This is a genomic window from Flagellimonas chongwuensis (genome assembly GCF_013376415.1).
GTDB lineage: Bacteria > Bacteroidota > Bacteroidia > Flavobacteriales > Flavobacteriaceae > Flagellimonas > Flagellimonas chongwuensis.
In genome coordinates this window covers 1-115,343 of record NZ_WYET01000004.1, presented here as the reverse complement: position 1 = coordinate 115,343, position 115,343 = coordinate 1, and the positions used below count along the sequence as shown (strand labels likewise).

Below are 115,343 nucleotides of genomic sequence, written 5' to 3'. Positions count from 1 at the left end.
TTGAAAATTAACGTTTTTGTGCCCTTGGCAATCTCCTCGTAAGCTGTGAGCAGTTTACCGAGCATACTGTGGGCACTGTAGAACTCATCAGAAGATTTTACGGTATAGTCCCCATTAATGCCCAGTTTTAGGGTGCGTAGGCTAACATCGTAATTGTATAGGTTGGCCTTGGCCAAGAAATTTTTATCGATCAACGATTGTATGGACTCACCAATAATCAAATGCTTATAATTGTCCTTCATTGGGAGTTTAATGTTGGAACTCAATGGAGTGGCCGTTACTCCCAAAATGGTGGCCTTGTCAAAATATTTAAAGAGTTTCCTAAAGGAATTGTAGTGGGCTTCATCGATAATGACCAAGCCAATATTGTTGATTTTGACTTTTTCTTCTTGTAAACGGTTGTTCAAGGTTTCCACCATGGCAACAAAGCACATGTAATCATCCTGATCATAAAGCTCTTTGACTTCACTGTTGATGACTTTGTTGGCTACTCCAAATCCCTTGAGCATTTTGGAAGTTTGTTTGCTAAGCTCTATCCGGTGTGTAAGTACCATTACCTTTTTTCCGGTCTGCTCGATAAACCTGCGGGTGATTTCAGAAAACACCACTGTTTTTCCGCCTCCTGTTGGTAGTTGGTACAAAATGTTAGTACCCTCCGGAAGCTCGTCCAGTTGGGTGAAGATTTTGTTCAGGTCTTCTTCCTGATAACCGTATAATGTTTTCTTCTTGACTTTTTTGTTTACCTCCAAAGGGAAATGCGTTATGGATTGTTAAATAAAAAACCCTACAAAATTAGGGGTTTTTTGCGCTTGAGACCAATCCTTCTTGGCTTTTCTATCAAAATTGTATTAACAATTAAAATATCACGTCTTTTTTTGTGAATTGCTTATTTGCTCATAACATTTTGATAACAATAACATTTTGGACTTGGAAAAATGCATATTATAATGTATAATGATAGTTTATAACACTAGTAAACCAGATACAAGAATGAGGCAGCTAAAAATCATCAAACAGGTCACGAACCGTGAATCCAAATCACTTGACAAATACTTGCAGGACATCAGTAAGATTGATTTGATCACCGCGCAAGAAGAAGTTGAGCTAGCACAGAAGATCAGGGCCGGAGACCAAGCTGCTTTGGAAAAATTGACCAATGCAAACTTAAGGTTTGTGGTGTCCGTTGCAAAACAGTACCAGAACCAAGGGTTAAAGCTCCCGGATTTGATCAATGAAGGAAACGTTGGATTGGTAAAAGCAGCCAAACGTTTTGATGAGACCCGTGGTTTTAAATTTATTTCTTATGCTGTTTGGTGGATTCGCCAGTCCATTCTGCAAGCTTTGGCGGAGCAGTCCCGTGTGGTACGTTTGCCATTGAACAAAATTGGGTCTATAAATAAAATAAAAAAGACATTTTCATATCTGGAGCAGGCACATGAACGTCCACCATCCCCAGAAGAGATAGCCAAAGAATTGGACATGACGGTTTCCGAAGTGAAGCAATCATTGAAAAATACAGGTAGACACGTATCTATGGATGCGCCATTAAAGGAAGGTGAAACTTCCAATCTATACGATGTTCTAAATGCCGGGGATTCCCCAAAACCAGACAAAGGGCTGATGCACCAGTCTCTGAACACAGAGATAAACAGGGCTTTGGACACTTTGTCGCCAAGAGAGGCCGATGTGGTACGGTTATACTACGGTATAGGCGACCAACCGTCCATGACGTTGGAAGAAATAGGAAGTACATTTGATTTGACTAGGGAACGTGTCCGTCAGATTCGGGAGAAGGCCATTCGAAAATTAAGACATACATCAAAAAGTAAAATCTTGAAGTCCTATCTTGGATAAGCAAGACAGTTAATAAAATAGAAAAGGGGATGTTTTTTTACAACATCCCCTTTTCCATGATATACACATAAACATCATTGCTTGCTCAAAAGACTAATATCAAAGTCGGTGAGCATGTCTTTCAAATCTTGAATAAAATTCAAGTAAGCGGCGTTTTCTTTGTTTGGGTTTTTCATGGTAATAAGTTTTGGGTTGTTGGCTTATAGGTAATCAAGTTCGGCAAGTTCGTTTACTGTCAAAATCTCGTTGAGTTCTTGTAAAAAGGCTAAGTACTCTTCTCCGTAGGTATCGTATAACATGGTAATCTTTGGTTTTGGTTCGGGGGTTTTTAGGTATAACGCAGTTTCACACATAACATTATGTTGCTTTCACAAATTGTGGTGAACATATCAAATTATGAAGTGAAACGTTTTTATTTCATATTTAAAATATCGAGTTCAACTTCAAAATCAAGTTCGTTGTCTATTTTGCTCGGCCTAATATTGAACTCGTCATAAATAAAACAAAGATTCATGGGCAATCTTCTTCGTTCCGCATCGGACAACACGCCCAATTTTGACTGCAGTTCGTTTTTAACGGCAAATGCCTTGTTACTGATTTTTGGATTATGATGGGATTCCAATTCAGAAAGGAAAGGTATCTCTTTCCTATCCCCTACCTTCAACATTTCATCCAATAACATTAATTGGCACTCCAAGTCTTCCGTATGTTGGAACAAAGGATAAAATATACTTTGAAGGTATTCGGGCAGTTGGTTGTTTTCCATCTTGATTGTGTGTTAGATTGTACGGAATATCTCCATTTCAAAATCTATTTGCTCTTGAATGCGTGGATATTCTTGGAGAAATTGATCGTACAAAAAGTCAAGGTGTTTTTTATCCCTATCCGTTTTGCACAACCTTGAAATTTGTTGGGTCACTTCCAAAAGTCCCGAAGTGTTCAGCATACGCAATGAAGGCATTATTTTTTGGCAGGAAAGCTCAAGCTCAGTATAATTTTCGTTCATTAGATTGACTTTGGCACTTCCAACAAACTCAAAAATGTTCTGTTTGAACATGCGAACTAGTTCCTCCAACAAATCCATTTGCCCCATGCAATCCTCCAAAACGGGTTGGAGATCAATCTTCTGGGAAGAAAAACCAGCTTGAAGGCTCTTCTCTATAAATTCAAAATCGGTTGACATACGTTCTGTATTTTTATTCTGATCTTGAGGCTTCTCTTGTATGTTCTGTATTCTTTTCTTAATCTCTTCCACAATACTTTTTTGTGGTTCAGAAAGATTTGTATCCTCCAAGGACTTTATAAGCATCAAAATTTCGCTGTCATTCGGGGCAGTAAACGATTTGCTATCAGAACCTTGGATGCCTACATTTCTATATAGGTCTTCGAGCTGCTTCATTTCGGAAATCCCAAAAACTTTGCTTTCAAGTCCAAACTTGAACATTTCAAAAGTCTTTTTAAGTTCTCCGGCCTCAACTACTCCCAATTCTTCATAAGAAAAAGAACTCAAACCTATTTCAAGCTTTTCCAGATACGTTAACAATTCGCGTGTTCCCAATTTTTTGCGTTAATGGTTATTAATCACATTAAAAATGTTGATTAAACTGAGGGATTACAATTTATTGTTCCGTAGCATTCGGATATTGTTGTCAAATTGCGTTATTTGTATGTGTAAAAAAACCAACCATGAAATATTTTTATCTATTCCTTAGTATTACCTTATTGATTTCCTGCGGGGAGAAAAAACAAGAAAAGACCGAAGAAACCTTGGAAGAGAAAGCGCAACGAATTCACGACTCTGTGATTACCATCGATACTCATGACGATATCAACGTTCAGAATTTTACAGACAGTATCAACTACACTCAGAATTTGGATACCCAGGTAAACATACCCAAAATGAAAGAGGGTGGTCTCGATGTAGCTTGGTTAATAGTATACACAGGTCAAGACACCTTAACAACCGAGGGTTATGCCAAAGCCTCTGAGAATGCAATTTCTAAATTCGAGGCTATCCACAAACTTTGTGAGGAAATTGCTTCTGACGAGATTGAGTTGGCCCTGACCTCTGATGATGTGAGAAGAATTGTGGCCGCAGGCAAAAAAGTGGCCATGATCGGTGTGGAAAATGCCTACCCAATTGGCGAAGACCTTTCTAAAATTGAAGAATACCAAAAGCGTGGCGCCCGATATATGTCCTTGGCACACAATGGCCATAGCCAATTGAGCGATTCCAATACAGGCGAACAAGATAGTGTTTGGCTTCATAATGGTTTGAGCGACCTTGGCAAAGAAGCGGTTGCAGAAATGAACCGTGTTGGAATGATGATAGATGTTTCCCATCCTTCTAAAGAAGCGATGAAACAAATGATCGAGCTTACAAAGGCCCCTATAATTGCATCACACTCTTCGGCTAGAGCACTTTGCGGTCATAGCCGTAATCTTGACGATGAGCAATTGATGTTGATGAAGGAAAACGGAGGTGTTGTGCAAACCGTAGCTTTTAGTTCTTACTTGAATACCGAGAAACATGAAGCACGCTCCGCCTACATGACGGAGGTGTACAAAAAAGTGGCCGATTCCTTAGGTGTTGCTTGGTACGATCGCTCACAATTTGGTTCTTTGACCGATGAACAGCGCGAAGAGTTCTTTGCCAATTACGGAAAAATCAGAAATATCGGCGAAGAATTGGCCGAAACCGACCCCAACGTGCCACCTGCGGTGAACGTATCCGATTTTGTGGACCATATCGACTACATGGTCAAATTGATAGGTATTGACCACGTGGGCATCAGCTCCGATTTTGATGGCGGAGGCGGTATTGAAGGTTGGTCGGATGCATCCGAAACCTTCAACGTAACCTTGGAACTCGTAAAAAGAGGCTATACCGAAGAAGAAATTGCCAAATTATGGGGCGAAAATCTATTAAGGGTATTGGATGAAGTTCAAGCGGTCGCCAAAACAATGAACTAAGAAGTGGCTTTTTGCTCTTCTTTTTCTTTTTTGGCAAGTCGGTCCTTAACGTATTCTATTTTTGTTTTACCGTGGGCCTTTGGATTACCGTTCTCGTCTAAGTTTACCATAATAATATTGTCTACGGTAACAATACTTTCGTGGGTCATCTTATTTCTAACTTCACAATTGAGCGAAATTGAGGTGACCCCGAATTTTATCACTTCGATGCCAATTTCTATGATGTCCCCCTCGTGGGCGGTGCTCATAAAATTGATTTCGGACATATATTTGGTTACGATTTTTTTGTTTTCAAGCTGTATAATACTGTACAATGCCGCCTCCTCATCTATCCAAGCTAGGACCTTGCCTCCAAAAAGAGTTCCATTGGCATTCAAATCTTCTGGCTTTACCCATTTTCGTGAATGAAATCGCATAGTTGAAACTTTTATAATTCAAGTACAAAGTTAGCGGAATCCTTTGAAGATTTTCTTGATAAAACCTTTAATTTATGCGAATTACGAATTTGAAATATTTCATGGAGAGCAAATATTGAGTAAATAATTTTAAATGCTCCAGATTTTAAACTTGATCAATTTGTGCTATTTTAATCGAACAAACCTTTTTGGGGTGGTAAAGTAGTCTTTGGTATATGCAAATTACAATTCAATTTAGCATTTAACTGCTCAATAAAATAAGCGGATAGCAAAGGAGATTCGAGTTCAAGGTTTTGATGCACAAAAAAGTGAATGTTCTCCAATCCCATGGCTTTCCAAGAATTTAAACGTTCTATCCAATCATCCAAACGGGGATAATCTGATTTATGGTTTGCGCCTACATATCTAATAAAAGCTTCATTTGTGGTCAACCGCATATGCATAAGGTCCCTCCTTCCGGCGGTATCTACCAAAACGTTGGAGATATTATTCTCTTCCAGTAAGTGATAAAGCTCTTGCGCCACCTTGTCATCATTGAACCAATCCGTATGCCTAAACTCCATGGCCAACGGAAACTCTTTGGGCCAATATTCTACGAAGCGCACTACCCTATCCCAGTTTTTCGGTCCGAAATTGTTGTGCATCTGCAAAAAGATGGTACCCAGCTTGTCCCCAAGTAAAGAGGTTACTTCCAAATACCTATCCGCGATTTCATAAACTTTGTCGTTCATGCGACGAAGATGGCTTACTTCGTTGGTCATTTTCGGGAAAAACTTAAAGCCATCAGGGGTTTTGTCGCGCCACTTTTCATATTGTTCGGCTGGAAAGATACGATAAAATGTAGCATTGAGCTCAATACAGTTGAATTGGGAGGAGTAGTATTCCAATTCGTCCTTTGTACCCCTTGGATAGAAATTCTTCAAATCTTGCCGGTTCCATTTGGCGCAGCCCACATACACTTTGGTCTCTGTCCCTGTTTTAGAGTTTGATAAAACTACCGGGGTATCTGGGTGGTCGGGTGGTATGGTGAAATCTATGTTTTCTGGGTGGTCTACTTTTCCGAATTTCATGATCAATTCAATTTGTTATAAAAATAAGGTTTTGGTCTCTAGTATGATTTAATATAGTTTGCTCATTTTTCAGTATATTTAAACATGTTTCATTTTCATATACCTTCTAAATTACCTAAACTATTCAGATATTGGGTTCTGACCGAATTTTCAATCTGTTTAATATGCCTTATAGTATATTGGGTATCCAAGTTGTTCTAAAGTTATCTGATTGGTGTTAAATATGGTTGTTCATAACCTCGTTGACAACTATTCTCAAAATCAAAAGTCCACGATTCATCATTCTGTAATTTTATTAAAAATCACAGCCATGGATTCAGCATCCGACCGTCGATTGGACATTCGTCCCACCATTAAATCATCACATTTTAACAGCCAAATGGGTTTTGATGAGCATTTTCAAAACAAAACCTTACGTCCTGTAATCAAACTCCAAAATGATTTATTAGTAGAGGCTTTCAAGAACTATGCGAACAAGCACAAGGGAGCTTTTTACGAACTTTCTCTGGAGAAAAAGATGGAGTATATAGAAAGGGCCATCCAAAAGGACATCAAATTCAGAAACTCTTTAAAAGGAATGGTCATCGGTCAATTCACCGTAGAAGAGTACCGCGACTATATCACCAACTCTTCGGCACTCAACAAACGCATGATGAACATGGTGGTGGAACGCTTAAAAGACCAAATACAGCTTCTGGAAGAAGAGGCCCTATTCCAAAATTGATTCTCCATTCAAGTTGGTGGTGAGGATTTCGCTCATCAAATTAAAATAAGGGCGAATGGACTTAAAGGATTTGTCCACTTCATCCAAAAAAGAAGGGGACAGCACTTCTTTATCTGTAAGATTCCGAACAAATACAAACTGTTTTTTTCGAATCAAGTCAATATCTGGGTGTTCCTTGTCAAAACCTTTGGGTGCCGTTTTTAATTCATCACCACGCAATTCACCCCAAGTTTCTTTCAATTCTTTTTGATTGATGACTTTACGGAACTCGTCCGCATCCATTTCCAGTTCTTTTCGAATACGAAACAGGTCTTCCTTGTTCGGGTCCCAGAATCCCGTAGCCAATAAGGACTCGCTTGGTTTTAAGTGAATATAATAACCGCCCCGTAAGTGTGCCCCCAGTCGGGAAAAAGACCCTGCAAAATGACTTTTGTAGGGTGTTTTGTCTTTAGAAAACCGTACATCTCTGTAAATCCGGAACAGCTTCATTTTTTCAATATCATCATGGTGGTTTAAGTTTGTCTTTACAGCTTCTAGAAATGACTTTACCTCGGACTGATGTTTTTTGAAATCAGTTTTATGTGCTTCAAACCAATCCCGGTTGTTGTTCCTTTTTAGCTCTTTCAGAAAATCAAAAACTCCTTTGGATATTGTAATATTAGACGCCATATGTCGATAATATGTTATTTTTAAACTAAAGTTAGCCTTTTATACCTTCGCATGGTAAGGATTTGTCTAATTTTAAGACAATACAGAGCAGTATGGACAAGGATAAAATCATCGCTGAACTCAATAGGCACAAAAAACTGCCTTACCTGGATTATAGATTAAAGCAGGAGACAGAGGATTTCACAGACACACTTTTTTATACCCTATTTGATGCTAACACACCAGTTGCCGTAAACTTGGAGCTATTGGAGAATAAATTCAATCAGCTGATGGATATGGCATGTTGGGATTTGGAGAAGCCCAATGAAGAACTTTGGGGCAATTATGTGAGCCATCTGCCACAGATTCTGGAAAATCTAAATTTAGACGCAGAGGCCATATTGAATTGTGACCCTGCCTCTCTTTCCCTTCAGGAAATTTATATGGCCTACCCCGGTTTTTATGCCATCGCCATTTATAGATTGGCACATGAACTTTATGAAGAAGGGGTACCATTGATTCCTAGAATGATGACCGAATATGCGCATAGACAGACCGGTGTAGATATTAACCCTGGAGCTAAAATCGGAAAGTCCTTCTTTATCGACCACGCAACGGGAGTTGTAATCGGAGAAACCGCTATAATCCATGATAACGTGAAGATTTATCAAGGCGTTACCTTAGGTGCGCTATATGTGGCAAAAAACTTAGAGAAAACCAAACGTCATCCCACCATAGAGAACAACGTGACCATCTACGCAAATGCCACTATTTTAGGCGGAGATACCATTGTTGGCGCTAACTCCGTCATTGGGGGTAATGCTTGGATAACAGCCTCCGTCCCCCCTAACTCAACCGTTTATCACAAACCAGAAATTAAAATAAAGACAACCCCAAATGTCTAACAGCATACTAGATCTTATCGGAAACACCCCAATGGTGGAATCCAAAGTGTTGAATACCAATCCAAATGTAAAAATCTTGTTTAAGCTTGAAGGGAACAATCCCGGAGGAAGCGTAAAGGATCGCCCAGCTTACAATATGATAAAGAGCGGGCTTGAACGCGGCGATTTTACAAAGGAAACCAAATTGATAGAGGCCACCAGTGGCAACACCGGTATTGGCTTGGCCATGATTGCTGGTCTTTTTGGGTTGGATATTGAATTGGTAATGCCCGAAAACTCTACCAAAGAACGGGTGCAGACCATGCGAGCCTATGGAGCAAAAGTGACTTTGACTCCTGCCGATGTTGGGATTGAAGGTGCTAGGGATTATGCCGAGGCCAAGGTCAAGGAAGAAGGATTCCAAATGTTGAACCAGTTTTCCAACGACGACAATTGGAAAGCGCACTATAAAACCACAGGCCCTGAGGTTTGGAGGGATACCAATGGGGAAATCACCCATTTTGTATCCAGTATGGGTACTACGGGCACCATAATGGGAACTTCCACATATTTAAAAGAACAAAATCCAAATGTCCAGATTGTTGGTGTGCAACCTACCGACGATTCCAAAATCCCGGGTATCCGAAAATGGCCTAAGGAATATCTTCCAAAAATATTCAATCCAGAAAAGGTAGATACCGTAATGGAGGTCAGCGAACAGGAAGCCACCGAAATGGCAAAAAGATTGGCAAAAGAAGAGGGAATTTTTTCCGGTATGAGCAGTGGTGGAGCCGCAACCGTTGCACTTCGCTTGGCCGAAACCTTGGAAACCGGTACAATTGTATCTATAGTTTGCGATCGTGGTGACCGCTATTTGTCTTCAGATCTTTTTGATTAGGTAAGAAAGTACTTTTTAGCATCCATTTTTCAGGTTTTTACATCGGATTTTTCGTATTGTCCAACATTATTTGCCGATTGTCGATTTCTTTGAAATAGGAGTTCTGAATCTTCGTTCTTTATGTTGTCAAAGTCCTTAAATATCAAGATAGTATGGATGCACTGTCAAAAATAATCACTTGGAAAAGAAACGTTCTTGCCAGTGTAGTGGTTTTGCTATCATTGGTTTTACTTAATTTTTATGGGGTTTACACCAATCAATTCTACTTTACAAAACCGGACAACTACATATTTCCCTTACTGACCTCTGTACATTTTATCTATCTATATGTGGTTTGGTTTAAAATTACCGAAGATGAGTTGCCGGATCCTAAGATGCGCAATATCGAGTACATACTTTACGCCATTATGATAGTATATGTCTTCAAGATTTATGACAGTATTACAATTTTAAATTCCATAAAAACCTATGGAGAGCACGTAATCCCTGTTACTTTTAAACCAATGGCTACTCTTTCCGTGGTACTCTACAGTATTTTACCTATTCTAACGCTTTATACTTTCTGGTTGAGAAAGCGATATGTTGGTATTTATAATTTTGAAAATTATAACGACAACCTAAATATTTGGCAATAGTTTACAGTCCACGGATATAGCTTCCGTAGAGGTCTTTGAACTGATAGCCTTGTTGAAATCGATGTTTGCTCAGTTTTTTATGGGCAACCAACCCCCAAAGTACCAGTTCTTTTAGGAAATACGTGTCTTCTTTTGAAGCATCTGGTTGATATTCCTTCATTAGATTGTTCAAGGGACCGATGGAATCTAACTTGGATTTATAATCGGCTTCTTTTTCATCGTCCAATAAATCAAAACCTTCACCTTCAAAAAACCAAGTTACCAGTTCGTCGTATTCGTTTTCTTCTTCTTTGCGCTGAAGCTTTTCGATTTTTGGGAAATAACTAGGGAACAATGATTTTGCACCATCTTCTATCAAACTCTCTGCAACGGAACCTGCTCCCTCCTGCTCTCCTTCATAAACCAGTTCTATCTTTCCAGTGATGGAAGGCACAACCCCCATAAAATCGCTCAAACGAACGGTAGTTTTTTTGTCCCCAGCAACAATGGCCCTGCGCTCGGCTGTACTCAATAAATTTTCAAAAGCCGTAATGCTCATACGGGCACTTACCCCACTCTTGGCATCTACATACTCGCTGTTTCGTGCTTCAAAACTGATTTGTTCCAATAAATCCATCGCAATTTCAGGAACATAAACAAAATCAGATTGGCGCTTATCGAGCCGTGCTTCTTGCTTGGTGATTTTCTTTGCAATCTCGATGGTTTCAGGATAATGGGTCAAAATTTGTGAACCAATTCTATCCTTCAAGGGGGTTACTATACTACCCCTATTGGTATAATCTTCTGGGTTTGCAGTAAACACAAACTGAATATCCAAATTCAACCGAAGTTTAAACCCTCTAATTTGTATATCCCCCTCTTGCAGTATATTAAACAAGGCCACTTGAATTCTTGCTTGAAGGTCGGGAAGTTCGTTGATTACAAAAATACAGCGATTGGCCCTCGGTATCATTCCAAAATGAATCACACGATCATCGGCGTAGGACAATTTAAGATTTGCCGCTTTAATGGGGTCCACATCTCCTATCAAATCCGCTACCGTAACATCTGGCGTGGCCAATTTTTCATAGAAACGTTCGCTTCGGTGTATCCAACTCACAGGAGTATCATCTCCTTTTTCTTTGATGAGCTCGGTGGCGTATCTGGAAATAGGCTCCAATGGATCATCGTGAATTTCAGAACCTTCCACAATGGGCATCCATTCATCCAACAGTTGAACCATTAAACGGGCCAAACGTGTTTTTGCTTGCCCTCTCAATCCTAGTAAATTGATGTTGTGACGAGATAAGATGGCCCTTTCCAATTCAGGAATCACCGAATTTTCGTAACCCCAGACACCTTCGAACACCTGTTCTCCGTTGGAAATTTTTTCCAATAGATTCTCCCTGAGTTCGTCTTTAATACTTTTACTTGTATAACTAGTTGATTTTAATTCACCTAGTGTTGTGATTTTGGTGTGGTCCAATTTCATATGTTGTGTTATCCTTTTATTCTTCTTTTTCTATTTTGTTCGTAGTCTTCAAAAATCATTTCGCCCAAACCTTTTAGGCCTGTGTAAAAAGCTTTCCCTTTGTTCGCCTTAGTAAATTCACGCACAAATTGCATCAGATAGGGGTCTTCTGCAATCATAAAGGTGGTTATGGGGATATGAAGCTTTCTGGCCTGTTGGGCCATTGCGTAGCATTTTTCAACAATATATTCGTCCAGCCCTACACTATTTTTGTAATAATCACCGTTGGGAAGCCGTAAACATGAAGGTTTTCCGTCCGTGATCATAAAAATCTGCTTATTGGTGTTCCGCTTTCTCCGGAGCATATCCATCGCCAATTGTAACCCTGCAACAGTATTAGTATGATACGGTCCTACTCTTAAATAAGGTAAATCCTTAATCGGAATAGGCCAGGCATCGTTTCCGAACACCAAAATGTCCAAGGTATCCTTTGGATAACGGGTCGTAATGAGTTCGGCAAGTGCCATTGCCACTTTTTTGGCAGGTGTGATTCTGTCCTCGCCGTACAAAATCATACTATGGCTTATGTCGATCATCAACACCGTGCTCATCTGGGCTTTGTGCATGGTATCTTCCACTACCAAATCCTTTTCGCTCAACGAAAAGTTATCCAATCCGTGATTGACTTGTGCATTTTTTAGACTTTCTGTCATACTGATATGCTCCAATGAGTCTCCAAAACGGTATTCACGGAACTCACCAGTGTGCTCGTCGCCCTTGCCTGATTTCCCTGTTTTGTGGTTACCAGAACCACTACGTTTGATTTTACCGAAGATTTGGTCCAAGGCCCGTTGACGTAGCATTCGCTCGAGCTTGGCTGTTACGGAAAGACTTCTGCCCCCTCCATTCTCATCGCCTTCTTCACCTTCGCCGCCCTGAGGGCCATCCATGTCAAATTCCTCACGGATGTATCCTTTGGACTTGAGGTCTTCGATAAAGTCATCAATTGTGTAATCGTCGTCGGTAAGTTCGTATTCTTTGTCCAATTCACGGAGCCAGTCCAGAGCCTCCTCCACATCACCCGAAGTGTGGGTTACTAGTTCTTGAAAAATCTCAAAGAGTTTTTCGAACGGAGTTTGGTCCGGAGCTTCGTAATTGGTAAAACGAAACCCTTTTCTTGTATTCATAGCCATCACATAAATTTACGGCATTTCGCTGTAATGACTAAACGTTTAGAAAAAACTTAACGCTATAAACTAAAAAAGCGCCGAGCCCTAGAAACTCGACGCTTGGCATCCAACCAACTTAAACTAGTCTTCTACAAAAGTGTAACTCGTTTTCACCACCTGTGACAACCTGAAATACCCAAAGGCATAGTTTTCAGGATTTGTAATATTGATACAGTTGCCTTTCACATCGACTGGTGTCGACTCAAAAAGACCAACACCGCCCAATTGGGAGATGAGTATCTTTATATAATCATAATAGGATTTGGAAATTCCGTACATTCCTATGTTCACCACATCGCCGGGCTTAAAGGGTTCTATGTCCGTATTATCATCCTCCTCAATTTCGTACCACCAATCAATCTCGTTGCCATTCAAGAATTCATCTTTCCCTTCTTCCAAATCAGGCAGCAAATCACCTTCCCGTTGAAATTTGAAAAGATAATGGTTCCCTACTTCCTCTGGATCGGTAAATACCACGTGTACTTCCAATACTTCATCATCAAAACCATCTTTACGGTCCTGAAAAACATTGGTGATATCCGTCACAGGGGTCATGGTCTCCTCTGCGGTATATACCTCACCATTATATTCAATCCTCAGGGAATAGGTCTGCCCTAGAATGGGTTCAAAATTCATGGTAAGGTATTCTCCGTTGCCCTGATCTTCAAAATTATAGATTGCTCCATTGTCATCATTGGTCACCACAACAGAGGCACCTGTTACCTCCGTGTTGGTATTGGTATTAAAAAACGGAGTGGATTCTCTCAATCGGATGGTCTGTACATTTCCGTCCGTTCCCTTTTCCCAATCCAATGATGCTTCTACCACTAATCGTTTTGGTCCTTCCTGGACTTCCACATCCACTACGTCCTCACATGAGGCGAAAATGATGGCGGTAATCCCCAATATGATTTTTTTCAATGTCTTCATGATTTAAAATTTAAAGTTGTAGGTCAATGAGGGTACTATACCAAAAATGGCTGTTCGGGTAGCTTCGTTGGCCCCAGTTTCCAGATTTTGACCGAAGGAGATAGAAGAGGCATTTTTTCTACTGTACAGATTATAAACACTGAACACCCATTCGCCCTTAAACCGTTTATTCTGATATTTTCTGGGTTTGTAATTGATGGAAACATCCATCCGATGGTAGGCTGGTAAACGATCCGAATTTCTGGGAGAGTAGCTTGCTATGGACAAATCCTCGTAAACATATTGCCCATTGGGATAAGTTACGGGTCTACCAGATTGAAAAACCAGATTGGTCCCAAAGCTCCATTGATCGTTCAATTGATACGCTCCCGATAAGGAGATGTCATGTGTTCTATCAAAAGAAGCATTATACCAATTTCCGTTGTTGATTCCGGGACCTCCAGCCGTTCCTCCCAAGGTTCGTTGCTCCGATTTGGAAAGGGTGTAGGCAATCCATCCCGTAAAATCACCCTCGTTCTTTCTAAGCAGGAGTTCCAATCCATAGGCCCGCATTTCGCCATTCAAAATTTCGGTCTCAATGGTATTTTGACCAATCAAATCGGAACCATCTATATAGTCGATTCGGTTATCAACGGTTTTGTAGTAGGTCTCTACTTCGAGCGAATACACCATGTCCTTAAAATTGTGAAAGTATCCCAAAGCATACTGATTGGACAACTGTGGTTTTATGAAAGGTCCACTGGGTGTCCAGACATCCAAAGGGGTTACGGATGATGTGTTGGACAACAAATGAATGTATTGGGCGGTACGTGAATATCCTGCTTTTATGGATGATTCCTCGTTGAGCAGGTAAGCCAATGAAACCCGAGGTTCAATATTGCCGAAAGTTTCAATAACATCACCTTTGTCAAAATTGGTCTCCCCCGTTGCTTCACCACGCTCATAAATGCCCAGTTCAGGATTGTACACTACGGGCCGATCGTTTGCATAAGTGCTGATGGGCTGCCCTCCAAACCGTGAGAATGCACTGTACCTCAGGCCATACTGTGCTGTAAGCTTGGGGCTGAGTTTGTGTTCCGCACTGACATACAATCCGCTTTCCAAGGCTTTTTTCTGATCTAACTTTAATGGATTTACGGGCGATGTTTCGGCAGTAGGGTTTACTTCTCCTGGGTTGAAATCATAATAAATACCATTGGCACCAAAATCCAGTTTAAAGGCGTCGCTCAAATAATACTTAAAGTCGTATTTAAGGTTGTAGTTGGTGATGGACGACAGCCATTCAAATTCATCCTGTGCAAACTCCAGATCGTAGTCATATCTACTTAAAATGGCCGAAAGATTGGAAAACAACCTGTCGTTAAAAATGTGGTTCCAACGTAGATTTCCTGTGGAATTTCCATAACTACTGTCAAAACTGCTTCCCAGTTTAAAGGCATCGCGACCAAAATAACCGCTCAAGAAAAGCTTGTTGTTGCGATTGATACTATAATTGGTCTTTAGGTTCAGGTCATAAAAACTTACACTATTTTCATCGCCTGCGGCTTTGAGCAACAAATCTACATAGGAACGGCGGCCAGCAATTAAAAAGGATCCTTTGTCTCCAAATACGGGACCTTCGGCCGTTAACCTACTCGAAATGACCCCGATTCCCCCGTTCAGTTCAAAATTTTTACTGTTCCCATCCTTCTGTCGAATATCCAGTACGGAAGATACCCTGCCACCAAAGCTAGCAGGAATACCTCCTTTGTAGAGTTTTACATCCTTGATGGCATCCGCATTGAATACAGAGAAGAACCCGAACATATGCGAAGTGTTGTATATAATGGCCTCATCCAGAAGCACAAGGTTCTGGTCCTGTGCACCGCCCCTCACATGAAATCCACCCGTACCTTCTCCATTATTGGTGACCCCTGGCAACATTTGAAGGGATTTCAATACATCCAGTTCTCCCAATACCACAGGCATTTGTTTCACGGTGCCTATGTTCATCTTTACCACGCTCATTTCAGGTTTTCGCAATATGACCCGTTCTGGCTCATCTGCCATTACGACCACTTCCTCCAATGCGGTCGAGAATTCTGAAATTTCCACATCGTATACCATGTCATGATTCAAATCAATCTCAATGTTGAGCTCATTATAGCCCATGTATGAAATGCTCAATATATATTTTCCTTCGGGAGCGGTAACGGAGTAAAATCCATATTCGTTGGTAACCCCGCCAATTGTAGTCCCGCTCAAGAATACAGAGGCACCGAACAAGGTCTCCCCATTGCTTTTGTCGGTAATGGTACCGCTAATGGTGTGGCTGGTCTGCCCTATGGCAGACATACAGCCCAAAAATAAAGACCACAATAACCAAATGGTACACTTGATTATTGGGTTTAATTGTGACTTACTGTTCATTTTTTGATGTTTTGATGGTTGTACTTCAATTTTTCAACATCATAGACAGGTCAAAAAAGGAAGGGTTGCATGTATAAAATTTTTTAAAAGTTTTTTCCTTCATAGTGCAACCCTTTCTTTTTTCTTTTGTCTTTAGCTACAGATAAGGCATCAACCTAAACCATTGGAAACCGAAATCCGTTTTACGCATAAGGCCATAGTAGAGCAGTGCAAAGCAGGCAATAGCAACTCTCAATACGAGCTGTATTCCCGCTATGTGGATGCCATGTACAATGTGGGGTTCCGCTTTTTGGGCAATGCGGAAGATGCAGAGGATATAGTACAGGACAGTTTTGTGGATGCCTTTAAAAACCTAAACAACTTTAAGTACGAGAGTAGTTTTGGTGCATGGCTGAAGCGAATTGTCATCAATAAAAGTATAAATCACTTAAAGGCCAAGCGGATACCTGTAGTGCCCATGGATGCGCATGAGTTCCACCTGACGGATGAAGAACCCGTAGAGGCAGCGGCAACGGATTTGAACAAAGTAAAGAAGGGTATTGCCCTATTACCCGATGGATACAGGGAAATCATCAATCTATATTTGATTGAAGGATACGACCATGTAGAAATTGGGGAGATTTTGGGTATTTCTACAAGTACTTCAAAATCCCAGTACCACAGAGCGAAGAAAAAATTATTGGAAATCATCAATGAACTGTAATGGACAATTTTGAAAAACATATTAGGGACCATGCAGCCCAATTCAACGAGCGAAGGGCGGACAAGGACAAAATGTGGGCGAAGATTTCAGAAGAACTGAATCAAAAGCCATCCAAGGTTATCCCACTATGGAAAAGGCCCCTTTTTCGTGTGGCTGCCTCTGTGCTATTACTGCTGGGTGTAGCTTCGTTTTTTGGACTAGCGGTGTTGAACAATAATGCTAAAAAAACACAATACGCTTCCAAGGAACTGATGGAAATAGACATGTATTACAAAGACCTGGTCTCCTACCAAGTGCAATTGGTAAGGAACAATCAGAATCTTTCAGAAGAGAACAAAGCGGAATTCCTATCCTTTATGGATGAACTTGATGCTGAATATGAAGTACTCAAAAAAGAGATGCAGAAAAACCTTGACAATGAGCAAGTGCTGGAAGCTATAGTGAGCAATTACAAAAAGCGCATTGAACTCATTGAGAATTTGTTGCACCAGATAAACGAATCTAAAAAATTGGATGAAGATGATTATGGATACACATTATAAAGCGGTCCTATGGATGGCCTTTTTACTGGTTTCAGTGAATTGTGCCATGGCGCAGGAAAAGGTTCATAAAACCATTGAAAAAAGCTTCCCGTTCACGAATTCGGGAGAGTTTCAAATAGAAAATAAATATGGTAACGTAACGCTTAAAGGGTGGGAACAGAACAAAGTTCAGGTAAACATTTCTGTAACCGTGAACCATCGTAAAAAAGAGAACGCCAAGGACTTGTTGGGCCGTATCAGCCCAAATATCAAGGCGAGCAACAGCTATATTTCCATTGTTTCTGAAATCTCCAATAAAAATACGGGGTGGTTGGCCGATATATTGAATCGTGCCAATCCCATTGACTTTGACCGCAGTCATGTTCAGATAGATTATGAGGTCTATCTTCCCAAAAAGGTGAGTCTTAGGATTACCAATCGTTTTGGGGATGTGGTCATTGAAAATTGTACAGGTATACTAAATACCTTGATCGAACACGGTGATTTATGGATCGGAGAGAATTTGAACAAGGCGGATATTGTTTTGAAATATGGTAAAATCCGAGCAAAGGATTTGAACTATGCCGACCTTGATTTGAAAATAGGGGAATTGAACATGGAAAATTCAAAAAACCTACGATTAAAAAGTGATGGTTCGGAAGTCCATATCAATTCGGTCAATTCGTTGGAGGTGTATTCCAACAAGGACAATATTTCCATTAACGAAGCAGAATCCCTGTTTGGCAACCTGGAATTCACCACGTTCAAAATAGAACGATTGGCAGGCGATGTAGATGCTACAATGAAAATCACCGATTTTCAGGTGTACAATATTATAAATCCTTCGGCTGACATATCCATACAACAGGAATCCGCGGATATCACTTTGAATATCGACCATTTTCCCCACAATTTCACGGCAACCTTGGAGCAAGGTGTGGTTCGCTTGCCAAAATCATTTGAGAATGTAGGTTCCGAAATGTTGGACAAAGGCCGTAGGCTCAGAAAAATAAATGCCACTTATGGTACCGAAAGAAGAGGAAATATTTCCATACAAGGCGAAAAAGGAATTGTGACCATTAATGATTAAGAAATGCAAATGCAACCTTTTAACGAATGCCTTGTCTTTAAAACAAAATCAATCATAAATCCAATTAAAATGAACAATCAAAAAACAACAACTTTATTACTCTTTTTGCTCATGTGTACTATGGGATCCGCCCAGAACGATGATAACGAATACATCACCTTTAATGACCGTAAAAATGTGGTGCATGGAGTATATCTAGGCTTATCCACCTATTTTGGTGAAATCGAAGGCGAGGACACTTACATCGGAGGACTAAAAGTGGCCTATGTGGCCAACAGACAGTTTGAAGTGGGTTTTATGGGCAATGTGCTTTATTCCCGACAGAATATCTTTAATCCAAGAACCAATAACAACGATGATATTGTGGCCATATATGGAGGGATACATTTGGAACCCATATTGTTTGGCAAAAAAAGAGTAAGTCTGTCCTTTCCAGTATTGATAGGCGGCGGCGGTGTGGGCTACGTAGATCATAATGCCGTGGTGAACGATGAAAACGTTGATCTTGATGATGACGATATAGACGCTGTATTTGTACTTGAACCAGGAATGAATGTATTGTTCAATATTTCTAGATTCGTGCAATTGGAGGCCGGTTTCCGCTATAGAATGTCCAGCAAAATAGAGTTGGCACAAAGCCCAGTGAACCGTCTCAATGGTTTTTCAGGCGGCATTGGGGTGAAATTAGGAGTGTTCAACATGGGGCGTAACCGTTACAAAAAGCAGTTGGACTAATGGAAAATTACAGCAACCGTCTTCACCATCCTATAAAAACACTACGGGTCTACACAAAAAACGAGCAAGTATTCGCCCAATACGGAAATAGCGGTTGGGCCGTTATTCCGTTTCAATGGGTGCCTGTTCCACTTTTCAACCCTTAGCATTTCTTGCACACATCATTACATCAATCAAAAATCAAAACAAATGAAAACACAAATCAGTTTTATACTGCTTTCCGTACTGTCGGTTTTCTCTTCGTGTGACTATGAGAAGATTTACGCCGAAGGTGAAGTGACCTCTATCAAATATGATATAAATGATTATAATGGAGTTAAGGTTTCCGATGCATTCCATGTTTATGTACTTTTTTCCGAATCTGAAGAAGAAATCCGAATTGAGGCCAACAACAATCTGCACGAAAAAATTGTCGTCGAAAAAGATGGTGACGAATTAATCATCCGATTGAGAGACCGCACTTCGGTAAGCGGTAAGGCTGTGATGAACGCATACATCACCACCAAAAATCTTTCCAAGTTCAAAATTGACGGTGCGAGCAGGTTGATTTTGGAAAATCAATGGGAAATACAGGACGGAAAGATTACAGTCTCCGGGGCCTCTGATTTTAAGGGTGAATTGCTCGCTGATCGATTACAAATGAATCTCGAAGGAGCCTCTTCCGTTGATCTTTTTGGTAGTATCTCATTCTTGGAAGCAGAAATTTCAGGGAGCAGTGACCTGTTGGATTACGACCTTAATATTTCCAATCTGGACATTAACCTGTATGGGGCGAGCACGGCCTTTCTTTCTGTAAATGAAAGTATTTCCATAAAAGCTTCAGGTGCCAGTGTATTAAACTACAAGGGAGACGCGACGATACAAGAAAGTGAGCTTTCTGGCTCCTCTAGTATTATAAAAATGGATTGAACACCTCCTGTGGTCAATGTCTCTGCTCTAGAATATTGACCACAGCATTGAGGTCAAAGTTCTTTGCCTTCAGCAATATCAAATAATGGAACAGCAGGTCGGCACTTTCATTTAGGAAAAGGTCATCGTTGTCGTCTTTGGCTTCGATGACTGTTTCCACAGCCTCCTCCCCTACTTTTTGGGCAACCTTGTTGATGCCTTTTCGGAATAGGGATGCCACATAGCTATCGGGGTTCTCTTGGTCGTTCTTTCTGGATTCAATGATGTCTTCCAAGGTGGATAAAAAACCATAGCCTTGAACATTTTCCTCGGCCCAGCACGTATCGGTCCCTTTATGGCAAGTAGGCCCAACAGGATTGACCTTCACCAAAAGTGTATCGTTGTCGCAATCTACTTGCATGTCAACAAGGTTCAAAAAGTTGCCACTTTCCTCACCTTTAGTCCATAAACGCTGCTTGGAACGGCTAAAAAAAGTGACTTTTTGGGTTTCTTGGGTTTTTTCAAACGCTTCTTGGTTCATATAGCCCAACATCAACACATTTTTGGTGGCTGCATCTTGAACAATGGCCGGTACAAGTCCGTCTGAATTTTTATTGAAGTCTATTTGCATTGTTATATTCTTACAGGAATTCCTTCTTCCTTTAATTCTTGTTTAAGTGTGTTTATTTCAATTTCCTTAAAGTGAAAAACACTGGCAGCCAATGCCGCATCAGCTTTTCCATCCTTAAAAGTATCTGTGAAATGAGATATGGTTCCCGCCCCACCTGAGGCAATCACTGGAATATTTACCAATTCGGATAATTTCGCCAATGCCTTGTTCGCAAAGCCATTCTTGGTACCATCATGATCCATTGAAGTGAACAAAATTTCACCAGCACCACGTTCTTCCACTTCCTTTGCCCAATCAAAAAGATCCAGTTCTGTAGGTACCTTCCCTCCTACCAGATGGACTTTCCATTGTCCGTCAACTTGTTTGGCATCAATAGCGACTACGATGCATTGTGAACCGAATTTGGCCACCAATTCATTGATCAATTCAGGTCTTTTCACCGCTGATGAGTTAATAGAAACCTTATCGGCCCCGTTTTTTAAGAGAATGTCCACATCTTCCACAGAAGAAATCCCTCCACCAACAGTAAAAGGAATATTGATGGTCTCAGCCACATGATAGACCAGTTCAGCCAAGGTCTTCCGTTTTTCCTCCGTAGCCGAGATATCCAGGAAAACCAATTCATCCGCTCCTTCTTTAGCATAAATGGATGCCAGTTCCACTGGGTCTCCTGCATCTCGTAGGTCAACAAAGTTGATTCCTTTCACAGTGCGTCCGTTTTTAATATCGAGACAGGGTATTATTCTTTTTGTAAGCATTTATTCTTCTTTGGCAGCACTTTTTGTTAGTGCTTTATTAATGTGAGACTACCTTTAAACCAACAATTGAAGCAATCAATGTTGTTATAAAAAACAATCTCCAAAACGTTGCGGGTTCCTTAAAAACAAAAATTCCAAACAGTACTGTCCCCACAGCACCGATACCGGTCCAAACCGCATATGCTGTACCTATCGGCAATTCTTGTGTTGCTTTGACCAACAAAAACATACTGATTGTAAGGCAAACTACAAATCCTATGTACCAATACGTCATTTCCGTACCCGTTGTTTCCTTGGCCTTTCCAAGACAGGCAGCAAATGCAACTTCAAAGAGTCCTGCAATTATCAAGAGTATCCAGTTCATTGGCTGTATTGTAATGCTAGCTTTCGTTTTTTGCATTCAGGTTGACCCCACCGTAAAAACCAAGGTCTTTGTTTTGTAAAATTTTGGTCCATAGTGCTATTTGCCCTGTGTGGTAGGACAAATGTTCCGTGACATGGATAATGTTGCCCACTCCAGAAAAATTAAACCCTTGAACGTTTCGTTTACGCAATAATTCATTGAGTGGGGCATCGTAGAACGCTCTTTTGGCGTCCGAAATGGTATCTTCCAGTTTTTTGACAAGTTCTGCTTTGGAATAGCCTGAATCGGTGGAAAACTCTTCATCCCTTACACGTTCATCCTCCAAATTTTGGATGGAAGCTATCCCGTATTGAGTAATGTTTCCGCATAAATGAAGGATGAGATTGGCGATACTATTGCTCGACTCATTTGGTTTTTCCCAAAGTTGTTCCTCGGACAATTGATCTAAACAGATTTTGATCATGCGAAGACTTTCATTCATCCGATAGCCCGCGTTCCATACCAATTCTTCCTGGAGTTCTCTTTCTTTATCCATTTTTAAGAATATATTGTTCCAATTGCTTTAAACTGATCTTGCCTTCATAAATGGCTTTTCCAATGATTGTACCTTCACAACCAAGTTCAGCAAGTCTGGGGAGTTCGTCAAAAGTGGAAATTCCACCACTGGCAATTAAATTTAAGCCTTTTTTGGTTTGGGCCAACATTTTTTGATACAAGTCGAACGCAGGCCCTTGCAGCATGCCATCCTTGCTTATATCCGTACAAATCACATATTCGACACCTTCGGATTGATACTGCTGCACAAATGGAATCAGCTCCAAATCCGATTCTTCTTGCCAGCCCGAAACCGCTACTTTCTCGTTATTGGCATCGGCACCTAGAATGATTTTTCTAGCCCCGTAGGTCGACAACCAGCTCAAAAAAGTTTCCCTGTCTTTAACAGCTATACTTCCGCCCGTAATTTGATGTGCTCCGCTTTGAAAAGCAACATGCAGGTCATCACCCGATTTTAATCCACCGCCAAAGTCAATTTGCAAACTGGTCTTGAAGGCAATGGTCTCCAATACTTTGTAGTTGACAATATGTTGGGATTTAGCCCCGTCCAAATCAACCAAATGTAGGTGCTGGATACCGTGCGCCTCAAACTCCTTGGCGACTTCCAACGGATTTTCATTATAGACTTTTTTGGTGCTGTAATCTCCTTTAGATAGACGTACACATTTACCATCAATGATATCAATAGCTGGAATCAATCTCATTTTCTAATCATATTTTACTCGTTCTATGGACATCCACATTTTTGAATCCCCAACTTTTTTAAAGCCCAGATTTTCATAAAAACTATGGGCGTCCAATGTTTTTAGTGCTACGGTGTTTACTTTCTTCACATCAGGTTGGTCCAAAATATATTGCACCAATTTTTTTCCAAGTCCTTTGCCTTTGTTAGGCTCAAAGACAACTACATCCATAATGTAGGCAAACACCAAACCGTCTGTCATCATTCTGGCGTAAGCAACCTGCTCACCGTTCTTATTGAACATTCCAAAGCAGATGCTTTTTTCAATGGTCATCAAGGTTTCCTCCCAACTTCTGTTCTTGCCCCAATAGGTTGAAGTAATCTGCTGATGAACTTTTTTAATGTCCAGCCTGTTCTTGTCGGTCAATATTTGAAATTCCATGGCTTAAGAAATGGATAAAAAGTTCATTAAAATCTCACTGCCAACATCACTGCTCTTTTCAGGGTGAAATTGTACACCGTAAAAATTATCTTTTTGCAATGCGGCACTATACGCTACACCATATTCCGATGTGGCAATGGTTTCAGCTCCCATCGGAGCATAAAAACTATGAACCAAATAGATATAGGATTTCTCAGGAATATTTTTGAACAGCTCATTTTTTAAATCCAAAATCTGGTTCCATCCAATTTGAGGAACTTTGACTTTATTGGAAAATTTAACCACATCCAAATCAAATATGCCCAAGCCTTCCGTATTTCCTTCTTCGGATGAATGGCACATGAGTTGCATACCCAAACAGATACCCAAAACAGGTTGTTTTAAGGCAGGAATCACCTTGTCCAATCCTGTAGCTTTTAATTTGGCCATAGCGGAACTGGCCTCTCCCACTCCAGGGAAAATCACTTTATCGGCTTTTCGGATTTCTTCTGCATCATGGCTCAAAACAGCTTCATATCCTAGCCGTTTTATCGCAAATATGATACTTTGAATATTACCTGCTCCGTAATCGATTATTACAATTTTCATTTATTCTTTAATCTTTTGTCATTTCGAGCAAAGCGAGAAAACAAGATTTTTCAGTCGTAAGCTCCTTCGAAATGACATTTTTTTATAGCATGCCCTTTGTAGAAGGCAGCACCATTTTTTCAGCATCACGTTTTACCGCCATTTTAATAGACTTGGCAAAAGCTTTGAATATGGCCTCGATTTTATGGTGTTCGTTGGTTCCTTCGGCCTTGATGTTCAAATTGGCTTTGGCGCCATCGGTGAACGATTTAAAAAAGTGCATGAACATTTCCGTTGGCATGTCCCCCACTTTTTCACGCTTGAACTCGGTGTCCCAGACCAACCAATTCCTTCCACCAAAATCAATGGCAACTTGTGCAAGGCAATCGTCCATGGGCAAGGCAAAACCATAGCGTTCTATACCCAGTTTGTTGCCCAAAGCTTTAGAAAACAACTCACCCAAAGCAATAGCGGTATCCTCGATGGTGTGATGTTCGTCCACTTCTAAATCGCCATCGACCTTGATTTCCAAATCCATTTGTCCGTGCCTAGCTAGCTGGTCCAACATATGGTCAAAAAACGCCAGACCTGTATTGATGTCACTTTTTCCTGTGCCGTCAAGGTTGATTTTGATATAAATATCGGTCTCGTTAGTTTTTCGGGTTATTTCCGCAACACGATTTTCCAACTTTAAGAATTCATAAATTTTCTGCCAATCGTTGGTTTCTAGGGCTATAAAATTGTCCAACTCTTCACGCTTCACCGTGATTTCCCCTGTACCAAAGTGCGTTTCATCATTAATAAAGATTCCTTTGGCGCCCAAATTCTTGGCCAGTTCCACGTCTGTCAAACGGTCACCGATCACAAAAGAATTGGCCAAATCATATTCATCGGAAAAATAGGAGGTCAACATTCCCGTGCCTGGTTTTCGGGTATTGGCGTTGTCCTTTGGGAAGGTCCTGTCAATAAAAACGTTATCGAACACTACTCCTTCATTTTCAAAGGATTTCATAATAAAATTATGAACAGGCCAAAAGGTATCCTCAGGAAAAATATCGGTGCCAAGGCCATCTTGATTGGTGATCATCACCAATTCATAATCCAACTCCTTTGCAATCTTACCTAAATAAGTAAAAGCCTTTGGATAGAAAATCATTTTTTCAAAGGCATCTATTTGCTCATCAACAGTTTCCTTGATGATGGTTCCATCGCGATCTATAAATAGTACTTTTTTGCCCATTATTCCAATTCTTTTAAAATAGCTATCAATTTTTTGTTTTCTTCCGGTGTCCCCACGGTAAATCGCAGCGTATTTTCACAGAGCGGTTGAGTGCTTCTGTTGCGTACGACTACCTGCTTGTTCAATAGTTGTTGGTAACGTTTGTTGGCATCATCCACCTTCGCCAGTATAAAGTTGGCATCGGTTGGATAAAGAACTTCCACAAATTCCAAGCTCTCCAAGGCCTTCATTAGTTCTTGCCTTTCCTTGAGTATATGCTTCACTTCTTGTTGTACCAAATCTTGGTTCAAAACCCGTTGTAATGCGTGCTGCTGGGTCAATTGGTTGACATTGTAAGGCGGTTTGATTTTGTTCAAAACCCCTATAATTTCTTCGGATGCGTAGCAAACACCCAATCGAATACCTGCCAAACCGTAGGCTTTTGATAGGGTTTGCGTGACAATCAAATTAGGATAGTTTATGAGTTGCGACAACCAACTTTCATCTTTTGAAAAATCAATGTAGGCTTCATCAATCACCACCAATCCATTAAAAGATTTTAATAACCGTTCTATTTTTTCCTTATGAAATGAATTCGCTGTAGGATTGTTGGGCGAGCAAATGAAAAGCAACTTGGTTTTAATATCAACCACTTTTAAAATTTCATCCACATTGGGTTCGAAATCATTGGTTAGCAGAACCTCCTTGTTTTTAACTGCATTGATGCCTGCCAGCACCTTGTACATTCCGTAAGTTGGTGGCAGCGTGATAATATTATCTTGATTCGGTTCACAAAACGCCCTATAGATCAAATCCAAGACTTCGTCACTTCCATTTCCCAATAAAATTTGATTTTCCGATATGCTTTTTTGATCCGCCAGCACTGACTTCAAACTTCTTTGGTAAGGGTCCGGATAACGGTTGACACCATTGTCGTACGGATTTTCGTTGGCGTCCAAAAAAATCATTTCGGAGCCATCGGAAACATATTCGTCACGTGCCGAAGAGTATGGCTGCAGTTTTTGAACCGATTCTCTCACCAGCTTATTTAAATCAAACCCTTTCATTATTTCAAACTTTTTAATCTGAGGGTTACTGCATTTTTATGTGCTTGCAATCCTTCTGCATCTGCCATTAGCTCAATAGCGGTTCCAATGCCTTTGATGCCTTTCTCGGATATTTTTTGAAAGGTCATGCTTTTCATAAAACTATCGAGATTTACACCACTGTATTGCTTTGCGTAACCGTTGGTCGGTAAGGTGTGATTGGTGCCCGAAGCATAGTCGCCTGCACTTTCTGGCGTATAGTTCCCAATAAAAACCGAACCGGCATTTTGAATGTTTTCCAGATAAAACTCTTCATTTTCCATACAAACAATAAAGTGTTCTGGCCCATATTCATTGATTAGTCCCAGTGCTTCTTGGTCATCTTTGACTAAAATCAACCTGCTGTTTCCAATGGATTTCTGAGCTATTTCAACCCGTGGTAACTGTTGGATCTGGATTCCAATTTCCTTTTCAACAGCATCAATCAAGTTTTCGGAAGTGGATACAAGAATCACCTGACTGTCCACACCATGCTCGGCCTGGCTCAGCAAATCCGAAGCTACGAACGCGGCATTTGCTGAATCATCGGCAACCACCAACAATTCACTCGGCCCTGCCGGCATATCAATGGCTACACCATATTTTGTGGCCAATTGCTTGGCAACCGTCACATATTGATTTCCGGGGCCAAATATTTTGTGCACTTTCGGTATGCTTTCCGTGCCAAAGGTCATTCCGGCAATGGCCTGAATCCCTCCTGTTTTAAAAATCTGCGTCACCCCGCACAACTGAGCTGTGTATAAAATTGCTGAATTGATTTCCCCATTCCTATCAGGTGGACTACAAAGTATAATCTCTTTACACTCTGCTAATTTGGCTGGAATGGCTAGCATCAAAATAGTTGAAAACAACGGAGCTGTTCCACCTGGAATGTACAATCCCACTTTTTGAATAGGACGCTTTTCCTGCCAACACGCCACGCCGGGCATGGTTTCCACTTCAACTTTTGAGGTTTTTTGGGCAGCATGGAATTTTTCTATATTCGATTTGGCAAGATTGATGGCCTGCTTCAATGCATCGGAAACGGAATTGCTTGCGTTTTCAATCTCGTCTTCTTTTACCAAAATAGAATCCAAAGTGACTTTATCAAATTGGGCCGTGTATTTTTTGATAACCGTATCACCATCAGCCTGTACCTCTTTAAAGATACTGTTGACAATCTCCTCAATATCTGAAACGCTCTGGGTGGGACGCTTTAAAATTTCGTTCCAATCATTTTTATTTGGTTTTACTATTTTCTTCATTTTACACCCCTAAGGTCCCCTCAAGGGGACAATTATTCATTAAAATCGTATCTTTTATTGTCTACAATACCATTTTTTCGATTGGACACACCAAAATTCCCTCTGCACCGGCTGCTTTTAGCTCATCGATGACCTCCCAGAAGGTTTCACGATTGATTACGGTGTGTACGGAACTCCAGCCTTCTTCCGCCAATGGCAAAACGGTGGGACTACGCATTCCAGGTAGAATGGAAATAATCTCATCCAGTTTATCGTTGGGGGCATTCATGAGCACGTACTTATTGTTGCGGGCTTGAAGTACAGATTTTATCCTAAATTGGATTTTCTTTAGCAATTCTTTTCGCTCTTCGGAAATGGTGGGCGATACCGCTAATACGGCCTCACTTTTTAACATCACTTCCACTTCCTTTAAATTATTTTTGAAAAGTGTGCTTCCACTGGAAACGATATCGCAGATTCCATAGGCCAAGCCAATATTCGGGGCTATCTCTACAGAACCATTGATGATATGTAGTTCCGCTGTTACTCCTTTGGAAGCCAAGTATTCCTTAACCGTATTCGGATACGAGGTGGCTATTTTTTTGCCCTCAAAATCCTTAATGGAATTATAGGTTACTCCTTTGGGTACGGCCAAGGAGACACGACATTTCGAAAAATTCAGGCGCTCGGCAATGGAAATATCCTTTCCTTTTTCAATAAGCACATTTTCGCCAATTATGGCAATGTCTACTACGCCATCCCTTAAGTATTGTGGGATGTCCCCATTTCGCAAATAGAAAACCTCCAATGGAAAATTTCGGGATGTAGCTTTTAATTGGTCTTTTCCATTATCGATGGAGATACCGCAATCTTTTAAAATGGCGAGGGAATCCTCGTTCAATCGACCACTTTTTTGAACAGCAATTCTAATTTTTGTCATTTTTCAATCGTTTTGTTCGAAAAACCAAATGGGTACAAAAAACAAACCCGTTTGATTTCTCAAACGGGTTAGAATATATTTTAAAAACAACAATACATTTCTATCTCGCTTGAGGGCAAGTATAAAAATGATGATGTGTGTTTCTATTTCTCATGATGCTTCAAAAGTAGAACATATTTTTATATCAAAAAAGGGGAATTTAGTTATTTCCCAAAATTAATGGCAAACCATCGTCTCCAGAACCAACCACAACAATTTTGGCGTTAGGGGACTCGGCCAGTTTCAATGTTGCGTCTATACCTTTGTCCTGCAGAATTTTATCGGTCAATGAAGCACTTAGGATGCGGTTGGCGTCCGCCTTACCTTGTGCTTCTATTCTAACCTTTTCGGCTTCCTTTTCTGCAGTCACCAATCTAAATTCATATTCCAATGACTCTTGTTCCTGCTTCAATTTGCGCTCAATGGCATCCTTGATGGTTGGCGGTAAGGTAACATCTCTTACCAGTACCTCATTGAGTTGAATATACTGGTCTTCCACAATTTTCTGGGTCTCCTCAAAAATCTCTTGTTGAATGGCATCACGTTTACTGGAGTATAATTGTTCGGGAGTATAACGCCCAACAACGCTACGTGCGGCAGACCTGATGGCAGGAAGCAATACGCGCTCTATGTACTGTTCACTTTTTTCCTGATGTAACTTTCCGAGTTGCTCATATTTGGGTTGGAACCATACGGATGCCTCCAATTTAATATCCAATCCATTGGATGAGAGCACGTTCATTTTTTCCAAACGTTCTTGTTGTCGAACTTCATAAATATAAACTTTATTCCAAGGAGCCACTAAATGAAACCCTTCTCCCAGAGGTGGTTCGTCGGTAACAACCCCTCCACCGAAATATCTGTACAAAACTCCAGCTTCACCGGAACCAATGGTCACTGTTGACCTAGATGCAAAAATGATTAGAAAAATAATCGCTGCCAAAGCTGGCAACGCAATCTTTGGTAATTTATCCATTTTATTGAGGTTTATTGAGGTTTTTAAATCAATCCGTTATATTTTCTGATGAACCATTCCGCTGCAAGTGAAAGAATGATGAGTCCGAGTAAAATACGGAAATCTATTAAAGATACAACATTATCCCTGCTTTTTTGGACAGGTAAAAACTGTTGTGATGATGACAGATTGGCCTGTAGTTCATCCAATTTGTCCAAATAGTAGACCTGTCCGCTATTCTTGGAAGCCAAACGCTCCATTTTTTTATAATTGGCGGATATCAATTGTTTTTCTGGATTAAAATCCAAAATCCTGAAAGTTCCAGAGCGACTCAAATTTTCATCGGCTACAGTAACGGTGAACTCATACTCCCCTGCTTGGAGGTCGCTCAGGTCCACTTCATAAAAAGAACCTTTCAGTAACATGGGCGACACCCTTGAAAAATCGTTTTCCTTACCTTTTATGGTAATGGAAATATTGGCATTGGCATCAAACTGGTAGCTTTCATCAAAATAAGAAGCCCTCACCTTGGCCATGCTTGCGTTATCAAAAACCAGTTCATAATCCAATTCTAAACGGTTTCGTTGTTTGTTGGAGCCCAAATACACCATTAAATTTCCAATGAAATCATCAAACGCTAGAAAATTATCGTCATTTCGGTACACTTGCGCTCGCCAGCGCCATATATTTTCCCCAAAGAGCACAGCTTCTTTGGTGTCGGATTCCGTCAAAATTGTAAATAAGGGCTTTTCAAGGTTGATGCCCTGCAGCTGCTGGAACATTAAAATGTCGCTGTCCTTGTTCAATTGTATATCTCCAAGGGTGCCTTGCAAAGGCGGGAATCCATCTACGGAAAAATTACCGAGTCCAAAAAGGCCAAAAGCGTTATTTAAAACAGGTAAAATATCCTCTGATTGTCTACTGCCCGAAATGGTGAAACTTTCTTGAATACCATTCAAAAAATTCCAATCTGTTTTGCTTCCCGTAACGGTAAAATAATTGGCCCCAGTATTTTTCAGGAATTCATAAACGTTTCTGAAATTGCGATTAGGTTGGTACAGAATCAGCAATCCCATTTCTTCCAATTCGGACTGGTCTGCTGTTGGCTTTACAAGTGTAACCGACCGTTGTTCATTGGACTCGATGGATTTTTTTAAGGCTCCGATGTCCGGGTGCAACATATCGGAAACTATGGCTACATTGGTTTTTTCATCAATTACCTCAATCGCGGTTTCCTTAGAATTGTTAGCGGTATTGCGCTCATTTTCCAAAGCCCCAACTTCAATTTTGATGGTTTTGATGCCGACGCTTTGTGCTTCCACCAAGGTATTTAACGTTTGGCTATTTTTAGTGGCGTTAAGATCAATTCGTTCTTGATGAACCCTACTCCCATTTATTGAAATAGTTACTGTGCTGGTAACCGAACGGTTACCTTGATACCGAATAGTGGATTCAATAGGAAAACTGTTTCGCAAAAAAGCGTATTTGTTGACATTGATGAGTCCTACTGAAATATCTTCATATTGGATGGTATCGCCAATCACCACAGGATTTATGGTGGAATTCTCGTTCAATGTGATGTATTCGTAATCCCGACCTAATGTCTGGTTTCCATCAGAAAACAAAACGATGGTATTATTTCCGTTTACAAAAACATCTTTCAACGTCGAGAGTGCATTCGAAATGTCGGTATTTCCATGGTCAAATCGTATGGAATCCGTGGAAGAAATGGAAGTCCCGAATTCGTACTGATGAATGTCAAACCGTTCGGTTAAAGCTTTATTTTGTTTGATTTGAGAAATGGCGCTCGAAATCTCTGTCTCGGAAGAAGCACCGCCCATTGAGGTAGAATTGTCCACCAAAAGAATCAAGTTTACTTTTTCGATGTAATAATCTTTACTGACAAACTTTGGATTGATCAAAAGCAAAAGGCCGCAAAACAAGGTGATAAACCGTAATGCGGCCAATATTATTTTAATTGAACCCTTTCTTGGGTTTTTATAGAAGTATTGAAAATAGACAAGGATAAGCGCGGCAGCAACTGCTAAAATAATAAGAAGTACCGTGCTCAACTCCATTCATTTAGGTTAACATTCCACCATCAACATTGAGTACCTGCCCTGTTACGTAGTCGGATAGGTCTGATGCCAAAAATACACAAGCATTGGCCACATCTTCTGGACTTCCACCTCGTTTTAATGGAATGCCTTCTCTCCAGCCTTGAACTGTTTTTTCGTCCAATTTCTCGGTCATTTCAGTTTCGATAAAACCTGGCGCAATGGCATTGCAACGGATGTTTCTAGACCCCAATTCCAAGGCTACGGATTTTGTAAAACCAATCATACCCGCTTTTGATGCTGCGTAGTTGGTCTGTCCTGCATTACCTTTTACACCTACCACACTGCTCATATTTACTATGGAACCTTTACGCTGCTTCAACATGGTACGTTGAACAGCTTTGGTCATATTGAACACGGATTTCAGGTTGATTTCAATGACAGTATCAAAATCTGCTTCGCCCATTCGCATCAACAAGTTGTCCTTAGTGATACCTGCGTTATTGATAAGTACGTCGATCCTGCCATCAAAATCTTCCAAAACCTTGGCAACAAGCGCTTCGGATTCTTCAAAACTGGCGGCATTGCTCTTATAGGCCTTGGCTTTTACGCCCATTTCGGTCAATTCTTTTTCCAATTCCAAGGCTGGAGCTTCACTGGAACTGTAGGTGAAGGCGACATTTGCCCCATGTTTTGCAAATACTTCGGCAATGCCTTTACCTATTCCTCTACTGGCTCCTGTTATAATTACATTTTTCCCTTCCAAAAGTTTCATAAAATGATTGTGTTTGAATGGTTAATAACCAAATATAGTTGTTGTTTTATGTTTAGACGAAAAAAAATCCCGCATAAAACGGGATTTAGTATGGTTTTAACGGTCGGTTATCCAACCACTTCTTTCACTTTTACGCCAATTTCAGCTGGAGAATCGACCACGTGGATACCACATTCCTTCATAATTCTTTTCTTTGCTTGAGCGGTATCGTCGCTTCCACCTACAATTGCACCAGCGTGTCCCATGGTGCGTCCGGCAGGAGCAGTTTCACCAGCAATAAATCCAACAATCGGTTTTTTGCTTCCACTCTCTTTATACCACCTAGCGGCTTCAGCTTCCAATTGACCACCGATTTCACCGATCATAACAACACATTCGGTTTCAGGGTCATTGATCAATAGCTCTACGGCTTGTTTTGTTGTGGTTCCAATAATTGGGTCACCACCGATTCCGATGGCAGTTGTAATTCCCAATCCTTGACGAACTACTTGATCAGCAGCTTCATAGGTCAAAGTCCCTGATTTTGAGACGATTCCCACTTTTCCTTTTTTGAAGACAAATCCTGGCATGATACCAACTTTGGCCTCACCAGGGGTAATTACACCCGGACAGTTTGGACCGATCAATGTGCAATCCTTGTTTTTTATGTAATCATTGGCCTTTACCATATCCGCTACGGGAATACCTTCGGTAATGGTGATGATTACTTTGATTCCGGCGTCGGCAGCTTCCATAATGGCGTCGGCAGCAAATGCAGGTGGAACAAAAATGATAGTGGTATCGGCACCAACTTCTTTAACAGCATCTTCGACTGTATTAAAAACTGGTTTTCCTAAATGTTCTTGTCCCCCTTTTCCAGGAGTCACCCCACCAACCACGTTGGTACCGTATTCAATCATTTGTTCGGCGTGGAATGTTCCTTCACTACCGGTAAATCCTTGTACAATTATGTTTGAATCCTTGTTTACTAAGACGCTCATATATTTAACTTAATGTAGAGATACAAAAATATGGTTTACTAAAGTTTTTATCTATTGATTTCTTAAATCTTTTTCAGTTTTTTCAAGATTTCTGGAATCTTTTTAATGTAGGCAATCTGTTTGAGTTTTTCGCGCGCTTCCTCTGCTGGGTAACCAAAATAGGTTTTGCCGCCTTCAAGGGATTTTGAAATACCTGATTGTGCCAAGACGACTGCTTTTTTGCCAATGGTCGCACCGCTTGTGATGCCTACTTGTCCCCAAAGGGTCACTTCGTCCTCGATGGTGCAACAGCCGGCGATGCCAACATGGGATGCAATCAAGCATTTTTTGCCTATGATCGTATCATGCCCAACTTGGATTTGGTTATCCAATTTGGACCCTTCCTTAATGGTTGTTGATGCGGTTACTCCACGGTCAATGGTACATCCAGCACCAACATCAACGTTGTTCTCGATGACGACATTTCCTCCAGACAGCAATTTATCGAAGCCTTCGGGTCTGTTTTTGTAGTAGAACGCATCCGCACCCAGTACAGTTCCTGCATGAATGGTTACATTGTCGCCTAGTATGCATCCATCGTAAATCGTTACGTTTGGATGAATCACAGAGTTTTTACCGATTTTCACATGATTACCTATAAATACGTTGGGCTGAATAACGGTACCTTCCCCTATCTCTGCTGATTCGGCTATAGTTGAAGCTGCAGTTTCAAAAGGTTTGAAATGTCGGGTCAACTTGTTGAAATCCCTAAAAGGATCATCGGAAACGAGCAATGCCTTGCCTTGCGGGCATTCCACTTGTTTATTGATGAGTACCACCGTAGCATCTGATTGTAGGGCTTTGTCATAATATTTGGGATGATCCACAAATACGATGTCCCCTGCTTCCACTACGTGGATTTCATTCATGCCAAGTACAGGAAAGTTTTCATCACCAACAAAATCGCAGGCAATGATTTCCGAAATTTCCTTTAAAGTATACGTTTTCGGGAATTTCATTAAGGCTATTCTTTAGCACGTTCCAAGTAAGCGCCTTTCTCCGTATCGATCTTGATCTTGTCACCTTCGTTGATGAAAAGAGGTACATTAACACTGGCCCCTGTTTCAACGGTAGCCGGCTTGGTAGCATTGGTCGCCGTGTTCCCTTTAACACCGGGCTCCGTATGGGTCACTTCCAAAACAACACTGGCAGGCATTTCAACAGAAAGCGGCATATTATCCTCTGCGTTGAAAATGATTGTAACGACTTCGCTCTCTTTCATGAGGTCATAAGCATCAAGAGCATCCCTTTGCAAGGCAATTTGAGTGTAGTCGTCCGTGTTCATGAAGTGATAGGTCTCACCTTCACTGTACAAAAATTGATAGCTACGTGTTTCTACACGGACATCTTCAATCTTATGTCCTGCGGAAAATGTATTGTCAATCACCTTTCCAGTGGTGACACTTTTCAATTTGGTACGGACAAATGCAGGTCCTTTACCGGGTTTCACATGAAGAAATTCTACGATTTTGTAGATATCGTGATTGTACTTGATGCACAATCCTTTTCTTATATCAGAAGTACTTGCCATAAATTTAATTTGAACTGAAATAACCTTTCATAATTCCACGCTGCGAATCTCGTATAAATTGAAGAATCTCATCTCGCTCTGGAGTTGCCTCCATTTCAGCTTCAATAATGGATGCTGCTTGGGAATTGTTATAATTTTGTTGATAGAGCAGTCTATAAATATTTTGAATCTCACGAATCTTGTCGGACTCGAAACCTCTTCTTCGTAATCCAATGGAATTGATACCCACATAAGAAAGGGGCTCCCTTGCTGCTTTTACGTAGGGAGGCACATCTTTACGAACCAAAGAACCACCGGTTACAAAGGCATGGTTTCCAATGGATACAAACTGATGCACGGCTACCATTCCTGCCAAAACAACATTTTGACCAATGGTAACATGACCTGCCAATGTGGAATTGTTACTGAAGATACAGCCATCGCCCACAAAACAATCGTGTGCGACATGGCAATAGGCCATAATTAAACAATTGTTTCCAATCACCGTTTTCATACGGTCGGAAGTACCTTTATTAATCGTGGCACATTCTCTAATCGTGGTATTGTCACCAATTACAACTGTAGTCTCCTCACCTTGATATTTAAGGTCTTGGGGCATAGCGGAAATAACGGCTCCTGGGAAAATACTGCAGTTTTTTCCTATTCGGGCACCTTCCATTATGGTAACGTTGGAACCAATCCAAGTTCCCTCTCCTATCGTTACGTTGTTATGTATCGTGGTAAAGGGCTCAATCACCACATTTTTGGCGATTTTGGCTCCTGGGTGTACATATGCTAAGGGTTGGTTCATTTACGAATCTGTGTTTTTTGTTTTAACGATTTGGGCCATCAGTTCAGCTTCGGACACTAATTTGCCATTGGCATAAGCGTAGGCTTGCATATGGCAGATTCCTCTCCTGATCGGAGAAATCAAATCACATTTAAATATTAATGTATCACCGGGAACCACTTGTTGCTTAAATTTCACCTTGTCTATCTTCATAAAGAAAGTCAGGTAATTCTCAGGGTCCGGAACCGTGCTCAAAACAAGTATCCCTCCAGTTTGGGCCATGGCTTCAACCTGCAATACCCCTGGCATAACAGGCGCTCCGGGGAAGTGGCCAACAAAAAATGGCTCGTTCATGGTCACATTTTTGACCCCGACAACATGTGAGTCGGAAAGTTCCAAAATTTTATCGACCAATAAAAATGGTGGACGGTGCGGCAACCTTGCCATGATTTCGTTCACGTCCATTAAAGGCTCTTGATTCAAATCATAGCTGGGAACTTTGTTCCTCTTTTCTATTTTGATGATTTTGGACAGTTTTTTGGCAAACTGTGTGTTCACGAAATGTCCAGGTTTGTTAGCAATGACTTTTCCACGAATACGTGTTCCTGCCAAGGCCAAATCACCGATAACGTCTAGCAACTTATGTCTTGCTGCTTCGTTTGGGTGATGGAGGGTTAGATTGTCCAAAATTCCATTGGGCTTTACGGATAGTTTCTCTTTACCAAAAGCCTTCTCCAATTTTTTCATGGTAGACTCGGAAATTTCTTTGTCCACATAAACGATGGCGTTGTTCAGGTCACCACCTTTAATTAGGCCGTTCTCCAATAACATTTCAAGTTCATGAAGAAAACTGAATGTACGGGAATCGGCTATTTCTTCCTTGAAATCGGACATTTTTTCCAAAGTGGCATTCTGAGTGCCCAGAACCTTGGTTCCAAAATCCACCATGGTAGTCACTTGGTATTCATCCGAAGGAATAATGGTGATTTCGCTACCGGTGGTTTCATCTTTATAGGAAATCACATCTTTTACAACATATTCTTCCCTTTCTTCCTCTTGTTCCACGATACCAGCTTCTTCCAAAGCTTTCACAAAAAACTTGGAGGAACCATCCATAATCGGTGGTTCGGGAGCATCGAGCTCAATAAGAACGTTATCAATGTCCAATCCGACCAAAGCTGCTAGAACATGCTCCGAGGTATGAATTTTAACTCCGTTCTTTTCAAGATTGGTGCCTCTTTGGGTATTTACTACGTAGTTGGCATCGGCCTCAATAATGGGTTCGCCTTCCAAATCAATTCTTTGGAACGCAAAACCGTGATTTTCGTCCGCGGGCAAAAAGCTCATGGTTACGTTTTCTCCCGTATGTAGTCCTACACCTTGGAGCGTTACTTTTTTGCCAATGGTGCGTTGTTTGTTACTTGGTTTGCTCACCTTCAACTCTTTTTTCTATGTTAGAGATTTGACTTGCCAGTTTGGGCAAATTCTTAAAGTGTACATATGATTTGTTGAAGTCTCCATAGTTCAATGCTGGTGAACCTTGAAGGGCTTCATCATCTTTTACGTTTCTTCCGATTCCTGATTGGGCTTGGATTCGGACCCTATCACCTATGGTGATGTGCCCAACGATTCCTACCTGACCTCCTATCAAACAGTTTTTTCCTATTTTGGTGGAACCTGCCACCCCTGTCTGGGCTGCAATGGCAGTATGTTCTCCAATTTCAACGTTGTGCGCAATCTGGATCTGGTTATCCAGTTTTACGCCCTTTCTCAATATGGTGGAACCTAATGTGGCGCGGTCAATAGTAGTGCCTGCACCAACATCTACATTGTCTTCTATGATTACGTTCCCCGTCTGGGGCACTTTACTGTATTCGCCGTTGGAATTAGGGGTAAAACCAAATCCGTCCGCCCCAATAATCGCTCCACCATGGATTACACAATTGTTTCCAATAATGGTTTCCGAGTATATTTTTGCTCCGGCAAAAACAATAACGTTGTTGCCAATGCTCACATTATCGCCAATGTATGCGTTTGGGTATATTTTTACATTGTCCCCGATTTTTACATTATCACCCAAATAAGCGAATGCACCTAAGTAAAACCCTTCCCCATATTTCGCAGTTTCGGATATGTAGCAGGGATTTTCCACTCCTATCTTATTGTTTTTTACCTGATTGTAATACTCCAATAGTTTTGAAAATGATTTATATGCGTCTTCCACTTTAATAAGTGTAGTGGAAACGGATTGCTCCGGCACAAAATCCTTGTTCACAATGGTGATGGATGCTTTGGTGGAATAAATGTAGGAGGTGTATTTTGGATTGGCCAAAAAGGTCAGTGAGCCTTGCTCTCCTTCTTCGATCTTGGACAATTTATGGACAGCGATTTGAGGATTTCCCTCAACTTCCCCTTCTAAGATTCCGGCAATTTGGGTAGCTGTAAATTTCATTGGTGCAAAAGTAACAAAATTTGTTAAACGGCTTTCTTTGGATAACAGCTGTAATATTTGGTTACCGTTTCGGCAAGCGCTTTTAGGCTGAGCTGGTCAGACTCCTTAACTACATCTGAAATTTTTCCGTTGTTTTTTAAAATTTGAATGGCCTCATCCTTACTGTATGCTTTATTGGATATTTCTCCCTGGAATACGAAATTGGATGCTTCTTCAACGGAAAGATCATGCTTTTTGGTGATCCATTCCAACTTTTCATCCAATTTTTCCGTCGCAATGGGTCGCTTTTTGATTTTAATATGCAAAAGTCGTCTGTTCAATAACATTTCACATAGCTTGGATAACACAAAATCATCATGGAACTGCCAATTTTTTAGAGCGCCCATAATATCTATATCATCCAGTTGGGCAAAAGTCTTCAGAATTTGGGTATTGAAATCCAAAGAATGGTTATTCTTCAGAAAAAATAGCAAAGGTTCGCTTGCGGCTAGTTGCTCCCCTTGACTAAGCAGAAATCTTGCGCGCTGCATTATACGAACCAGTAGTTGCTCTGCTACCAATCCCGTTTTGTGCAGGTACACCTGCCAATACATGAATCTACGGGCCATCAAAAACTTTTCTACCGCATAAATGGCTTTCTCTTCCACAACTAAGTTGCCGTCGACTACATTCAACATGGAAATCAACCGCTCCGAATTTATGTTCCCTTCCGTGACACCTGAGTAGAAGCTATCTCTTTTTAAGTAATCTAAACGATCCATGTCCAATTGACTGGATACTAACTGATTTAAAAAAGGTTTGGGATAATCTCCCTTAAAGATGGAAATGGCGATATCCAATTGTCCATTAAACTCCTTATTGAGTTCCATCATAAATTTCAAGGAAATCTGCTCGTGGCTAATTTCTTTGGCCACAAAACCTTCCAAAGCATGTGAAAATGGGCCGTGGCCTATATCATGCAGCAAAATGGCACATAATAATCCTTCCTCTTCTTCTTTAGTGATTTCTACATTTTTTAACTTTAACACCTGAATGGCCTTCGTCATTAAATGCATACTGCCCAATGCATGATGGAAGCGCGTGTGATGCGCACCTGGATAGACCAAATAGGACAATCCCATTTGGGATATCCGTCTCAACCTTTGAAAGTAAGGATGCGATATAAGGCTAAAAATTAGTTCGTTGGGAGTTCCAATAAAACCGTAAATTGGGTCGTTGAAAACATTAAGTTTATTGGTTTTTACCAAGGATTTTTGTTTTATTTCCCACAAAGATAAACACTATATGAACAAGATAACAATTCTTTGGGTCGATGATGAAATAGACCTATTAAAACCCCATATATTATTCCTAGAGAGCAAGGGCTACAAGGTAGTGACCAGCCAAAGTGGACAAGATGCCATTGAAGAAGTGACAAATACTTTTTTTGACATTGTTTTTTTGGATGAGAACATGCCCGGACTGTCCGGCTTGGAAACCTTGACAGAAATTAAGAAGTATGATGGCTCCATTCCGGTTGTAATGATCACCAAAAGTGAAGAGGAATATATTATGGACGAAGCCATTGGGTCCAAAATAGCAGATTATTTGATCAAGCCCGTGAATCCAAATCAAATCCTTCTTTCCTTAAAAAAGAGTTTGGACAATTCACGCTTGGTCTCAGAAAAGACCACGGCCAATTACCAACAGGAATTCCGTAAAATAGCCATGGATCTTTCCATGATCAATACGCAAGAGGAGTGGGTAGAACTGTACAAGAAATTGATTTATTGGGAGTTGGAACTGGAACAAATCGAAGATTCGGGCATGTTCGAAATTTTGGAATCCCAAAAAGTGGAGGCCAATTCGCAGTTCGGCAAGTTTGTAGATAAGAACTACAAGAGTTGGTTCAAGGACGGTGAAGCTCCTGTGATGTCCCATACCCTTTTTAAAAGCAAAGTAGTCCCCGAGCTTGATGATAGCAAAACTCTTATGGTGGTCATAGATAATTTAAGGTATGACCAATGGTTGGCTTTTGAAAAAACATTGTCCGTTCACTATAAGAAGAAGCAAGAATGCGCCTATTTCAGCATTCTGCCAACGGCGACTCAATATGCCCGTAACGCACTTTTTTCCGGTTTGATGCCCTCCGAAATGGAAAAGCGTTATCCAGACTGGTGGAAAAACGATACCGACGAAGGCGGCAAAAACCTGCATGAATCAGAGTTTTTAGGAGAACAACTGAAAAGGTTGGGATTGAACCTTAAATGGGAATACCATAAAATAAGCAATCTTAAACAAGGGAAACAACTCGCCCAGAATTTTAAGACCCAAAAAAACAATGACCTAACTGTGGTGGTCTACAACTTTGTGGACATGCTCTCCCATTCCAAAACCGAAATGGAAGTGGTAAAAGAGTTGGCCTCCAACGATAAGGCCTATCGGTCGCTTACCTTGAGCTGGTTCAAAAACTCACCGTTACTGGAGATTATCCAGCAGGCCCAAACATTGGGCATGAAACTGATTTTGACCACAGATCACGGGACCATTAATGTAAACCAGCCCTCCAAGGTAATCGGCGACCGTGAGACCAGTTTGAATCTTCGCTATAAAACTGGACGAAGTCTCACGTATCAGGACAAGGACGTGTTGGCTACCAAGAATCCACAGGAAATCCATTTGCCCAACATTAATTTGAGCAGCAGTTTCATTTTTGCTAAGAACGACCTGTTTTTTGCCTATCCGAACAATTACAATCATTATGTAAGTTACTATCGGAATACCTATCAACATGGTGGTGTTTCTTTGGAAGAAATGATTGTCCCTTTTGTAGTTTTGGACCCTAAATAAATTGGAGTGAAGAGAACTTTTCAATTGAACGAAATCCACGATGTGGCCAAAGAGTTTTTGAAAAAAGCACCGGGTAAAGTTGTGTGCTTATACGGTGAAATGGGCGTGGGCAAGACCACTTTGGTAAAAGCTTTGGTTAAAGAACTTGGAGCGATGGATGTTGCCAGTAGCCCCACATTTGGTTTGGTAAATGAATATTCCGATGTTAATGATACTCCCCTAGCCTATCATTTTGATTTTTATCGACTTAATGATGAAATGGAAGCACTGGACATTGGTTTTGAAGATTATTTAAACTCCGATGCTTGGTTGTTTATTGAGTGGCCAGAAAAAATACCTTCATTGCTTCCCAATGATGCCGTAAGCGTATTCCTGCACTTTATCGAGGAAAGCACACGTTCAATCGAGTTAAATATTTCCTAAAATAGTATTGGTATATCTTCAAAAAAATTATTGCACAGATCAAGTGTTTTTCGATAAAACGTTGATTTTTTGCGTTTAAAAACCAATTTTATCGGTAAAACGTATGGTGGGTTGAAATATTTTCCTACATTTGCAATGTGAATTAATTCATTTATTAACCAAAAACTCTTTTACGATGAACACTAAAAAAGTTTTTTTTGGATTGCTAGCTGTTGCATTTTTGGCAATGACCGCTGTATCTACTACAGTTACTTTTGACGACAATCAAACAGTAAGCATTGAAAAGAAGAAATTAGTTAAAATCTAAGTTACTTCTTTATCCAACAACCGTTTAACCCCTTTTTTTTCAAGAAGGGGTTATTTTTTTACAATATTCATGGATTTTTTGAGTTTACAAGAGTGATGAGCAAAAAGTCTACTGTAAGAAAAAGGTTTATAATTGAAGGGGCCGTAGCATTTATAATCGCTATAACTCCCATTCTATTTTATTGTTATAAATATCTTCCCATTCCGCCAGGCAGCACCACTTGGACTTATTTTGGTATTGAGTTCAAAGAAAATAATTTTGGTGAGGTCTCTACTGCAATTTATTATTACTTCAATAAATTTGTTCCTTTGTTACTATTGGTGATATGGTTTGTTACCTCCAAAAATTGGTGGTACCATGCCATATTGATTCCATTGTCCATGTACAGTTTTCAATTATTCACTGCATTGAACTATTCAAATAGTGAACGAATCGATGAGAATGAGATTCTGTATGTTGTGGCAGTCACCATGGTTGTTGTACCTGTGGTATATTTTATAAGAATAAAACTGGTGGACAAGCACGTACATGGAATCGATTTGGATGCTATGGATACCGAACTTCAAATTTTAAAGGAGAAAGAAGAATTACGCAAGGAACGCGAGAAATTGGAACAGCGTCAAAAGAGCGTTTCAAAAAAAATGTAAATTTGCTCAAATGTCAAATCGGCATCTTGCATAGATTTACTCCATATGAGCCACGCTTCCTCCCCATTTAGCAAACAACAATTGCTTCCCCAAGAAGAAACCTTGGAGGTCACTAAACAAAAAGGCGAACTTTTTATCGGTATACCCAAAGAAAACCAGTATCAAGAAAAGCGGGTTTGCCTTACTCCAGATGCCGTCAATGCCATTACAGCCAACGGACATCGAGTATTGCTGGAATCCGGAGCTGGGGAAGGTGCCAATTTTTCCGATATTGATTATACCAATGCGGGTGCGGAAATAACCAGAGATACAAAGAAAGTTTTCTCCTGCCCCATCATTTTAAAAGTGGAACCCCCTACTCTTTCGGAAATTGAAATGTTGAATCCGCAGACCATTGTTATCTCTGCACTCCAGATAAAGACCCAAAACAAGGAGTATTTTGAAAAAATGGCCAAAAGCAGGTTAACGGCCATAGCTTTTGAATATATACGGGATGATGATGGTAACTATCCAGCAGTACGTTCATTAAGTGAAATAGCTGGGACTTCCTCTATTTTGATAGCCTCCGAACTAATATCAAACCCCAACACGGGCAACGGATTGATGTTTGGCAACATTAGCGGCGTTCCACCAATTGAAGTAGTGATAATCGGTGCCGGAACTGTGGGAGAGTTTGCGGCTAGGTCCGCTATTGGACTAGGTGCCAACATTAAGGTCTTTGACAACTCTATCAGTAAATTGAGAGCACTGCAGGCTAATTTAAAGCAAACGGTATACACCTCCACTGTACAGCCCAAAAATTTATTGAAATCCCTAAAGCGTTGTGATGTGGCCATCGGCGCCACGCGCGGAAAGGACCGTTCTCCTGTTGTGGTTTCCCGATCAATGGTGGAAAACATGAAAAAAGGTGCCGTGATCATCGATGTAAGTATTGATATGGGAGGCTGTTTTGAAACTTCTGAGGTAACTACACACAGAAAATCGACTTTCGAGAAATATGGAGTCATTCATTACGGGGTGCCCAACATTCCTTCGCGGTATCCAAGGACTTCCTCCATTTCCATTAGCAATATTTTTACACCCTATTTGTTGAAAATCGGTGAAGAGGGCGGTCTAGAACACTCGTTAAGATTTGATAAAGGCCTGCGCAATGGACTTTACATGTATCACGGGATTTTAACGAACAAATCCGTAGGTGATTGGTTCGGCCTGAGCTACAACGATATTAACTTTCTTATTTTTTAAATAAATGGCATTTTTAAAACGATTGGGATGGTACTTGGTTGGACTGTCCATTGGATTGATTTTTTTGGTTTTTATATTGAAGAAAAAATCAGGTGAGGAAGGATTGGATTTTTGCTATTTACCCAATTGCAGAGTACTCAAGGACATGCGCTCAAAACTACTGATTTTCTCTGAATCGCTTCCCGAACAATATCAGGATACCCTGATAATTAAGTCCTTTTTAAAAGACGGAAATGTGGATTTTGGAAAGAGCGATACCAAATCCGAACCCTGCAAAACCTATTATATTTCTCATGAATACAAGGGTCAGGAACTGGAATTAAAGGCCAAGAATTGTGAGGAGAAGATAATCATTGAAAATGTGTACAATAATCGAGATGATTGATGTTTTTTAGTTAACTATTTTGGTCAAATTATTTTTTTGCTTACTTTGTCTATAGGTGAAGTACAGAGTGAAAATCAAAGATATCTGTAATAATATTGATAATAAAGATCCTTCAAACCCAAAATCACCTCCATTAATTATATTTCTTTCGGAAAACGAAAATTCAATCAATGAATATGAATTCATCCCGCTTACGTTAAACCCAAACAATGATTGAAAAAAGTTCCAACTGAAGTGAAATGCAATGGGAAACCAGAGACTTTGAGTGTAAATGTAAGGTAAGCCCATAATAATTCCTGCCAAAAACAAGTTGACAAATCCTATCCATGAAATATTCGGATTAGCTGAGTGCATTATAGAGAACAGTATAGCTGAAAGGAGTAAAGCCAAAAAATTGTTCATCGATTCCATGAAATTGCGAAGAATATAACCTCTTAACAAAATCTCTTCCGAAAAGGAAACAATAGTATACAGCACTAGTGTCAAAAGAAATTCAATTCCTATGAAATTCATTTCTTTGAACTCCAATTGTCCAAACAAAATAAGCAAGCCATACCCCATGCCCATTATTAAAAGACCCGCTAAAACCCCAAATAAAATATCCTTGCCGTTATTTTTAAAATAAAGGCCAAGATCAAGGAAGGACTTTTTGTCCACATATTTCATGAACAAGGAGATAAGCAAAAGAAAACCCATTAATCCAAACGCGGCAACAATAATTCTTTGAAGGGTTGTCTCTTCCTGAATCCCAACTTCAGCCACGGAAGTCTCCTGCCCAGAAACGACCATACCTACAAATTGAAAAATACCCACAAAAAATAAATAGGGTAAAACTAATAGGAGTACACGCTGCCAACCCTTTATATCATTTTCCTCCATTACACACTTATAGTTCAATCTTCCATCTTCCTGCGTTTCCGCTCTTTGGTAATCAAGGTAAGTTCCCTGGAGGTTTGCCCGGCGACGGAGGTGTTTTCTTCTGCTCGTCTTATCAAATAGGGCATTACGTCACGAACGGGCCCGTATGGAATATATTTTACAGAGTTATAACCACTGGCGGCCAAGTTATAGGTAATATGATCGCTCATCCCGAACAACTGACCGAACCAAATCCTAGCGTCATTTTCAGGAACTTTACGCTCCTCCATTAAATCTACCAATTTGAGGGTACTTTGCTCGTTATGGGTTCCAGCGAATATGGAAAAATACTCCAAGTGCTCCATCATATAATCAATGGCAGCATCAAAGTTCTCATCGGTTAATCGTTTGCTTTTGCAGATAGGACTTTCATAACCTTTATCGTCGGCCCTGTCATTCTCTTTCTCCATGTAGGCACCGCGAACCACTTTAGCGCCAATTTTAAAACCTTCTTCTTTGGCAACTTCGTGTAATTTTATGATGTAGCCCATACGGTCCCAACGGTACATCTGGAAGGTGTTGAAGACAACTGCTTTTTCCTTGTTGTACTTGCGCATCATGTCCAAAACCAAATCATCGGCTGCATCTTGCATCCAACTTTCCTCGGCATCAATTAAAAGGGAAACATCAAGATTGTGGGCTTTTTGGCAGACTTTTTCGAACCTGTTTACGATTCTCCCCCATTCAGCCTGTTCCTTTTCTGTCAACTTGGTGCCGGCAGTAACTTTTTCGAACAATTTAAACCTTCCAAAACCGGTAGGTTTAAAAACAGCAAAGGGCAAAGCGTCCTTTTCTTTGACAAAATCCAAGATTTCCAAGGTTTTTTCCATGGCAAAATCAAACTGATTGTCCACTGATTTCCCCTCGGCAGAATAATCGAGTACGGAACAAACTCCGTTACCATACATATTATCTATAATGGGCAAACAGTCCTTTTCGTTTACGCCACCACAAAAATGGTCGAATACTGTGGTCCTAATCAATCCCTCTACAGGCAAATGGGCTTTTATGGCAACATTTGTCAAGGCGGTTCCTATCTTAACCAAAGGTTCTATGGAAATCATTTTAAAAAGAAAATAAGCTCGCTCCAACTGGGAGTCCGACTTTAGCTCAAAAGCTATGGCAGTGTTCTCAAAATTCGGTCGCATTCAAAACTAGGCATTAAGACCCTAGGTCTATTGTTCTATATTTTCTGATTTTTAATGCTTGGAACACGGGATCGATAAGTTCAAGATGTATTCTTCTACATAATTCCTCAACTCAAAACATTGAAAACCAGAACAGTATTTCTTATTTTGAAAATGCCTTGTTGTTGAATGAAAAATCTATTCAAAACCTATGCATTTACGCTTCCAAATATAGTCACGCAGATTCTATATTTTTGCACTGGAAAAGATAAAAATTAACTTAAACCATGCAGATTTTTATCCAACATGGATTCACAAGAAACAAGGTGGTTCACCAGAAGAAAAAACAAATTAGTTTAGTGGGTATGGACTTCAGCCAAACAGGATTGCTATAAAAGTGACGAATTCTTTTTGTTAACTAGCTTGTTCCGAATATAACATAATCAGCAAAAAAAGAATCAACCCATTAAGATATTGATATAAGTTAGCCAACAAGGGGCGTAAATATAAAAATAGTCTTTATTTAGTGGTGTAATTAAAATTATGGAGTCGGTAAAATCACAATCCTACGAAGTACATTTAGATGAATTGGCAAAAGCGGCGATTAACCAGCATATTGCCAATAAAAATTATTCAAAAATATTCCTATTGGTGGACGAAAACACCAAGGAGCATTGTTTGCCTATTTTTAAAGAAATCTTTGACCATAGCATTGATTCCCTACTTGAAATAAAATCCGGGGAGGAAAACAAGCATATTCACACCTGTTTGCAACTTTGGGAGGATCTTTCCAATTTTGATGGTGACCGCAAAAGTATCCTGATCAATCTTGGAGGTGGCGTACTGACCGATATGGGAGGATTTGTAGCCTCAACTTTTAAAAGAGGAATCGATTTTATCAATATCCCCACTACCCTGCTCTCTATGGTGGATGCGTCCATTGGTGGCAAAACGGGGGTTGACCTTGGCTCGTTAAAAAATCAAGTTGGTGTCATCAATCAGCCACAGATGGTTTTGATTTTCCCTAAATTTCTAAAAACACTCGATGCACGCCAAACGAAAAGCGGATATGCGGAAATGCTGAAACATGGTCTCATCCGAGACAAAGCGTATTGGGAAGATATCGTAGCTAAAGCAGACTTTACAGATGCGGCTCGTATCCAAAAGTCTATCGCAATTAAAAATGATGTTGTTTTACAGGACCCAACAGAGCAAGGGGTGCGTAAAATCCTAAATTTTGGGCATACCTTGGGCCACGCTATCGAATCCTATTGCTTGGACAATCCCAATAAAAAAACATTGTTGCACGGAGAGGCAATTGCTGCTGGGATGATTTTGGAAGGTTATTTATCGCATGAGCTTAGAGGGCTTTCAAAATTGGCTCTGGACGAAATCAAGAAGGCGTTCCTAACTTATTTTGACAAAGTCGAGTTTACCGAAGATGATATTGATGCAATTCTACAGTTACTCAAATACGATAAGAAGAATTCGCACGGCAATGTAAATTTTGTATTGCTCCAGGACATCGGCAATGCTGCTACGGACATAAAAATCCCTGAAGAATTGTTTTCCAAAGCCTTCGCTTACTACAAGGAATAAACTTTTTATATACTTCTTTTTTACGTTTACAACTCTTTGAGTTCATCAGATTCGAAAATTCCTAGTTTAGGAACACTTTTAATAACTAACCATTATGAAACGAATTTTGATTGACTACAAAAAGTTGAGCCATGATGTGGCTGCAAAACTAATTGACTCCTATCCTGATGGTTACGGGGACGATGATATTATTACCATAAAAAAACCAAATGGGGAAGTAATCGATGCAGTGGAAGTCCAAACGGAAGACACCCTATATTTGGTGAAAATCAGTAAGAGCCTTTCTAATTTTATAGCCAGTTTCGAGGAAACTATAGAAAAGGAACTCGATAAGGAATTGATAGCTTCTGAATTTGAGCAGGATTCTTTTGAAAATTTTGAAACCACCTCAGAAGAGATGGGCGAAGATGAGGACTATTGATATCAATCCAAATAACGTTCTTGGATAATGTGAAGGTGATGTGTTTGATGCCCACATATAATAAAACCAAGGGCTCTAACACTCATTCTAGAACCACTGGCCAACCCTATTCTTTTTATGGCTTCATCGTCGAATGAGGCAAAAAGAGAAATCGTTGCTTCCCTGACCGCTTTGTACTCCTCAATTAAACTTTGCTTGGAACGGTTTGCTGCATTGGAAAAGGGGACGTAATTATCCTGATCAAAACCGGGCAAGGGTGTTTTGTCGTTCCTTGCAAAACAAAGCGCCCTGTATTGAAAAATACGTTCCGTATCGATCATATGTACCAATGCCTCCGCCAAGGACCATTTGCCCTCGGCATAGGCATAATTTAATCTTTCCTCTGGTATTTCTTCAAAGACGGACAAAAAAGTTTTTTTTCCGTTCTTTAACTCATCAAGCAATTCCACATTGCCCAGTGCCATGATATAGGTCTGGTAAAATGGATTGTATTCAGAAGATGGAAGTTCTGATGGTACCATAAATATTGTGAGGTGCTTACAGCTCGTTGAAGATGGTGTGCATCAAACGTCTCTTATCGTTGATACTCTCTTCCAAGGAAATCATTGTTTCCGTTCTGCTTATACCTTCAATATCATCTATCTTAAAAATGATGTTTTTGGCATGTGTAGTGTCCCGTGCACGGATTTTGCAGAAAATATTGAACTTCCCTGTTGTAATGTGCGCTACGGTAACGTATGGTATTTGGCTCAATCTTTCCAAAACAAATTTTGTTTGGTGTGTTTTTTCCAAGAAAATGCCCACATAGGCGATGAATGAGTACCCTAGCTTTACGTAATCCAGGGTAAGGGAAGAGCCTTTAATGATTCCGGACTCCTCCATTTTTTTGACTCGGACATGAACCGTACCTGCAGAAATCAGCAATTTCTTTGCGATATCCGTAAAGGGTGTACGGGTGTTATCGATTAACATATCCAAAATCTGATGATCTATCTCGTCTAGTTTAACTTTGTTCATTACGTTGAATTTTGCAGCAAAAGTAGTTAAAAAAGGAAATTTACGTAATAAAAATGGTTCTTTTTTAAATAATATGCAAGAACATCCGATAAACTCCTTTTATTTATTGATTTTCAGAAGCAAATCGAGGATTTCTTTCTGGGAGGATTCAAACCCAAAATCCTTGGAATCAACACATTCTATGGTCAGGTGCCCATAAAAACCTTCCAGCAGCCCAATTTCAGCAATCTCTGGTTGAAAAATGATTTTTTTATTTTCCAACACTTCTTTATATCGAATTCCTACCGAATGTCCCTCTTCAAACTCGGCATTCACCGCTTCGGGATGCTTTACTAAAACATCAAAAAAAAGTTTGTCGTTATTTGGAATGGAGAAATAATCCCCTGTCTTAAAATCATTGATTCGGTCTTCCGAAATTATTCCAAGAACCTCTACGAGCGAGAAAAAAATAAGCTCCCTTGTTTTCTCACGTTCATAATCTTCCGGATAATGCCCCGCTTCAAATAAAATGGTAGGCACACCCAACATTTGAAGGGTATCCCCTATACAATTGTCGTTGAAACCATCATCATAGCGTCCCACCTGCCCGGGAATACGCGTTTGGAGCATATAGTTCATGGCAGCAATCAATTTCATCGCCACTTCACGGTTTGGCGTTATGTGCCGTTCCTTATTGCTGGCGGGCGATAGAAAAGATACTGTGGCCGGCTTGTTTGTTTTTCCCGCACTGAACAAGGTGCGTTGGTCATGCAGGTTAAAGCAGAAATCGGGTTGGAATGATTCGAACAATTCTCGAAAAGCAATGCTTTCAGGTTGCGTTAAATTCTTGGCATCGCGGTTAAGATCAATATCATTGCTATTAACACGTGTGTATGCTTTGGCGCCATCAGGGTTCAGCATTGGCACTATCATAATGGTACACTCTTCCATTATATGTATTGCAGCGGGCTCATTAGAGTTTAAAAAGTTCACTAAATCCCAGACCGCTTTTGAGGTTGTGGATTCATTGCCATGCATTTGGGACCACATTAGAATCTTTTTCTCCCCCTTTCCCAATTGAAAAGCATCAATATCAACTCCATTGACAGATTTGCCAATACATTTCACAACTGATGGAATCTTAGCAAAACAAGGCCGTATGGATTCCATATTTATATATCGTCCTTGAATGGAGTTTTCTTTAAACAACGAATAGTTGAGCATAAGGTTTTCAATTGAAGTTTACAAAAGTAACCATAGTTATATTTACAAATGTGAATAGATTCAATTCGCATTTTGTATACAATTGTAATCGTTGTGATCTTACAGATAGCCCCGGAATTGCACAATGTAAACACTATAAAATTAATTGATTGTAATTATTTATAAATCAACACTATGTTAAGTTTTATATGGAGAAATACATTAAACAAAAATACGAATAACGTCTTTGTTTTATGCTATATGAGATGTAATTTGGTATCTTTGATTTGTAAAATTTACATTTGTGAACAAAGAAATTATCTCACGTATTGAGAGGGTTATTGAGCACCTAGAACTCTCGGTTTCTGCCTTTGCTGATGCGATTGGTGTGCAACGTTCAAGTATGTCCCATTTGCTGAATGGGAGAAATAAGCCAAGTCTTGATTTTGTCCTGAAATTGGTGGACACCTACCCCGAAGTTAAACTAGATTGGTTGTTGAAAGGAAAAGGAAATTTTCCTGAAACAGATAATATTGAAGAAGAACTTGTTGCTAATAAAGCGGATCTTGAAATTGAAAATTTAAAGACTGGACCAATCAGAAGAGAATCTGTCACAGGACAAGAACACAACAAAGAGCCTTATAAAATAGTTATGTTTTATTCGGATGGTACTTTTGATACATTCAACGCAAAAAAGGATTGAACCTTTCCACTACATTCCGTTTCTTTGTGGTTATGATAAAACACTTCTATTTCGGTTTAATTGTGCTATTTTTTATAGCCTGCGGTCAACCTCCTCAACGCAACTGTACGGATTTTAAAACGGGCAACTTTACTTTTACCGCAATGGTGAATGGTGAAGAGAAAGAAACAACTTTTAGCCGAACATTGGATTTGGAAGTTGATGAATATGAGGGCAAGGTGGATTCCTCTTCGATTCGATGGATAAATGATTGCGAATACGTTCTTAAAAATTTAAATCCTAAGAACAAGGCTGAAGAAAAACCGATTCATATCAAAATATTGACCACAACAGAGTCTTCATATACTTTTGAGTACAATATTGTTGGTGACAATCGGAAATTTAAAGGAACGGCACACAAAATAGATTGATGGTCTTCCAAGTTTTTTTGGCCGGGTACTAGTAAAACTAGTTTGGCCTTTGATAAGCGAGTTCAGGACTAGCTTCCTTATGTTTTTTGAACAATCGTTGTTGCTGTTTCACGGTAAGCGTGCTTCCATCGTGACTCCAACCTGGAGGTCCAAAAATGTACATCAATTTATGGGAAAGCTTTTTGGATTTTTTTACATCGTTCCAGATATCCTTGAACTCATGCGTAAGGATAACCATGGGGTTGTATGAGTTTGGGGCGTGGATTACACCGTATTTCACATCAATATCATCGTCCAGTTCTTTCCAGGTGCCAAACATTTTATCAAAGATATTCAAGAATCCTCCGTGGTTCTTGTCCAAATACTCTACGTTTTGGGCGTGATGCACTTGGTGCATGGTATGTGTGTTGAATATTTTCTCCAAAAATCCAAGTTTTGGAACATAAACGGTATGTAGTTGAAATTGCCATAAGGCTTCAATTCCCAAACAAACTACAACCATTTCTGGAGGAAAACCAATTGCGGGCAACCACATATAAAAGAAAGGTTTATACAAAATGGTGAACCATCCATTCCTGATGGCCGTCCCTAAGTTAAAGTTGTCGGATGAGTGATGAACAATATGTGCGGCCCATAAAATGCGAACTTCATGATTTGCCCTATGGAACCAATAGTAGGTGAAATCATCACCTAATTGACACAAAATCCAAACATACCAAGCGTATCCAAAGGATTCATAACCCATAATATTTGTTCTTACCCCATCCACTACTGGATTGAACAATTCATACGTCCCTTCAAAAAGAAGAATGGCAAAAGCTACTTTAAACAAAGGCCCTAGAATTGCTGATCCAATGCCCATAAAACCACTGGCAGCTAAATCCTTCCAATTGTAAAGATCATGATGGTGGTCATGGTCATGGGTTTTGCTGTACGTAAGTTCAAGTAGAATGAAAGCAATAAAAACTGGCACGCCATATACCAGCGGGTTTGTAAAGTCCATATAGATGTATTAAGCAATCTGTTTGGTGTGTAACTCAATTGGGGAAATTAGCTATAAAAAGCATTAAAACAAAGTAGTTTGATCAGAACTATCATTCTTTGTCCCTATATCAGTATCATCATTGTTTATTTGCTCTTCGTCGATTACCTCTATATCCTCGGGTTCTTGTTTTTCAGGTTCCTCATAGGGAAGTGACTCCAAAATATTGATGTTCTTGACTTTGTCCGGAGTCAATTGATTCCCCAATGCTTTGATACCCTTGACTGCAATAAACTCCTCGATATTTACTTCAAGGTTGGGCTTTGGGTCTTTGCCCCTTGGTTTGACAAATTCAATTTCCAGCATCGGCCTCCAGTCGGTAGAAACCAGCTCTAAATGAGATTTTGGGTCCTCGTCAATGACCACTTCTTCCTTATTGGGGTTTTCCACCAAAAAGCGTTTTAGGTAAAAACGTTCCTTATCGCCTACATAATGCACTACCGAAATCGGCTTGTCCGGATTCCATTTTTCAAGCACGATCATGTCGTCGTTAAAACGGGTGAGCAAATCGGGTGGAATCGTTTTAACTACGCCCTTTTGGTCTATTACCAGAAGGAGGTCGTCACCCCTGAACTCACCGAGCAATTCCCCTCTTCCATCTACGTTTAACCGACTCACGACATCATCGAACCAAATTTTTCGAGGCTTTAAGGTGGACACCCCTTTTTCTTTGAGCTCGATGCGTTTTACAGGGTATTTGGTCACCAAATTTCCTTTGGATGTTCTTCCTTTAATGAGCACATCCGAAAAATCGATATCCCATTTCAATTTTTTGATGCTTCCGGATTGACGTAACAGTACAGTGACCACTTCGGCCTCTCCATTTGGGTTAGCTGAAAAATATAGCACTTCCGAAGAAGATTTGTCCCCGCCAAGATCATAGATCTTATCCCGTGTGATACTGGTGACATTGAACCTCTTGATGTAGCTAGGACCACCCTTCATGCTCTTGTAGATCATGTTGTAAATGGTGCGTTTGTCCTTCTTTTTAAAGACGGCTACATGGATAATGTTCTTGCCCACAAATACTTTGGAATCCACCTTGGTCACCATCATTTCCCCTTTTTGGGTGAAAACGATAATGTCATCGATATCGCTACAATCTGTAACGTATTCATCTCTTTTTAAAGAGGTTCCGATGAAACCTTCTTCCCGGTTTACGTATAGTTTTGTATTTCTGATGACTACTTTAGTAGCTTCAATTTCATCAAAAATTCTTATTTCGGATTGGCGTTCGCGACCAGCGCCATATTTCTTTTTGAGTTCCTTGAAATAGTCGATGGCAAAATCGACCAAATGCTCCAAGTGATGCTTTGTCTGGGCGATTCTATCCTCTAAACTTTCAATGAGTTGTTGTGCTTTGTCCAAATCAAACTTTGAAATGCGCTTGATTCGAATTTCGGTCAACCTGACGATATCATCCTTGGTCACTGCTCTTTTTAAGTGGGTAATATGTGGTTTTAACCCTTTATCAATGGCCTCGATAACGCCCTCCCAGGTTTCCTCCTCTTCAATTTCACGATAAATCCTATTCTCGATAAAGATTCGCTCCAAAGATGAGAAGTGCCATTGCTCTTCCAATTCATCCAATTGAATTTGAAGTTCTGCTTTAAGTAACTCCACGGTATTATCTGTGGATCTTTCCAACATTTCCTTGACCCCAATGAACAAAGGTTTGTTGTCCTCGATAACACATCCCAGAGGGGAAATGGATGATTCACAAGCCGTGAACGCATAAAGGGCGTCAATTGTTTTGTCGGGTGAGATGCCATTTGGCAAATGCACCAAGATTTCTACCTCGGCCGCCGTGTTGTCCTCAATCTTTTTTATTTTGATTTTTCCCTTGTCGTTAGCTTTTAAGATGGAGTCAATTAAAGAGGAGGTGTTGGTGCCGTAGGGTATTTCGTTGATCACCAAAGTATTCTTGTCCAATGTGGAAATTTTGGCCCGCACACGGATTTTTCCGCCGCGCATCCCATCGTTATAATTGGTCACGTCAATGATCCCCGCTGTCGGGAAGTCCGGAACTATAGTGAATCTCTTGCCTTTTAAGTGCTTTATCGAGGCATCGATAAGTTCGTTAAAGTTGTGCGGAAGTATTTTTGTGGAGAGACCTACTGCAATCCCTTCTGCTCCTTGCGCGAGTAATAGTGGAAACTTGACGGGTAAATTAACAGGCTCTTTTTTTCTTCCATCATAGGATAACTGCCACTCCGTAATTTTTGGACTGTACACCACTTCCAAGGCAAATTTGGACAGTCGTGCCTCTATATAACGTGGAGCTGCTGCACCATCACCTGTTAAAATGTTTCCCCAGTTACCTTGGGTATCTATAAGTAAATCTTTTTGCCCTATCTGTACCATGGCATCGGCAATACTGGCATCACCGTGGGGGTGGTACTGCATGGTATGCCCTACCACATTGGCCACTTTGTTGTAACGGCCATCATCCAGTTCTTTGAGCGAGTGCATTATTCTTCGCTGTACGGGCTTGAATCCATCTTCGATGGCAGGTACGGCGCGCTCCAGGATAACGTATGAAGCATAATCTAAAAACCAATCCTTGTACATCCCTGTAACCTTTACTAGGCTATCTTGGGATTCGTCTTGGTAATCTAAACTTTCATCGTTCAGTTCTTCGTTCTCTTCCATTTAGAAAGGTGGCATTTATTTGGGTTGTAGTTGGTTTTCTTCGACCAGGTCAAGTTCCACTTTAAGGTTCTTGATAATGAATTCTTGCCTGTCAGGTGTATTTTTTCCCATATAGAACTTCAAAAGGGCATCAATGCTCATGGCTTTGTCCAGCATTACGGGTTCCAAACGGATATCATCGCCAATGAAGTTTTTGAACTCGTCCGGAGAAATTTCACCTAATCCCTTAAATCGGGTAATTTCTGCTTTTCCAGTAAGTTTTTCAATGGCTTGTTTTCTTTCCTCGTCACTATAGCAATAAATCGTCTCCTTTTTATTGCGCACCCTGAACAATGGGGTTTGAAGAATATATAAGTGATTTTCTTTGATCAATTCTGGAAAAAACTGCAAAAAGAAGGTAATCAACAATAAACGAATGTGCATTCCGTCCACATCGGCATCTGTTGCGATTACGATATTGTTGTACCTCAAATCCTCCATAGAATCTTCAATGTTCAGTGCAGCTTGCAACAAATTGAACTCCTCGTTTTCGTAAACGATTTTCTTGGACATTCCGTAGGAGTTCAAAGGCTTTCCCCGTAAACTAAATACGGCCTGGGTGTTTACATCCCTGGATTTTGTAATGGAGCCTGAAGCGGAGTCCCCCTCGGTAATGAACAGTGTGGATTCCAACCTTCTGTCCTTTTTCATATCTTGAAGGTGGATACGGCAGTCACGAAGTTTTTTGTTGTGGAGACTTGCTTTTTTTGCACGATCCCTTGCTAATTTCCGAATGCCTGATAGTTCCTTGCGCTCTTTTTCTGCCTGTACTATTTTTCTTTGGAGGGCATCGGCAGTTGCTTGGTTCTTGTGCAAGTAGTTGTCCAAATGTGTACCGATGAAATCGTTGATGTAAGTACGCACCGTTGGTAAGTCCCCTCCCATATCGGTGGAACCGAGCTTGGTCTTGGTCTGACTTTCAAAAACGGGCTCCATCACCTTGATGGAAACAGCGGAAATAATGGACTTTCGAACATCGGAGGCATCATAATTTTTACCGTAAAAATCACGGATGGTCTTTACAATGGCTTCTCTAAAAGCGGATTGATGTGTTCCGCCCTGGGTAGTGTGCTGCCCGTTCACAAAAGAGTGATATTCCTCACTGTACTGGGTTTTGCTATGGGTCATAGCGACCTCAATATCATCCCCCTTTAAATGTATGATCGGGTAGAGGAAATCCTCATCATTGTTATTGTCCTCCAATAAATCCTTCAGACCATTTTCTGAATGGAACTTTTCACCATTGAAGATGATGGTCAGCCCCGGATTTAGGTATACATAGTTTTTGAGCATGCGTTCCACATACTCGTTTCGGTATTTATATTTTTTGAAGATGGATTCGTCAGGGATGAAACTTACTTTGGTTCCTTTTCGTCTGGATGATTCTTCCAAAAGTTCTTCATTGACCAAATTTCCGGTTTCAAACTCGGCTGACTTTGATTGCCCATCTCGATTGGATTCTACCCTAAAATATGCGGAAAGCGCATTTACGGCTTTGGTACCCACTCCGTTCAATCCCACGGATTTTTTAAAGGCACGGGTATCGTACTTGCCGCCGGTGTTCATTTTGGATACAACATCCACCACTTTTCCAAGTGGAATACCCCGCCCATAATCACGAACGTGAACGGTGTTTTCCTTAATACTGATTTCAATGGTCTTTCCCGCCCCCATCACAAATTCGTCGATGGAATTGTCGAGTACTTCTTTTAAAAGAATGTAAATGCCATCATCTGCGGAGGAGCCATCGCCCAATTTTCCGATGTACATCCCCGGACGCATACGAATATGCTCCTTCCAGTCCAGCGAACGGATATTATCCTCAGTATATTGGGTATCTGCCATATGTTAAGGGTTAATCATTGCAATATAAAATTTAGGAGCAAAAATAAAAGGGTGAACGGTAGAAAGTAATCAACAATGAAAAACAATAATTGTTAATATATATCAGCCTTTAGCCCGCTTTTTGCCTTGGATCGACAGGTATGTCACCCCAAAAATAACAACCAACATTCCAACCAACTGCCAATATGTGAGTTTTTCGTCCAAAAGCACAAACGCAAGCAAAATGGTGGAAATGGGCCCCAAACTTCCCAATATGGAAAAATTGTTGGCCCCTAACCTTTCAATGGCAGCAGAGACCAAAAATGAGGGTACTAACGTAGCAAAAATGGCCATGGCCAAACCGTAGGCGTATACTGGCCAGGGATAATCCATAAATTGCCAACTACCGGATACCGAATAATGCACCATAATGCAAATGGTGGATACGATCATGGCATAGCATGTGAACCGGAGTACGCCAAATTTCGGAATCAACCAACCGCTACCCACTAAATAAGAAGCATATGTGATGGCACTCAGCAACACCAAGAACCCCCCAAAAAGTACTTCGTTGCCGGAAACATCCAGTTCATCCCAAAAGGTAATGAGGACACCCACATAGGTAATCAAGATGGCAATACTTTGCACTTTGGTTATCCTTTGCCTAAAAATCAGCCAACTGAGAAAAACAACAATGGTTGGATACACAAAAAGAATGATACGTTCCAAACCGGCTTTTATATAATTCAACCCCTCAAAATCAAAATAACTGGCCAAATAGTAACCAACGAAACCAAACAGGGCAAGCCATGCATAATCCTTGGGTGAGATTTTGGTCTTTGCTGGCTTTTTTCGAATCAAAAATAGGATCAACAAGTAGAAAGGGAGTGAAAAAAGCATCCGGAACAATAGCAAATCGAGCGTATCCACATTGTAGCGATAGGCCAATTTTACCATGACAGCTTTGGAGGAGAAAAGCACTACTCCTAAGACTCCGTACAAAATCCCCAAACTTTTACTGGACATATAGCAAAGCTATTTTAAGTACAGAAAAAAGGGAAGCACAAATTTTTTGGATTACAATGTTCAGTGCTTACACGTTGAACCTAAAATGCATTACATCACCATCTTTAACGATGTATTCTTTACCCTCTACACGCATGCGTCCAGCTTCTTTTACTTTGGATTCGCTACCATATTTCACGTAATCCTCATAAGCAATCACCTCGGCACGGATAAAACCCTTTTCAAAGTCGGTATGGATGACACCGGCAGCTTGTGGCGCGGTTGCACCAACGGGAATGGTCCAAGCGCGGACTTCTTTTACCCCTGCGGTGAAATAGGTTTCCAAATCAAGTAGTTTGTATGCGCCGCGAATCAACTTGGCTGAACCTGGCTCGGAAAGTCCCAGGTCTTCCAAGAACATTTGGCGTTCTTCGTAGGTCTCCAATTCGGTGATATCGGCTTCCGTGCCAACGGCCAAGAAGATGACCTCGGCATTTTCGTCGGCCACAGCCTGTTTTACTTTTTCAACATAGGCATTTCCCTCAACAGCAGCACCTTCGTCCACATTGCAGACATACATTACGGGCTTATCCGTAATTAGCTGCATGGGGCGCACAAATTCTTCACGCTCATCTTCACTCAACGTAATGGCACGAACAGATTTTCCGGCCTCCAAACCTTCTTTCAACGCAGAAAGTACGGCCTCTTCCTTTTGTGCCTCTTTGTTTCCGGTTTTTGCGGCACGCTTTACTTTGTCAAGTTTCTTTTCCACACTGTCCAAATCCTTCAATTGCAATTCCATATCAATGGTTTCCTTGTCCCTAATAGGATCTACGGAACCATCCACGTGCACTACATTATCATTGTCAAAACAACGAAGTACGTGGAGAATGGCATCGGTTTCCCTGATGTTTCCCAAAAATTGGTTTCCAAGTCCCTCACCCTTACTGGCGCCCTTTACAAGCCCGGCAATATCCACGATTTCTACGGTAGCAGGGATTACACGCTCGGGATCCACCAATTCTTCCAATTTTTCCAAACGTTGGTCGGGCACGTTTACCACGCCAATATTGGGCTCAATGGTACAAAAAGGGAAGTTGGCACTTTGTGCCTTTGCATTGGACAAACAGTTGAAAAGGGTTGATTTTCCTACGTTTGGTAATCCTACAATACCTGCTTTCATCTAATTACTTTGTGTTTTGAGGGTGCAAATATAAGTTGAAGTTTTGGTACTCGCGGTTAATAACCCTGAATGAGCAAATAAAGTCCCATGATCAATAAACCAATTATTCCAAAAATTGCAATTAGCGACAATATGCATCCCGCTTGCTTCCAAATACCGTTGTATGCTTTCTCTTCTTTTTGCATAAAAAAACCCCGAACATTGGTCCGGGGCTAAATTAATTGTTTTTTATTGCTTAACCATCGGGGTGCATAAACTTTTGCTTGCCCAATAGTTCTTCTTCTGTTTCTTCATGGTCTTCATCGGGAACACAACAATCCACTGGACATACAGCTGCACATTGTGGTTCTTCATGAAATCCTTTGCACTCGGTACATTTGTCTGGAACAATATAATAAAGCTCATCGCTAACAGGTTCCTGAGCCTCATCGGCATTCACCTCTTTTCCGTTAGGTAAAACTACATCACCGGAAAGGGATGTTCCTTCGTTATATCTCCATTCGTCAGCACCTTCATAAATTGCCGTGTTGGGGCATTCTGGCTCGCAAGCACCACAATTTATACATTCATCTGTTATAATAATTGCCATAATTTTCTTTTCCTTTTGGGCTGATTCTTGTCAGCATGCTTACTTTTGACAAAAATAAACCCTAGTAATTTAGTGTACAAATTTAATGGCACCAGATAGAAATACCATAGATGCTTTTGTTAAACTTGGAAAATACCTAACGGATTTTTGTGATAAATGTTATTCCAACGACCCGGAAGTTGACCAAAACTTGAAGGAAATCGTCGCACGGGCAGGTCATCACAACGGATGGTTTACCGAGGACAACGTTCTATTTTCTTTGCAACAATGGGGAGAATTGCTCACCGAGCAATACATTAAAGACTGGTTGGGCAACTATTCCTTTCAAACGGAGAACGAACCCAAGACCGTAGGCATCGTTATGGCAGGGAACATTCCATTGGTGGGGTTTCACGATTTTCTGTGCGTGCTGCTTTCAGGAAACAAGGTTTTGGCCAAACTCTCGTCCAACGACAAAGTGCTTTTGCCTTATTTGTCCAACTTTTTGATAGAGCGAGAGCCTTCTCTTGCGGATAAAATAGAATTTGTGGACGGAAAACTGGAAAATTTTGATGCGGTTATTGCCACAGGTAGCAACAACACCGGTCGCTATTTTGAGTACTACTTTGGTAAAAAACCGAATATCATCAGAAAAAATAGAAATTCCGTAGCCGTACTTACCGGAAACGAGAATAAAGAAGAATTAACGGCCCTTGGAGAGGATATTTTTAGGTATTATGGATTGGGATGTCGGAACGTGTCCAAAATCTATGTACCCAATGATTATGATTTTGATGGCCTCTTCAATGCATTCTTCCAGTACAGGGATATCATCAACCAACATAAATATGCCAATAATTATGATTATAACAAGGCAGTGTATTTGATGAGCGAGTTCAAGATTCTGGATAATGGATTTTTGATTTTAAAACAGGACGAATCCCTCACCTCCCCTATTTCTGCTTTGTTCTACTCCTATTATGATGATGAATCAACCTTGAGAAAGAAATTGCAAGAGATCGAAGAACATATACAATGTGTGGTTTCCAGTGAAGCAAAGGAGAACGATGTCAATTTTGGGGACACCCAAAAACCGAGTTTAAACGACTATGCGGACGGAATCGACACCATGGAATTCCTATTAAAACTTTAAGATGATCCTAACCACTGGAAACGTTTTAAGATCCAACAATTTTTAAGACCTTTACCGCTTAAACCTAGTCAATGAAAAAGCACAATTTTAGCGCAGGCCCCTGCATTTTACCGGCAGAGGTTATGCAAAAGGCATCCCAAGCTGTACTTGAACTGGACGGCATTGGACTTTCACTTATCGAGATATCCCACCGTAGCAAAGAGTTTGTTGCCATTATGGAAAATGCCCGTTCCTTGGCACTGGAACTTTTGGGACTGGAAGGCAAGGGATATCAGGCCCTTTTCCTGCAAGGAGGGGCGAGCATGCAGTTTTTGATGACCGCGTTTAATCTTTTGGATAAAAAGGCGGGATACGTAAATACAGGGACTTGGAGTCAAAAAGCAATCAAAGAGGCCCGTTTGTTCGGAGATATTGTAGAGGTGGCTTCATCACAAGAAGATAATTTCAAACATATCCCGAAGGGCTATGCCATCCCATCCGACCTTGATTATTTGCATCTTACATCAAACAATACCATTTATGGAACACAGATTAAGGAATTTCCAAAAACGGATGTTCCTCTGGTCTGCGACATGAGCTCGGATATCTTTTCTCGTCAATTGGATTTTTCACAATTTGATTTGATCTATGCAGGTGCGCAAAAAAATATGGGGCCGGCAGGGGCAACTCTTGTCGTGGTAAAAGAAGATATTTTGGGAAAAGTTTCCCGAAAGATTCCTTCCATGATGGATTATTCGGTTCATGTGGCCAAAGAAAGCATGTTCAATACTCCACCTGTTTTTGCCGTGTACGTTTCTATGTTGACCATGCAATGGCTAAAGGATTTAGGCGGAATTGCTGCCATAGAAGAAATCAACGAGCGTAAAGCCAACCTGATCTATTCGGAAATTGAGCTGAACCCCGTTTTCTATGGAATCGCGGCAAAAGAGGACCGTTCCATTATGAACGCCACTTTCAATATCACCGATGATGAATTAAAGGATGTGTTTGATGATATGTGCAAAGAAGCAGGAATAAACGGTATCAACGGACACCGTTCCGTTGGCGGCTACCGTGCCTCTATGTACAACGCCCTTCCCATGGAAAGTGTAGGTGTATTGGTCGACATAATGAGCGAATTGGAAAAGAAAGGATAGTTTTAATGGTGAAGATTTTAGCCAACGACGGAATTGCTCAAGAAGGGATTGACTTACTAGAGAAAGAAGGTTTCGAAGTTAAAAATACACGTGTTGCCGAGGAACAATTGGCGAACTATATCAACAAAAATAAAATTGAAGGATTATTGGTGCGTAGCGCAACCAAAGTCGACAAAAAACTTATTGATGGGTGCCCTACCCTAAAGTTGATAGGTCGTGGCGGTGTAGGTCTGGACAATATTGATGTAAAATATGCCGAATCTAAAGGAATTCAGGTTTTCAATACTCCGGAAGCATCCTCGGAATCCGTAGCAGAACTGGTTTTTGCCCACTTGCTCAATGGGGTTCGTTTTTTGCACGATTCCAATCGTAACATGCCTTTGGATGGCGATAGTCAATTTAAACAACTTAAAAAAAGTTATGCAGCCGGTGTTGAACTCCGCGGTAAAACTTTAGGGATTGTTGGGTTTGGCAGAATTGGTCAGGCTACTGCAAGAATGGCGCTTGCTCTGGGCATGGAGGTTCTATTTACGGACCACTTGACCAAAGAAGCAACCCTGTCTCTTTCATTTTTTGATGGGCAGTCCGTTGACTTTACCTTAAAGAGTAGCGAACTAAAGGAAGTTTTGGCTAACTCCGATTTTGTGAGCTTACACGTTCCGTCACAAGATACGTATTTGATCGGGGAAAAGGAACTTGGGCTAATGAAACCTGGTTCGGGAATCATCAATACCTCCCGCGGGGGCGTTTTGGATGAAGTTGCCTTGGTTGAGGCCTTAGATTCCGGACACTTGGCTTTCGCGGGACTCGATGTTTACGAATCCGAGCCCAATCCAGAAATAAAAATACTGATGAACCCCAAAATTTCCCTGAGTCCACATATTGGTGGTTCTACCCTAGAAGCACAGGAACGCATAGGCATTGAATTGGCGGATAAGGTTATTAAATTGCTAAAAAAGTAGGTTTTTCAAGGGTGAATACCACATTCAATACCTTGTTTTTCGTACATTGTCATTCTAAACCTTAACACTAACACAATGTCAGGATTATTGGATTTGATTAACAGCCCAGTGGGCAAGCAGTTGGTCAGCGGAGTTGCTGGACAAACCGGACAGCCCGAAAATAAAACAGCAGAAGTTTTGAGTATGGCCATGCCCCTATTAATGGGCGCCATGAAAAGGAATGCTTCCACTCCGGGTGGAGCGCAAGGATTGATGGATGCACTTTCCTCAAAACATGATGGTGGAATTTTAGATGACCTCGGTGGCCTTTTTGGTGGCGGTGTGGACCAAAATGTGATGAACGACGGTGCTGGAATATTGGGCCATGTATTAGGTTCCAAACAATCACAAGTAGAAAACGCGCTTAGTGCGAAATCAGGTATTGATACCGGTTCCATTGCACAAATCCTAAAAATTGCAGCTCCTATTCTATTAGGGTATTTGGGGAGACAAACAAGACAACAGAATGTAAGCAGTCCTGAGGGACTAACAGGCTTGTTGGGAGGTTTAATGGGAGGAACCAAAACTGCCAACAAACAACAATCCTTAATCGAGACCTTTCTGGATAGCGATGGTGACGGTAGCGTTATCGATGATTTGGCCGGAATGGTTTTAAATGGAGGTAATCAGAAAAAGAGCGGTCTCGGCGGAGTACTGGGCGGACTTTTTGGAAAGTAGCATACTCCACTTAACAATAATTAACGAAGCCGCTTGAATTTCCAAGCGGCTTTTTTTGTACATTAATGTTATGAAAAAAAAAGCTATACCCTTTATTTTATTTGGTTTGATGCTTGGCATTGCCCTTAACTCTTGTACCTCACAAAAATCAACATTAGACTTATCAAGTGAAGAAAAGGCCCTGTTTGATTCCAATGATGAAGAACCTGTTGAAATTGCAAACGACGAAACCGAGTATGAAATCATAATCATAGAACCTGGTTTTAACACATGGCTCAATTCCATAGCCCGTCCAGAAGGCTATTATTCACAATCCTTTTTGGAAAACAGAAACGCCGTAATGGTAATCAATTGGAACCAACGGGTACTCAACCCTATGCGATGGAACCCCAATCTATACGAAATGCAAATTAACTATGACCCAAGCATAGATTACGGTTACGAAGTGAATTACAAACTCTACAATTATTTCATTTATTTCCAAAGGAAGTACAATCAAAGGTTAGGGCCTTTCATTCCAAGGATTTAAAGTATTATTTTTGCATTGATTATAGCTTTAGCCTTCAATGCAAAAAATAAAACAACGTTGGGAAATCCAGAAGAACTGGCAAATCCTTTTTCCCATTCTGGGTACAATTCTCAACCTACTCGCCGCTTATCTTGTTTCTAGGAGTTTATTACATGCTTTTGGCCTTAATAATACAGTGTTCGAATGGCCTTTTGCCATTGGTGTTATGCTTATTATTCATGTAATGTTGATCAAGTTCTTTCTTTGGTGCTTCAAAAAGTTGGAAAACAAATGGAAAGTGGACTATAAGTGGGAAATGATAGCCATTTTTATTGTTTTTGCCATTACAGGAAGTTTATCTGGAAAACTGGCCGCCCCTTTGGTCCATTGGATTGGTTTTGATAACGAAAACATACATGGGGCCATCTATTGGACTCTTCGCATTCTTTTGATATTTCCTATTTACCAAGTTCTTTTGGTTGGGATTGGCTGGTTGTTCGGACAGTATCAATTTTTCTGGAATTTTGAGAAAAAAATGCTAAAACGGATGGGATTGGGTTTTCTCCTTTCATAGTTTATGTTTTTTTTAACATAAAAACAAATATGGGCTTGGTTACTTTGCGAACGTATGATTACCAACCTCCACAAACGCATACTCATATTAAGTTCCCTACTGATGGTGGTAGCAATTCTAGCTCCCTCCGTTATAAAGTTAGGGCATACGTTGTACGAGCACAATCAAGAAAAACATTGTGTGGCGTTTGGAACAAACCATATACACGATGGCAATCTGGACTGTGATTTCAATGATTTCACCCTCGCCAACAAAGTACTGTTCAACATTACCTTCACATATACACCGGTCGACATACCAGAAATAAAGTATGAGACCATAAATTATTCTTTTTTTTACGAGCCACGAGAAGCGTCTTTTCAGGCTTTAAGGGCTCCCCCATCAGTTTCATAGTAAGATTTTTCTAGATTCGTCAACTTTTTATCTTTTACAATGAAACAATTTTGTACCACAATGCTATTGGCATTGTTCCCCCTTTTAACATATACCCAAAACTCATTATCAGGAAACGTGGCCGACGCCGAAACAGGCGCACCATTGGAACAAGTTTCCGTTTATATTCCTCAATTGGAAAACGGAACGGTAACCGATGAAAACGGAGACTTCCTATTAAAGAACTTACCGGAAGGAAATTACAAACTAGTGATTTCCTATATTGGGTTTGAAACGTATTCAACTTCCATTGAAATAAATACAGGAAGTAATCAATTAGACTACCAAATGACTCCATCCGCCATAGAAATGGATGAAGTGGTCCTATCCACTCCTTTCCATAAGCTCCAACGTGAAAATGTGATGAAGGTGGAGCAAAAATCCATGGAGGAACTCAAACAACAAGGAGGAATAACCTTATCTGAAGGAATTACCAATATACCTGGTGTATCTTCGGTCTCTACTGGGGTGGGCATCGGAAAGCCCGTAATTCGTGGTCTGAGCTTTAACCGTGTACTTGTTTATACTCAAGGCGTGAGGTTGGAGAACCAGCAATATGGTGGTGAGCACGGATTGGGAATAAATGATGCCGGAATCTCTAGTGTAGAGGTAATCAAAGGCCCAGCGTCCTTATTATATGGTTCGGATGCTTTGGGAGGTGTGCTTTACCTTAATCCCGAAAAATTCGAGACAGCTGGTGAGACTTCCGGTGATGTGAATATGAGATACTTCACGAATACCCTTGGTTACAATGCAAATGCAGGATTCAAAACTTCTGGGGAAAAACTTAAATTTTTGGTCAGGGGCGCTTATGCTTCAAATGCCGATTATGAAACAGGAGATGGAACCAGTGTGACCAACTCAAGGTTCAACGAAGCAGATTTAAAAACGGGTCTTGCTTATCAGGCTTCCAAATTTAAAACAGAGCTTAGATACAATTATAATGGTTCGGAACTGGGAATTCCAGAAGAGATCGGCGTACAAAACAATGATCGTGACCCATTGATGCCCTATCAAGAGCTAACGACCCACATTATTAGTTCCAAGAACAACTTCTTTTTCAAAAAATCGAGTCTTGAGGCCACATTTGGCTATACCGTGAACAATAGAAAGGAGTTCGAAGAGCACCACCATGAACATGAAGACGAGCACGAACATGAGGAGGGCGAGGAACACGCCGAAGAGGAAGAACACGAAGGCGAGGAACATGAGGAAGAAGGCCACGAGGGTGCAGCCCTTGATATGCGCTTGAGTACTTTTAACTATAACATACAATTTAACCCTCAATGGGGTAAAATGACCACAATCTTTGGGGTGCAGGGGATGCATCAGACCAATGAAAACTTTGGAGAAGAGGTTTTGGTGCCCAATGCTACTACAAACGATTTTGGGATTCTGGCAACCTCACATATCCATTTTGATAAAAGTGATTTTCAGATTGGATTACGTTATGACCTCAGGTCCATTAATGGTGAGGCCAGCGGTATTGAAGGAGACGAAGAATTCATCCCATCTTTGGACAAGAATTTCAACAGTTTTAATGCCGCCGTGGGCTATCGAATGGATTTGACCCAAAATATCCTTGGACGTTTAAATCTGGCTACTGGATTCAGGGCGCCCAACTTATCCGAATTGGCTTCCAATGGTTTGCACAGTGGTGCAAATAGGGTAGAAATCGGTAATCAAGATTTGGACAGCGAGCAAAATTTTCAAGTGGATTTGGCACTGGAGTATGGCAACAAACACCTTGAGGCCTACATCAATTCATTCTACAATATCGTGAACGATTATATTTATTTGGAGCCAACAGGTGAATTCCGTGAGGCAGACCCTGTGTATGACTTTCAACAGCAAAATGCCATTTTGTATGGTGGAGAGTTTGGGTTCCATTTGCACCCCCACCCTGTGGATTGGTTACATCTGGAAAGTAGTTACGATATAGTTTACGGACAGTTGGAGGACAAATCAAATCTTCCTTTGATTCCTGCCAACCGCTGGACCAATACGTTCCGGGTTGAGTGGAAAAAACGAAATCAAGATTATAAATGCTACGCTTTTGTGACCTTACAAACCAATTTTGACCAAAACAAAGTGGCAGATTTTGAAACGCCCACCGGCAGATACAATTTATTTAATATTGGTTTGGGTGGAGATATGAGAATTTTTGATCAAAAGGTGGGATATTCCATAACAGCGAACAACTTGTTTGATGAGAATTACATTTCTCACTTATCAAGATTAAAAGCAGATGGCATTGCCAACATTGGCAGAAATATATCTTTTAGCTTAAGCGTTCCGCTTTAAAAAAAATACTTTTTAAAGAATGAATTAAAGGTCGACCTGTTTGGGTTGGCCTTTTTTCTTGCTCAACACATAAGTGTAAATCCATGTCAATGTAAAGGTTGGAATCACATCCAGTCCAGGTACCAACTCCTCTACAAAAGTAACCACACCGGCCGCCTGACCTATTTTTCCTTTATACAAGCGGGTCATGAGCCAACCTGCCACTGGGGCCCAAATTACATCGGAAAACTCTCCTATGCCTGGTATAACAAAGGATAGCATACCAATGGCATCGAACAATAATCCTAGAAATAGGTTACGGTACTTTTTGTCTTTTTCTTCTGCCATGTGGGAAAAATAGCAATTCCCATCTAATTGGAAAAGTAGATTATGACAAATCGGCGCTGATCAGCTTTAAAAACTCGTTTCGGGTCTCTATTTTTTCGAACTGTCCCCGGAATCCAGAGGTGGTTGTGACCGAGTTCTGTTTTTGCACCCCGCGCATCATCATGCACATATGTGAAGCTTCAATAACTACGGCCACTCCCTTAGGTTTTAAGGTTTTATTGATGCATTCCAAAATATCGTGCGTCAACCGTTCCTGTACCTGTAGTCTTCTTGCAAAAACATCGACCACTCTAGGGATTTTGCTCAACCCAACAATGTGGCCATTGGGAATGTAGGCAACGTGTGCTTTGCCAAAAAACGGAAGCATATGGTGCTCGCAAAGGGAATACAATTCAATATCCTTAATGATCACCATATCATCATAATCTTCGGCAAACATGGCTCCCTTTAGTATTTCTTCTGCGTTTTGCTGATATCCCTGAGTAAGGAACAGCATTGCTTTTGCCGCCCTTTCAGGTGTTTTTATCAACCCTTCGCGAGTTGCATCTTCCCCAATATCGTCCACAATCTTGGAGAAATGATCTTTTACCTCATTGGTAATTTCAATATTGTACTCTTCGAGGTTCCTATATGGTGCCATTCTTTAGCTTTTTTGAAAAATAATTGTTTAGTTTTTTGATCTTGGGATCAATTATGATTTGACAATACGGTTGTTGTCTGTGATCGTTGTAGTAATTGTGATGCTCCTCTTCGGCCAGATAAAAGGGTTTCTCCTCCGAGACAGCGGTGACTATTGGCGAATCAAAGATATTTTCCTTTTCCAGTAATTTGATGAAATCCTCTGCCAATTGCTTTTGCTCACTGGAAGTATAAAAAATTTCGCTTCTATATTGCGTGCCCACATCATTGCCTTGTCGATTAAGGGTTGTTGGGTCGTGGGTGGCGAAAAAAACCTCCAATAATTCTGCATAGGATATTTTTGAAGAATCAAAAGTAATTTTCACCCCTTCGGCATGTCCGGTTCGCCCGGTACAGATTTCCCGATACGCCGGATTCTTAATGTTACCGCCAGTATATCCAGAAACTACTGCCTCTACCCCATCAAGCCGTTGAAAAACAGCTTCTGTGCACCAGAAACAGCCCCCGGCAAAAATCGCAGTATCTAATTGAGTATTTTTTTGTTTATCCATTTTAAATCAAAGTTAAACAATATTTGTTCTTACAACTGATTTCTAACAAATATTTATGTATCTATTGGTCGAAGGTATAACCATAAACTTAATCCCGTGTTTCAAATGAAAAAGACTTTTGCCCAAACAGTAAAGCCCCCAATTACGCTTAAAACTTTAAAAGTTATGGAAATCGACTTAAAACGATCATCTTTGCGATACAACGGTAATGATTATCTTCGACCAGCGAAGTTGTACTTATGATAAATGCCACAAATATTCAAAAAAGTTACGGAGATCTCAAAGTTCTGCAAGGCGTTGATCTCGAAATCAAGAAAGGTGAAGTTGTATCGATTGTCGGTGCTTCGGGAGCAGGAAAAACGACCCTACTGCAAATTTTGGGAACTTTGGATACCCCGACCAACAAGGGTGAAAGCACATTGTTGATCAATGATACGGACGTAAACCAACTCAACGACAAGAATTTGGCCAAATTCAGAAATGAACATATCGGTTTCATTTTTCAGTTCCACCAGTTATTGCCCGAGTTTACGGCACTGGAAAATGTATGCATACCAGCTTTCATCAAAAAAACACCCAAAGTTGAAGCTGAAAAACGAGCCAAAGAGTTGTTGGACTTTCTGGGATTGAAAGATCGCTATGACCATAAACCTAACGCACTTTCTGGCGGTGAACAGCAACGTGTGGCCGTGGCCCGTTCCTTAATGAACAATCCTTCCGTTGTTTTTGCTGATGAACCCAGTGGTAATTTGGACTCAGAAAGTGCTGAGAATCTTCACAAATTGTTTTTTAAATTACGTGATGAGTTTGGGCAGACCTTTGTTTTGGTGACCCACAACTTGGATTTGGCCGATATGGCGGACCGTAAACTCACCATGGTGGATGGTTTGATTGTTTCCAAGGATTGATATGACCAAAGCTGAGCTCAAAGAATTTCTGGATGCCAAGGTATTGGAATACAACCATCCCAAATTTTTAGAGGATGATCCTTTACAGATTCCACATATATTCAGTCGGAAGGAAGATATTGAGATCAGTGCATTTTTAACGGCTACCATTGCTTGGGGAAACCGAAAGAGTATCATCAAAAATGCAACTAGGTTAGTGGATCTGATGGGCCATGCTCCTTACGATTTTGTAATGAACCATTCCGGGGAAGATTTGCAGCGCCTCTCCCCTTTTGTTCACCGCACTTTTAACGGAATCGACCTTGTTTATTTTATTGCGAGTCTTCAAAACATTTATAAGAATCATGGTGGTCTGGAGACCATTTTCACACAACACCAGACCAAGGATTCCATGCAGCCCGCCATTTCCAAGTTCAAGGAAGTTTTTTTTGAGCTGCCACATCAGAGTCGAACGCAAAAGCATGTTTCGGACCCAAATAAAGGTTCTGCAGCCAAGCGTATCAATATGTTTTTGCGATGGATGGTCCGCGATAACAGCACGGGAGTGGACTTTGGTTTATGGAAAGGTATTGACCCGTCAAAACTCTCCTGTCCCTTAGATGTACATTCCGGCAATGTAGCACGTAAACTAAAATTGCTCAAACGTAAACAGAACGATGCCAAAGCATTACAGGAATTGGACAAAAATCTAAGAAAATTGGACCCCACCGACCCTGTAAAGTACGATTTTGCACTGTTTGGGTTGGGGGTTTTTGAGAGATTTTAATTGTTGTTTGACAATCAACTTGCTTTTAATTGTAAGAAAATATGTATTCTTGCTAGGCAATGATTATAAAATTTCAATGAAAAATTATACCATTTTATTTCTTGTATTCATCCTTAACCTATCATGTTCTGATAATAATACATTTAGTGAAGAGATTGAAAATGAAGAGGAATTGAGTCCCGAAGAACCTGAAGAAGAGGGAACTGTGTATTTGACTCAAATTACATCTAATATTACTTCATCGACAGATGATGCTTTTGATTTTACAGACTTCAGCAATTCTTTTTCTGTCAATGAGAATGGATTATTACAACTATGGGAAGTAGATTACATCAAGAAAGAAACCTCGATTGAAATCCAGATAGAGTCAGGAAATATTGTAAAATTAGCCACAGTCGAATTAGATAAGGAAAATGGAAGTTCCACTACCGAAGAAACTATAGTGAGTTATAATAATGATGGTCTAATTACGAAAATTGAATCTTTTTATGACGGAGATAAAGTTCAAGAATATAGCATTGTTCACAATTCATCAGAGATTGATTTTATTGATTTGATTGATGACAGGGATAGAAAAATAACACTCGACTCAAATAATAATCTAATCAGTTTTTATCAAGAAAGTATTGATTTCACTATTGTCTTCGAGTATTCAAAAGGTAATCTCACCAAAAAAACATTAAATGACACCAATATACTTACCTATCAATATGACGATAAAACCAATCCCTTTAACTCCGAGGTTTTCTTAAACCTTTCTACATTAACCAATTATCTAAATGTGATTGGTGGCTGGGAATTTTTATTCTATGATGAGAACAACATTTATAGTAATTCAAATAATATAGTCCAATTTATGGTGGAGAACAATGACTTTGGAGGTCTTCAAAATCACACTTTTATATATCAGTACAATGATGAAGGTTTTCCCGTAGAAAAAAGTAACGAGAGGAACTCAGTTACTGTAGATTACATTTACAATGTAAATTAGATGTTCGTAAAGTTGGGGTCACTTTGATTAGATGAATTGAACAATATGAAAAGAATTCCGATAATATTTATCTGTACGATTGGCATACTTTCCTGTCGCCAACAGCCAAAAAAGTCTGAAGATATAAACAAATCAAAAGAAGAACAGCTAATTGTTTCCAGAGACGCTTACAAAAATCAATTATATGGATTTTGGTTAGGCCAATGTATCGCGAATTGGACGGGATTGGTCACCGAAATGGATAAAATCGGAAATATTGGGGAAATACGGACCGGGGATTTTTATACGCGTGCCGATTGGGGACAACCGGACCAACCCAGCATTTGGGGCGAAGGTGTTCCTAGTGAACTTTCGGAAACTATTGATTTTGTTTTTCGGGATACTACAGAAGTCTGGGGTTCCGATGACGATACGGATATCGAATACCTATATCAACACCTCCTTTACGAGAATAAAACCAGTATGTTGACACCGGAACAAATCCGTGACGGGTGGTTAAAACATATCAAAGCTGAAGAAGAAAACTACCTATGGGTTTCCAACCAAAGAGCTTTTGATCTAATGAAAGAAGATGTGCTTCCTCCCGAAACGGGCAATCCTGAAAACAACGAGCATTATGAAATGATCGATGCCCAATTGACCACGGAGATTTTCGGACTTTTTGCCCCTGGGAGACCTGATGTAGCCTTAAAAATAGCAAACCTGCCCATTAGGACCACTGCTCGGAACGAATCAGAATACATCTCCAAATTTTATGTTTATATGCACGCTCTTGCCAGTTCTACGGACAACGAGAAGAGTGCAAAACAGCAATTAGAATGGATGGCCAATAAAGCAAGAACCATACTTCCGGATGATAGCTACCCGGCCAAAATGTTCGACTATACCAAAAAATTATATCAATCTGGAATTCCTTGGGAACAAACAAGAGATTCTATTTATATAAGATATCAGGTGAATCAAGAAGATGGTTACGATATCACTTCTAAAGATTTATACTGCAATGGTTGCTTTGCGGCCGGAATCAATTTCGCGGCAAGTCTGGTCAGTTTGTTTTATGGTGAGGGTGACCTCAAAGAAACCATCAAAATTGGAGCATTGACAGGTTGGGACTCGGACAATCCAACGGCAACATGGGGCGGATTACTCGGTTTTATGATGGGCAAGGACGGAATTGAAAAGGACTTTGGTAGACAATTTTCCAACCGGTATAACATCCATAGGACTAGACAAAACTTCCCCAACAATGGCATAGACACTTTTGAAAATATGGCAAAACAGGGCATTTCTATTATCGACCGTGTCGTGACCGAAGAGCTCAACGGGTCAATAGATCTGGAAAAAAATGTTTGGGTTATCCCCCAAACCCGTAACCAGGTTCAAAATCCAATGGAATAGTCTCTCCCCCATTGGCGATTGACTTGTAAATGGCCTCTACGATCATCATATCGCGTTTGCCCATTTCTCCGGGCGCCTTGTTGGGTTCATTGAACAACACATGACGCGCAAAATCGTCCATTTGTAATTTCTGCTGACTTTCATGTGGAAACTTAATTTCATCTCCATTAGAGGTCACACCATGCAATGGGCCATAATTGTTGGCAGGTTGCAATCGGAACCAGCCATTGGTTCCGGAACCGTACATCGCATTGGCGTTAAAGTTGTGCGAGGTGGTAATATTGCCCACGGCCCCGCTGGGAAATTTAAATTGGGCGGTAATGGTCTCGTCGGTATCTTTAAAATATTCAGGTCTCGTACTAAATTCCTGAGCCGCAACGGAAACCGGGTTTTCACCCGTACCATAAATGGTACTTTGGACCGCATAAACGCCCATGTTCATCAAAGCACCACCTCCAGACATTTCTTTGTTCAAGCGCCACTGGTCAGGATTACCTGTAGCACGATAGGATGCGTCTGCAGACACAAAAAGGATATCCCCAAAGGTTTTTTCCTTGACAAATTTCTTTACCTGTTGCGTGTAGGGCTCGGAATGCAAGCGATAGCCCATGCCTAATTTTACGCCCGCTTTTTTACAAGCTTCAATGATGGCATCACATTCTGCAACGCTGATTCCCATGGGTTTTTCACAAATTACATGCTTACTTGCTTGTGCAGCGCGGATACTGAATTCAGCATGCATACTGTTGGGCAGCACAACATAAACCACATCAATATCCTCGTTGTTCGCGATATCGTCAAAATTTTGATAATTATATATATTCTTTTCCGGGATTCCGTATTTATCCGCCCACTCTTTTTCCTTTTCAGGGGTTCCCGTAACAATTCCGGCCAAATAACAATGTTGGGTATCTTGCAGGGCAGGGGCCAATTGGTAGGTACTGTAACTACCAAGTCCCACTAAGGCGATGCCCAATTTTTTCTTGTCCTGATTGGCACCCAAGGCACATGCAAAAGGAGCTGTGGACAATAGTGCTGCACCACCAATTCCCTTTGCGGTAAGGCTGTTAAAACTTCTTCGTGTAATCATTTTCATAGCTTATGGATTTAGTAACGGAACTAAATTTAATAATTATAGCGTAAATACAGGTTTTACGATTGTTTTAACAAGGTAAGAACTTTCAAATTCCCTATTTTTATACACTTGACTAATTCAACCAAATAATAATGAAAAAACTCTTCCTTTTAGGTATGGCGTTCTGTACGTCATTGACCTTTGCCCAAGAACGAAAAATTCCGGTAGACACTACTGTTACAACGCAACATGCGGTGACTATTGGTGGAAATCGTATCAACTACACTGCCACTACAGGTACACAACCTGTTTGGGACGAGATGGGTGAGCCCATCGCTACCCTTCACTACACGTATTACACCAAGAACGATGTAAAAGATAGAGCCTCTAGGCCCCTTTTGATTTCATTTAACGGAGGTCCAGGTTCTGGTTCTGTATGGATGCACTTGGCCTACACAGGTCCGCGTATCCTTAAAATCGATGATGAAGGATACCCTGTTCAGCCTTATGGCGTTAAGGAGAACCCTTACTCTGTATTGGATGTGACCGATATTGTGTATGTTAACCCTGTAAACACGGGTTACTCACGCACTATTCCCGAAACAGGAAAAGAAGTAGACCGAAGCAAATTTTTCGGGATCAATGCAGATACCAAGTATTTGGCCGAATGGTTGAATACCTTCGTATCCCGAAACAATCGTTGGAACTCACCAAAATATATTGTAGGTGAAAGCTACGGAGGAACCCGCGTAATGGGACTTTCCTTGGCTTTACAAAATCAACAATGGATGTATTTGAACGGTGTGATCATGGTTTCACCTGCAGATTATAAGGTGTTCCGTGACAACGATCCTGTTTCAAGTGCACTCAATATGCCGTACTTTGCCGCAACTGCATGGCACCACAAAGCGTTGCCTTCGGATTTGCAAAGCAAAGACTTGTTGGATGTTTTGCCAGAGGTAGAGGAATTTACCATTAACGAACTGTTGCCTGCCATTGCAAAAGGTGGTTTTATCGCAGATTCGGAACGTAAATCAATTGCCAATAAAATGGCACGCTACTCAGGCTTGGATGTTCAGGATATTCTTGATCATAATCTAGATGTGCCCACCCAGTTTTTCTGGAAAGCTTTGCTAAGGGAAAAAGGCGGATACACTATCGGGCGTTTGGATAGCCGTTACTTGGGAATTGATAAGATGCTGGCCGGAACCCGACCAGATTATTCTCCAGAGCTGACCTCGTGGTTGCACAGCTTCACCCCTGCCATAAATTATTACTTGCAGGAAGAGCTCGATTTCAAAACCGACATCAAATACAACATGTTCGGACCTGTTCACCCTTGGAACAATGATGATGATAGTGTTCGTGATGACTTGCGCCAAGCAATGGCCCAGAACCCTTATTTGAACGTTTTGGTGCAATCTGGATATTATGATGGTGCGTGTACTTATTTTGCTGCCAAATACACCATGTCTCAAGTAGACCCTAGTGGTAAAATGAAAGATAGATTCGATTGGAAAGGTTATCGCTCTGGACACATGATGTACCTAAGAAACGAAGACCTAAAAACGGCCAACGACGATATCAGGGATTTTATCATGAGGACTCAGGCCAATGGAAAAAGTGCGAAATACTAATTCGCAGCACATAAAATAGTTAAAGCGGTATGGCTTAAAAGGTTGTACCGCTTTTTTTGTAACAAAAATCCAATCCTAAACACCTATAATACAAAACACTATAATTATGGGAGGTGAAGGAAGTATGATGCATGCTATCAAGAGTTTCAAGCTCAATAGAAGCATGCTTAAAAAAAGGAAAATTAAATCTAAGAGTGATATTTACGGCAAACCAAATGTCACAAAGTTATATTTTAAAAAATCCACTCCTCGTGATATCGCTCGCATTCGTAAAAAGATGTTCATACAGAAAGAAAGAGAAAAGAGGGTTATGCTTTATGCGATAATTGCTACTATTCTACTTTTTTTGAGTCTGTATTTACTATTTGTACTCTAATAATTTTTCTATTTTTATCAAAAACCGCACATAGTGAAAAAACAAACTGTACTTTGGTTCATGATATCGTTTCTAGGATTATCTGTCACGTCAAAAATCAATGCCCAAGATTGGCCTAATTTGGAAAAGTATAAAATGGCAAATGCAGAACTGGAAGCTCCCGCAGATGGTGAAAACCGTGTAGTATTCATGGGGAATTCCATAACCGAAATGTGGATAGGGACCCATCCCGAGTTTTTCTCCGAAAATCCTTATGTAAATCGTGGAATCGGCGGACAGACCACACCACAGATGTTGCTACGTTTTCGTCAGGATGTGATTGACCTAAACCCCAAAGTTGTTGTTATTTTGGCAGGAACTAATGATATAGCGGGAAATACAGGACCTATGACCTTGGAACAAATCCATGACAATATTTTATCCATGGTAGAATTAGCAAAAGCTAACGGAATAAAACCCATTGTTTGTTCGGTTCTACCCGCTTATGATTACCCGTGGCGTCCCGGATTGAACCCAAATATTAAAATCCCGAAGCTCAATACATTGCTAAAAGATATGGCCAAAGCTCAAGACGTCATCTATTTAGACTATTTCTCCAAAATGGTCGATGATAGAAACGGAATGCAGTCCAAATTAACCACGGATGAGGTGCATGTGACCAAGGCGGGATATGATGTTATGGAAAAAATGGTCACGGAAGCCATCCGCAAAGCCCTCGAAAACATGTGATATGAATGATATTGAATTCATCAAAGCCTTTGAATCTGGAGAATTTTCTCCAGCAGAATTCAATCACAGGGCCCATATTCGATTAGCCTGGGCCTATCTTGACAGATTCGATGAAGAAACCGCAATTTCCAAAACATGCAATGCCATCAAAAACTTTGATGGGCTGCATGGGGATGGCACCAAATACCATAAAACGTTGACGGTTGCCTCTGTAAAGGTTGTTCATCATTTTAGGCAAAAATCCAACGCGTCTACATTTGATGGATTTGTTACCGAACATCCTCGTTTAATTTCTTCTTTCAAAGATTTACTTTTGCAACATTATGGGGAAACTGTGTTCATTTCCCCAAAATCAAAGACTACGTACATAGAACCTGACTTGCTGCCGTTCACTTAAGTTTTGAATAGAATTTAGTTACCTTGCCGCATGCAAAACAGCAAGGTCAGTATCATAATCCCTTTTAAAAACACTGCCCATTTTTTATCGGAATGTTTGGATTCCATTATGAGCCAAACTTATACCGATTGGGAGGTGTTGGCGGTAAACGACCACTCTACCGACACGAGCCTTGAGCTTCTCACCTCTTACTCGCAGAAAGACGAACGCATCAAAGTATTTGAAAATAAAGGAAATGGGATAATTCCTGCACTTCAAACAGCATATGGAAAAAGTTGTGGGGAATTCGTGACCCGAATGGATTCGGATGATATCATGGAACCGGACCGTTTGGAGGTTATGGTCAATTCGTTGATTGAGTACGGAAAAGGACATGTTGCCGTAGGACAGGTGAAATATTTTTCGAACAGGGGCATCAGCAACGGTTACCAACGTTATGAAGAATGGCTGAATCAATTAACATCTACCGGAAACAATTTTGATGAAGTTTATAAAGAATGCGTCATCCCTTCACCTTGTTGGATGACATATAGATCGGATTTTGAACAATGTGATGGTTTTGAACATAAACGATACCCCGAAGATTATGATTTAACTTTTCGATTTTACGAACATGGTTTCAAAATTATTCCCTGCGATCAAGTATTGCATCTTTGGCGCGATTACGACACCCGAACGTCACGCACTCACGAGCACTACGCCCAAAACTATTTTTTGGACATCAAACTGCACTATTTCCTAAAACTGGATTATGTCAAAAACCGGCCATTGGTAGTTTGGGGAGCTGGTTTTAAAGGGAAAAAAATTGCCAGAGGTTTAAAAAAAAGTGAGTTGGAATTTACTTGGTTATGTGATAATCCCAAGAAAATAGGTAAAAAGATATATGGAAAAAAACTTGTCCATTTTGACGAACTACAAAATTTAATAAATCCACAGAGCATCATCACTGTGGCCAATGAAGATGCCCAAAAGGAAATCAGGAGGTATTTTACAGAGCTGAATCAAAATCCAATGCAGGATTATTTCTTTTTTTGTTGATTCATATAGAGTTATTCGGCAGAACTCCAATGCCGGTGCAGTGGCGATTGTGTTTTGGTCATAGATAATTGCAAACCGAAGTTTGAAATCAGAATGTTTTAATGCCTATCTTTGACCAAGCAATGTTGGGAATGCAGTTTAAACATCCAGAACTTCTTTGGGCACTTTTTCTTCTAATCATACCCATTTTAATCCATTTATTCCAATTACGACGCTTTACCAAAACCCCGTTTACCAATGTGGCCATGTTGCAAAAGGTGGTCTCGGAATCCAGGAAAAGTAACACCTTAAAAAAGTGGTTGTTGTTGATTGCCCGATTATTTTTGCTTGCCGCCATCATTATAGCGTTTGCCCAACCATTCTCCTCGGCAAATACTGCACTTCAAGAAAAAGAGACCGTTGTTTATTTAGACGATTCCTTCAGTATGCAGGCAAAGAACAATGGAATTTCACTCTTGGAAAAAGCTGCGCAGGACTTTATTAAAAATGTTGGTGCCGATACTGAATTCAGTTTGTTTACCAATGAGAAAACGTTTAGCAATGTTAGGGTCGCCGATATCCAGAACTCGCTGTTAGCACTGCCTTTCACACACAAGCAATTGAAAATGGACGAAATTGGCCTTAAGGCCAGTACCCTATTTTCACAAAATAGAGGTAGTGTAAAAAACCTGATCGTTCTTTCAGATTTTCAGGAACGGATATCTAGTGGAGGTGATAAACTAGATTCCATGTTGCAAGTTCATTTTATACCTATGCAGGCTCGGGAGCTCCAAAATATTTCCATTGATTCCGTTTTTGTTGCTGACGCCCTAAATGACCAAGCCAAGCTGAAAGTATTCTTAACGGGCGGTAACGAGGATGAGGCCCTGCCCATTTCACTTTATAATGACGATGAACTGATCGCTAAAACAGCTGCAAAATTTAAATCGAACGGGGACGGTGAAGTCGAATTTACCATTCCTACGAATGAAGCGTTGAACGGACGCTTGAGTATCATTGATAATTCTTTGGGGTATGACAATCGTTTTTATTTTAATATCAATTCCAAAGAAAAAATAAAGGTGTTGGCCATCAGTGCATCGGATAGTGATTATTTGAACCGCTTATTCCGTGGCGAAGAGTTCGATTTTCAAAAATATCGACTGAATCAATTGGACTATAGCAGTTTGGGAGATCAAAATGTAGTAATCTTGGATGCTCAATCATCCATTCCCAGCAGCCTTCAAAATATACTGCGCACCTTTAAGAATGATGGAAATACTTTAATTATTGTTCCAGCAATAAACGCAGACATTTTATCCTATAACAGTTTATTGTCAAGTTTATCCAGCACACAATTTCTAGAAAAAGTGGTGACCGATGTACAATTGACCACCATAACTTTTGACCATCCATTGTACCGCGATGTTTTTGAAAAAGAGGTCACCAATTTTCAATATCCGTCGGTAAAGGAATATTTTAAAATACAGACCAGTCTACCTACGGCGTTGTCCATGGGCGGAGGCGATTCGTTTTTAGTGGGAGAAAATGGATTGTATGTGTTTACGGTTCCATTGGAATTGGAAAATTCCAATTTCATCAACTCGCCATTGATTGTGCCCACTTTTTACAATATGGCACAATCCAGCCTACAATCCCCGCAAACGTATCAAACTCTAGGTGAATTGAATACGTTGGACATTGCAGCGGAAATCGGAAACGATGACATCTTGAAGGTAGCTAAAGATGGTTATGAGTTTATCCCTCTGCAGCAGACATTCCCGAATCGGGTCCGTCTTTCATTTGATCAAAACCCTACGGAAGATGGAATTTACTCCGTACTCCAAAATCAACAGGTTCTACAAAATATAAGTTTTAATTATCCCCGGGCAGAAAGCAATCTCAAATATCTGGATATCGGTTCGTTGGATAATGTGAATTCCGTGGACTCCATTCCAGAGCTGTTCGAATATCTAGAAGCGGAGAACAACATTACAGCTTATTGGAAATGGTTTGTTATTTTAGCGTTGCTTCTGGCGCTGATAGAGGTACTCATTCAAAAATTTGTTACATGAACATTCTGCTGAAGTCTGCAAAAATTGTTTGTCCAGAAAACAAGGAACTACACTTGAAAAAGCGTGATATCCTTATAAAAAAAGGGGTGATTGAAAAAATTGGTGCCTCTGTTGAAGCTCCCAGCAGCGTAAAAGTGTTGGAAAAGGAGAACCTTCACGTCTCATTGGGCTGGTTTGATAGCAGTGTGGCATTTGGGGAGCCGGGTTTTGAAGAACGGGAGACCATTGCCAATGGATTGTTTACGGCCGGAAAAAGCGGTTTTACCGATATTGTGCTGAACCCAAATACGCATCCCGTACCCGATACGAGCTCTGACGTGGTCTTTTTAAAAGAACGTGGACAGGGCAAGGCGACCAAAATCCATCCGTTGGGAACTCTGACCAAAAATGCCGAAGGTATTGACCTGGCCGAGCTTTTTGATATGAGAAATGCTGGCGCAGTCGCTTTTTTTGATTTCAAAAAGCAAATCTCCAATCCCAATTTGCTCAAGATAGCTTTACTGTATGCCCAAAATTTTGATGGGCTGGTATACTCATTTCCGCAAGATGGCGATATCAAAGGAAAAGGTGTGGCCAATGAAGGGGAAGTGTCCACAAAACTTGGTTTAAAGGGAATTCCGGCATTGTCCGAAGAACTACAAATCGCAAGGGACTTGTTTATCTTGGAATACACCGGTGGAAAACTGCATATTCCGACAATATCATCGGAAGGCTCGGTAAAGCTGATTGCCGAAGCGAAGAAAAAAGGATTGGACGTGTCCTGTAGTGTGGCCGTTCACAACCTTTTCTATTCAGATGAAACTTTGGTTGGATTTGATACCAATTTCAAAGTCTCTCCTCCCCTGCGCACAAAGTCAGATTGCAAAGCTTTGATCAAAGGGGTGAAAAACGGGACCATAGATTTTGTGACATCGGACCACATTCCTATGGATGTTGAACATAAACGCGTGGAATTTGACAATGCAAAAAATGGTACCCTAGGTCTTGAGTCTTCATTTGGTTGTTTGAACACCATTTTTGAACTGGACGAAACTATTACATTGCTGACCAAGGGAAGGGCTCGATATCAAATAGAGTCTCCAAAACTGGAAGAAGGCGCCAAGGCGTGCTTAACCCTTTTCAATCCGGAAGGGAAATATACTTTTGACATAAAAGATATTCTTTCCACATCAAAAAACAGCATGTACGTTGGTGCTACCTTAAAAGGTAAAGTTTACGGCATGATAAATAACGATTTAAGTACCTTATAATGAGCGACGCATCCGCCCCAGGGAAGACAACCGCCGTAGTGGCATACATTACCATTGTTGGCTGCTTAATTGCCATCACCATGAACATTGAAGAAAAAAATGAATATGCCCGTTTCCATATTAGGCAGGCCTTTGGCATACATGTCCTTTTTCATGCCCTGGCCATTTTAATGACCTATGCGGGCTACGCATATTTAGCCGTTCCAGTCTATCTCTTTTATTTTGTGATTTGGATTTTTGGCTTTTTGCAAGCACTCAATGGCAGCATGAAACCTTTGCCTCTAGCGGGAAAGTATTTTCAAAAATGGTTCACATTCATATCTTAAACCAACAACATGTCCCTTAAAACCTTATCATTAGAATATTTGCTTAGACCTTCTTCCAAAGATTCAGGTGAAATTCCGGCACTTTTTATGTTCCATGGTTATGGTAGTAATGAAGAGGACCTATTCTCTTTCGCTTCTGAACTTCCAGAGGAATTAATGGTGATTTCCGTTAGGGCACCCTATAACCTTGAGCCTTTTGGATATGCGTGGTATGCCATCAATTTTGATGCTGAACAGGGTAAGTGGAGCGATGATGAACAGGCCAAAGAATCTAGGGAAAAGATTGTTGCGTTTATAGATGAGGCCATTGAAGCTTACAACCTTGATAAAGAAAATATTACCCTTTTAGGGTTCAGTCAAGGAACCATTCTGAGTTATTCCGTAGCATTGTCTTACCCTGAAAAAGTGAAGAATGTTATCGCATTGAGCGGATATATCAATGAAAACATTTTGGTTGATGATTATGCCCAAAAAGACCATAGCAAGCTAAATTTCTATGCTTCACATGGGCAAGTAGACCAGGTCATTCCTTTGGAATGGGCCCAAAAGTCGCCAGATTTCTTGGAAAAACTGAACATTCCAACGATATATGAGGAGTTTCCTGTGGGGCATGGTGTTTCCCAACAGAATTTTTTCTCGTTCAAAAAATGGTTGGAGAAACATATTTAATTAAACTATAATCTCTATTCAGTTTTTACCACCCTTTACCTTTTACCTATTATTTAATACTCCTGCGGGGCATAGAGCAAATGTTCCACCAGTGTAAAGTCAACGCTAAGATTATCCTTTAGTTCATACTTTATGATTATGTCGCCCCAATATTTACCATCGGAAAAATCGGCCAGAATCCATTTATGGTTCAATACTTTGATTTTATTGATTTTAAAATCACTCTCCATGCCCTCGTAAGGTATCAATGGATTATCACCTTTTCCCTCATTAGTTTCCAATAACTTATCCTGAATATATAGCGAAGGATTTTCAAGGTTTAGGTGTTCGTAATATGCCAAAGCATCGTCATTGTTCTCCAAAGTAAAGTATTGCATGTCCAATACCTTTAGGTGCATGGTCTGCAGAGAATCCTCCAACTGTACAACCTCTTCTTTGAGTTGCTTTATATCAGAAGTCAATGTCTTTTGCATATTGTTTCCCGTTACAAATTGGAAAAGCGCCAATAGGGCAGCGAAAACAAATAGGTATAGGAATATATTTTTTTTCATTACATCTAAATTTTGATTCGTAGGTTATCGTAGGCCAAATGTATGTTTTTGGGGAGACTTTTTTCCACTTCTTCATGAAATCCCAACAAAGCGCTGATATGCGTAAAATAGGTTTGCTCCGCCCCTACCTTTTCTGCAAACTCCAGAGCCTCTTCCAAATTAAAATGTGAATGATGTGGTTCGATTCGCAGTGCGTTTATCACCAATACTTTGGCTCCCTTCATTTTTTTTATCTCTTCTTCCTCTACCCGTTTCACATCGGTCATATAAATAAATTCTCCGAAACGGTAACCGAACACCTGTAATCTGTTATGGAAGGCCTCAATGGGAACCACATCCAAATTCCCTAATGGGATTTTGGTGTTTTTGTCGACTTCATTAACCTGAACAGCAGGAGCTCCGGGGTATCGGTCTTCATCGGCAAAAATATAATCGAACCTCTTTTTTAAGGATTGAATCACCCTTTGGTGCCCATAAATAGGGATATCACCCTGTCGAAAGAAAAAAGGACGGATATCGTCCATTCCCGCAGTATGGTCCGCATGTTCGTGGGTAAACAAAATACCATCCAATTTATCTATTGGATTGGCCAACATTTGTTGCCTAAAATCAGGACCACAATCAATCACATAATTGTAGTTGTTCCATGAAATCAATACGGAAACACGTAGTCTTTTATCCTTGGGGTCTTTGCTCAGGCAAACGGGATGATTGCTCCCGATTACAGGAATCCCCTGCGAAGTTCCCGTTCCCAAAAAAGTAATGGTCATCTGATCATCCATTAATTTCAAAATTATAACTTATTTATTTAATAGATTGATTGAAGAGTGTAACTTTGTTTCATCTTAAAAATTGGATATGCCTACCGTACCAAGCAAAGAAAATGCTTTTGAAAATATTCCTTCCATAAAGGCCAAAACCCTTAGGATAAACTTAAACCGTGATATTTACGGAACCTTTGCCGAAATTGGCGCAGGACAGGAAACCGCTAGGCATTTTTTTAGGGCCGGTGGAGCCTCTGGGACCATTGCAAAAGCGATGAGTGCTTACGACAAATCCTTTAGTGATGCGATTTATGGTATTGAGGAAGATGGTCGCTACGTTACCCAATCCCGTTTAAAGAAAATGCTGGACCACGAAATGCGGTTGGTCGAAGAGCGGATAAGCAGGGACAGCAACCCGGACTATCTATTTTTTAGCTACGCCAATACGGTTGCCACCATCGATTTTTCCAAAAGATATAAAGGACATGGATGGGTTGGATTGCGTTTTCAATTGGATCCCGATCAAAAAGAGTATGATGAAATTGTGCTCCACATCCGTTTTAAGCAAAATGAAGCCAGATTACAGCAAGAAACATTGGGGATACTTGGTGTTAACCTGATTTACGGAGCATTTTTCAAGTTCCACAAACCAAGAAAGCTTTTAAAATACCTTTATGATCATATCGACCACGATACGTTGGAGATTGATATGATCAACTTTACAGGACCCAATTTTGCCGATGTCGATAACCGTTTGATGAGCCTTCAGCTTATTAAAAACGATATGACGGATGCAGTGATGTTCGGACCTGATGGCAATAACCTATTACCGGCAGCCGTACTTTACAAAAAGAACATCTTGGCGCTCCGCGGAAGTTTTAGACCGGTTACCAAGGTGAACATGGACATGTTCCAGAAGTCCTACGATATTTTTGTGCGGGAGCAGACGGTGGATATGGAAAATGCCATTGTGGTGTTCGAGATAACATTATCCAACCTAAAGGCGGCAGGCGAAATTGATGAACAGGATTTTATGGACCGCGCCGAGCTACTTTGCTCTTTGGGCCACACGGTACTGATTTCCAAGTTCCAAGAGTACTACAAACTTGTAGAATACTTTAACAACTATACCAAGGCCAAGATTGGATTGACCATGGGTGTCAACAACTTGGTGGATGTATTTGATGAAAAATACTATCGTCACTTGAGTGGTGGTATTTTGGAGGCATTTGGTAAATTGTTCTTTAAGGATTTAAAGGTTTACCTATACCCCATGAAAGATCCCGAAACTGGACAAGTGCTGACCAGCAACAACGTAAAGGTTCACCCGAGGATGAAGGAATTGTACAAGTTCTTCAAGTACAATGGTAAGGTGATGGATATTATCGACTACGATCCTGATGTGTTGCATATTTTCTCAAGGGATGTGCTCAAGAAAATCATCAATAAAGATGAAGGCTGGGAAAAGGAATTACCAGAGGGTATTGCTGAAACCATCAAAGAAAAGAACCTGTTCACTAGAAAAGTTCTGGAAGAGAAAGAATAAAAAAAGGCGCTATATTAGCGCCTTTTTAGTTTTTAAAATGTCATATCTAGTTCGTTTTTTAAGCCAATATCTGTGCAGCATGATCTTTGGTCTTTACTTTCTCGATTACATTTTCCACTTTGCCATCGCCATCAACAACAAAAGTGGTTCGGTGAATACCATCATATTCCCTTCCCATAAATTTTTTGGGTCCCCATACACCAAATGTGTTGATTACCGTATGATCTTCATCAGCCAATAAAGGAAATGGAAATTCGTATTTATTCTTAAAATTTGATTGTTTTTTTTCAGAATCAGCACTTACCCCCAAAAGTTCATAGCCTTGCGCTTGTAATTCCTTATAATTATCGCGGAGATTACAGGCTTCTGCCGTACAGCCCGGGGTATTCGCTTTTGGATAGAAAAACACCACTAGTTTTTTTCCTTTGTAATCACTTAGATTAATTGTGTTCCCGTCTTGGTCTTTTGCTGAAAAATCAGGTACTTTATCTCCTACTTTTAACATATTCATGTGCGTTGCTCTTGAATTAAATGTTTAATATTTACATCAACAAAGTTAAACAAATATGACCAAACAAGAAAAGGTTGAATTCACGGTCAAAACCCTGGATGAACTTTATCCCACCATACCGATTCCATTAGATCATAAAGATCCGTATACCTTATTGATTGCCGTATTGTTATCGGCCCAAAGTACTGACGTTCGGGTAAATCAGATCACACCCTTATTATTTGCTAAGGCAGACAACCCCTTTGATATGGTAAAACTTACGGAAGAGGAAATCCGGGAAATTATTAAACCTGTGGGCCTCTCCCCTATGAAATCGAAGGGAATTTATGGACTTTCAAAAATTTTGATAGAAAAATATAATGGGGAAGTTCCAAGAAATATTTCCCTGTTGGAAGAGTTGCCTGCCGTGGGACATAAAACCGCAAGTGTCGTGGTTTCCCAAGCTTTTGGAATCCCTGCCTTTCCTGTGGACACCCATATTCATAGGTTGATGTACCGCTGGGGTTTCAGCAACGGAAAAAATGTGGTCCAAACGGAGCGCGATGCCAAGCGATTGTTCCCTGAGGAAATCTGGAATAGATTGCACCTTCAAATTATTTGGTACGGCCGTGAATATTCCCCAGCTAGGGGTTGGGATTTGGAAAAGGACATTATCACCAAGACGATTGGGAGAAAAACCGTGATCAACGAATATTATAAAAACAAAAAGAGCCGCTAATTGCGGCTCTTTTCGTCAGTTTGATCCTTAAATTAATTTAATGTTACTTCAAACTGGTGTTTCTTGTAGTCAACTACATGAATCGATTTTGAAAAGCTAAGTAAGAAATCAACAGTTTTCTGGCTCGCTTTTACCGTTTTTACGGATTTTTGTTCTTCAGAGTAAATGTTTTCCATATTCTAGCGTAAGTAATTGTTTCCATAGTATAACGGCGCTAGATTGGAAATATTGCAGGCTTCGACGTAATGCTCGATTAATTCGTTAAAACGATATTCTTGCGCTCTACAATCTTTCTTAGGTTGATAAGGGCATATCGCATTCTTCCCAAAGCCGTATTAATGCTAACGTTTGTGTTTTCGGATATTTCTTTAAAGCTCATATCCTTGTAAATACGCATGATCAATACTTCTCTTTGGTCGTCTGGCAACTCATCTATCAAAAGGGTAAGGTCGCTTTCGATTTGATCTTTGATGATTTGCTTTTCAGCATTCAACTTTTCGTCATGGATAACAGAAAAGATATTGAAGTCATCACTGCCCTCGAATTTGGGCATTCTTTTGTTCTTGCGGAAGTGGTCTATCACCAAGTTGTGCGCAATACGCATCACCCAAGGTAGAAATTTACCCTCTTCGCTGTATCTTCCTTTCTTCAAAGTTTTGATAACCTTGATAAAGGTATCTTGGAAAATGTCCTCTGCGACATCTCTGTCCAATACTTTGCTATAAATAAAGCTGGTGATTCTTTGGTTGTGCCTGTTGATAAGAATTTCAAGAGCCTTCTCGTCTCCGTCAATGTAGTTCTTTACTAAAATCGAGTCATTAATCTGTAGCTGTTCCATACAAATTACTTTTTTTGGGTTAAAATCACAGTCCTCCCTTTACCAAGAAAGACTTTAGTTATTCAGTTTTTAATCTTTAAAAAGTAATTATTCTGTATAGGCCTATCAGGATTTTAATTACACTTCAAATATAGATAAATAGCTAGGCGATCTAAAAATCTATGTTGTGAGTTGACGATTTTTATATGTTAACTGATGCAATATACGTATTAAGTGTGGCGTATCGTATCTTTGAGACCCTAATTTTAACGAATGGCAATCAATATAAACGTAGATCCCAAGCAGAATATTATCATAAAAGGTGCCAAACTGCATAACCTTAAAGACATAGATGTGGTCATCCCAAGAAACAAGTTGGTGGTTATCACAGGTTTATCGGGTTCAGGAAAATCCAGTTTGGCTTTTGATACTTTATATGCCGAAGGCCAGCGTAGGTATGTGGAGAGCCTTTCCTCCTATGCACGACAGTTTTTGGGAAAATTGGACAAACCAAAGGTGGACTATATTAAAGGTATAGCCCCCGCCATTGCCATTGAACAAAAAGTAAATTCCACCAACCCACGATCTACGGTCGGGACCACAACAGAAATATATGACTATCTAAAGTTGTTGTATGCTAGAATCGGGAAGACCATATCCCCTATTTCTGGCAAGGAAGTAAAGAAGCATACGGTTACCGATGTCATTAATCATATAAAAGAACTTAACGAAAGGGACAAGCTCCTATTGTTGGCGCCTATCGTTATTTCTGAAGAACGGGAACCGCTAAAATCGTTGGAACTCTTCTCCAAGCAAGGGTATGCGCGTATCAAATACAACGGAGAAGTTATTAGAATCGACCAAGCTCCCGAAGATATAGGAAGGGAATTCGACCTTGTTGTGGATCGTATCATTGTAAAGGATGATGAAGATTTCTACAACCGCTTGGCCAATGCCGTTGACAATGCTTTTTTTGAAGGAAAGGGCCAGTGTGCCATCGAGAACCTTAAAACTAACGAGATAAAAGCGTTCAGTAACCAGTTTGAGCTGGATGGAATGAAGTTTTTGGAACCGAACGTTCACCTGTTCAGTTTCAATAATCCATACGGAGCTTGCCCCAAATGTGAAGGCTACGGGGATGTAATCGGTATTGATGAAGATTTGGTGATTCCCAACACGGCACTATCTGTCTATGAAAATGCCGTTTTTCCGTGGCGTGGCGAAAGCATGAGTTGGTACCGCGACCAGTTGGTGAATTCGGCCTATAAGTTTGACTTTCCCATCCATAAACCTTGGTTCGAACTTTCCGAAGAACAAAAACAATTGGTCTGGGACGGAAACCAATATTTTATAGGAATCCACAAGTTCTTTGAACAACTGGAGGAGAAAAGCTATAAGATACAGAACAGGGTAATGCTTTCCCGTTACCGTGGTAAAACCAAGTGCACCGTATGTAAAGGAAAGCGATTACGCAAAGAGGCCGATTACGTAAAGGTAGGTGGCAAATCCATTTCAGATTTGATTGAACTACCTATTGATCAATTGACTCCGTTCTTTGAAGAACTACAACTATCCGAACATGATGCTGCCATAGCAAACCGACTTTTGAAGGAAATCACAACGCGTTTGGAATTTTTGGACAAAGTAGGTCTTAGCTATCTCACCTTGAATAGAAAGTCCAACACACTTTCCGGTGGGGAAAGCCAACGTATCAATTTGGCCACATCGTTAGGAAGCAGCTTGGTCGGTTCTATGTATATTTTGGATGAACCCAGTATTGGATTGCACCCACGGGACACCGAAAATTTGATTGAGGTCTTAAAATCCCTTCGTGACCTGGGCAACACCGTGATTGTGGTAGAACATGATGAAGACATTATGAAGGCTGCCGATGAAATTATTGACATTGGTCCAGAAGCAGGAACCTTGGGCGGAAACGTAGTGGCCACGGGAAATTGGGAAACTATCCTTAAATCGGATTCACTAACAGCATCTTACCTTAACGGAACTATGGAAATTCCAGTTCCGAAAGAGCGTAGAAATTCCAAACATTATATTCAAATTAAGGGAGCCCGCGAAAACAACCTTAAAAATATAGATGTTACCTTTCCTCTGAATGTGCTTACGGTAATCACAGGAGTATCAGGGAGCGGAAAAAGTACCTTGGTCAGAAAAATTCTGTATCCATCCATATTAAAGGAAACGGGGGGGTATGGAGAAAAAGCAGGTCAATTTTCGGCAATGGAAGGCAAGTATGCCCACATCAAACATGTGGAGTTTGTGGACCAGAATCCGATTGGCCGTTCATCACGGTCCAACCCCGTTACCTATATAAAGGCCTACGATGATATCCGAAGCTTGTTCGCTTCACAGAGGTTAAGCAAACTAAGAGGTTATCAGGCCAAACATTTTTCTTTTAATGTTGATGGGGGGCGTTGTGAAAAATGTAAGGGTGAAGGCGAGATTACCGTTGAGATGCAATTTATGGCCGACGTGCATTTGGAGTGTGATGCTTGTAATGGGAAACGTTTCAAAAAGGACATTCTCGAAGTACAGTTTGAAGGAAAGAACATTGACGACATCCTTAACATGACCATTGATGATGCCGTTGAACACTTTTCCATCCACCAACAAGACAAAATCGTAAACAAGTTAAAACCTTTGCAAGATGTCGGATTAGGTTATGTTGCGTTAGGGCAGTCCTCCTCTACTCTTTCTGGTGGTGAGGCCCAACGTATAAAACTTGCCTCGTTTTTGGTAAAAGGGCATACCAAAGAAAAGGCATTGTTCATTTTTGATGAGCCAACGACCGGACTTCATTTCCACGACATCAAAAAATTGCTCAAGTCTTTTGATGAACTTATAGATAAAGGACATTCCGTAATTGTAATCGAACACAATATAGAACTCATCAAATGTGCTGATTACATCATCGACCTTGGTTTGGAAGGTGGTGAAAAGGGAGGTCATTTAATTGTTGAAGGAACTCCCGAAGAAATCATCAAAAACACAAAATCATACACGGCCAAATATGTAAAGGAAAAGCTGTAGAAATAACTTTTTCAATCTTTAAACTGCTGCTTTTTCAAGTCTAAAAAACTGATTTTATACCAAGGTGTATAAAAATCGGTTAACTCATAATGCCCATATATCAATTCATTTGGGGCATCCGTCAATTGACCTAATAAATAATTAGGTCGATTCCTTAATATCGTGGGTTAGAACTTAACTCATACAGCCATGCTCTTTTCCAAATCATCCCCCGTAAAGAAACAGGACTTCCTATTTATGTTTCTTATTCTAGTTGGTATTATCTCGGTTTTGTTTGATAATGCTCCCAAAAAAGACAAATTTCAAGAATCCATAGATTTTATAGTAGGCGTTTCGGATGAAAAATCTCTGAATACCATAACAAGGTCTTTGGAAGCCGAAAACACTTTTGCCCCAGGAATTGCCATAACACTGGGAAGCAGCACCTTGACACCCAACAACGATTCTCCAGGTTGTACCACTATAAGGTATGTAATACGGGTGTTCAACACAAGTACTAACAATGAATCACTTGATGGGAATTCTTTGGTAATTGATATGGGTCCCGATATTACTGTTGGACCATTAGTAAGTGGTGACACCAATGACAACAACCAAATAGATGAAGGAGAAGTTTGGTTCTTTGAAGCATTTAAACCTATTACGGAGGCGGATAAGCTTGCCGAAACGGTGTTAAACCAAGCACATGTGGAAACAACAGTAGTTGGTCTCGGAACTACTGTTAGTGATGACTCTCACCCATCCGATATCAACTTGGACCAACCCACAACAACCAAAATAAGTTGTAGATCAGGTATTAGCATGCTTTTGAACGGAGTTACCAAAGATATAGGAGGAAACGATGGTGGCTGCGCTTTTGTCCAAATTACTTACGAGGTTCATTACACTAGCACAATTCCAGGAGAGACCTTTGAAAGTATAGTGGTATTTGGCCAGAACGGTGATGAATTTATAGCTCCGATTTCGGGAGACAGTTCTCCGTTTGGCGTTTTAGATCCTGGAGAAATTTGGATCTATACTGAAAACTACACCCCTTCAGCAGCAGAAGTTGCCGCAGGTGAAATATTGGTCCAAGGTTATGTGGAAGGAGTTACTGTACAAGATGCAAGTGTTTTGGTCTCAGATGTTTCGGATCCTATAGATCTTAATGCGGACAATCCCACTATTATCAATTTCTCTGCTTGTGCTCCCAGCATTAGTCTAATCAAAACCGGACAAGTAGTCCCTGGTTGTGAAGAAATTCTATACACCTTTACTGTGACCAATCAGGGAAATAACTTAACAAATCCCCTAAAAGGAGTTAACGTTGTGGACGAGACCTTTCCGCTTATGGCCATTAACGGTCCCCAATCAGATGCCAATAGTGATGGCGTAATGAGTCCCGCAGAGGTATGGGTGTTTACTGGTTCTTATGCAATAACCAATGCTGATATGTTAGCAGGAGAGGTTGTTAATCAAGCTCGCGTTACCGGTTCGATGGATTATCAAGGAACTGGTATTGATGTTGAAGATGATTCGGATTTTGAAAATGAAAAATTAGATCGTCCTACTGTGGTAGACCTTTCTGGGTGTATGCCCCGTATCTCTCTCATTAAAGAAGGTATTGTAAACCCGGACTGTTTGACTATTGATTATACATTTACAGTGGTAAATCAAGGAAACACTGGCCTTTTGTTAAATAATGTGGTATTGGCCGACTTAAACTTTCCAGGACTTGTCATTGACGGGCCATTTGGAGATAATGGAGATGATATACTGGACGGATCAGAAGTATGGACCTATACAGCTACTTACGATATAACCACGGATGATATAAATACAGGTAAAGTAGATAACCAGGCAAAAGTAACCGCAGATGTATTGAATTATCCGGGACTCAGTATTGAAGATGACTCAGATGACGACAATATCCTAGAGAACCAAGTAACAACTGTAGATCTATCAAGTTGCCAAACACCGGCCATTCAGGTCATTAAACAGGGAACGGCCGACGTGGACGAGGACAGCAATGGCTGTATCGACGGCATCACCTATACCTTTACCGTGACCAATACCGGCAACGTGGACCTGCATACCATTGTCCTTACCGATGACAAGATAAACGGACAGGTGCCCGGGCCGTTGGCCAACGAGGACGAGGGCAACGACGGCGTGCTCTCCGTGGGCGAGGACTGGGTCTTCCAGGCCACCTACGCCTTGGTGCAGGCCGACATAGACCTGGGCTCCGTGGACAACCAGGCCGATGTATCGGCACTATCCGTGGGGGACGACACGCCCGTCAACGATAGCGACAACATCAGCACACCACTGCCCGTAAACCTATGCGCACCGGCTCCGGCCATTCAGGTCATTAAACAGGGAACGGCCGATGTGGACGCCGACAGCGATGGCTGTATCGACGGTATCACCTATACCTTTACCGTGACCAATACCGGCAATGTCGACCTGTACACCATCGTGCTCAACGATGACAAGATCGGCGGGCAAGTGGCCGGGCCGTTGGCCAACGAGGACGAGGGCAACGACGGCGTGCTCTCCGTGGGCGAGGACTGGGTCTTCCAGGCCACCTACGCCTTGGTGCAGGCCGACATAGACCAAGGATCAGTGGACAACCAGGCCGATGTAACGGCACTATCCGTGGGGGACGACACGCCCGTCAACGATAGCGACAATATCAGCACACCACTGCCCGTAAACCTATGCGCACCGGCGCCAGCCATACAGGTCATCAAACAGGGAGCGGCCGATGTAGACCAGGACAGCGATGGCTGTATCGACGGCATCACCTATACCTTTACCGTCAACAACATAGGGAACGTGGATCTTTACACCATCGTGCTAAACGATGACAAAATTGGTGGGCAAGTGATAGGGCCGTTGGCCAATGAGGATGACAACAACGACGGCATCCTATCCGTGGGCGAGGACTGGGTATTCCAGGCCACCTACGCCTTGGTGCAGGCCGACATAGACCAAGGATCAGTGGACAACCAGGCCGATGTAACGGCACTATCCGTGGGGGACGACACCCCCGTCAACGATAGCGACAATATCAGCACACCACTGCCAGTGGATCTGTGTGATGAGGTACCTGTGCCATCAATAGGACTTATCAAAATAGGTTCTCTAGTTGATTTAAATATGGATGGTTGTGTTGAAACCATACTCTATTCATTCAGTGTAATCAACACAGGAAATGTGGATCTACAATCAATTGAATTAGTAGATAACCAACTGGGAGGTATAATCTCAGGACCGATCAATTCAAGTGATGATGGAAATGATGGAATCCTATCTGCAGGGGAAAGTTGGACATTTGAAGCTTACAAAGGGATTTCTCAAATCGATATCGATATGGGCTCTTTCAATAACCAAGCTACAGTAACCGCCGTTACAGTTGGTAATGATGAGGAGGTCATTGATTTCTCAGACGACAATAGTACTTCAGAAGATGATTCCACCAACACATTAATTCCAATTGATGCATGTATCGATGGAGGACCATCTATAGGCTTAATCAAACTAGGGGTACTAGCAGATACCGATGGAGATGAATGTCCAGATGGCATTAGATACATATTTACAGCTACCAACACAGGTTCCGTAAATCTGGAGCAACTAGTGATTACAGATGAAAAATTGTTGGAAACAGAGATTATTGGGCCCATGGAGAGCTCGGACATCGATGGAGATGGAGTACTTTCCGTAGGAGAGTCTTGGACCTATGAAGCAATCTATACCGTTACCGAGAAGGATACTGCAAACGGGGTTGTAAACAATCAAGCAAACATTACAGCCACTACGGTTGGTATGGGAATCCAAGTTTTTGACCAATCTGATGATGATAGCTTGCTCGAGGATGAGACAACAAGCACGGCAATTCCTGAATTCCTTTGTGATACCGATGGCTCTGGACCGGACAATTCAGGGTTCAAAATCTATACAGGAATGACTCCAAATGGTGATGGTGTTAACGATTACTTCAGAATCAGCAATATCGAAAACTATCCCAACAATGTCCTGAAGATTTTTAATAGATGGGGCTCACTGGTTTATGAAACTGAGAACTATGGATTGAGCGAAAATTTATTTAGAGGAATTTCCCAAGGAAAAGCCACAATAGCGAAGGATAGAACACTTCCGAGTGGCACGTATTTCTATACGCTCTTCTTCAAGGGAAACAATCCTGGAGAGGAAAGCTATTCAGGATACATCTACATAAATAGGGATTAACAGAAGTATTTAAAAAATAATGAACTTGAATATAAAATCATTTTATAAAAAAAAATCCATTTGGACCGTAGCAATGCTACTAATCTCCTGTTTTGAAACCATTAATGCGCAACAAGATCCACAATACACACAATACCTATACAATACCCAAATTGTGAACCCTGCCTATACCGGATCAAGGGAAGTATTGAGTTTTGGGGTTTTGGGACGCGTACAATGGGTGAATATAGAGGGAAGCCCTAGAACGGGCACCTTTACGGTAAGTTCACCAATAGGTCCTTCAAAAAACATGGGCTTGGGACTATCCATCGTATACGACCAAATTGGTCCGGCCACCGAGTCGAATGCGAATATAGATTACTCCTACTCTATTCAATTGGATCGTCATGATATCAGTAAACTATCCTTTGGTTTGAAAGCGGGAATGGATGTGTTGGATGTAGATTATTCCAAACTGACCATTTTTGAAAATTATGATCCGCTTTTTCAAAGTACGGTGGATAATAAAATACAGCCACAAATAGGTGCAGGTATATATTATCATACCCAAAAGTTTTATACTGGATTTTCCGTTCCCAATTTTCTCAATTCCAAACATTTTGATGAATCTTCTTTGGAAAACAACGAATTGGAAAGCATAGCAATAGAACGCTTGCACTACTTTTTCATAGCTGGTTATGTATTCGATATTGGCCCCAACCTTAAGTTTAAACCAGCGGTGTTGAGCAAGTTTGTTAGCGGTGCTCCCCTGCAATGGGACGGTTCCGCCAACTTTTTGATCAATGAAAAAATTACGTTGGGAGTCTCATACCGGTGGAATTCATCCATTAGTGGATTGGTCGGATTTCAAATATCGCAATCCTTGTTTATAGGATTGGCTTATGATTATGATTCAACAACCATAAAAGACTATAGCAGTGGCTCCTACGAAGCTGTTATCCGTTTTGATGTATTTAACAGACTGGAGAAAATCCTAACCCCAAGATTCTTCTAAATAAAACTTTCATGTACCTAAAGACTATTGTAAAAATTGTAGTGGCAATTGTAATGGTTTGCCCTATGAATGCCCAAAAAAAGAACATTAAAAAAGCAGATGAGGTATTTGAAGCCTACTCCTATATAGATGCTCGGGAAATCTATTTAAACGTGGTTAAGGAAGGGTTTGAATCTCCCCAAGTATTTCAAAAATTAGGGGACACCTATTATTTCAACAGTGAATATACCGATGCCTTAACGTGGTACGAAAAACTAATGGAGAAATACCCGAACAACGTTCCTCCTATTTACTACTACAGAACAGCCCAAAGCCTAAAAAGTACCGGAAAATATCAAGAATCCAAGAAAATGATGGGGCGATTTGCAAGCCTTTCCGCAGATACGGAATTAGCAAAAAACTTTATGAACGATTATCCGGCGCTAGACAGTCTTGTTGATTTTAAATCCAAAGAGTTTGAAGTTTACAATGTGACCGAACTCCTAACGAATTCGGATTTTGGCCCCTCCTTTTATGGAGAGGACAAACTGGTTTATGCAACTGCATCGGGCAATACCATGGGCAATAAAACCCATGATTGGTCCGGACTCCCCTACCTTGACCTTTATGAAGCACAATTGGACGAGGAATGGAGGTTAACAAAACCTAAACCTTTGGAAGGGGAAATAAACACTCCATACCATGAGGCCAGCGCTACGTTCACCAAAGATGGCCAAACGGTATATTTTACCCGAAACAACTATAAAAATGGACGAAAAAGAAAGAATAGGGACAAATTGGTGAATCTTAAGGTGTATAAAGCAATTAAAATGGATGATGGAACTTGGGGAAATGTCGAAGAACTCCCTTTCAATGATAATTCATCTTCTATCGCCCACCCTACTTTGAGCTATGATGAAAAACGTCTCTATTTTTCTTCTAACATGGAAGGAACCATTGGGGAATCAGATATTTGGTATGTGGATATTTTAGATGATGGAAGTTATGGCCCTCCTACGAATCTGGGTACAAAAATAAATACCGAAGCTAGAGAAGCTTTTCCCTATGTTACCGAAAGCAATAATCTTTATTTCTCCAGTGATGGACACTTAGGACTTGGTGGACTTGATATTTTTGTAATCTCCCTCAACAATGAAGGAGCTTATAAAGAGGTTACCAACCTAAAACAGCCTATAAATTCCAATAAAGACGATTTTGGATTCATTATAAAGGAAGATAAAAAAATTGGATTTATGTCTTCTAACCGAGATGGTGATGATGGCAGTGTTTCCGATGACATTTATAGGATTTGGGAGATCTGCGGTGAAATCGTTATTCAAGGTATCATATCCAATGGAAAAACAGGCGAAGCGCTCAAAAATGCCACTGTGCAATTGCTCAATAAAAATGGACGAGTAGTCTCAGAGACCAAAACGGATGAGCAAGGAAGTTATAGGTTTGGTGATTTCTTGAACTGTACCGAAAAATACACAGTGCAAGCCTCGTACCGTGATTACGAGAAGAATGAAAAATCCGTGACTACCCCAAGAGGTTCCGATGTGGTTCAAACCGACTTGGAACTCACTCCACCCGAGTGTCCCGAAGATGATTTAGGATGTAGGTTAACGTTGCAACCCATCTATTTTGATTATGGCAGACATAACATCAGGCCGGATGCTGAAGTGGAACTGGCCAAAATTCTACAAGCCTTAAAAGAGTATCCACAGTTAAAAATACATATTGAATCCCATACGGATTCCAGATCTAGTTCAAGCTTTAACCTGCGTTTATCGGAGAGACGTGCCCAGGCAACCATGCAATGGTTTATACGAAAAGGGATTGCAAAGGACAGATTGACGGCCAAAGGTTATGGAGAATCCATGTTATTGAACCATTGTTCTAACGGTGTACAATGCTCTGAGGATGAACATGCGCTTAACCGAAGGTCCATGTTCATTATCAAAAATTAAATCTTCTGTATTAAAGGGTTTAAATTATGTTTTGATTTGGTTCAAGAGTTAAAATACTGGGGTACCCTGTGCCCCATTTTTTATTCTTCTTTCTACAAATAGGAAAGAAGGCAGTTCTCATATCTACTTAACTATACAATTAGAAAAACTACACAAACACAACGCCATATCGCCCACACCATTTTATAGATTTTCCCTACTGAAATACAATCAGTTAAGCGCAACATTCTTGCGCATTTGATACTCTTTAAAAGCTACACTTTATTCGAATATCAATTCAAAAGGCCCATTCATAAATTCAAATGGGGGTATCGTCAATTGGCACCTCAAACTAAGCTCTAGATACACTTCTTTTGCGTAGAAAATTAGTTTTCTGTCTTACTTATTTTGACTCGATTCCAATACATGAAACCAAACCAATTTTCTCTTAAATAACTAATCAAATTTTTCCTAATGAGAAATAAGAACTTAAACCGGTCTTACCTAACCTCAAGTATGAATACCATACTACGCCTTTCCATATTATTCTTGGCAATAGGTTCATATGTAAAAGGGTTGGCTTACACACCAAAAAGTACTTCCCTCCCACTTGTACCATCCATTACCTTGGAGCAATCAGGTATTGCCATCGAAGATATTGATGCTGGTCCAGGTTGTAATTATATTCTTTACACTTATACTGTTACCAACACCAGTACCAATGGAGAGGTTTTTACCAACCTAAATCTAAATCATTCCCTACCAGTATTAGGTGATTTAATAACCTTTAATGGTGGAGATGATAACAATAATAATTTATTGGATGTTGGTGAGGTCTGGGAATATTCTGCCATTTATTCAATCCAATCCATAGATATCAATAGTGGGCAGGTAAACAGTGAAGCTACTGTTAACGCCGATGTAGAAGGACAACCAGGGGAAACTGTTTCCGACCAAGACACCAGCGAAATAGATTTAACTTTTTGCCAAGGTGGAATTGCTGTGGTAAAACAAGGGTTTTCCACAAACGATTTGGACCAGGGCGGAGCAGGCTGTATTTACATATTTTACAACTTTACCGTTACAAATCAAGGAGAACAAGTATTAGAAAATCTAATCTTGATAGATCCTCTTTTGGGCGGTGAAATAGTTGGGCCAGAAGAAGGTGATAGTAATACCAATGGCAAGCTGGATTTAAATGAAACTTGGGTCTATCAATCCGTTTATGAGATACAACCTGAAGATATAGCCAATGGAATGGTGGAAAATCAAGCAGAGGTTACAGGTAATGTAAACGGTAAACCTGATGTAACGGTAAGCGACTTATCTCATTTTGAAGATCCATTTGATGACTCCCCAACCGTGGTCAGTCTTCTCCACTGCCAAACCCCGGATATGGGACTTATAAAAGAAGGCTTGGTGGTAGATTCTAACGGAGACGAATGTTTGGATAGTATTCTGTACACGTTTACCTTGACCAATACCGGCAATGCCGATTTGGATGGGATAACTCTAGTAGACCCCCTATTGGGCGGAGAAATCACCGGACCAATTGATGGATCGGACGAAGGCGATGATGGAGTTCTTACCGTTGGAGAGACATGGACTTATTTGGCTTTGTACGCCATAACGCAAGAGGATATCGACAATGGTGCAGTAGTAAACCAGGCAAGCGTTTCCGGATTTACGCCATTGGATGCCTTGGTTGAAGACCTTTCGGATGATGATAGCCTATTTGAAGATAGCCCCACAAGAACAACTGTAACCGAAAATACTTGTACGGATGGCAGTCCCGACCCGGATTCTGGTTTAGGGCTAATCAAACAAGGGGCACTTATTGATAGTGATAATAATGAATGCGCCGAAGGTATCCTTTACAACTTTAGTATTGTCAACCTTACCGATATTGCCATGGTAAATGTTGTGCTTACCGATGAGTTGTTAGGAGGTGTGATTAACGGGCCCATAAGTGATGAAAATAACGATGGCATCCTCTCCCCTGACGAAGTCTGGACCTATGAAACCACCTACGAAATTCAACAAGCAGATATTGATGCAGGATCATTTGTAAATCAAGCCAGCGCTACTTCGTCTCTTTTCGGTTTAAATGTTCAGTATGATGATTTATCCGACAACGACAGCTATAATGAAAACGAACCTACCATAATTAATATTCCTGTGGATGCCTGCCCAGATGGAGGGAATCCCGAAAACCCTGAAGAACCTATAGAACCGCTTGCCTTTGAAATTTTTAATGGGATTACACCCAATGAAGACGGGCTCAACGACTTTTTCTTTATCCAAGGGATAGAAATCTATCCTCAAAATAAGCTTCAAATATTCAATAGGTGGGGCGTAATGGTCTACGAGAAAGAAGGCTATGGTACCGATGCTGACCTGTTCTATGGAATTTCTGATGGTAGAACTACTGTAAGAAAGAACGAAGAATTACCCAGTGGCACCTATTTCTACATTCTCACATTTACAGAAACCAATCCTGGAGAAGCTGAATATACAGGCTACCTATACATTAATCGAGGATAAAACATAGCAATCAACATAGATGAAAAATTTAGAACAAAAATCAATTAAATGGTACGTCTGCATTTTTATGTTGCTTACGGCTATAGTTGGCATAAATGCACAGCAAGACCCACAATACACCCAATACATGTACAATACCCAAGTGGTAAACCCCGCCTACGCAGGCTCAAGGGAAGTCTTAAGCTTTGGTCTATTGGGAAGAACGCAATGGGTAGGTTTCGAGGGGTCTCCACAAACGGCAACCTTTACCGTAAACTCCCCAATCGGACTATATAAAAACATGGGTCTGGGACTTTCCATAGTACATGATCGGATTGACCCCCAAGTAGAGTCCAATGTAGTGGTGGACTATGCATATAGGGTAAACGTGGGGCTGAATACCAAACTGTCAATGGGTTTAAAAGCTGGATTGGACATATTGAACATTGACTATACTTTACTCAATATTTATGCAGAGAATGACCAGTTTTTTCAAAATAATATCAACAATACGATTTTACCACAGGTTGGAGCTGGCGTTTATCTGAACAATGAAAAGTTCTATGCAGGAATATCTGTTCCCAATTTTTTGAACTCCAAGCATTTTGATGACAGCGATTTACAAAACGTAGATGCCAATGATATCGCCGTAGAACGTCTGCATTACTTTTTAATAGCTGGCTGCGTGTTCGACCTGAACCAAAATCTAAAGTTTAAACCGGCAACATTGGTAAAATATGTAAGCGGCGCACCTTTGCAATGGGATCTTTCCGCGAATTTCTTGATCAATGAAAAATTTACACTGGGAGCATCCTATCGTTGGAGCGCATCGATTAGTGCCTTGGCAGGATTCCAAATCACAAACAACTTCTTTGCTGGATTTGCGTACGATTATCAATCCACCAAAATAGAACAGTTCAGTAATGGGTCTTATGAGGTCTTCCTACGATTTGAACTCTTCAATAATGATCGTGTAGTAACCCCAAGATTCTTCTAATACAAAAGCTATGACCAAAAAAAATATCATTCAAATCTTTTTACTCCTGTGCATAGTTCCAATGGGTATTGCCCAAGAGAGCAAAATCAAAAAGGCAAATGAAGATTTTTTCAACTATGATTATATAGATGCAAGAAAAATATATTTAAAGGTGGTCGAAGATGGTTACACTTCCGCCCAAGTATTTGAAAAATTAGGGGATACCTATTACTTTAACAGTGAATATGCCGAAGCTTCAAAATGGTATGTAAAACTAATAGAGCAATATCCTGATGAAGTAAAGAACGAATATTATTTTAGAACAGCACAAACGCTTAAAAGTGTGGGCAAATTCGACGAATCCAAAGCTATGATGGAGAAATTTCAGGCGTCTTCCAACACTTCGGACTTGGCTCAAAACCAATTAAACAATTGGAAGTCGTTTGAAGACCTGAGCAGTTCCGAAAACAAAAAATTTAAGGTATCCAACATTACTCCGAATATGTCCGGGTCGGATTTTGGCCCCTCCTTTTATGGTGATAAAATCGTATTTGCGTCATCTTCAATCAATACTGAGGGGAACAAAGTGCACGACTGGAACGGACTCCCCTATTTGGACCTTTTTGAAGCGGAAATCGGAGAGAACGGAAACCTTTCCAATATTCAGGCTCTAAAGGGAGAAATCAACTCCCCGTACCACGAATCCTCCCCTGTATTCACTAAAGATGGTAATACCGTCTATTTTACCCGAAACAATTATATCAACGGCAAAAAGAAAAGAGGAAAAAAAAGATTGGTGAGCTTAAAAATTTACAAAGCCACCAAAAAGGATGATGGTATATGGAGCAATGTCACGGAACTTCCTTTTAACGATGATTCCTACTCAACGGCCCACCCCGCTCTTAACAATGAGGAAACAAAACTATACTTCTCCTCAAATATGGAGGGTACTTTGGGTGAATCTGATATCTGGTATGTGGATATACTGGATAATGGAAACTATGGCAAACCTGTTAACATGGGGCCGGAAATAAACACGCAAGAGCGTGAAACGTTTCCTTTTATAAGTGATAAAAATAAACTCTTCTTTTCAAGTGATGGTCATGTAGGACTTGGCGGATTGGATATTTTCATGGCATCTTTTAATGATGGGATGGGCTATTGGAGCATTCAAAATTTAGGACAGCCCATCAATTCAAATCAAGATGATTTTGGTTTCATTGTTCGAGAAGATGAAAAAATAGGTTATTTATCCTCTAACAGAGGTGGTATTGGCGGTAGTAGTTTTGATGATATTTATATCGTCTCAGAAAACTGTAAACCTATAATTTATGGTGCTGTTACCGATGCCAAAACAGGAAAGCCGTTGGAAGGTTCAATAGTGTACTTAATAGACAAGGACAATAAAATCGTGTCACAACAAATCACCGAACAGAATGGCAATTATGCTTTTGAAGAGAACATAGCCTGTGAAAATCAATATGTAATAAGGGCATCCAATGATGAAAAAGAATATCAACCATTGGAAAAAGTGATAAACACACCGGCAGGTTCAATGTCTTTACAAGTTGATCTAACCCTTGTTCCACCCGATTGTGCTGTCAACGATTTAGGATGTAGATTAGACCTTCAGCCTATCTATTTTGACTTTGACAAACACAATATACGTTCAGATGCTGAGGTCGAATTGGCCAAAATACTACAGGCCATGAAGCAATATCCACAATTGAACATCCATATAGAATCCCATACAGATTCCAGGGGAGACGACAACTACAATTTGCAACTGTCGGAAAGAAGGGCCAAATCAACCCTTGAATGGCTCGTAGAAAAAGGTATTGACCAAGATAGATTATCTTCTAGAGGTTATGGGGAGTCACAGTTGATCAATAACTGTACAAATGGAGCGGATTGTACGGTAGAGGAGCATCAATTAAACCGAAGGTCTATGTTTATTATTCAACAATAAGCTTTAAACTACTTAATTTTTTATTGATAATCAGCGTGTTATATTTTTGGCACGCTGATTGCTTTATATAGGGTGGATGTAAATAGTTGCATCTAGAACTTAAAACCTTGTAGTATGAAAAAGTTAGTACTCATTATAGCAGCAGTGGTTTTTGGAATACCAAGTATTCAAGCAGAAACAATCAATTCAGCGGTTGCGACCACAGATAACAGATATGGAAACTCTTTCATTTTTGTGGAAGATGGTGTTACATTTTCCGTATACCCGGATGGTGAGTTCGATTTTTATATCGACAACAGGGTAAATGTAGGTGTCGGGGCACAAATTGGAAACGTTGGAATCACCTTCAACTCAGGATACAACTATAATCCATTTGTCCAGTATGATGATTATGGAGCCGTGATTCAAGTAGAGAACACACCTATTTATTATGACTATTACGGACGTGTATCCCAAATCGGAAACGTGGATATCTGGTATAATAATGGTAGGGTCCGTAGAATCGGTGGATTGCATGTTTACTACAATGGCGGCGTTTTTAGTCACTATACAGGATACATCAATATTTACAACAGAGGATATGTGTACAGACCTTTCCATAGATATTTTGCAAGACCGGCAATTGGGTTTTGTAATGTATATGCAAGACCTTATAGAAGATATTACAGACCTATTAGATATACCTATTATGCACCTTACAGACACAACACAAGACGTGCTTATGCCAGATTGGGTAAGGTTTATAGAAACAATAATACCTATAGAAGGGAAAACATCTATAGAAATGATAGAAGAGTTGCGGTCAGAAACAATAATGTTAGAAGAGCCGATTATGGAAGAAGCAACGCTACAGTATCCAATAATGCTACCAGAAGAGGAAACTCTGCAGCGGCAAACCGTTCAAGTAACACTGTTCAAAGACAAAAAGTAGCTACTAGAGATTCTAGAAGCAATGTAAACAGAAAGTCGAACAATGTTACTAGATCCAATAGAGCAACGGCTTCTAACAATAAAGCGACAAGAGCGTCTAACAATAGAAGTTCAAATGCAAGAAAAGCGGCCCCTAGTACCAGTAACAGAACTGTAAAACGTTCTGCACAGAGTACCTATAGAAAACCTCAGACAACATCGAGAACAACAAACAGGTCTGCGGTTAGTAGGGGAAGCTCTTCTTCAAGAAAAGCAGTTTCCAGAAGTTCCAGCCCTAGCGTAAGAAAAAGCTCTGTAAGTAGAAAGAGTAGCTCTAGGCCAAGTGTGAGCAGAAGTTCTTCCGCTAGAAAAAGTAGTGCAAGAACAAGTAGTTCCAGAGGTTCTTCTAGGAGAAATAATTAAAAATAAGTTTTTAGGTTGGTTAGTTGTTTACCCCGTAGTTGAATTTATTCGCTACGGGGTATTTTTTTTAAGCCATTTGGACAGAAAACCCGTCACATCTTCAGAGATATTGAAGCGGTACAAAATACCTACATACATAACCACCACAAGTAGCGATTTTAAACCAATATTGACAATTGGGTGAAACTGAAACTGCAACAGGTCAAACAGAACAGCCAATAGCACCAATGTGGCAAAAACTTTGAACGTTGCCGAAGTAAACGGCATTATACCAAACTTCATCTTCACAAAAGCAACCTTCACCAAATTGAATATAAAAATGGATACAAAACTCGCTAGGGCCGCCCCTTCCAATCCTAATCTTGGAATCAACAAATAATTGAGGAGAATGGTTAAAGCAGCCAAACAAACACCAAATACCAAGACTGTTTTATAGTAATCTGAATTGTACAAGATAGAGTTAATGTTCCCCAAAATGGAATCCATTACTTTAGCCATACCGATCAAAAACACAATGGTAAAGCCATTTCTGTAATTCTCCGGCAACATTAAATATAGGTCGTTCAGGTTAAGAATAATAAGCACGAACAATATTCCAGAGGCAATAAATAGCGTCAACGAACTTTTCTTGTATAATTTCTCCAATCCTTCAACATTACCAAGGTTCATGAGTTCTGCAGTAAGCGGATATGTAATCTGGTGCATTGCACGGGAAGGCACAATAATTACTGTTGCAATATAAACCGATACCCCATAATACGCCACATTCTCAATACTGATAAATTGGTTCAGCATTACCTTGTCAATCTCCAAAAGGATAAGTGCAGCTGAACCACCCAGAATAATCAAAAAGGAATAGGAAAGAATTTCTTTGGAATAAGCGGGGAACCTAAAATCAAGTTTGGGAGTTCGAAGCGTGAATGCATAAATTTTGATGATAACCGTTCGCAACACGTATAGCCCCACTAAACATTTAAAAAAAATGTCCAAGGTAATCACATCAAAATAAAAAAGAATAAGCAAAATAGAAACCCCTATCCGTGCGAAAACCTCCTTCATAAAGTTTCCGAAAACCGATTTAAGGAATACCCGGCACCACGAATAAAACACCTCAAAATAGCCCATGGCCAATCCCACAAAAAACACATACCAAAGGTAATCCTTCACCATGGGGTTAACTTGCGATACCCAGTCGCCAATGGGGTCGTACCATAGTAAACCTACCAACGCCACAGGAAGAATGCCCAATAAAGGTATCAACAACATTAAGGTGAAGAAGCCATCCTTTTCCTCCTCTTGATGGTTACTGTAAAATTTAACCAAGGTATTGTGTACCCCAAAAGCCATCAATGGCATTAAAATAGCTCCCGAAGCCAAGATAAATGTCACAAGGCCATAGTATTCGTCGGGAAGAATCTTGGTATACAAAAACAGCGTATTGATGGCCCCAAAAAAGAACCCCAGATAGGTTACCACCGTATTCCGTATGGATTGTTTTAGAACAACGCCCATTAGATAAAGTTAGCCAAAGATTCCGTTAGTGCCTTTCTGTGATACTGTTCCACTCCTTCCGAGTTGCAAACCAATGTACCTTTTTCGTATTGATGAAATGCATTCAAAAGTACATTTTTTAAAGTCACGATATCCGAATGCAAACTCATAGTTCCAGCTTGGTGCCGTTCCACCATTGCGCCTGCCTCCCAGCCTTTTGGACCAATGGCCAAAATAGGCCGTTTAGCGTTCAAGTACTCGAATAATTTCCCTGGAATGATGCCCTGGGTCTCTTCGGAATCAATTTCTAATAAGAGAAGTAACTGTGATTTCTGCTGGGTTTCCAAAACCTTATCGTGTGAGAGATACCCCAATTGTTCCAAATAACTTGTAAGACCAAAATCTTTAACGGATTGCAGTACTTCCTCCCCCACTACTCCGGCCAATTGTATTCTTAGCGAATGTTTGAAATTTTCATTTTCTGAAATCAATTCTTGTAACGCTTGCCATAACCCCAAAGGGTTTCTTCCTGTCAATAACGAACCTATATGGGAAATGGTAAAGTTGGCATCCAATTGAACTGGTCTTAAATCATTATCAAAGCCATTGGTAATTACTTTTATTGGTTTTGGCGTTATGGCCTCAAATTCCGCTTTTGTGGTGTGGCTTGTTACTACAATTTTGTCCGCTTTTACCAGCACACCTTTTTCCAAAGCCTTATGTTTCGCTTGCGATGATTCCGTTAACCTTAATTTTTTATGATAACCTATAGATGTCCAAGGGTCCCTAAAATCAGCAATCCATTGAATGTTGTATTTCTTTTTAAGACCAAGGCCAATCAAGTGAAGACTATGCGGAGGACCTGTTGTAATGATGGTTTCAATGCCCTCATCTGCAATAACCTTTGCCAAATAAGAAATGGATGGCTTCACCCAAAGTTTCCGAGCATCAGGAATAAAAAGATTACCACGAATCCATAATAACACCTTCTCGATAAATGATGGGTCTTTTTCTTTGATGATTCCAGAACTGATTGTTTTTGTTTTCTTTTTCGAAAGTAACGAAGCCCAACCATAGGGTTCCTTAATCGGTTGTTTTAAAATTTTGATGGATGCGGGGACTTCCTTCAACAATTTTTCATCTACAATGGGATAACTGGGGTTTTCGGGAACATAAACCATAGGTTCAATACCAAAATCGGGTAAATATTTAACAAACTTGAGCCAACGTTGTACCCCTGGTCCTCCTGCCGGAGGCCAATAGTACGCTATGACCAAGATTTTGCGCATTAGGATTCTTCCTTTTTACCGCGGAACAGGGTGAAGCCCAATCCACCAACGATAATCAATGCTAAAAGGATATTGGATGCCAAGGTAATCTGGCTTCCTGTTTCCACTACTTCTGGTTCAAATTTGAATTCAATTTCGTGCTGCCCAGCAGGCACTTTAATCGCACGAAGCGCATAATCCACTTTGTAGTGTTCTTGTGGTTTCCCTTCGATAAAGGCATTCCAACCGGATGGATAATGCATCTCGGAGAATACGGCAAAACCATCATTGGGATTGCTGGATTGATATTTTAAATAATCGGGACGATACGCTACCAAATCGATAGTTGCCGTAGAATCCACCGAATACCGGAGTTTTGTCAATTCAGGGTATTCCTTGGTATTAACTACCGCTTGGGTCTTGGAATTGAAATCTTTCAGTTTCAAGATTTCCTCATTGGCCGAGGAAACAGGTACTAATTGGTCTACGAACCATGCGTTGCCATTGGCATCGGGATTAACGGCAGGATAACTGTTCCCTTCTTCATCTTGCTGAATTACATATTTAACATTCAACATATTCATTACCTGAAGATTATTCTGATACAAATGGTATTCGAACAGGTTTTGAAGTGCCCGGGGCTTTGCCGCATGATACCCGCCAACGGATTTATGGAAATAGGAAGTCCTTGCCCCATTGAGTCCTTCTTGAGGGTCAAACACCCTGTAGATAGAATCATCCTGCTGAATCATCTGGTCAATCTGATTGGCTTGGAATGGTTCGTTCACCTGACGCTGACGTACAAAATCGTCCTCGTTCACATACCGAAGGTCCACCCCTACCAAATCAAACAAAATCAGGGCGCCCAAGGCAAACACCAATATATTTTTATTGATTTTCTCTTTGATGAAGAACCAAAGCGCTGCAGCAGCCAAAGCCACGTAAACTAGAGAACGGATGGTATCGTTGATGTAGACGGCTTCACGATCACGTTGAATCATTGTCATTACATCATCACCAAAGTACCCTCGATAGGTTTCGTCACGCATACCTTCAAAATCGAAGAACCCTTTCAAAAAGAAAATAACCACACCAAGTCCCAATGATATGAAGAAGCTCCATTTTAGGGCATTCAATTTTTCCTTTTGATCAACCGAAGATTTGAACAATTCCCAAATTCCCAGCATTGCCAAAACGGGCAAACAAAGTTCCAGCACCACTTGAATAGAAGATACCGCCCTAAACTTGTTGTACATTGGGAAGTAATCAATCATAAAATTGGTAAGCAACGGAAAGTTTCTTCCCCAAGAAAGTAATAATGATAATATAGCCCCTGATAGTAGCCACCATTTCTTTTTGCCATCAACCAGAAATATACCCAAAATAAACAAGAAGAATATAATGGCCCCAACGTAAGCTGGTGCCGCTACAATGGGCTGGTCTCCCCAATACAAGGGCAAACTGCTAGAAAATTCCATAGCCCTGCTCGGGCTAAGCCCTTGATTGGTCAAATATTCGTAGGCCTTGGAGTCTTTCCCTAAATTTTCTCCGCCCGAACCTCCGAACAATCGAGGGGCAAATAGGTTCAAAGATTCCGCAATCCCGTAGCTATATTGTGTGATGTATTCTTTGTCCAATCCAGTGGAAATCTCTTTTTCGCTCCCATCTGGGTTTATGGTGAGCTCGGATTTACCACGGGTACTCCAATCCGCATATTCCTTGGTGGCCATTAGGCTGGTAGCATTGGAAAAGATGGAAAGGACCACTGCCAAAATCAACACGCCCACGGATATAAAAAAGTGTTTGAGCTCCTTTTCCTTTATGGCGTAAATGAGGTAGACCAATCCCATCACCAAAACCAAAAGCATAAAATAATATGTCATTTGGTAGTGATTGGCACTAATTTCCAGAGCCATGGCCAATGCGGTAAGTATAAATCCTAAAATATATTTTTTACGAAAAACCAGCACAATTCCACCCAATACCATGGGAATATAACCCAAGGCATGTGCCTTGGCATTGTGACCAACGCCCAAAATAATTATCATGTAGGTGGAAAATCCGAATGCCACCGCTCCGAGAGCCGCCAATCTAAAATCAACTTTTAAACATAAAAGCAATATGTAGAAACCTATCAAATACAGAAAAAGGTAATCCGCAGGTCTGGGCAAAAACCGAATCAAACGGTCCAAATCCTTTACATAATTATGCGGATAGTTGGCCCCCAACTGATAGGTGGGCATACCGCCAAAAGCACTGTTGGTCCAGTAGGACTCTTCACCCGTTACATCCTTGTAAGCATCACGTTCCTGGGCCATGCCCTTGTATTGGGCAATGTCCGATTGAAAAATGGCCTTTCCCTGCAAAACTGGATAAAAGTACACCAGCGAAGCAAGAATGAATAAAGCGATAACACAAATGTGGGTGATAATGGCTTTTGGAGAAAAGTTCATGGATAGGTTTTGATAGCGCAAATATTAATCAATTTCCTCAAAATCTATGTATTCTCCAACTTTTTTTGAGGGATTGGACCTGCGCGGCGGTTTTTTGGAAATGGTGGTCTCCCCTTCATGGTGTTGTCGACCATCAAAATCCTGTGGGTTTCCGAATTGTTGTCCAAACCGCTCACTTGTCTTTTTAACCGCATAATTCAACAACTTCGGGGCCAGCCACTTTAAGAGGAATTTGAACCCGTAGTATACTAATATGACAATTAAAATCGTTTGTAGTAAAACCATATAACCTTCGTTATTGAATCAAATTTACACTGTTAGTCTCGTAAACCCATCAAACGTATCTTAAAATAGTATTAAAAACCCAGTTATATGGACATTTCCATGATCAAAAAGTTATTATTTCTTTTCGTTCTAATCCCAACCTTTACTTTCGCCCAATATACCGATGTCATTAACTCCAACCGACCCGGAAGGGCAGCCAGCGCCTATTCCGTTGGTAAAAATGTGGTACAGGCCGAAATTGGGATGCTGTACGAGCAGCAGGATAATGCCGATCTTAATTCGGATTCCAATATTTTTGGTGCCGATTACGCTTTTAGGTACGGTTTGCTTTTTGAAGAACTGGAAGTGATTGCCGAAGGTTCCTTTATCACTCAGAACATCACCTACCCCGATTTGGGCATAGATGGTAAGCTCACCAATTTTACCCGAAACCGTGTGGGCTTAAAATATTTGGTATATGACCCTTATCGTAATCCAGAACGCAACAAACCCAATTTATATAGTTGGAGGGCCAACAACCTCTTCCAGTGGAAAAATTTGATTCCTGCCGTATCGCTGTACGGTGGAGCCAATTTTGTGGTGGGAGACAACCCTTTTTACCCCGGGGAACCTACAATTTCCTATCGTGGGGGCATCCAAACACAGAGCAGGCTTTCCCCTCGGTTTGTGTTGATTTCCAATATTGCTTATGATCGCATTACCACCGATTTCCCGGAGTGGCGCTACGCACTTTCGGTGACCCATGCTTTTCGCGACCCTAGGTGGAGCGTATTTTTTGAGGGTCAAGGGATTTCTGGGGACCGCTATTCGGATATAATTCTTAGAACCGGTGTGGCTCGTTTGATCAACCCAAATTTTCAGGCTGATTTTCATTTAGGCTCCAATTTTAAGAGCGACCCTTCGCGTATTTTCGTTGTGCTCGGATTCTCGTACCGCTTGGATTTCCATAAAGATGAGCTTATTCCCATTAACGAACAACAATCGGGCATGAATGGTGAAATCAAGAAAAATGCCAACAAAAAATCAAAAAGGCGCAACAAAAAAAATGGCGGCGGAATAGATTTTTAAGTTTTCCGACAAGTTCATTTTTCTACTGCAAGTAATATTCATAATATTGGGCATTAATTTGCATGTATGATATCCGTTAAGCAGGTTCAGTCCAAATCAGACCTTAAGCGTTTTGTAAAATTTCCTTTTTCGCTATACAAGGACTCCCCGTATTGGGTTCCCCCTATCATCAAAGATGAAATGGCTTCTTTTGATAAGGATGAAAACCCTGTTTTTAAAACGGCGGAGGCGCAGTTCTTTTTGGCGTACAGGGACAACAAAATCGTGGGGCGCGTAGCGGCCATCATCAATTGGTTGGAAGTAAAGGAACAAGGCCTTAAAAAAATGCGCTTCGGTTGGTTCGATTTTGTGGATGATTTTGAGGTTTCCAAAGCTTTGTTGGACAAAGTCCAAGAGATTGGCAACGAAAATCAGCTCGAGTATATGGAAGGTCCCGTAGGGTTTTCCAACTTGGATAAGGTTGGGGTGCTTACCGAAGGTTTTGATCACATAGGAAGTATGATCACGTGGTACAATCATCCATACTACCAATCACACTACGAAAAACACGGATTTTCCGTGGAAAAAAAATATACCGAGAGCAAGTTTTTGGCTGCGAATGCGGACCCTAAACTATTTTATAAGGCCAACTTGTTGATTAAAAAGCGATATGGTCTCCGAGAACTGAACTTTGAAAAAAGTTCGGAGATCATGCCTTGGGTGGACAAGATGTTCGACCTTTTTAACGATTCCTACGCCAAGCTCTCTTCCTTTGTAAAGATTACGGACATCCAAAAGGAATACTTCAAGAAAAAGTACATCAGTTTCATCAATCCGGAATACATCAAATTTGTGGTGGACGCCGAGGATAACCTAGTGGCCTTTGCCATTGTGATGCCCTCTTTTTCGGAGGCTTTGCAGAAAGCGAACGGCAAGCTGTTCCCTTTTGGTATTTTCCATTTGTTGAGTGCTCGAAAGAATAGCAAGGATGCCATCTTCTATTTGATCGGCATACATCCCAAATATCAAAATAAGGGGGTGACCTCCATTATTTTTAATGAGTACTACCATACTTTTAAAAAACGGGGCGTGGTGAACTGCATTCGTACACCCGAGTTGGAGGACAATATTGCCATACACCAAATGTGGAAACATTTCGACCCTAAGGTCATTAAACGTAGGCGTACTTATGTAAAGGATTTATAGGCCTCTCACCTTTCTCGGCTTTGATGATGCTTTAAAGAATTTGTGCAGGGCTTTAAATTGTTTGGTGGAATGTCATATCATTTTGTAATTTGAGCTTTATTATCGATTTCCATAGTGCAGCAACCCCTTTATCGTAAAACATCTATGGATGAAAACCGTAAAATTGATTCCGGGGGAGCTACATGGTGAAAAAATCATTTTAATCCTTTTTGACCCCAATCCTGTGATACATAATCACGTTCTTGGTTTGCAGGGCATAAAAAGAAGACCTTACGATGGAAATCTTTATTTGAAATATTCTGCCACAAGCGTAGGTATTCTGTTCCATCATCTACGAAAGATAAATTGCTATGTGGACTACTCCGAGCTGCCTCCCAAGCCATTTGAGGCACCAGTTAAGGAAAAACGGCTCTCTTTACCCGCCACTGACCCGTTTCATCATGAAGAATTAAAAAGGTTCCGGCGTTGGCTTGAAGAAAAAAGGCTGAGTCCCCACACCGTAAACACCTATGTGGAATTAACCCGTTTTTTTATACGCTATTCCATCCTTAAAAAATCGAAATGCTATACAAAGCGGTTGGTGGAATCGTTCAACTATGAGTTTATTGTTTGTGAAGGTAAATCGGTATCCTATCAAAATCAATGTATAAATGGTATAAAGAAATATTTATCATTTAAAAATATGGATGTTGGCAGCCTAGACTTGGTACGTCCGAAAAAGGAGAAAAAACTCCCAACAATTTTGAGCAAGGATGAAGTGAGGCTGCTAATCGAGGTAATTTATAACCTTAAGCACAAAACCTTATTGGCACTTATTTATTCTGGCGGTTTACGTATTGGCGAGGCCCTTAACCTGAAAGTGAGCGATATTGATAGCCAACGGATGCTGATACACATTAAGGGCGGAAAAGGGAAAAAGGATAGGTATACGCTGTTATCCCAAAGTTTTTTGACCCTACTCCAAGAGTATTATAAGCACTTTAAACCGAAGGTGTACCTGTTTGAAGGGCAGAATTCTAAAAAATACAGTACGAGCAGTGCGCAGCGCGTTTTACGAAATGCAGTTGTAAAAGCTGGTATTCAGAAGGAAGTTACGTTGCATACGCTTAGGCATAGCTTTGCAACGCATTTGCTGGAAAATGGAACGGATATCCGCTATATACAGGAATTATTGGGTCATAGCAGTCCTAAAACCACCATGATCTACACCCATGTTACCGAGAATAGCATACAGAATATTGGCAATCCATTCGATGAGCTATAATAATGGTTATATTGCGATGTAAGAAAATAAAACAAGCAACAATACTGAACGAATATTACCAAAACCTAAGCATAGCCTTCCAATTTGGCGACCTAATAGGGATAAAGCTCAGTATATAAACAAGTTGTAGCACATTTGATGAAACACATCGCAACATATGAAATTCACGATACTTTCAGAATTACTGGAAGAGGAATTGTCTTCTCTGGAAATATTTTGGATGGCGAATTTCTGACTGGAGATTTAATCAAATTTGACTTTAACGGACAAATATTAGAACGAAGAATAAAAGGAATCGATGCTGGAATGAGAGTTGCTAAAGGCAAACCTAATGTAGGAATTATGATAGAAACGATAAATGAAAGCGAAATTTCGGATTTACGGAATTGGGAGCCGAATCAAGCTATTGCGAAAATATTTAGGTCAGATGAATAGTAAAGCAACGGACTTTCTTTTCGGATGTAAAAATCTATATTTTCTGGGAATTCATCCATTTGATTTTAGCCTATCGGACTCTCACGAATACAAAGCAATAGTTGAACTTGGAAAAGAAGTAATTAAAGAAATCGGAATTCAAAGTTTTGCGGAATTTATTATGGAATCCCAATATCGTGTTGGAATTTGGTCATCTTTCATAACATTGGAATTTGGAAAACCTGACCGAAATGAAATTCTAAATGTTAGTGAGTCTGAAACAATATTCTCAGCTTGTTTGGAAAAAGTTGAACAGAATGAAATTAATGAATTGCCGACTGACATAATTGAAAACAAAAATAACTGGATAAGAAAAATAAAAACGTGCTACAACAATGTATAACCGCAATTACGGCAGATTCGACTGCGTCCGACACGAGCACGAAGTGCGAACTGGCGAAGCAATCCACTCGGAATTGCTAACGCCTGTGCTAGCCCGAATATTAACGCATATTAACCCGTAACTGCGGTTATACGAGACCGTTGTGCACTATTTGAGAAATGACCGAACTAAAAGACAAAATATACTACACAGATAAAAATATTCTCAAAATTATTGAATCAGAATTTGAATTAATTGACCAAAAGAATTGGTACAGATTATATCGGAATAAAAAGGACAATTCATATTGGCGACTTGACGAATGGGACAAATATCAAGAGCAGTTTTTTGTTCGACTTGAATCGGCTGACAATTGGACTGAATATGATGACCAAAATTTGAGAATAGAATTATTGAAAAAACATCGTGGAACGACTGACCATAAATGTACTTGGAAAGATTGTGATAAAAATACGCTAACTGAAATGGCGATTTGTGAATTTCACGCATACACGGAAATGGGATTAAGAAAATAATAAATGGAGCAAACCACTCAACAGACATACGATTTGATTTGCTTTACAGATTTAGCATATGAATTTGACTTTTCGGACAAAAAAGAAGCTGAAAAGAAAATAAAAAGACGTTTAAAATATTACAAGCTTGGGAATTATAATCAAGAACGAATAGAATATATAAGAGCCTTGAAAAATGACCTTTATGCTGAAATAGCTTTGGGAACTAAATCAATATACTTTCAAAAATCAAAAAGTAATTATGCAGATTTAGAAGATTACAAGTTTGAAAAAATGAAATTAGATTATCTCAAAAAATACGATTCGATAAGCGAAAATGATATGAGCGGAATATTAAATTTTGCGATTTATTTATATCATATGCGATAAAAAAACAGTGCACAACAAAGAACTGAGTTAAAAAGCAAGTCTTTTTAAGCCAATCTCGATATATGGTTCTCATCGTAAGGTATTCCGGATTTTGCAATGGCAAATGCCTGTTTCAACAGTTTGTTCGATAC

Annotated in this window: 114 protein-coding genes (1 of these 114 running past the window's edge); 59 read left to right on the top strand and 55 right to left on the bottom strand. The window is 40.4% G+C overall.

Annotation, left to right across the window (positions count from 1 at the left end; genetic code table 11):
• Window positions 1–749, bottom strand: the start of a protein-coding gene (locus GUA46_RS07660; protein WP_176619988.1) for a DEAD/DEAH box helicase. It extends 763 nt beyond the left edge of the window; only the first 749 of its 1,512 coding nucleotides appear in the window; its start codon is at window positions 747–749; the stop codon falls past the left edge of the window.
• Between the two features lie 241 nt (window positions 750–990).
• On the opposite strand from GUA46_RS07660, the gene GUA46_RS07655 reads away from it, so the two are divergent.
• The gene (locus tag GUA46_RS07655) at window positions 991–1,854 is read left to right on the top strand and encodes a sigma-70 family RNA polymerase sigma factor (protein ID WP_100818963.1); all 864 of its coding nucleotides are present in this window, start codon (window positions 991–993) and stop codon (window positions 1,852–1,854) included.
• A gap of 200 nt (window positions 1,855–2,054) precedes the next feature.
• Here the strand turns inward: GUA46_RS07655 and GUA46_RS07650 are convergent, their stop codons facing one another.
• From GUA46_RS07650 to GUA46_RS07640, 3 genes are read right to left on the bottom strand one after another with little or no spacing between them, the layout of a single operon-like run.
• Window positions 2,055–2,207, bottom strand: a complete 153-nt coding sequence (locus GUA46_RS07650) for a hypothetical protein (protein ID WP_176619897.1) — start codon at window positions 2,205–2,207, stop codon at window positions 2,055–2,057.
• Between the two features lie 59 nt (window positions 2,208–2,266).
• Window positions 2,267–2,620 (bottom strand): hypothetical protein, encoded by a 354-nt coding sequence (locus tag GUA46_RS07645; protein ID WP_176619987.1) that lies wholly within the window; start codon window positions 2,618–2,620, stop codon window positions 2,267–2,269.
• A 12-nt stretch (window positions 2,621–2,632) separates the two neighbouring features.
• Window positions 2,633–3,412, bottom strand: a complete 780-nt coding sequence (locus GUA46_RS07640; protein ID WP_176619986.1) for a hypothetical protein — start codon at window positions 3,410–3,412, stop codon at window positions 2,633–2,635.
• A gap of 128 nt (window positions 3,413–3,540) precedes the next feature.
• Here GUA46_RS07640 and GUA46_RS07635 point away from each other — a divergent pair, with 128 nt between their 5' ends.
• Window positions 3,541–4,827, top strand: a complete 1,287-nt coding sequence (locus tag GUA46_RS07635) for a dipeptidase (RefSeq protein ID WP_176619985.1) — start codon at window positions 3,541–3,543, stop codon at window positions 4,825–4,827.
• Here the strand turns inward: GUA46_RS07635 and GUA46_RS07630 are convergent.
• Both GUA46_RS07630 and GUA46_RS07625 read right to left on the bottom strand, forming a co-directional pair.
• Complete coding sequence (locus tag GUA46_RS07630; RefSeq protein WP_176619984.1) at window positions 4,824–5,243, bottom strand: acyl-CoA thioesterase; 420 nt, start codon at window positions 5,241–5,243, stop codon at window positions 4,824–4,826. The genes GUA46_RS07635 and GUA46_RS07630 overlap by 4 nt on opposite strands.
• Window positions 5,244–5,413: 170 nt before the next feature.
• Window positions 5,414–6,313: a DUF72 domain-containing protein gene (locus tag GUA46_RS07625; RefSeq protein ID WP_176619983.1), complete on the bottom strand. Its 900-nt coding sequence runs from the start codon at window positions 6,311–6,313 to the stop codon at window positions 5,414–5,416.
• Between the two features lie 310 nt (window positions 6,314–6,623).
• Here GUA46_RS07625 and GUA46_RS07620 point away from each other — a divergent pair, with 310 nt between their 5' ends.
• On the top strand, window positions 6,624–7,037 hold the full coding sequence (locus GUA46_RS07620; RefSeq protein WP_176619982.1) for a glyoxalase: 414 nt from the start codon (window positions 6,624–6,626) through the stop codon (window positions 7,035–7,037).
• On the opposite strand, the gene GUA46_RS07615 is transcribed toward GUA46_RS07620, so the two are convergent.
• Complete coding sequence (locus GUA46_RS07615; RefSeq protein WP_176619981.1) at window positions 7,023–7,706, bottom strand: DUF2461 domain-containing protein; 684 nt, start codon at window positions 7,704–7,706, stop codon at window positions 7,023–7,025. The two genes, GUA46_RS07620 and GUA46_RS07615, sit on opposite strands and share 15 nt — an antisense overlap.
• Before the next feature lie 92 nt (window positions 7,707–7,798).
• Here GUA46_RS07615 and epsC point away from each other — a divergent pair, with 92 nt between their 5' ends.
• From epsC to GUA46_RS07600, 3 genes are all read left to right on the top strand, one after another.
• The gene (gene epsC, locus GUA46_RS07610) at window positions 7,799–8,590 is read left to right on the top strand and encodes a serine O-acetyltransferase EpsC (protein ID WP_108246063.1); all 792 of its coding nucleotides are present in this window, start codon (window positions 7,799–7,801) and stop codon (window positions 8,588–8,590) included.
• A complete protein-coding gene (gene cysM, locus GUA46_RS07605; RefSeq protein ID WP_176619980.1) occupies window positions 8,583–9,467 on the top strand; it encodes a cysteine synthase CysM in 885 nt (294 codons plus the stop codon). The genes epsC and cysM overlap by 8 nt, the downstream gene beginning before the upstream one ends.
• A 152-nt stretch (window positions 9,468–9,619) precedes the next feature.
• Window positions 9,620–10,102 (top strand): hypothetical protein, encoded by a 483-nt coding sequence (locus GUA46_RS07600; RefSeq protein WP_176619979.1) that lies wholly within the window; start codon window positions 9,620–9,622, stop codon window positions 10,100–10,102.
• A gap of 1 nt (window position 10,103) precedes the next feature.
• Here the strand turns inward: GUA46_RS07600 and GUA46_RS07595 are convergent, their stop codons facing one another.
• From GUA46_RS07595 to GUA46_RS07580, 4 genes are all read right to left on the bottom strand, one after another.
• Window positions 10,104–11,573, bottom strand: coding sequence for a magnesium chelatase (locus tag GUA46_RS07595; RefSeq protein WP_108246066.1), 1,470 nt, complete (start codon window positions 11,571–11,573; stop codon window positions 10,104–10,106).
• An 8-nt stretch (window positions 11,574–11,581) separates the two neighbouring features.
• On the bottom strand, window positions 11,582–12,745 hold the full coding sequence (locus tag GUA46_RS07590; RefSeq protein WP_176619978.1) for a vWA domain-containing protein: 1,164 nt from the start codon (window positions 12,743–12,745) through the stop codon (window positions 11,582–11,584).
• A 117-nt stretch (window positions 12,746–12,862) separates the two neighbouring features.
• On the bottom strand, window positions 12,863–13,711 hold the full coding sequence (locus GUA46_RS07585; RefSeq protein ID WP_176619977.1) for a DUF4249 domain-containing protein: 849 nt from the start codon (window positions 13,709–13,711) through the stop codon (window positions 12,863–12,865).
• A gap of 3 nt (window positions 13,712–13,714) precedes the next feature.
• Window positions 13,715–16,120, bottom strand: a complete 2,406-nt coding sequence (locus GUA46_RS07580) for a TonB-dependent receptor (protein ID WP_229418467.1) — start codon at window positions 16,118–16,120, stop codon at window positions 13,715–13,717.
• 163 nt (window positions 16,121–16,283) lie between these two features.
• On the opposite strand from GUA46_RS07580, the gene GUA46_RS07575 reads away from it, so the two are divergent.
• The 6 genes from GUA46_RS07575 to GUA46_RS07550 all read left to right on the top strand — a co-directional run bounded on the left by GUA46_RS07575 (window position 16,284) and on the right by GUA46_RS07550 (window position 20,078).
• On the top strand, window positions 16,284–16,823 hold the full coding sequence (locus GUA46_RS07575; protein WP_176619976.1) for an RNA polymerase sigma factor: 540 nt from the start codon (window positions 16,284–16,286) through the stop codon (window positions 16,821–16,823).
• Window positions 16,823–17,365: a hypothetical protein gene (locus GUA46_RS07570; protein WP_176619975.1), complete on the top strand. Its 543-nt coding sequence runs from the start codon at window positions 16,823–16,825 to the stop codon at window positions 17,363–17,365. The genes GUA46_RS07575 and GUA46_RS07570 overlap by 1 nt, the downstream gene beginning before the upstream one ends.
• Window positions 17,349–18,434: a hypothetical protein gene (locus tag GUA46_RS07565; RefSeq protein ID WP_176619974.1), complete on the top strand. Its 1,086-nt coding sequence runs from the start codon at window positions 17,349–17,351 to the stop codon at window positions 18,432–18,434. The genes GUA46_RS07570 and GUA46_RS07565 overlap by 17 nt, the downstream gene beginning before the upstream one ends.
• 69 nt (window positions 18,435–18,503) lie before the next feature.
• A complete protein-coding gene (locus GUA46_RS07560) occupies window positions 18,504–19,169 on the top strand; it encodes a hypothetical protein (protein WP_176619973.1) in 666 nt (221 codons plus the stop codon).
• Window positions 19,169–19,315 carry a hypothetical protein gene (locus GUA46_RS07555; RefSeq protein WP_176619972.1) on the top strand — a complete coding sequence of 49 codons (147 nt, stop codon included), beginning with the start codon at window positions 19,169–19,171 and terminating at the stop codon, window positions 19,313–19,315. Before GUA46_RS07560 ends, GUA46_RS07555 begins: the two co-directional genes overlap by 1 nt.
• A gap of 43 nt (window positions 19,316–19,358) precedes the next feature.
• Window positions 19,359–20,078: a head GIN domain-containing protein gene (locus GUA46_RS07550; RefSeq protein ID WP_176619971.1), complete on the top strand. Its 720-nt coding sequence runs from the start codon at window positions 19,359–19,361 to the stop codon at window positions 20,076–20,078.
• Window positions 20,079–20,091: 13 nt separating this feature from the next.
• Here the strand turns inward: GUA46_RS07550 and hisIE are convergent, their stop codons facing one another.
• The 21 genes from hisIE to GUA46_RS07445 all read right to left on the bottom strand — a co-directional run bounded on the left by hisIE (window position 20,092) and on the right by GUA46_RS07445 (window position 39,388).
• Entirely contained in the window at window positions 20,092–20,688 is a 597-nt protein-coding gene (hisIE, locus tag GUA46_RS07545; RefSeq protein ID WP_176619970.1) for a bifunctional phosphoribosyl-AMP cyclohydrolase/phosphoribosyl-ATP diphosphatase HisIE, read from the bottom strand.
• A gap of 2 nt (window positions 20,689–20,690) precedes the next feature.
• Window positions 20,691–21,446, bottom strand: a complete 756-nt coding sequence (gene hisF / locus GUA46_RS07540; protein ID WP_176619969.1) for an imidazole glycerol phosphate synthase subunit HisF — start codon at window positions 21,444–21,446, stop codon at window positions 20,691–20,693.
• A 37-nt stretch (window positions 21,447–21,483) separates the two neighbouring features.
• Entirely contained in the window at window positions 21,484–21,810 is a 327-nt protein-coding gene (locus GUA46_RS07535) for a DMT family transporter (protein WP_108246077.1), read from the bottom strand.
• A 16-nt stretch (window positions 21,811–21,826) separates the two neighbouring features.
• Window positions 21,827–22,345, bottom strand: a complete 519-nt coding sequence (locus GUA46_RS07530; RefSeq protein ID WP_176619968.1) for a DinB family protein — start codon at window positions 22,343–22,345, stop codon at window positions 21,827–21,829.
• Entirely contained in the window at window positions 22,338–23,069 is a 732-nt protein-coding gene (gene hisA, locus GUA46_RS07525; protein ID WP_176619967.1) for a 1-(5-phosphoribosyl)-5-[(5-phosphoribosylamino)methylideneamino]imidazole-4-carboxamide isomerase, read from the bottom strand. Before hisA ends, GUA46_RS07530 begins: the two co-directional genes overlap by 8 nt.
• Before the next feature lie 3 nt (window positions 23,070–23,072).
• Complete coding sequence (locus tag GUA46_RS07520; RefSeq protein ID WP_176619966.1) at window positions 23,073–23,489, bottom strand: GNAT family N-acetyltransferase; 417 nt, start codon at window positions 23,487–23,489, stop codon at window positions 23,073–23,075.
• Between the two features lie 3 nt (window positions 23,490–23,492).
• The gene (gene hisH, locus GUA46_RS07515; protein ID WP_176619965.1) at window positions 23,493–24,077 is read right to left on the bottom strand and encodes an imidazole glycerol phosphate synthase subunit HisH; all 585 of its coding nucleotides are present in this window, start codon (window positions 24,075–24,077) and stop codon (window positions 23,493–23,495) included.
• An 82-nt stretch (window positions 24,078–24,159) separates the two neighbouring features.
• Window positions 24,160–25,296: a bifunctional histidinol-phosphatase/imidazoleglycerol-phosphate dehydratase HisB gene (gene hisB, locus GUA46_RS07510; protein WP_176619964.1), complete on the bottom strand. Its 1,137-nt coding sequence runs from the start codon at window positions 25,294–25,296 to the stop codon at window positions 24,160–24,162.
• Complete coding sequence (gene hisC, locus GUA46_RS07505; RefSeq protein ID WP_176619963.1) at window positions 25,296–26,342, bottom strand: histidinol-phosphate transaminase; 1,047 nt, start codon at window positions 26,340–26,342, stop codon at window positions 25,296–25,298. Before hisC ends, hisB begins: the two co-directional genes overlap by 1 nt.
• Window positions 26,342–27,625, bottom strand: a complete 1,284-nt coding sequence (gene hisD / locus GUA46_RS07500) for a histidinol dehydrogenase (protein WP_176619962.1) — start codon at window positions 27,623–27,625, stop codon at window positions 26,342–26,344. The genes hisC and hisD overlap by 1 nt, the downstream gene beginning before the upstream one ends.
• 61 nt (window positions 27,626–27,686) lie before the next feature.
• Window positions 27,687–28,544 carry an ATP phosphoribosyltransferase gene (hisG, locus tag GUA46_RS07495; protein WP_176619961.1) on the bottom strand — a complete coding sequence of 286 codons (858 nt, stop codon included), beginning with the start codon at window positions 28,542–28,544 and terminating at the stop codon, window positions 27,687–27,689.
• A 199-nt stretch (window positions 28,545–28,743) separates the two neighbouring features.
• On the bottom strand, window positions 28,744–29,559 hold the full coding sequence (locus tag GUA46_RS07490; protein ID WP_176619960.1) for a prohibitin family protein: 816 nt from the start codon (window positions 29,557–29,559) through the stop codon (window positions 28,744–28,746).
• 23 nt (window positions 29,560–29,582) lie between these two features.
• A complete protein-coding gene (locus GUA46_RS07485; RefSeq protein WP_176619959.1) occupies window positions 29,583–31,616 on the bottom strand; it encodes a VWA domain-containing protein in 2,034 nt (677 codons plus the stop codon).
• Window positions 31,617–31,620: 4 nt separating this feature from the next.
• A complete protein-coding gene (fabG, locus tag GUA46_RS07480) occupies window positions 31,621–32,370 on the bottom strand; it encodes a 3-oxoacyl-[acyl-carrier-protein] reductase (RefSeq protein ID WP_176619958.1) in 750 nt (249 codons plus the stop codon).
• 107 nt (window positions 32,371–32,477) lie between these two features.
• Window positions 32,478–33,350 carry a succinate--CoA ligase subunit alpha gene (gene sucD, locus GUA46_RS07475; protein WP_176619957.1) on the bottom strand — a complete coding sequence of 291 codons (873 nt, stop codon included), beginning with the start codon at window positions 33,348–33,350 and terminating at the stop codon, window positions 32,478–32,480.
• A 62-nt stretch (window positions 33,351–33,412) separates the two neighbouring features.
• Complete coding sequence (locus tag GUA46_RS07470; RefSeq protein ID WP_176619956.1) at window positions 33,413–34,348, bottom strand: UDP-3-O-(3-hydroxymyristoyl)glucosamine N-acyltransferase; 936 nt, start codon at window positions 34,346–34,348, stop codon at window positions 33,413–33,415.
• A 5-nt stretch (window positions 34,349–34,353) separates the two neighbouring features.
• Window positions 34,354–34,920 carry an elongation factor P gene (efp, locus tag GUA46_RS07465; RefSeq protein ID WP_108246091.1) on the bottom strand — a complete coding sequence of 189 codons (567 nt, stop codon included), beginning with the start codon at window positions 34,918–34,920 and terminating at the stop codon, window positions 34,354–34,356.
• A 4-nt stretch (window positions 34,921–34,924) separates the two neighbouring features.
• Complete coding sequence (gene lpxA, locus GUA46_RS07460) at window positions 34,925–35,710, bottom strand: acyl-ACP--UDP-N-acetylglucosamine O-acyltransferase (protein WP_108246092.1); 786 nt, start codon at window positions 35,708–35,710, stop codon at window positions 34,925–34,927.
• Window positions 35,711–37,123 (bottom strand): bifunctional UDP-3-O-[3-hydroxymyristoyl] N-acetylglucosamine deacetylase/3-hydroxyacyl-ACP dehydratase, encoded by a 1,413-nt coding sequence (locus GUA46_RS07455; protein WP_176619955.1) that lies wholly within the window; start codon window positions 37,121–37,123, stop codon window positions 35,711–35,713.
• A complete protein-coding gene (lpxD, locus tag GUA46_RS07450) occupies window positions 37,107–38,141 on the bottom strand; it encodes a UDP-3-O-(3-hydroxymyristoyl)glucosamine N-acyltransferase (RefSeq protein WP_176619954.1) in 1,035 nt (344 codons plus the stop codon). Before lpxD ends, GUA46_RS07455 begins: the two co-directional genes overlap by 17 nt.
• 23 nt (window positions 38,142–38,164) lie before the next feature.
• Window positions 38,165–39,388 carry an HD domain-containing protein gene (locus GUA46_RS07445; RefSeq protein WP_176619953.1) on the bottom strand — a complete coding sequence of 408 codons (1,224 nt, stop codon included), beginning with the start codon at window positions 39,386–39,388 and terminating at the stop codon, window positions 38,165–38,167.
• A 37-nt stretch (window positions 39,389–39,425) separates the two neighbouring features.
• Here GUA46_RS07445 and porX point away from each other — a divergent pair, with 37 nt between their 5' ends.
• The 6 genes from porX (at window position 39,426) to GUA46_RS07420 (ending at window position 43,977) form a co-directional block, all read left to right on the top strand.
• Complete coding sequence (gene porX / locus GUA46_RS07440; protein WP_176619952.1) at window positions 39,426–40,970, top strand: T9SS response regulator signal transducer PorX; 1,545 nt, start codon at window positions 39,426–39,428, stop codon at window positions 40,968–40,970.
• A gap of 6 nt (window positions 40,971–40,976) precedes the next feature.
• Complete coding sequence (gene tsaE / locus GUA46_RS07435) at window positions 40,977–41,393, top strand: tRNA (adenosine(37)-N6)-threonylcarbamoyltransferase complex ATPase subunit type 1 TsaE (RefSeq protein ID WP_176619951.1); 417 nt, start codon at window positions 40,977–40,979, stop codon at window positions 41,391–41,393.
• 175 nt (window positions 41,394–41,568) lie between these two features.
• Window positions 41,569–41,700: a hypothetical protein gene (locus tag GUA46_RS16910; protein WP_262889422.1), complete on the top strand. Its 132-nt coding sequence runs from the start codon at window positions 41,569–41,571 to the stop codon at window positions 41,698–41,700.
• A 95-nt stretch (window positions 41,701–41,795) separates the two neighbouring features.
• Complete coding sequence (locus GUA46_RS07430; RefSeq protein WP_108246097.1) at window positions 41,796–42,347, top strand: hypothetical protein; 552 nt, start codon at window positions 41,796–41,798, stop codon at window positions 42,345–42,347.
• 45 nt (window positions 42,348–42,392) lie between these two features.
• Window positions 42,393–43,592, top strand: coding sequence for an alanine dehydrogenase (locus GUA46_RS07425; protein WP_176619950.1), 1,200 nt, complete (start codon window positions 42,393–42,395; stop codon window positions 43,590–43,592).
• 4 nt (window positions 43,593–43,596) lie between these two features.
• A complete protein-coding gene (locus GUA46_RS07420; protein ID WP_176619949.1) occupies window positions 43,597–43,977 on the top strand; it encodes a DUF4258 domain-containing protein in 381 nt (126 codons plus the stop codon).
• Between the two features lie 6 nt (window positions 43,978–43,983).
• Here GUA46_RS07420 and GUA46_RS07415 read toward each other — a convergent pair whose 3' ends face one another.
• Complete coding sequence (locus GUA46_RS07415) at window positions 43,984–44,856, bottom strand: CPBP family intramembrane glutamic endopeptidase (protein WP_176619948.1); 873 nt, start codon at window positions 44,854–44,856, stop codon at window positions 43,984–43,986.
• 14 nt (window positions 44,857–44,870) lie between these two features.
• Window positions 44,871–46,043, bottom strand: a complete 1,173-nt coding sequence (locus GUA46_RS07410; protein ID WP_176619947.1) for a proline dehydrogenase family protein — start codon at window positions 46,041–46,043, stop codon at window positions 44,871–44,873.
• Window positions 46,044–46,565: 522 nt separating this feature from the next.
• Here GUA46_RS07410 and aroB point away from each other — a divergent pair.
• Window positions 46,566–47,621: a 3-dehydroquinate synthase gene (aroB, locus tag GUA46_RS07405; RefSeq protein WP_176619946.1), complete on the top strand. Its 1,056-nt coding sequence runs from the start codon at window positions 46,566–46,568 to the stop codon at window positions 47,619–47,621.
• A gap of 94 nt (window positions 47,622–47,715) precedes the next feature.
• Window positions 47,716–48,042 carry a hypothetical protein gene (locus GUA46_RS07400; protein ID WP_176619945.1) on the top strand — a complete coding sequence of 109 codons (327 nt, stop codon included), beginning with the start codon at window positions 47,716–47,718 and terminating at the stop codon, window positions 48,040–48,042.
• A 2-nt stretch (window positions 48,043–48,044) separates the two neighbouring features.
• On the opposite strand, the gene GUA46_RS07395 is transcribed toward GUA46_RS07400, so the two are convergent.
• From GUA46_RS07395 to GUA46_RS07385, 3 genes are all read right to left on the bottom strand, one after another.
• On the bottom strand, window positions 48,045–48,563 hold the full coding sequence (locus GUA46_RS07395; protein WP_108246104.1) for a DinB family protein: 519 nt from the start codon (window positions 48,561–48,563) through the stop codon (window positions 48,045–48,047).
• Between the two features lie 16 nt (window positions 48,564–48,579).
• Window positions 48,580–49,059 (bottom strand): Lrp/AsnC family transcriptional regulator, encoded by a 480-nt coding sequence (locus GUA46_RS07390; protein ID WP_108246105.1) that lies wholly within the window; start codon window positions 49,057–49,059, stop codon window positions 48,580–48,582.
• 99 nt (window positions 49,060–49,158) lie between these two features.
• On the bottom strand, window positions 49,159–50,262 hold the full coding sequence (locus GUA46_RS07385) for a M14 family metallopeptidase (RefSeq protein WP_176619944.1): 1,104 nt from the start codon (window positions 50,260–50,262) through the stop codon (window positions 49,159–49,161).
• Window positions 50,263–50,545: 283 nt separating this feature from the next.
• Between GUA46_RS07385 and GUA46_RS07380 the strand changes: the two genes are divergently transcribed.
• Entirely contained in the window at window positions 50,546–50,944 is a 399-nt protein-coding gene (locus tag GUA46_RS07380) for a helix-turn-helix transcriptional regulator (RefSeq protein WP_176619943.1), read from the top strand.
• A 32-nt stretch (window positions 50,945–50,976) separates the two neighbouring features.
• On the top strand, window positions 50,977–51,354 hold the full coding sequence (locus GUA46_RS07375) for a DNA topoisomerase IV (protein WP_176619942.1): 378 nt from the start codon (window positions 50,977–50,979) through the stop codon (window positions 51,352–51,354).
• 37 nt (window positions 51,355–51,391) lie between these two features.
• Here the strand turns inward: GUA46_RS07375 and GUA46_RS07370 are convergent, their stop codons facing one another.
• The 6 genes from GUA46_RS07370 to GUA46_RS07345 all read right to left on the bottom strand — a co-directional run bounded on the left by GUA46_RS07370 (window position 51,392) and on the right by GUA46_RS07345 (window position 59,688).
• A complete protein-coding gene (locus GUA46_RS07370; RefSeq protein ID WP_176619941.1) occupies window positions 51,392–52,357 on the bottom strand; it encodes a sterol desaturase family protein in 966 nt (321 codons plus the stop codon).
• Window positions 52,358–52,420: 63 nt separating this feature from the next.
• Window positions 52,421–55,048 carry a DNA gyrase/topoisomerase IV subunit A gene (locus GUA46_RS07365; protein ID WP_176619940.1) on the bottom strand — a complete coding sequence of 876 codons (2,628 nt, stop codon included), beginning with the start codon at window positions 55,046–55,048 and terminating at the stop codon, window positions 52,421–52,423.
• A 15-nt stretch (window positions 55,049–55,063) separates the two neighbouring features.
• Entirely contained in the window at window positions 55,064–56,932 is a 1,869-nt protein-coding gene (locus GUA46_RS07360; protein ID WP_176619939.1) for a DNA topoisomerase IV subunit B, read from the bottom strand.
• Window positions 56,933–57,034: 102 nt separating this feature from the next.
• On the bottom strand, window positions 57,035–57,937 hold the full coding sequence (locus tag GUA46_RS07355) for a DMT family transporter (protein ID WP_176619938.1): 903 nt from the start codon (window positions 57,935–57,937) through the stop codon (window positions 57,035–57,037).
• Window positions 57,938–58,004: 67 nt separating this feature from the next.
• A complete protein-coding gene (ychF, locus tag GUA46_RS07350) occupies window positions 58,005–59,099 on the bottom strand; it encodes a redox-regulated ATPase YchF (RefSeq protein WP_176619937.1) in 1,095 nt (364 codons plus the stop codon).
• Between the two features lie 235 nt (window positions 59,100–59,334).
• Window positions 59,335–59,688 (bottom strand): 4Fe-4S dicluster domain-containing protein, encoded by a 354-nt coding sequence (locus GUA46_RS07345; RefSeq protein ID WP_108246113.1) that lies wholly within the window; start codon window positions 59,686–59,688, stop codon window positions 59,335–59,337.
• An 85-nt stretch (window positions 59,689–59,773) separates the two neighbouring features.
• Here GUA46_RS07345 and GUA46_RS07340 point away from each other — a divergent pair, with 85 nt between their 5' ends.
• The 8 genes from GUA46_RS07340 (at window position 59,774) to GUA46_RS07305 (ending at window position 67,453) form a co-directional block, all read left to right on the top strand.
• Complete coding sequence (locus tag GUA46_RS07340) at window positions 59,774–60,820, top strand: acyl-CoA reductase (protein ID WP_176619936.1); 1,047 nt, start codon at window positions 59,774–59,776, stop codon at window positions 60,818–60,820.
• Between the two features lie 71 nt (window positions 60,821–60,891).
• Window positions 60,892–61,956: a 3-phosphoserine/phosphohydroxythreonine transaminase gene (gene serC / locus GUA46_RS07335; protein ID WP_108246115.1), complete on the top strand. Its 1,065-nt coding sequence runs from the start codon at window positions 60,892–60,894 to the stop codon at window positions 61,954–61,956.
• Window positions 61,957–61,964: 8 nt separating this feature from the next.
• Window positions 61,965–62,918: a D-2-hydroxyacid dehydrogenase gene (locus GUA46_RS07330; RefSeq protein ID WP_176620717.1), complete on the top strand. Its 954-nt coding sequence runs from the start codon at window positions 61,965–61,967 to the stop codon at window positions 62,916–62,918.
• A gap of 75 nt (window positions 62,919–62,993) precedes the next feature.
• On the top strand, window positions 62,994–63,635 hold the full coding sequence (locus tag GUA46_RS07325) for a DUF937 domain-containing protein (protein ID WP_108246117.1): 642 nt from the start codon (window positions 62,994–62,996) through the stop codon (window positions 63,633–63,635).
• A 70-nt stretch (window positions 63,636–63,705) separates the two neighbouring features.
• Window positions 63,706–64,164 (top strand): DUF6146 family protein, encoded by a 459-nt coding sequence (locus GUA46_RS07320; RefSeq protein WP_176619935.1) that lies wholly within the window; start codon window positions 63,706–63,708, stop codon window positions 64,162–64,164.
• A gap of 37 nt (window positions 64,165–64,201) precedes the next feature.
• Entirely contained in the window at window positions 64,202–64,717 is a 516-nt protein-coding gene (locus GUA46_RS07315) for a DUF6787 family protein (protein ID WP_176619934.1), read from the top strand.
• 54 nt (window positions 64,718–64,771) lie between these two features.
• Complete coding sequence (locus tag GUA46_RS07310) at window positions 64,772–65,110, top strand: hypothetical protein (protein WP_176619933.1); 339 nt, start codon at window positions 64,772–64,774, stop codon at window positions 65,108–65,110.
• A 39-nt stretch (window positions 65,111–65,149) separates the two neighbouring features.
• Window positions 65,150–67,453 (top strand): TonB-dependent receptor, encoded by a 2,304-nt coding sequence (locus tag GUA46_RS07305; RefSeq protein ID WP_229418466.1) that lies wholly within the window; start codon window positions 65,150–65,152, stop codon window positions 67,451–67,453.
• Between the two features lie 24 nt (window positions 67,454–67,477).
• On the opposite strand, the gene GUA46_RS07300 is transcribed toward GUA46_RS07305, so the two are convergent.
• Genes GUA46_RS07300 through msrA form a run of 3 tightly spaced genes read right to left on the bottom strand, consistent with a single transcriptional unit; the run spans window position 67,478 to window position 68,970 of the window.
• Window positions 67,478–67,780, bottom strand: a complete 303-nt coding sequence (locus GUA46_RS07300) for a hypothetical protein (RefSeq protein ID WP_108246120.1) — start codon at window positions 67,778–67,780, stop codon at window positions 67,478–67,480.
• A 40-nt stretch (window positions 67,781–67,820) separates the two neighbouring features.
• Entirely contained in the window at window positions 67,821–68,420 is a 600-nt protein-coding gene (folE, locus tag GUA46_RS07295) for a GTP cyclohydrolase I FolE (protein WP_176619932.1), read from the bottom strand.
• Window positions 68,407–68,970 carry a peptide-methionine (S)-S-oxide reductase MsrA gene (msrA, locus tag GUA46_RS07290; RefSeq protein WP_176619931.1) on the bottom strand — a complete coding sequence of 188 codons (564 nt, stop codon included), beginning with the start codon at window positions 68,968–68,970 and terminating at the stop codon, window positions 68,407–68,409. The genes folE and msrA overlap by 14 nt, the downstream gene beginning before the upstream one ends.
• A gap of 239 nt (window positions 68,971–69,209) precedes the next feature.
• On the opposite strand from msrA, the gene GUA46_RS07285 reads away from it, so the two are divergent.
• The 4 genes from GUA46_RS07285 to GUA46_RS07270 all read left to right on the top strand — a co-directional run bounded on the left by GUA46_RS07285 (window position 69,210) and on the right by GUA46_RS07270 (window position 73,033).
• Entirely contained in the window at window positions 69,210–69,878 is a 669-nt protein-coding gene (locus tag GUA46_RS07285) for an ABC transporter ATP-binding protein (protein ID WP_176619930.1), read from the top strand.
• Window position 69,879: 1 nt separating this feature from the next.
• Window positions 69,880–70,644, top strand: coding sequence for a TIGR02757 family protein (locus tag GUA46_RS07280; protein ID WP_176619929.1), 765 nt, complete (start codon window positions 69,880–69,882; stop codon window positions 70,642–70,644).
• A 76-nt stretch (window positions 70,645–70,720) separates the two neighbouring features.
• Entirely contained in the window at window positions 70,721–71,635 is a 915-nt protein-coding gene (locus GUA46_RS07275; RefSeq protein WP_176619928.1) for a hypothetical protein, read from the top strand.
• Between the two features lie 45 nt (window positions 71,636–71,680).
• Window positions 71,681–73,033, top strand: a complete 1,353-nt coding sequence (locus tag GUA46_RS07270; protein ID WP_176619927.1) for an ADP-ribosylglycohydrolase family protein — start codon at window positions 71,681–71,683, stop codon at window positions 73,031–73,033.
• On the opposite strand, the gene GUA46_RS07265 is transcribed toward GUA46_RS07270, so the two are convergent.
• A complete protein-coding gene (locus GUA46_RS07265; RefSeq protein ID WP_176619926.1) occupies window positions 72,990–74,129 on the bottom strand; it encodes a Gfo/Idh/MocA family protein in 1,140 nt (379 codons plus the stop codon). The two genes, GUA46_RS07270 and GUA46_RS07265, sit on opposite strands and share 44 nt — an antisense overlap.
• Window positions 74,130–74,260: 131 nt before the next feature.
• On the opposite strand from GUA46_RS07265, the gene GUA46_RS07260 reads away from it, so the two are divergent.
• The 8 genes from GUA46_RS07260 (at window position 74,261) to GUA46_RS07225 (ending at window position 82,584) form a co-directional block, all read left to right on the top strand.
• Complete coding sequence (locus tag GUA46_RS07260; protein ID WP_176619925.1) at window positions 74,261–75,745, top strand: S10 family peptidase; 1,485 nt, start codon at window positions 74,261–74,263, stop codon at window positions 75,743–75,745.
• A gap of 409 nt (window positions 75,746–76,154) precedes the next feature.
• Window positions 76,155–76,850 carry an SGNH/GDSL hydrolase family protein gene (locus GUA46_RS07255; protein ID WP_313790861.1) on the top strand — a complete coding sequence of 232 codons (696 nt, stop codon included), beginning with the start codon at window positions 76,155–76,157 and terminating at the stop codon, window positions 76,848–76,850.
• A gap of 1 nt (window position 76,851) precedes the next feature.
• Window positions 76,852–77,247, top strand: a complete 396-nt coding sequence (locus tag GUA46_RS07250) for a hypothetical protein (RefSeq protein WP_176619924.1) — start codon at window positions 76,852–76,854, stop codon at window positions 77,245–77,247.
• 30 nt (window positions 77,248–77,277) lie between these two features.
• Window positions 77,278–78,285 carry a glycosyltransferase family 2 protein gene (locus tag GUA46_RS07245; protein ID WP_176619923.1) on the top strand — a complete coding sequence of 336 codons (1,008 nt, stop codon included), beginning with the start codon at window positions 77,278–77,280 and terminating at the stop codon, window positions 78,283–78,285.
• Between the two features lie 131 nt (window positions 78,286–78,416).
• Window positions 78,417–80,339: a BatA domain-containing protein gene (locus tag GUA46_RS07240; RefSeq protein ID WP_229418465.1), complete on the top strand. Its 1,923-nt coding sequence runs from the start codon at window positions 78,417–78,419 to the stop codon at window positions 80,337–80,339.
• Window positions 80,336–81,589, top strand: coding sequence for a dihydroorotase (locus tag GUA46_RS07235; protein ID WP_176619921.1), 1,254 nt, complete (start codon window positions 80,336–80,338; stop codon window positions 81,587–81,589). The genes GUA46_RS07240 and GUA46_RS07235 overlap by 4 nt, the downstream gene beginning before the upstream one ends.
• Complete coding sequence (locus GUA46_RS07230; RefSeq protein ID WP_176619920.1) at window positions 81,589–81,915, top strand: hypothetical protein; 327 nt, start codon at window positions 81,589–81,591, stop codon at window positions 81,913–81,915. The genes GUA46_RS07235 and GUA46_RS07230 overlap by 1 nt, the downstream gene beginning before the upstream one ends.
• 9 nt (window positions 81,916–81,924) lie before the next feature.
• On the top strand, window positions 81,925–82,584 hold the full coding sequence (locus GUA46_RS07225; protein ID WP_176619919.1) for an alpha/beta hydrolase: 660 nt from the start codon (window positions 81,925–81,927) through the stop codon (window positions 82,582–82,584).
• A gap of 53 nt (window positions 82,585–82,637) precedes the next feature.
• Here GUA46_RS07225 and GUA46_RS07220 read toward each other — a convergent pair whose 3' ends face one another.
• The gene (locus tag GUA46_RS07220; RefSeq protein WP_176619918.1) at window positions 82,638–83,135 is read right to left on the bottom strand and encodes a hydrolase; all 498 of its coding nucleotides are present in this window, start codon (window positions 83,133–83,135) and stop codon (window positions 82,638–82,640) included.
• 5 nt (window positions 83,136–83,140) lie between these two features.
• Window positions 83,141–83,917: an MBL fold metallo-hydrolase gene (locus GUA46_RS07215; protein WP_229418464.1), complete on the bottom strand. Its 777-nt coding sequence runs from the start codon at window positions 83,915–83,917 to the stop codon at window positions 83,141–83,143.
• Between the two features lie 76 nt (window positions 83,918–83,993).
• On the opposite strand from GUA46_RS07215, the gene GUA46_RS07210 reads away from it, so the two are divergent.
• On the top strand, window positions 83,994–85,445 hold the full coding sequence (locus GUA46_RS07210; protein WP_108246134.1) for a nicotinate-nucleotide adenylyltransferase: 1,452 nt from the start codon (window positions 83,994–83,996) through the stop codon (window positions 85,443–85,445).
• 58 nt (window positions 85,446–85,503) lie between these two features.
• Here GUA46_RS07210 and bcp read toward each other — a convergent pair whose 3' ends face one another.
• Window positions 85,504–85,956, bottom strand: a complete 453-nt coding sequence (gene bcp / locus GUA46_RS07205; RefSeq protein WP_176619917.1) for a thioredoxin-dependent thiol peroxidase — start codon at window positions 85,954–85,956, stop codon at window positions 85,504–85,506.
• A gap of 55 nt (window positions 85,957–86,011) precedes the next feature.
• Between bcp and GUA46_RS07200 the strand changes: the two genes are divergently transcribed.
• Complete coding sequence (locus GUA46_RS07200; protein ID WP_176619916.1) at window positions 86,012–86,674, top strand: endonuclease III domain-containing protein; 663 nt, start codon at window positions 86,012–86,014, stop codon at window positions 86,672–86,674.
• A 253-nt stretch (window positions 86,675–86,927) separates the two neighbouring features.
• On the opposite strand, the gene GUA46_RS07195 is transcribed toward GUA46_RS07200, so the two are convergent.
• The gene (locus GUA46_RS07195) at window positions 86,928–87,512 is read right to left on the bottom strand and encodes an RNA polymerase sigma factor (protein WP_108246137.1); all 585 of its coding nucleotides are present in this window, start codon (window positions 87,510–87,512) and stop codon (window positions 86,928–86,930) included.
• 252 nt (window positions 87,513–87,764) lie between these two features.
• Here GUA46_RS07195 and uvrA point away from each other — a divergent pair, with 252 nt between their 5' ends.
• The 8 genes from uvrA to GUA46_RS07155 all read left to right on the top strand — a co-directional run bounded on the left by uvrA (window position 87,765) and on the right by GUA46_RS07155 (window position 104,497).
• Window positions 87,765–90,542 carry an excinuclease ABC subunit UvrA gene (gene uvrA / locus GUA46_RS07190; protein ID WP_176619915.1) on the top strand — a complete coding sequence of 926 codons (2,778 nt, stop codon included), beginning with the start codon at window positions 87,765–87,767 and terminating at the stop codon, window positions 90,540–90,542.
• A gap of 189 nt (window positions 90,543–90,731) precedes the next feature.
• Window positions 90,732–94,775 carry a gliding motility-associated C-terminal domain-containing protein gene (locus tag GUA46_RS07185; protein WP_176619914.1) on the top strand — a complete coding sequence of 1,348 codons (4,044 nt, stop codon included), beginning with the start codon at window positions 90,732–90,734 and terminating at the stop codon, window positions 94,773–94,775.
• 19 nt (window positions 94,776–94,794) lie between these two features.
• Entirely contained in the window at window positions 94,795–95,769 is a 975-nt protein-coding gene (locus tag GUA46_RS07180) for a PorP/SprF family type IX secretion system membrane protein (protein ID WP_176619913.1), read from the top strand.
• A gap of 11 nt (window positions 95,770–95,780) precedes the next feature.
• Window positions 95,781–97,718 carry an OmpA family protein gene (locus GUA46_RS07175; protein WP_176619912.1) on the top strand — a complete coding sequence of 646 codons (1,938 nt, stop codon included), beginning with the start codon at window positions 95,781–95,783 and terminating at the stop codon, window positions 97,716–97,718.
• Between the two features lie 495 nt (window positions 97,719–98,213).
• The gene (locus GUA46_RS07170; RefSeq protein WP_176619911.1) at window positions 98,214–100,241 is read left to right on the top strand and encodes a gliding motility-associated C-terminal domain-containing protein; all 2,028 of its coding nucleotides are present in this window, start codon (window positions 98,214–98,216) and stop codon (window positions 100,239–100,241) included.
• Window positions 100,242–100,260: 19 nt separating this feature from the next.
• Window positions 100,261–101,217, top strand: coding sequence for a PorP/SprF family type IX secretion system membrane protein (locus GUA46_RS07165; RefSeq protein ID WP_176619910.1), 957 nt, complete (start codon window positions 100,261–100,263; stop codon window positions 101,215–101,217).
• 10 nt (window positions 101,218–101,227) lie between these two features.
• On the top strand, window positions 101,228–103,165 hold the full coding sequence (locus GUA46_RS07160; RefSeq protein WP_176619909.1) for an OmpA family protein: 1,938 nt from the start codon (window positions 101,228–101,230) through the stop codon (window positions 103,163–103,165).
• A gap of 114 nt (window positions 103,166–103,279) precedes the next feature.
• A complete protein-coding gene (locus GUA46_RS07155) occupies window positions 103,280–104,497 on the top strand; it encodes a hypothetical protein (protein ID WP_176619908.1) in 1,218 nt (405 codons plus the stop codon).
• 51 nt (window positions 104,498–104,548) lie between these two features.
• On the opposite strand, the gene GUA46_RS07150 is transcribed toward GUA46_RS07155, so the two are convergent.
• From GUA46_RS07150 to GUA46_RS07135, 4 genes are read right to left on the bottom strand one after another with little or no spacing between them, the layout of a single operon-like run.
• Window positions 104,549–106,009, bottom strand: a complete 1,461-nt coding sequence (locus tag GUA46_RS07150) for an oligosaccharide flippase family protein (RefSeq protein WP_176619907.1) — start codon at window positions 106,007–106,009, stop codon at window positions 104,549–104,551.
• Window positions 106,009–107,277: a glycosyltransferase gene (locus GUA46_RS07145; RefSeq protein ID WP_176619906.1), complete on the bottom strand. Its 1,269-nt coding sequence runs from the start codon at window positions 107,275–107,277 to the stop codon at window positions 106,009–106,011. The genes GUA46_RS07150 and GUA46_RS07145 overlap by 1 nt, the downstream gene beginning before the upstream one ends.
• The gene (locus GUA46_RS07140; RefSeq protein ID WP_176619905.1) at window positions 107,277–109,709 is read right to left on the bottom strand and encodes a YfhO family protein; all 2,433 of its coding nucleotides are present in this window, start codon (window positions 109,707–109,709) and stop codon (window positions 107,277–107,279) included. The genes GUA46_RS07145 and GUA46_RS07140 overlap by 1 nt, the downstream gene beginning before the upstream one ends.
• A gap of 24 nt (window positions 109,710–109,733) precedes the next feature.
• Window positions 109,734–109,994: a DUF4834 family protein gene (locus GUA46_RS07135; RefSeq protein ID WP_108245132.1), complete on the bottom strand. Its 261-nt coding sequence runs from the start codon at window positions 109,992–109,994 to the stop codon at window positions 109,734–109,736.
• Between the two features lie 87 nt (window positions 109,995–110,081).
• Here GUA46_RS07135 and GUA46_RS07130 point away from each other — a divergent pair, with 87 nt between their 5' ends.
• From GUA46_RS07130 to GUA46_RS07100, 7 genes are all read left to right on the top strand, one after another.
• Window positions 110,082–111,062: a transporter gene (locus tag GUA46_RS07130; protein ID WP_176619904.1), complete on the top strand. Its 981-nt coding sequence runs from the start codon at window positions 110,082–110,084 to the stop codon at window positions 111,060–111,062.
• Between the two features lie 66 nt (window positions 111,063–111,128).
• The gene (locus GUA46_RS07125; RefSeq protein WP_176619903.1) at window positions 111,129–112,247 is read left to right on the top strand and encodes a GNAT family N-acetyltransferase; all 1,119 of its coding nucleotides are present in this window, start codon (window positions 111,129–111,131) and stop codon (window positions 112,245–112,247) included.
• Window positions 112,248–112,395: 148 nt separating this feature from the next.
• Window positions 112,396–113,511 carry a tyrosine-type recombinase/integrase gene (locus GUA46_RS07120; RefSeq protein ID WP_176619902.1) on the top strand — a complete coding sequence of 372 codons (1,116 nt, stop codon included), beginning with the start codon at window positions 112,396–112,398 and terminating at the stop codon, window positions 113,509–113,511.
• A 138-nt stretch (window positions 113,512–113,649) separates the two neighbouring features.
• On the top strand, window positions 113,650–113,946 hold the full coding sequence (locus GUA46_RS07115) for a hypothetical protein (protein ID WP_176619901.1): 297 nt from the start codon (window positions 113,650–113,652) through the stop codon (window positions 113,944–113,946).
• Window positions 113,939–114,328, top strand: coding sequence for a hypothetical protein (locus GUA46_RS07110; protein ID WP_176619900.1), 390 nt, complete (start codon window positions 113,939–113,941; stop codon window positions 114,326–114,328). The genes GUA46_RS07115 and GUA46_RS07110 overlap by 8 nt, the downstream gene beginning before the upstream one ends.
• A 158-nt stretch (window positions 114,329–114,486) precedes the next feature.
• Window positions 114,487–114,843: a hypothetical protein gene (locus GUA46_RS07105; RefSeq protein WP_176619899.1), complete on the top strand. Its 357-nt coding sequence runs from the start codon at window positions 114,487–114,489 to the stop codon at window positions 114,841–114,843.
• Between the two features lie 3 nt (window positions 114,844–114,846).
• Window positions 114,847–115,212, top strand: a complete 366-nt coding sequence (locus tag GUA46_RS07100; protein WP_176619898.1) for a hypothetical protein — start codon at window positions 114,847–114,849, stop codon at window positions 115,210–115,212.
• The last annotated feature ends 131 nt before the right edge of the window (window positions 115,213–115,343 follow it).

What these genes read in the sequence shown, in the direction of transcription:
- GUA46_RS07135 (WP_108245132.1), bottom strand. Translation starts at nt 109,994, where the DNA reads ATGGTTTTACTACAAACGATTTTAATTGTCATATTAGTATACTACGGG.
- GUA46_RS07470 (WP_176619956.1), bottom strand. Translation starts at nt 34,348, where the DNA reads ATGAAATTCCCGAAAACGTATACTTTAAAGGAAATTTCGGAAATCATT.
- GUA46_RS07285 (WP_176619930.1), top strand. Translation starts at nt 69,210, where the DNA reads ATGATAAATGCCACAAATATTCAAAAAAGTTACGGAGATCTCAAAGTT.
- GUA46_RS07220 (WP_176619918.1), bottom strand. Translation starts at nt 83,135, where the DNA reads ATGAAAAAAAATATATTCCTATACCTATTTGTTTTCGCTGCCCTATTG.
- hisA (WP_176619967.1), bottom strand. Translation starts at nt 23,069, where the DNA reads ATGAGATTGATTCCAGCTATTGATATCATTGATGGTAAATGTGTACGT.
- GUA46_RS07150 (WP_176619907.1), bottom strand. Translation starts at nt 106,009, where the DNA reads ATGGGCGTTGTTCTAAAACAATCCATACGGAATACGGTGGTAACCTAT.
- hisF (WP_176619969.1), bottom strand. Translation starts at nt 21,446, where the DNA reads ATGCTTACAAAAAGAATAATACCCTGTCTCGATATTAAAAACGGACGC.
- GUA46_RS07200 (WP_176619916.1), top strand. Translation starts at nt 86,012, where the DNA reads ATGACCAAACAAGAAAAGGTTGAATTCACGGTCAAAACCCTGGATGAA.
- hisH (WP_176619965.1), bottom strand. Translation starts at nt 24,077, where the DNA reads ATGAAAATTGTAATAATCGATTACGGAGCAGGTAATATTCAAAGTATC.
- GUA46_RS07225 (WP_176619919.1), top strand. Translation starts at nt 81,925, where the DNA reads ATGTCCCTTAAAACCTTATCATTAGAATATTTGCTTAGACCTTCTTCC.
- GUA46_RS07195 (WP_108246137.1), bottom strand. Translation starts at nt 87,512, where the DNA reads ATGGAACAGCTACAGATTAATGACTCGATTTTAGTAAAGAACTACATT.
- GUA46_RS07145 (WP_176619906.1), bottom strand. Translation starts at nt 107,277, where the DNA reads ATGCGCAAAATCTTGGTCATAGCGTACTATTGGCCTCCGGCAGGAGGA.
- GUA46_RS07240 (WP_229418465.1), top strand. Translation starts at nt 78,417, where the DNA reads ATGCAGTTTAAACATCCAGAACTTCTTTGGGCACTTTTTCTTCTAATC.
- GUA46_RS07625 (WP_176619983.1), bottom strand. Translation starts at nt 6,313, where the DNA reads ATGAAATTCGGAAAAGTAGACCACCCAGAAAACATAGATTTCACCATA.
- GUA46_RS07155 (WP_176619908.1), top strand. Translation starts at nt 103,280, where the DNA reads ATGAAAAAGTTAGTACTCATTATAGCAGCAGTGGTTTTTGGAATACCA.
- hisD (WP_176619962.1), bottom strand. Translation starts at nt 27,625, where the DNA reads ATGAAGAAAATAGTAAAACCAAATAAAAATGATTGGAACGAAATTTTA.
- GUA46_RS07180 (WP_176619913.1), top strand. Translation starts at nt 94,795, where the DNA reads ATGAACTTGAATATAAAATCATTTTATAAAAAAAAATCCATTTGGACC.
- GUA46_RS07630 (WP_176619984.1), bottom strand. Translation starts at nt 5,243, where the DNA reads ATGCGATTTCATTCACGAAAATGGGTAAAGCCAGAAGATTTGAATGCC.
- aroB (WP_176619946.1), top strand. Translation starts at nt 46,566, where the DNA reads ATGGAGTCGGTAAAATCACAATCCTACGAAGTACATTTAGATGAATTG.
- GUA46_RS07420 (WP_176619949.1), top strand. Translation starts at nt 43,597, where the DNA reads ATGGCATTTTTAAAACGATTGGGATGGTACTTGGTTGGACTGTCCATT.
- GUA46_RS07485 (WP_176619959.1), bottom strand. Translation starts at nt 31,616, where the DNA reads ATGGAGTTGAGCACGGTACTTCTTATTATTTTAGCAGTTGCTGCCGCG.
- GUA46_RS07565 (WP_176619974.1), top strand. Translation starts at nt 17,349, where the DNA reads ATGGATACACATTATAAAGCGGTCCTATGGATGGCCTTTTTACTGGTT.
- GUA46_RS07580 (WP_229418467.1), bottom strand. Translation starts at nt 16,120, where the DNA reads ATGAACAGTAAGTCACAATTAAACCCAATAATCAAGTGTACCATTTGG.
- epsC (WP_108246063.1), top strand. Translation starts at nt 7,799, where the DNA reads ATGGACAAGGATAAAATCATCGCTGAACTCAATAGGCACAAAAAACTG.
- GUA46_RS07650 (WP_176619897.1), bottom strand. Translation starts at nt 2,207, where the DNA reads ATGTGTGAAACTGCGTTATACCTAAAAACCCCCGAACCAAAACCAAAG.
- GUA46_RS07430 (WP_108246097.1), top strand. Translation starts at nt 41,796, where the DNA reads ATGAGCAAAAAGTCTACTGTAAGAAAAAGGTTTATAATTGAAGGGGCC.
- GUA46_RS07635 (WP_176619985.1), top strand. Translation starts at nt 3,541, where the DNA reads ATGAAATATTTTTATCTATTCCTTAGTATTACCTTATTGATTTCCTGC.
- GUA46_RS07360 (WP_176619939.1), bottom strand. Translation starts at nt 56,932, where the DNA reads ATGGCAGATACCCAATATACTGAGGATAATATCCGTTCGCTGGACTGG.
- GUA46_RS07570 (WP_176619975.1), top strand. Translation starts at nt 16,823, where the DNA reads ATGGACAATTTTGAAAAACATATTAGGGACCATGCAGCCCAATTCAAC.
- GUA46_RS07105 (WP_176619899.1), top strand. Translation starts at nt 114,487, where the DNA reads ATGACCGAACTAAAAGACAAAATATACTACACAGATAAAAATATTCTC.
- GUA46_RS07345 (WP_108246113.1), bottom strand. Translation starts at nt 59,688, where the DNA reads ATGGCAATTATTATAACAGATGAATGTATAAATTGTGGTGCTTGCGAG.
- GUA46_RS07560 (WP_176619973.1), top strand. Translation starts at nt 18,504, where the DNA reads ATGAACAATCAAAAAACAACAACTTTATTACTCTTTTTGCTCATGTGT.
- serC (WP_108246115.1), top strand. Translation starts at nt 60,892, where the DNA reads ATGAAAAAGCACAATTTTAGCGCAGGCCCCTGCATTTTACCGGCAGAG.
- GUA46_RS07325 (WP_108246117.1), top strand. Translation starts at nt 62,994, where the DNA reads ATGTCAGGATTATTGGATTTGATTAACAGCCCAGTGGGCAAGCAGTTG.
- GUA46_RS07585 (WP_176619977.1), bottom strand. Translation starts at nt 13,711, where the DNA reads ATGAAGACATTGAAAAAAATCATATTGGGGATTACCGCCATCATTTTC.
- cysM (WP_176619980.1), top strand. Translation starts at nt 8,583, where the DNA reads ATGTCTAACAGCATACTAGATCTTATCGGAAACACCCCAATGGTGGAA.
- lpxA (WP_108246092.1), bottom strand. Translation starts at nt 35,710, where the DNA reads ATGAACCAACCCTTAGCATATGTACACCCAGGAGCCAAAATCGCCAAA.
- GUA46_RS07390 (WP_108246105.1), bottom strand. Translation starts at nt 49,059, where the DNA reads ATGAACAAAGTTAAACTAGACGAGATAGATCATCAGATTTTGGATATG.
- GUA46_RS07270 (WP_176619927.1), top strand. Translation starts at nt 71,681, where the DNA reads ATGAAAAGAATTCCGATAATATTTATCTGTACGATTGGCATACTTTCC.
- hisB (WP_176619964.1), bottom strand. Translation starts at nt 25,296, where the DNA reads ATGGGCAAAAAAGTACTATTTATAGATCGCGATGGAACCATCATCAAG.
- GUA46_RS07250 (WP_176619924.1), top strand. Translation starts at nt 76,852, where the DNA reads ATGAATGATATTGAATTCATCAAAGCCTTTGAATCTGGAGAATTTTCT.
- GUA46_RS07215 (WP_229418464.1), bottom strand. Translation starts at nt 83,917, where the DNA reads ATGGATGATCAGATGACCATTACTTTTTTGGGAACGGGAACTTCGCAG.
- bcp (WP_176619917.1), bottom strand. Translation starts at nt 85,956, where the DNA reads ATGAATATGTTAAAAGTAGGAGATAAAGTACCTGATTTTTCAGCAAAA.
- GUA46_RS07310 (WP_176619933.1), top strand. Translation starts at nt 64,772, where the DNA reads ATGATTACCAACCTCCACAAACGCATACTCATATTAAGTTCCCTACTG.
- uvrA (WP_176619915.1), top strand. Translation starts at nt 87,765, where the DNA reads ATGGCAATCAATATAAACGTAGATCCCAAGCAGAATATTATCATAAAA.
- GUA46_RS07655 (WP_100818963.1), top strand. Translation starts at nt 991, where the DNA reads ATGAGGCAGCTAAAAATCATCAAACAGGTCACGAACCGTGAATCCAAA.
- GUA46_RS07425 (WP_176619950.1), top strand. Translation starts at nt 42,393, where the DNA reads ATGAGCCACGCTTCCTCCCCATTTAGCAAACAACAATTGCTTCCCCAA.
- GUA46_RS07550 (WP_176619971.1), top strand. Translation starts at nt 19,359, where the DNA reads ATGAAAACACAAATCAGTTTTATACTGCTTTCCGTACTGTCGGTTTTC.
- GUA46_RS07370 (WP_176619941.1), bottom strand. Translation starts at nt 52,357, where the DNA reads ATGGACTTTACAAACCCGCTGGTATATGGCGTGCCAGTTTTTATTGCT.
- GUA46_RS07260 (WP_176619925.1), top strand. Translation starts at nt 74,261, where the DNA reads ATGAAAAAACTCTTCCTTTTAGGTATGGCGTTCTGTACGTCATTGACC.
- GUA46_RS07245 (WP_176619923.1), top strand. Translation starts at nt 77,278, where the DNA reads ATGCAAAACAGCAAGGTCAGTATCATAATCCCTTTTAAAAACACTGCC.
- GUA46_RS07140 (WP_176619905.1), bottom strand. Translation starts at nt 109,709, where the DNA reads ATGAACTTTTCTCCAAAAGCCATTATCACCCACATTTGTGTTATCGCT.
- GUA46_RS07165 (WP_176619910.1), top strand. Translation starts at nt 100,261, where the DNA reads ATGAAAAATTTAGAACAAAAATCAATTAAATGGTACGTCTGCATTTTT.
- GUA46_RS07185 (WP_176619914.1), top strand. Translation starts at nt 90,732, where the DNA reads ATGCTCTTTTCCAAATCATCCCCCGTAAAGAAACAGGACTTCCTATTT.
- GUA46_RS07535 (WP_108246077.1), bottom strand. Translation starts at nt 21,810, where the DNA reads ATGAACTGGATACTCTTGATAATTGCAGGACTCTTTGAAGTTGCATTT.
- GUA46_RS07210 (WP_108246134.1), top strand. Translation starts at nt 83,994, where the DNA reads ATGCCTACCGTACCAAGCAAAGAAAATGCTTTTGAAAATATTCCTTCC.
- hisIE (WP_176619970.1), bottom strand. Translation starts at nt 20,688, where the DNA reads ATGCAAATAGACTTCAATAAAAATTCAGACGGACTTGTACCGGCCATT.
- GUA46_RS16910 (WP_262889422.1), top strand. Translation starts at nt 41,569, where the DNA reads ATGAACACTAAAAAAGTTTTTTTTGGATTGCTAGCTGTTGCATTTTTG.
- GUA46_RS07110 (WP_176619900.1), top strand. Translation starts at nt 113,939, where the DNA reads ATGAATAGTAAAGCAACGGACTTTCTTTTCGGATGTAAAAATCTATAT.
- GUA46_RS07125 (WP_176619903.1), top strand. Translation starts at nt 111,129, where the DNA reads ATGATATCCGTTAAGCAGGTTCAGTCCAAATCAGACCTTAAGCGTTTT.
- GUA46_RS07300 (WP_108246120.1), bottom strand. Translation starts at nt 67,780, where the DNA reads ATGGCAGAAGAAAAAGACAAAAAGTACCGTAACCTATTTCTAGGATTA.
- GUA46_RS07385 (WP_176619944.1), bottom strand. Translation starts at nt 50,262, where the DNA reads ATGCTCAACTATTCGTTGTTTAAAGAAAACTCCATTCAAGGACGATAT.
- porX (WP_176619952.1), top strand. Translation starts at nt 39,426, where the DNA reads ATGAACAAGATAACAATTCTTTGGGTCGATGATGAAATAGACCTATTA.
- GUA46_RS07520 (WP_176619966.1), bottom strand. Translation starts at nt 23,489, where the DNA reads ATGGAATTTCAAATATTGACCGACAAGAACAGGCTGGACATTAAAAAA.
- sucD (WP_176619957.1), bottom strand. Translation starts at nt 33,350, where the DNA reads ATGAGCGTCTTAGTAAACAAGGATTCAAACATAATTGTACAAGGATTT.
- GUA46_RS07175 (WP_176619912.1), top strand. Translation starts at nt 95,781, where the DNA reads ATGTACCTAAAGACTATTGTAAAAATTGTAGTGGCAATTGTAATGGTT.
- fabG (WP_176619958.1), bottom strand. Translation starts at nt 32,370, where the DNA reads ATGAAACTTTTGGAAGGGAAAAATGTAATTATAACAGGAGCCAGTAGA.
- hisC (WP_176619963.1), bottom strand. Translation starts at nt 26,342, where the DNA reads ATGAAAGGGTTTGATTTAAATAAGCTGGTGAGAGAATCGGTTCAAAAA.
- GUA46_RS07490 (WP_176619960.1), bottom strand. Translation starts at nt 29,559, where the DNA reads ATGGATAAATTACCAAAGATTGCGTTGCCAGCTTTGGCAGCGATTATT.
- GUA46_RS07415 (WP_176619948.1), bottom strand. Translation starts at nt 44,856, where the DNA reads ATGGAGGAAAATGATATAAAGGGTTGGCAGCGTGTACTCCTATTAGTT.
- GUA46_RS07645 (WP_176619987.1), bottom strand. Translation starts at nt 2,620, where the DNA reads ATGGAAAACAACCAACTGCCCGAATACCTTCAAAGTATATTTTATCCT.
- efp (WP_108246091.1), bottom strand. Translation starts at nt 34,920, where the DNA reads ATGGCAAGTACTTCTGATATAAGAAAAGGATTGTGCATCAAGTACAAT.
- GUA46_RS07280 (WP_176619929.1), top strand. Translation starts at nt 69,880, where the DNA reads ATGACCAAAGCTGAGCTCAAAGAATTTCTGGATGCCAAGGTATTGGAA.
- GUA46_RS07355 (WP_176619938.1), bottom strand. Translation starts at nt 57,937, where the DNA reads ATGTCCAGTAAAAGTTTGGGGATTTTGTACGGAGTCTTAGGAGTAGTG.
- GUA46_RS07170 (WP_176619911.1), top strand. Translation starts at nt 98,214, where the DNA reads ATGAATACCATACTACGCCTTTCCATATTATTCTTGGCAATAGGTTCA.
- GUA46_RS07230 (WP_176619920.1), top strand. Translation starts at nt 81,589, where the DNA reads ATGAGCGACGCATCCGCCCCAGGGAAGACAACCGCCGTAGTGGCATAC.
- GUA46_RS07340 (WP_176619936.1), top strand. Translation starts at nt 59,774, where the DNA reads ATGGCACCAGATAGAAATACCATAGATGCTTTTGTTAAACTTGGAAAA.
- GUA46_RS07275 (WP_176619928.1), top strand. Translation starts at nt 70,721, where the DNA reads ATGAAAAATTATACCATTTTATTTCTTGTATTCATCCTTAACCTATCA.
- GUA46_RS07375 (WP_176619942.1), top strand. Translation starts at nt 50,977, where the DNA reads ATGATAAAACACTTCTATTTCGGTTTAATTGTGCTATTTTTTATAGCC.
- GUA46_RS07555 (WP_176619972.1), top strand. Translation starts at nt 19,169, where the DNA reads ATGGAAAATTACAGCAACCGTCTTCACCATCCTATAAAAACACTACGG.
- GUA46_RS07615 (WP_176619981.1), bottom strand. Translation starts at nt 7,706, where the DNA reads ATGGCGTCTAATATTACAATATCCAAAGGAGTTTTTGATTTTCTGAAA.
- GUA46_RS07400 (WP_176619945.1), top strand. Translation starts at nt 47,716, where the DNA reads ATGAAACGAATTTTGATTGACTACAAAAAGTTGAGCCATGATGTGGCT.
- GUA46_RS07620 (WP_176619982.1), top strand. Translation starts at nt 6,624, where the DNA reads ATGGATTCAGCATCCGACCGTCGATTGGACATTCGTCCCACCATTAAA.
- GUA46_RS07265 (WP_176619926.1), bottom strand. Translation starts at nt 74,129, where the DNA reads ATGAAAATGATTACACGAAGAAGTTTTAACAGCCTTACCGCAAAGGGA.
- GUA46_RS07120 (WP_176619902.1), top strand. Translation starts at nt 112,396, where the DNA reads ATGAAAACCGTAAAATTGATTCCGGGGGAGCTACATGGTGAAAAAATC.
- GUA46_RS07320 (WP_176619935.1), top strand. Translation starts at nt 63,706, where the DNA reads ATGAAAAAAAAAGCTATACCCTTTATTTTATTTGGTTTGATGCTTGGC.
- GUA46_RS07115 (WP_176619901.1), top strand. Translation starts at nt 113,650, where the DNA reads ATGAAACACATCGCAACATATGAAATTCACGATACTTTCAGAATTACT.
- GUA46_RS07315 (WP_176619934.1), top strand. Translation starts at nt 64,202, where the DNA reads ATGCAAAAAATAAAACAACGTTGGGAAATCCAGAAGAACTGGCAAATC.
- lpxD (WP_176619954.1), bottom strand. Translation starts at nt 38,141, where the DNA reads ATGAAATTTACAGCTACCCAAATTGCCGGAATCTTAGAAGGGGAAGTT.
- GUA46_RS07595 (WP_108246066.1), bottom strand. Translation starts at nt 11,573, where the DNA reads ATGAAATTGGACCACACCAAAATCACAACACTAGGTGAATTAAAATCA.
- ychF (WP_176619937.1), bottom strand. Translation starts at nt 59,099, where the DNA reads ATGAAAGCAGGTATTGTAGGATTACCAAACGTAGGAAAATCAACCCTT.
- GUA46_RS07590 (WP_176619978.1), bottom strand. Translation starts at nt 12,745, where the DNA reads ATGGCTATGAATACAAGAAAAGGGTTTCGTTTTACCAATTACGAAGCT.
- GUA46_RS07100 (WP_176619898.1), top strand. Translation starts at nt 114,847, where the DNA reads ATGGAGCAAACCACTCAACAGACATACGATTTGATTTGCTTTACAGAT.
- GUA46_RS07395 (WP_108246104.1), bottom strand. Translation starts at nt 48,563, where the DNA reads ATGGTACCATCAGAACTTCCATCTTCTGAATACAATCCATTTTACCAG.
- msrA (WP_176619931.1), bottom strand. Translation starts at nt 68,970, where the DNA reads ATGGATAAACAAAAAAATACTCAATTAGATACTGCGATTTTTGCCGGG.
- GUA46_RS07410 (WP_176619947.1), bottom strand. Translation starts at nt 46,043, where the DNA reads ATGCGACCGAATTTTGAGAACACTGCCATAGCTTTTGAGCTAAAGTCG.
- GUA46_RS07235 (WP_176619921.1), top strand. Translation starts at nt 80,336, where the DNA reads ATGAACATTCTGCTGAAGTCTGCAAAAATTGTTTGTCCAGAAAACAAG.
- GUA46_RS07365 (WP_176619940.1), bottom strand. Translation starts at nt 55,048, where the DNA reads ATGGAAGAGAACGAAGAACTGAACGATGAAAGTTTAGATTACCAAGAC.
- folE (WP_176619932.1), bottom strand. Translation starts at nt 68,420, where the DNA reads ATGGCACCATATAGGAACCTCGAAGAGTACAATATTGAAATTACCAAT.
- GUA46_RS07160 (WP_176619909.1), top strand. Translation starts at nt 101,228, where the DNA reads ATGACCAAAAAAAATATCATTCAAATCTTTTTACTCCTGTGCATAGTT.
- GUA46_RS07530 (WP_176619968.1), bottom strand. Translation starts at nt 22,345, where the DNA reads ATGGATAAAGAAAGAGAACTCCAGGAAGAATTGGTATGGAACGCGGGC.
- GUA46_RS07305 (WP_229418466.1), top strand. Translation starts at nt 65,150, where the DNA reads ATGAAACAATTTTGTACCACAATGCTATTGGCATTGTTCCCCCTTTTA.
- GUA46_RS07600 (WP_176619979.1), top strand. Translation starts at nt 9,620, where the DNA reads ATGGATGCACTGTCAAAAATAATCACTTGGAAAAGAAACGTTCTTGCC.
- GUA46_RS07130 (WP_176619904.1), top strand. Translation starts at nt 110,082, where the DNA reads ATGGACATTTCCATGATCAAAAAGTTATTATTTCTTTTCGTTCTAATC.
- hisG (WP_176619961.1), bottom strand. Translation starts at nt 28,544, where the DNA reads ATGACAAAAATTAGAATTGCTGTTCAAAAAAGTGGTCGATTGAACGAG.